The organism is Methanoculleus formosensis, from assembly GCF_025384765.1.
Lineage (GTDB): Archaea > Halobacteriota > Methanomicrobia > Methanomicrobiales > Methanoculleaceae > Methanoculleus > Methanoculleus formosensis.
In genome coordinates this window covers 111,330-223,562 of the sequence record NZ_VHLL01000003.1, presented here as the reverse complement: position 1 = coordinate 223,562, position 112,233 = coordinate 111,330, and the positions used below count along the sequence as shown (strand labels likewise).

The 112,233-nt window shown below is 61.9% G+C and carries 116 protein-coding genes and 4 tRNA genes (2 of these 120 running past the window's edge); 49 read left to right on the top strand and 71 right to left on the bottom strand.

Annotated elements, in window-relative coordinates; all coding sequences use genetic code 11:
- Positions 1–971: the 3' portion of a heterodisulfide reductase-related iron-sulfur binding cluster gene (locus FKB36_RS07635; RefSeq protein WP_261597473.1), read on the top strand. Its footprint begins 442 nt before the window's first position; the window shows 971 of its 1,413 coding nt (coding positions 443–1,413); the start codon falls outside the window, past its left edge; its stop codon occupies positions 969–971.
- A 233-nt stretch (positions 972–1,204) separates the two neighbouring features.
- Entirely contained in the window at positions 1,205–2,806 is a 1,602-nt protein-coding gene (locus FKB36_RS07630; protein WP_261597472.1) for a sensor histidine kinase, read from the top strand.
- A gap of 362 nt (positions 2,807–3,168) precedes the next feature.
- Here FKB36_RS07630 and FKB36_RS07625 read toward each other — a convergent pair whose 3' ends face one another.
- The 6 genes from FKB36_RS07625 to FKB36_RS07600 form a co-directional block, all read right to left on the bottom strand.
- The gene (locus FKB36_RS07625; RefSeq protein ID WP_261597471.1) at positions 3,169–4,587 is read right to left on the bottom strand and encodes an MATE family efflux transporter; all 1,419 of its coding nucleotides are present in this window, start codon (positions 4,585–4,587) and stop codon (positions 3,169–3,171) included.
- A gap of 369 nt (positions 4,588–4,956) precedes the next feature.
- Positions 4,957–5,244 (bottom strand): ATP cone domain-containing protein, encoded by a 288-nt coding sequence (locus tag FKB36_RS07620; protein ID WP_261597470.1) that lies wholly within the window; start codon positions 5,242–5,244, stop codon positions 4,957–4,959.
- Positions 5,245–5,286: 42 nt separating this feature from the next.
- A complete protein-coding gene (locus tag FKB36_RS07615) occupies positions 5,287–5,988 on the bottom strand; it encodes a ribonuclease III domain-containing protein (RefSeq protein ID WP_261597469.1) in 702 nt (233 codons plus the stop codon).
- Entirely contained in the window at positions 5,988–7,085 is a 1,098-nt protein-coding gene (locus FKB36_RS07610) for a geranylgeranyl reductase family protein (protein WP_261597468.1), read from the bottom strand. The genes FKB36_RS07615 and FKB36_RS07610 overlap by 1 nt, the downstream gene beginning before the upstream one ends.
- Before the next feature lie 41 nt (positions 7,086–7,126).
- Positions 7,127–7,369 carry a DUF3006 domain-containing protein gene (locus tag FKB36_RS07605; RefSeq protein ID WP_261597467.1) on the bottom strand — a complete coding sequence of 81 codons (243 nt, stop codon included), beginning with the start codon at positions 7,367–7,369 and terminating at the stop codon, positions 7,127–7,129.
- 2 nt (positions 7,370–7,371) lie between these two features.
- Entirely contained in the window at positions 7,372–8,631 is a 1,260-nt protein-coding gene (locus FKB36_RS07600) for a lamin tail domain-containing protein (RefSeq protein WP_261597466.1), read from the bottom strand.
- A 183-nt stretch (positions 8,632–8,814) separates the two neighbouring features.
- Between FKB36_RS07600 and FKB36_RS07595 the strand changes: the two genes are divergently transcribed.
- From FKB36_RS07595 to uvsE, 11 genes are all read left to right on the top strand, one after another.
- Entirely contained in the window at positions 8,815–9,636 is an 822-nt protein-coding gene (locus FKB36_RS07595) for a helix-turn-helix transcriptional regulator (RefSeq protein ID WP_261597465.1), read from the top strand.
- A 360-nt stretch (positions 9,637–9,996) separates the two neighbouring features.
- Positions 9,997–10,803, top strand: coding sequence for a UbiA family prenyltransferase (locus FKB36_RS07590; protein WP_261597464.1), 807 nt, complete (start codon positions 9,997–9,999; stop codon positions 10,801–10,803).
- A gap of 158 nt (positions 10,804–10,961) precedes the next feature.
- A complete protein-coding gene (locus FKB36_RS07585; RefSeq protein WP_261597463.1) occupies positions 10,962–11,159 on the top strand; it encodes a hypothetical protein in 198 nt (65 codons plus the stop codon).
- Positions 11,160–11,287: 128 nt separating this feature from the next.
- Positions 11,288–12,181, top strand: a complete 894-nt coding sequence (locus FKB36_RS07580) for a hypothetical protein (protein WP_261597462.1) — start codon at positions 11,288–11,290, stop codon at positions 12,179–12,181.
- Between the two features lie 54 nt (positions 12,182–12,235).
- Positions 12,236–13,684: a redoxin domain-containing protein gene (locus FKB36_RS07575; RefSeq protein WP_261597461.1), complete on the top strand. Its 1,449-nt coding sequence runs from the start codon at positions 12,236–12,238 to the stop codon at positions 13,682–13,684.
- A 63-nt stretch (positions 13,685–13,747) separates the two neighbouring features.
- A complete protein-coding gene (locus tag FKB36_RS07570) occupies positions 13,748–14,368 on the top strand; it encodes a fasciclin domain-containing protein (protein WP_261597460.1) in 621 nt (206 codons plus the stop codon).
- Positions 14,369–14,436: 68 nt separating this feature from the next.
- The gene (locus tag FKB36_RS07565; protein ID WP_261597459.1) at positions 14,437–14,997 is read left to right on the top strand and encodes a nucleotidyltransferase domain-containing protein; all 561 of its coding nucleotides are present in this window, start codon (positions 14,437–14,439) and stop codon (positions 14,995–14,997) included.
- A complete protein-coding gene (locus FKB36_RS07560; protein ID WP_261597458.1) occupies positions 14,984–15,400 on the top strand; it encodes a HEPN domain-containing protein in 417 nt (138 codons plus the stop codon). The genes FKB36_RS07565 and FKB36_RS07560 overlap by 14 nt, the downstream gene beginning before the upstream one ends.
- A gap of 118 nt (positions 15,401–15,518) precedes the next feature.
- The gene (locus FKB36_RS07555) at positions 15,519–19,298 is read left to right on the top strand and encodes a bifunctional RecB family nuclease/DEAD/DEAH box helicase (RefSeq protein ID WP_261597457.1); all 3,780 of its coding nucleotides are present in this window, start codon (positions 15,519–15,521) and stop codon (positions 19,296–19,298) included.
- Positions 19,299–19,808: 510 nt separating this feature from the next.
- Complete coding sequence (locus FKB36_RS07550) at positions 19,809–20,693, top strand: A/G-specific adenine glycosylase (RefSeq protein WP_261597456.1); 885 nt, start codon at positions 19,809–19,811, stop codon at positions 20,691–20,693.
- Positions 20,694–20,726: 33 nt separating this feature from the next.
- A complete protein-coding gene (gene uvsE, locus FKB36_RS07545; RefSeq protein ID WP_261597455.1) occupies positions 20,727–21,632 on the top strand; it encodes a UV DNA damage repair endonuclease UvsE in 906 nt (301 codons plus the stop codon).
- A gap of 4 nt (positions 21,633–21,636) precedes the next feature.
- On the opposite strand, the gene FKB36_RS07540 is transcribed toward uvsE, so the two are convergent.
- The 7 genes from FKB36_RS07540 to FKB36_RS07510 all read right to left on the bottom strand — a co-directional run bounded on the left by FKB36_RS07540 (position 21,637) and on the right by FKB36_RS07510 (position 26,277).
- Positions 21,637–22,062, bottom strand: coding sequence for a fasciclin domain-containing protein (locus FKB36_RS07540; protein ID WP_261597454.1), 426 nt, complete (start codon positions 22,060–22,062; stop codon positions 21,637–21,639).
- Positions 22,063–22,113: 51 nt separating this feature from the next.
- Entirely contained in the window at positions 22,114–22,548 is a 435-nt protein-coding gene (locus FKB36_RS07535) for a fasciclin domain-containing protein (protein WP_261597453.1), read from the bottom strand.
- 98 nt (positions 22,549–22,646) lie between these two features.
- Positions 22,647–23,072, bottom strand: a complete 426-nt coding sequence (locus tag FKB36_RS07530; protein WP_261597452.1) for a fasciclin domain-containing protein — start codon at positions 23,070–23,072, stop codon at positions 22,647–22,649.
- A 152-nt stretch (positions 23,073–23,224) separates the two neighbouring features.
- The gene (locus FKB36_RS07525; RefSeq protein ID WP_261597451.1) at positions 23,225–23,671 is read right to left on the bottom strand and encodes a fasciclin domain-containing protein; all 447 of its coding nucleotides are present in this window, start codon (positions 23,669–23,671) and stop codon (positions 23,225–23,227) included.
- Between the two features lie 116 nt (positions 23,672–23,787).
- A complete protein-coding gene (locus FKB36_RS07520; RefSeq protein ID WP_261597450.1) occupies positions 23,788–24,357 on the bottom strand; it encodes a DUF447 domain-containing protein in 570 nt (189 codons plus the stop codon).
- Positions 24,345–25,151 carry a triphosphoribosyl-dephospho-CoA synthase gene (locus FKB36_RS07515; RefSeq protein ID WP_261597449.1) on the bottom strand — a complete coding sequence of 269 codons (807 nt, stop codon included), beginning with the start codon at positions 25,149–25,151 and terminating at the stop codon, positions 24,345–24,347. Before FKB36_RS07515 ends, FKB36_RS07520 begins: the two co-directional genes overlap by 13 nt.
- Positions 25,138–26,277, bottom strand: a complete 1,140-nt coding sequence (locus FKB36_RS07510; protein WP_261597448.1) for a methanogenesis marker 9 domain-containing protein — start codon at positions 26,275–26,277, stop codon at positions 25,138–25,140. Before FKB36_RS07510 ends, FKB36_RS07515 begins: the two co-directional genes overlap by 14 nt.
- Before the next feature lie 287 nt (positions 26,278–26,564).
- On the opposite strand from FKB36_RS07510, the gene cfbA reads away from it, so the two are divergent.
- The 7 genes from cfbA (at position 26,565) to FKB36_RS07475 (ending at position 33,226) form a co-directional block, all read left to right on the top strand.
- On the top strand, positions 26,565–26,972 hold the full coding sequence (cfbA, locus tag FKB36_RS07505; protein ID WP_261597447.1) for a sirohydrochlorin nickelochelatase: 408 nt from the start codon (positions 26,565–26,567) through the stop codon (positions 26,970–26,972).
- Positions 26,973–26,977: 5 nt separating this feature from the next.
- Complete coding sequence (gene cfbE / locus FKB36_RS07500; RefSeq protein WP_261597446.1) at positions 26,978–28,135, top strand: coenzyme F430 synthase; 1,158 nt, start codon at positions 26,978–26,980, stop codon at positions 28,133–28,135.
- A 3-nt stretch (positions 28,136–28,138) separates the two neighbouring features.
- Positions 28,139–29,203, top strand: a complete 1,065-nt coding sequence (cfbD, locus tag FKB36_RS07495) for a Ni-sirohydrochlorin a,c-diamide reductive cyclase catalytic subunit (protein ID WP_261597445.1) — start codon at positions 28,139–28,141, stop codon at positions 29,201–29,203.
- Positions 29,200–30,561, top strand: a complete 1,362-nt coding sequence (gene cfbB, locus FKB36_RS07490) for a Ni-sirohydrochlorin a,c-diamide synthase (RefSeq protein ID WP_261597444.1) — start codon at positions 29,200–29,202, stop codon at positions 30,559–30,561. Before cfbD ends, cfbB begins: the two co-directional genes overlap by 4 nt.
- A gap of 92 nt (positions 30,562–30,653) precedes the next feature.
- Positions 30,654–31,523 (top strand): branched-chain-amino-acid transaminase, encoded by an 870-nt coding sequence (gene ilvE / locus FKB36_RS07485; protein WP_261597443.1) that lies wholly within the window; start codon positions 30,654–30,656, stop codon positions 31,521–31,523.
- Positions 31,524–31,598: 75 nt separating this feature from the next.
- Positions 31,599–31,671, top strand: a tRNA-Glu gene (locus tag FKB36_RS07480).
- Between the two features lie 355 nt (positions 31,672–32,026).
- The gene (locus FKB36_RS07475) at positions 32,027–33,226 is read left to right on the top strand and encodes an NYN domain-containing protein (protein WP_261597442.1); all 1,200 of its coding nucleotides are present in this window, start codon (positions 32,027–32,029) and stop codon (positions 33,224–33,226) included.
- A gap of 225 nt (positions 33,227–33,451) precedes the next feature.
- Here the strand turns inward: FKB36_RS07475 and FKB36_RS07470 are convergent, their stop codons facing one another.
- Positions 33,452–34,354 carry a DUF308 domain-containing protein gene (locus tag FKB36_RS07470; RefSeq protein ID WP_261597441.1) on the bottom strand — a complete coding sequence of 301 codons (903 nt, stop codon included), beginning with the start codon at positions 34,352–34,354 and terminating at the stop codon, positions 33,452–33,454.
- Positions 34,355–34,791: 437 nt separating this feature from the next.
- Between FKB36_RS07470 and FKB36_RS07465 the strand changes: the two genes are divergently transcribed.
- The gene (locus tag FKB36_RS07465; RefSeq protein ID WP_261597440.1) at positions 34,792–35,307 is read left to right on the top strand and encodes a hypothetical protein; all 516 of its coding nucleotides are present in this window, start codon (positions 34,792–34,794) and stop codon (positions 35,305–35,307) included.
- A gap of 27 nt (positions 35,308–35,334) precedes the next feature.
- Here FKB36_RS07465 and FKB36_RS07460 read toward each other — a convergent pair whose 3' ends face one another.
- The 9 genes from FKB36_RS07460 to FKB36_RS07420 all read right to left on the bottom strand — a co-directional run bounded on the left by FKB36_RS07460 (position 35,335) and on the right by FKB36_RS07420 (position 44,578).
- On the bottom strand, positions 35,335–35,898 hold the full coding sequence (locus FKB36_RS07460) for a DUF1269 domain-containing protein (RefSeq protein WP_261597439.1): 564 nt from the start codon (positions 35,896–35,898) through the stop codon (positions 35,335–35,337).
- 323 nt (positions 35,899–36,221) lie between these two features.
- The gene (locus FKB36_RS07455) at positions 36,222–36,758 is read right to left on the bottom strand and encodes an LURP-one-related/scramblase family protein (protein ID WP_261597438.1); all 537 of its coding nucleotides are present in this window, start codon (positions 36,756–36,758) and stop codon (positions 36,222–36,224) included.
- An 800-nt stretch (positions 36,759–37,558) separates the two neighbouring features.
- The gene (locus tag FKB36_RS07450) at positions 37,559–38,392 is read right to left on the bottom strand and encodes a potassium channel family protein (protein WP_261597437.1); all 834 of its coding nucleotides are present in this window, start codon (positions 38,390–38,392) and stop codon (positions 37,559–37,561) included.
- A 415-nt stretch (positions 38,393–38,807) separates the two neighbouring features.
- Positions 38,808–39,200, bottom strand: coding sequence for a hypothetical protein (locus tag FKB36_RS07445; protein ID WP_261597436.1), 393 nt, complete (start codon positions 39,198–39,200; stop codon positions 38,808–38,810).
- Between the two features lie 342 nt (positions 39,201–39,542).
- Complete coding sequence (locus FKB36_RS07440) at positions 39,543–39,740, bottom strand: SPASM domain-containing protein (RefSeq protein WP_261597435.1); 198 nt, start codon at positions 39,738–39,740, stop codon at positions 39,543–39,545.
- Between the two features lie 174 nt (positions 39,741–39,914).
- Entirely contained in the window at positions 39,915–40,283 is a 369-nt protein-coding gene (locus FKB36_RS07435) for a DUF5518 domain-containing protein (protein ID WP_261597434.1), read from the bottom strand.
- A gap of 213 nt (positions 40,284–40,496) precedes the next feature.
- Positions 40,497–40,916, bottom strand: a complete 420-nt coding sequence (locus tag FKB36_RS07430; RefSeq protein ID WP_261597433.1) for a hypothetical protein — start codon at positions 40,914–40,916, stop codon at positions 40,497–40,499.
- Between the two features lie 215 nt (positions 40,917–41,131).
- Positions 41,132–41,683: an HdeD family acid-resistance protein gene (locus tag FKB36_RS07425; RefSeq protein ID WP_261597432.1), complete on the bottom strand. Its 552-nt coding sequence runs from the start codon at positions 41,681–41,683 to the stop codon at positions 41,132–41,134.
- 174 nt (positions 41,684–41,857) lie between these two features.
- On the bottom strand, positions 41,858–44,578 hold the full coding sequence (locus FKB36_RS07420; RefSeq protein ID WP_261597431.1) for an MGH1-like glycoside hydrolase domain-containing protein: 2,721 nt from the start codon (positions 44,576–44,578) through the stop codon (positions 41,858–41,860).
- A gap of 368 nt (positions 44,579–44,946) precedes the next feature.
- On the opposite strand from FKB36_RS07420, the gene FKB36_RS07415 reads away from it, so the two are divergent.
- Positions 44,947–46,431, top strand: a complete 1,485-nt coding sequence (locus FKB36_RS07415) for an MFS transporter (protein WP_261597430.1) — start codon at positions 44,947–44,949, stop codon at positions 46,429–46,431.
- A gap of 15 nt (positions 46,432–46,446) precedes the next feature.
- On the opposite strand, the gene FKB36_RS07410 is transcribed toward FKB36_RS07415, so the two are convergent.
- Both FKB36_RS07410 and FKB36_RS07405 read right to left on the bottom strand, forming a co-directional pair.
- The gene (locus FKB36_RS07410) at positions 46,447–47,829 is read right to left on the bottom strand and encodes a sugar porter family MFS transporter (RefSeq protein ID WP_261597429.1); all 1,383 of its coding nucleotides are present in this window, start codon (positions 47,827–47,829) and stop codon (positions 46,447–46,449) included.
- 267 nt (positions 47,830–48,096) lie between these two features.
- Positions 48,097–48,549 carry a phosphate-starvation-inducible PsiE family protein gene (locus tag FKB36_RS07405; RefSeq protein WP_261597428.1) on the bottom strand — a complete coding sequence of 151 codons (453 nt, stop codon included), beginning with the start codon at positions 48,547–48,549 and terminating at the stop codon, positions 48,097–48,099.
- Between the two features lie 251 nt (positions 48,550–48,800).
- On the opposite strand from FKB36_RS07405, the gene FKB36_RS07400 reads away from it, so the two are divergent.
- Positions 48,801–49,340, top strand: coding sequence for a small multi-drug export protein (locus FKB36_RS07400; RefSeq protein WP_261597427.1), 540 nt, complete (start codon positions 48,801–48,803; stop codon positions 49,338–49,340).
- 36 nt (positions 49,341–49,376) lie between these two features.
- A complete protein-coding gene (cls, locus tag FKB36_RS07395; protein ID WP_261597426.1) occupies positions 49,377–50,807 on the top strand; it encodes a cardiolipin synthase in 1,431 nt (476 codons plus the stop codon).
- Positions 50,808–51,925: 1,118 nt separating this feature from the next.
- Here the strand turns inward: cls and FKB36_RS07390 are convergent.
- The 7 genes from FKB36_RS07390 to FKB36_RS07360 form a co-directional block, all read right to left on the bottom strand.
- Positions 51,926–53,017, bottom strand: a complete 1,092-nt coding sequence (locus FKB36_RS07390) for a LolA family protein (protein ID WP_261597425.1) — start codon at positions 53,015–53,017, stop codon at positions 51,926–51,928.
- On the bottom strand, positions 53,014–53,556 hold the full coding sequence (locus FKB36_RS07385) for a hypothetical protein (protein ID WP_261597424.1): 543 nt from the start codon (positions 53,554–53,556) through the stop codon (positions 53,014–53,016). The genes FKB36_RS07390 and FKB36_RS07385 overlap by 4 nt, the downstream gene beginning before the upstream one ends.
- Positions 53,553–55,169, bottom strand: a complete 1,617-nt coding sequence (locus FKB36_RS07380; protein WP_261597423.1) for a hypothetical protein — start codon at positions 55,167–55,169, stop codon at positions 53,553–53,555. Before FKB36_RS07380 ends, FKB36_RS07385 begins: the two co-directional genes overlap by 4 nt.
- Before the next feature lie 105 nt (positions 55,170–55,274).
- Positions 55,275–55,832: a hypothetical protein gene (locus FKB36_RS07375; protein ID WP_261597422.1), complete on the bottom strand. Its 558-nt coding sequence runs from the start codon at positions 55,830–55,832 to the stop codon at positions 55,275–55,277.
- Positions 55,829–56,575 (bottom strand): carboxypeptidase-like regulatory domain-containing protein, encoded by a 747-nt coding sequence (locus FKB36_RS07370; protein ID WP_261597421.1) that lies wholly within the window; start codon positions 56,573–56,575, stop codon positions 55,829–55,831. Before FKB36_RS07370 ends, FKB36_RS07375 begins: the two co-directional genes overlap by 4 nt.
- Positions 56,576–56,612: 37 nt before the next feature.
- On the bottom strand, positions 56,613–57,338 hold the full coding sequence (locus tag FKB36_RS07365) for a hypothetical protein (protein WP_261597420.1): 726 nt from the start codon (positions 57,336–57,338) through the stop codon (positions 56,613–56,615).
- Positions 57,335–58,357, bottom strand: coding sequence for a PQQ-binding-like beta-propeller repeat protein (locus tag FKB36_RS07360; protein ID WP_261597419.1), 1,023 nt, complete (start codon positions 58,355–58,357; stop codon positions 57,335–57,337). Before FKB36_RS07360 ends, FKB36_RS07365 begins: the two co-directional genes overlap by 4 nt.
- On the opposite strand from FKB36_RS07360, the gene FKB36_RS07355 reads away from it, so the two are divergent.
- The 6 genes from FKB36_RS07355 (at position 58,329) to FKB36_RS07330 (ending at position 65,434) form a co-directional block, all read left to right on the top strand.
- Positions 58,329–59,000, top strand: a complete 672-nt coding sequence (locus FKB36_RS07355; RefSeq protein ID WP_261597418.1) for a hypothetical protein — start codon at positions 58,329–58,331, stop codon at positions 58,998–59,000. The two genes, FKB36_RS07360 and FKB36_RS07355, sit on opposite strands and share 29 nt — an antisense overlap.
- A gap of 55 nt (positions 59,001–59,055) precedes the next feature.
- On the top strand, positions 59,056–59,859 hold the full coding sequence (locus FKB36_RS07350) for a winged helix-turn-helix transcriptional regulator (RefSeq protein WP_261597417.1): 804 nt from the start codon (positions 59,056–59,058) through the stop codon (positions 59,857–59,859).
- A gap of 376 nt (positions 59,860–60,235) precedes the next feature.
- On the top strand, positions 60,236–61,414 hold the full coding sequence (locus tag FKB36_RS07345) for an ATP-binding protein (RefSeq protein WP_261597416.1): 1,179 nt from the start codon (positions 60,236–60,238) through the stop codon (positions 61,412–61,414).
- A 670-nt stretch (positions 61,415–62,084) separates the two neighbouring features.
- On the top strand, positions 62,085–64,031 hold the full coding sequence (gene yaaA / locus FKB36_RS07340; protein ID WP_261597415.1) for a HEAT repeat domain-containing protein: 1,947 nt from the start codon (positions 62,085–62,087) through the stop codon (positions 64,029–64,031).
- Positions 64,031–64,849: a hypothetical protein gene (locus FKB36_RS07335; RefSeq protein ID WP_261597414.1), complete on the top strand. Its 819-nt coding sequence runs from the start codon at positions 64,031–64,033 to the stop codon at positions 64,847–64,849. The genes yaaA and FKB36_RS07335 overlap by 1 nt, the downstream gene beginning before the upstream one ends.
- Before the next feature lie 147 nt (positions 64,850–64,996).
- Positions 64,997–65,434: a hypothetical protein gene (locus FKB36_RS07330; RefSeq protein ID WP_261597413.1), complete on the top strand. Its 438-nt coding sequence runs from the start codon at positions 64,997–64,999 to the stop codon at positions 65,432–65,434.
- A gap of 560 nt (positions 65,435–65,994) precedes the next feature.
- On the opposite strand, the gene FKB36_RS07325 is transcribed toward FKB36_RS07330, so the two are convergent.
- Both FKB36_RS07325 and FKB36_RS07320 read right to left on the bottom strand, forming a co-directional pair.
- Positions 65,995–66,067: transfer RNA gene (locus FKB36_RS07325), tRNA-Thr, on the bottom strand.
- Positions 66,068–66,118: 51 nt separating this feature from the next.
- Positions 66,119–66,391: a DUF504 domain-containing protein gene (locus FKB36_RS07320; RefSeq protein ID WP_261597412.1), complete on the bottom strand. Its 273-nt coding sequence runs from the start codon at positions 66,389–66,391 to the stop codon at positions 66,119–66,121.
- Between the two features lie 137 nt (positions 66,392–66,528).
- Between FKB36_RS07320 and mmp10 the strand changes: the two genes are divergently transcribed.
- Positions 66,529–67,755: a methyl coenzyme M reductase-arginine methyltransferase Mmp10 gene (mmp10, locus tag FKB36_RS07315; RefSeq protein WP_261597411.1), complete on the top strand. Its 1,227-nt coding sequence runs from the start codon at positions 66,529–66,531 to the stop codon at positions 67,753–67,755.
- Here mmp10 and FKB36_RS07310 read toward each other — a convergent pair.
- A complete protein-coding gene (locus FKB36_RS07310) occupies positions 67,743–68,306 on the bottom strand; it encodes a type 1 glutamine amidotransferase (RefSeq protein ID WP_261597410.1) in 564 nt (187 codons plus the stop codon). The genes mmp10 and FKB36_RS07310 overlap by 13 nt on opposite strands.
- Entirely contained in the window at positions 68,303–68,983 is a 681-nt protein-coding gene (locus FKB36_RS07305; protein ID WP_261597547.1) for a diphthine--ammonia ligase, read from the bottom strand. Before FKB36_RS07305 ends, FKB36_RS07310 begins: the two co-directional genes overlap by 4 nt.
- Positions 68,984–69,189: 206 nt before the next feature.
- Between FKB36_RS07305 and FKB36_RS07300 the strand changes: the two genes are divergently transcribed.
- Positions 69,190–69,381, top strand: coding sequence for a hypothetical protein (locus tag FKB36_RS07300; RefSeq protein ID WP_261597407.1), 192 nt, complete (start codon positions 69,190–69,192; stop codon positions 69,379–69,381).
- 145 nt (positions 69,382–69,526) lie between these two features.
- Here FKB36_RS07300 and FKB36_RS07295 read toward each other — a convergent pair.
- The 3 genes from FKB36_RS07295 to FKB36_RS07285 form a co-directional block, all read right to left on the bottom strand.
- A tRNA-Leu gene (locus FKB36_RS07295) sits at positions 69,527–69,611 on the bottom strand.
- Positions 69,612–69,789: 178 nt separating this feature from the next.
- The gene (locus FKB36_RS07290) at positions 69,790–71,217 is read right to left on the bottom strand and encodes an MATE family efflux transporter (protein WP_261597406.1); all 1,428 of its coding nucleotides are present in this window, start codon (positions 71,215–71,217) and stop codon (positions 69,790–69,792) included.
- Between the two features lie 434 nt (positions 71,218–71,651).
- On the bottom strand, positions 71,652–72,098 hold the full coding sequence (locus FKB36_RS07285) for a hypothetical protein (RefSeq protein WP_261597405.1): 447 nt from the start codon (positions 72,096–72,098) through the stop codon (positions 71,652–71,654).
- Between the two features lie 286 nt (positions 72,099–72,384).
- Here FKB36_RS07285 and FKB36_RS07280 point away from each other — a divergent pair, with 286 nt between their 5' ends.
- Positions 72,385–72,942, top strand: coding sequence for a nucleotidyltransferase domain-containing protein (locus FKB36_RS07280; protein ID WP_261597403.1), 558 nt, complete (start codon positions 72,385–72,387; stop codon positions 72,940–72,942).
- A complete protein-coding gene (locus tag FKB36_RS07275) occupies positions 72,929–73,378 on the top strand; it encodes a HEPN domain-containing protein (protein ID WP_261597402.1) in 450 nt (149 codons plus the stop codon). Before FKB36_RS07280 ends, FKB36_RS07275 begins: the two co-directional genes overlap by 14 nt.
- 101 nt (positions 73,379–73,479) lie before the next feature.
- Here the strand turns inward: FKB36_RS07275 and FKB36_RS07270 are convergent, their stop codons facing one another.
- The 20 genes from FKB36_RS07270 to FKB36_RS07175 form a co-directional block, all read right to left on the bottom strand.
- Positions 73,480–73,701: a hypothetical protein gene (locus tag FKB36_RS07270; RefSeq protein WP_261597400.1), complete on the bottom strand. Its 222-nt coding sequence runs from the start codon at positions 73,699–73,701 to the stop codon at positions 73,480–73,482.
- A gap of 318 nt (positions 73,702–74,019) precedes the next feature.
- Positions 74,020–74,490 carry a DUF1016 domain-containing protein gene (locus tag FKB36_RS07265; protein WP_261597546.1) on the bottom strand — a complete coding sequence of 157 codons (471 nt, stop codon included), beginning with the start codon at positions 74,488–74,490 and terminating at the stop codon, positions 74,020–74,022.
- Between the two features lie 144 nt (positions 74,491–74,634).
- Positions 74,635–75,042 (bottom strand): DUF1016 N-terminal domain-containing protein, encoded by a 408-nt coding sequence (locus FKB36_RS07260; RefSeq protein WP_261597398.1) that lies wholly within the window; start codon positions 75,040–75,042, stop codon positions 74,635–74,637.
- Positions 75,039–75,455 carry an AAA family ATPase gene (locus FKB36_RS07255; RefSeq protein WP_261597396.1) on the bottom strand — a complete coding sequence of 139 codons (417 nt, stop codon included), beginning with the start codon at positions 75,453–75,455 and terminating at the stop codon, positions 75,039–75,041. Before FKB36_RS07255 ends, FKB36_RS07260 begins: the two co-directional genes overlap by 4 nt.
- A 114-nt stretch (positions 75,456–75,569) precedes the next feature.
- Complete coding sequence (locus FKB36_RS07250; protein WP_261597395.1) at positions 75,570–76,229, bottom strand: hypothetical protein; 660 nt, start codon at positions 76,227–76,229, stop codon at positions 75,570–75,572.
- A gap of 237 nt (positions 76,230–76,466) precedes the next feature.
- Complete coding sequence (locus tag FKB36_RS07245) at positions 76,467–76,652, bottom strand: hypothetical protein (RefSeq protein WP_261597394.1); 186 nt, start codon at positions 76,650–76,652, stop codon at positions 76,467–76,469.
- Between the two features lie 211 nt (positions 76,653–76,863).
- Positions 76,864–76,973: transfer RNA gene (locus FKB36_RS07240), tRNA-Met, on the bottom strand.
- Between the two features lie 73 nt (positions 76,974–77,046).
- Positions 77,047–78,522 (bottom strand): acetyl-CoA carboxylase biotin carboxylase subunit, encoded by a 1,476-nt coding sequence (locus tag FKB36_RS07235; RefSeq protein ID WP_261597392.1) that lies wholly within the window; start codon positions 78,520–78,522, stop codon positions 77,047–77,049.
- A gap of 14 nt (positions 78,523–78,536) precedes the next feature.
- Positions 78,537–80,288 carry a sodium-extruding oxaloacetate decarboxylase subunit alpha gene (gene oadA, locus FKB36_RS07230; RefSeq protein WP_261597391.1) on the bottom strand — a complete coding sequence of 584 codons (1,752 nt, stop codon included), beginning with the start codon at positions 80,286–80,288 and terminating at the stop codon, positions 78,537–78,539.
- 53 nt (positions 80,289–80,341) lie between these two features.
- On the bottom strand, positions 80,342–80,995 hold the full coding sequence (locus FKB36_RS07225; protein WP_261597390.1) for an energy-coupling factor transporter transmembrane component T: 654 nt from the start codon (positions 80,993–80,995) through the stop codon (positions 80,342–80,344).
- Complete coding sequence (locus FKB36_RS07220; RefSeq protein ID WP_261597389.1) at positions 80,977–81,675, bottom strand: ATP-binding cassette domain-containing protein; 699 nt, start codon at positions 81,673–81,675, stop codon at positions 80,977–80,979. Before FKB36_RS07220 ends, FKB36_RS07225 begins: the two co-directional genes overlap by 19 nt.
- Positions 81,672–82,343, bottom strand: a complete 672-nt coding sequence (locus tag FKB36_RS07215; RefSeq protein WP_261597388.1) for an ATP-binding cassette domain-containing protein — start codon at positions 82,341–82,343, stop codon at positions 81,672–81,674. Before FKB36_RS07215 ends, FKB36_RS07220 begins: the two co-directional genes overlap by 4 nt.
- Positions 82,340–82,840: a biotin transporter BioY gene (locus tag FKB36_RS07210; RefSeq protein WP_261597387.1), complete on the bottom strand. Its 501-nt coding sequence runs from the start codon at positions 82,838–82,840 to the stop codon at positions 82,340–82,342. The genes FKB36_RS07215 and FKB36_RS07210 overlap by 4 nt, the downstream gene beginning before the upstream one ends.
- 221 nt (positions 82,841–83,061) lie before the next feature.
- Complete coding sequence (locus tag FKB36_RS07205; RefSeq protein ID WP_261597386.1) at positions 83,062–84,042, bottom strand: biotin--[acetyl-CoA-carboxylase] ligase; 981 nt, start codon at positions 84,040–84,042, stop codon at positions 83,062–83,064.
- Positions 84,043–84,047: 5 nt separating this feature from the next.
- Positions 84,048–84,491, bottom strand: a complete 444-nt coding sequence (locus FKB36_RS07200; RefSeq protein ID WP_315901827.1) for a DUF2111 domain-containing protein — start codon at positions 84,489–84,491, stop codon at positions 84,048–84,050.
- A 10-nt stretch (positions 84,492–84,501) separates the two neighbouring features.
- The gene (locus FKB36_RS07195) at positions 84,502–85,080 is read right to left on the bottom strand and encodes a hypothetical protein (RefSeq protein WP_261597385.1); all 579 of its coding nucleotides are present in this window, start codon (positions 85,078–85,080) and stop codon (positions 84,502–84,504) included.
- On the bottom strand, positions 85,077–86,513 hold the full coding sequence (locus FKB36_RS07190; protein ID WP_315901826.1) for an RtcB family protein: 1,437 nt from the start codon (positions 86,511–86,513) through the stop codon (positions 85,077–85,079). The genes FKB36_RS07195 and FKB36_RS07190 overlap by 4 nt, the downstream gene beginning before the upstream one ends.
- Positions 86,514–86,522: 9 nt before the next feature.
- On the bottom strand, positions 86,523–86,930 hold the full coding sequence (locus tag FKB36_RS07185) for an archease (RefSeq protein ID WP_261597384.1): 408 nt from the start codon (positions 86,928–86,930) through the stop codon (positions 86,523–86,525).
- A 2-nt stretch (positions 86,931–86,932) separates the two neighbouring features.
- Entirely contained in the window at positions 86,933–87,202 is a 270-nt protein-coding gene (locus tag FKB36_RS07180; protein WP_261597383.1) for a hypothetical protein, read from the bottom strand.
- Between the two features lie 53 nt (positions 87,203–87,255).
- A complete protein-coding gene (locus FKB36_RS07175; RefSeq protein WP_261597382.1) occupies positions 87,256–87,570 on the bottom strand; it encodes a DUF2551 domain-containing protein in 315 nt (104 codons plus the stop codon).
- 438 nt (positions 87,571–88,008) lie between these two features.
- Between FKB36_RS07175 and FKB36_RS07170 the strand changes: the two genes are divergently transcribed.
- From FKB36_RS07170 to FKB36_RS07150, 5 genes are all read left to right on the top strand, one after another.
- On the top strand, positions 88,009–88,863 hold the full coding sequence (locus tag FKB36_RS07170; protein WP_261597380.1) for a protein translocase subunit SecF: 855 nt from the start codon (positions 88,009–88,011) through the stop codon (positions 88,861–88,863).
- Positions 88,860–90,317, top strand: coding sequence for a preprotein translocase subunit SecD (locus FKB36_RS07165; RefSeq protein ID WP_261597378.1), 1,458 nt, complete (start codon positions 88,860–88,862; stop codon positions 90,315–90,317). The genes FKB36_RS07170 and FKB36_RS07165 overlap by 4 nt, the downstream gene beginning before the upstream one ends.
- A gap of 62 nt (positions 90,318–90,379) precedes the next feature.
- Complete coding sequence (locus tag FKB36_RS07160; RefSeq protein ID WP_261597376.1) at positions 90,380–90,667, top strand: thioredoxin family protein; 288 nt, start codon at positions 90,380–90,382, stop codon at positions 90,665–90,667.
- The gene (npdG, locus tag FKB36_RS07155) at positions 90,664–91,314 is read left to right on the top strand and encodes an NADPH-dependent F420 reductase (RefSeq protein WP_261597375.1); all 651 of its coding nucleotides are present in this window, start codon (positions 90,664–90,666) and stop codon (positions 91,312–91,314) included. The genes FKB36_RS07160 and npdG overlap by 4 nt, the downstream gene beginning before the upstream one ends.
- A gap of 540 nt (positions 91,315–91,854) precedes the next feature.
- Positions 91,855–92,385, top strand: a complete 531-nt coding sequence (locus FKB36_RS07150) for an aldolase (RefSeq protein WP_261597374.1) — start codon at positions 91,855–91,857, stop codon at positions 92,383–92,385.
- Here FKB36_RS07150 and aglJ read toward each other — a convergent pair.
- Positions 92,368–93,294 (bottom strand): S-layer glycoprotein N-glycosyltransferase AglJ, encoded by a 927-nt coding sequence (gene aglJ, locus FKB36_RS07145; protein WP_261597372.1) that lies wholly within the window; start codon positions 93,292–93,294, stop codon positions 92,368–92,370. The two genes, FKB36_RS07150 and aglJ, sit on opposite strands and share 18 nt — an antisense overlap.
- Positions 93,295–93,333: 39 nt before the next feature.
- Between aglJ and FKB36_RS07140 the strand changes: the two genes are divergently transcribed.
- On the top strand, positions 93,334–93,894 hold the full coding sequence (locus FKB36_RS07140; RefSeq protein WP_261597371.1) for an endonuclease dU: 561 nt from the start codon (positions 93,334–93,336) through the stop codon (positions 93,892–93,894).
- Here the strand turns inward: FKB36_RS07140 and FKB36_RS07135 are convergent.
- From FKB36_RS07135 to FKB36_RS07125, 3 genes are read right to left on the bottom strand one after another with little or no spacing between them, the layout of a single operon-like run.
- Positions 93,886–94,347, bottom strand: coding sequence for a universal stress protein (locus FKB36_RS07135; protein WP_261597370.1), 462 nt, complete (start codon positions 94,345–94,347; stop codon positions 93,886–93,888). The genes FKB36_RS07140 and FKB36_RS07135 overlap by 9 nt on opposite strands.
- A 55-nt stretch (positions 94,348–94,402) precedes the next feature.
- Positions 94,403–94,921, bottom strand: coding sequence for a type IV pilin N-terminal domain-containing protein (locus tag FKB36_RS07130; protein ID WP_261597369.1), 519 nt, complete (start codon positions 94,919–94,921; stop codon positions 94,403–94,405).
- A gap of 58 nt (positions 94,922–94,979) precedes the next feature.
- Positions 94,980–95,891 carry a hypothetical protein gene (locus FKB36_RS07125; protein WP_261597367.1) on the bottom strand — a complete coding sequence of 304 codons (912 nt, stop codon included), beginning with the start codon at positions 95,889–95,891 and terminating at the stop codon, positions 94,980–94,982.
- Positions 95,892–96,165: 274 nt separating this feature from the next.
- Between FKB36_RS07125 and FKB36_RS07120 the strand changes: the two genes are divergently transcribed.
- Both FKB36_RS07120 and FKB36_RS07115 read left to right on the top strand, forming a co-directional pair.
- The gene (locus FKB36_RS07120) at positions 96,166–97,104 is read left to right on the top strand and encodes a radical SAM protein (RefSeq protein ID WP_261597366.1); all 939 of its coding nucleotides are present in this window, start codon (positions 96,166–96,168) and stop codon (positions 97,102–97,104) included.
- Positions 97,105–97,163: 59 nt separating this feature from the next.
- Positions 97,164–97,889, top strand: a complete 726-nt coding sequence (locus tag FKB36_RS07115) for a PP2C family protein-serine/threonine phosphatase (RefSeq protein ID WP_261597365.1) — start codon at positions 97,164–97,166, stop codon at positions 97,887–97,889.
- 81 nt (positions 97,890–97,970) lie between these two features.
- On the opposite strand, the gene FKB36_RS07110 is transcribed toward FKB36_RS07115, so the two are convergent.
- The 8 genes from FKB36_RS07110 to thiC form a co-directional block, all read right to left on the bottom strand.
- Complete coding sequence (locus FKB36_RS07110; protein ID WP_261597364.1) at positions 97,971–98,312, bottom strand: helix-turn-helix transcriptional regulator; 342 nt, start codon at positions 98,310–98,312, stop codon at positions 97,971–97,973.
- A gap of 5 nt (positions 98,313–98,317) precedes the next feature.
- Entirely contained in the window at positions 98,318–98,554 is a 237-nt protein-coding gene (locus FKB36_RS07105; protein ID WP_221056637.1) for an LSM domain-containing protein, read from the bottom strand.
- A gap of 152 nt (positions 98,555–98,706) precedes the next feature.
- Complete coding sequence (gene fbp, locus FKB36_RS07100; RefSeq protein ID WP_261597363.1) at positions 98,707–99,804, bottom strand: fructose-1,6-bisphosphate aldolase/phosphatase; 1,098 nt, start codon at positions 99,802–99,804, stop codon at positions 98,707–98,709.
- A 425-nt stretch (positions 99,805–100,229) separates the two neighbouring features.
- A complete protein-coding gene (locus FKB36_RS07095) occupies positions 100,230–100,682 on the bottom strand; it encodes an Hsp20/alpha crystallin family protein (RefSeq protein ID WP_261597362.1) in 453 nt (150 codons plus the stop codon).
- Positions 100,683–100,758: 76 nt separating this feature from the next.
- Positions 100,759–103,182 (bottom strand): CDC48 family AAA ATPase, encoded by a 2,424-nt coding sequence (locus FKB36_RS07090; RefSeq protein WP_261597360.1) that lies wholly within the window; start codon positions 103,180–103,182, stop codon positions 100,759–100,761.
- Between the two features lie 64 nt (positions 103,183–103,246).
- Entirely contained in the window at positions 103,247–103,822 is a 576-nt protein-coding gene (locus FKB36_RS07085) for a 5-formyltetrahydrofolate cyclo-ligase (protein ID WP_261597359.1), read from the bottom strand.
- A gap of 62 nt (positions 103,823–103,884) precedes the next feature.
- A complete protein-coding gene (locus FKB36_RS07080) occupies positions 103,885–104,301 on the bottom strand; it encodes a carboxymuconolactone decarboxylase family protein (RefSeq protein WP_261597358.1) in 417 nt (138 codons plus the stop codon).
- A gap of 481 nt (positions 104,302–104,782) precedes the next feature.
- Complete coding sequence (thiC, locus tag FKB36_RS07075; RefSeq protein ID WP_261597357.1) at positions 104,783–106,057, bottom strand: phosphomethylpyrimidine synthase ThiC; 1,275 nt, start codon at positions 106,055–106,057, stop codon at positions 104,783–104,785.
- Positions 106,058–106,232: 175 nt separating this feature from the next.
- Between thiC and FKB36_RS07070 the strand changes: the two genes are divergently transcribed.
- The 7 genes from FKB36_RS07070 to FKB36_RS07040 all read left to right on the top strand — a co-directional run.
- A complete protein-coding gene (locus FKB36_RS07070) occupies positions 106,233–106,931 on the top strand; it encodes an anaerobic ribonucleoside-triphosphate reductase activating protein (protein WP_261597356.1) in 699 nt (232 codons plus the stop codon).
- 147 nt (positions 106,932–107,078) lie between these two features.
- On the top strand, positions 107,079–107,630 hold the full coding sequence (locus FKB36_RS07065; RefSeq protein ID WP_261597355.1) for a dephospho-CoA kinase: 552 nt from the start codon (positions 107,079–107,081) through the stop codon (positions 107,628–107,630).
- A complete protein-coding gene (locus FKB36_RS07060; protein WP_261597354.1) occupies positions 107,627–108,400 on the top strand; it encodes a sugar phosphate isomerase/epimerase family protein in 774 nt (257 codons plus the stop codon). The genes FKB36_RS07065 and FKB36_RS07060 overlap by 4 nt, the downstream gene beginning before the upstream one ends.
- Positions 108,388–109,341: a ribonuclease Z gene (gene rnz, locus FKB36_RS07055; RefSeq protein WP_261597353.1), complete on the top strand. Its 954-nt coding sequence runs from the start codon at positions 108,388–108,390 to the stop codon at positions 109,339–109,341. Before FKB36_RS07060 ends, rnz begins: the two co-directional genes overlap by 13 nt.
- A 15-nt stretch (positions 109,342–109,356) precedes the next feature.
- Entirely contained in the window at positions 109,357–110,559 is a 1,203-nt protein-coding gene (locus tag FKB36_RS07050; protein WP_261597352.1) for a magnesium transporter, read from the top strand.
- A 30-nt stretch (positions 110,560–110,589) separates the two neighbouring features.
- Entirely contained in the window at positions 110,590–111,792 is a 1,203-nt protein-coding gene (locus FKB36_RS07045) for a potassium channel family protein (protein ID WP_261597351.1), read from the top strand.
- Positions 111,793–111,806: 14 nt separating this feature from the next.
- Positions 111,807–112,233 carry the 5' portion of a DHH family phosphoesterase gene (locus FKB36_RS07040; RefSeq protein WP_261597350.1) on the top strand. The gene runs 1,409 nt beyond the window's last position, so the window shows 427 of its 1,836 coding nt (coding positions 1–427); it begins with the start codon at positions 111,807–111,809; the stop codon falls past the right edge of the window.

The window sequence follows — 112,233 nt, the reverse complement described above, 5'->3', positions numbered from 1 at the left end:
ACGGGAGGGCGGTCGACGAGGTCCGGCGGCTGCTCCTCCATCCGATCGACGCATCGGCCTTCTCGGCGCCCGGACATTCCCCGCTGAGGGAACCGCTCGCCCGTCCCGATCGGGTCTTTCACCTCAACTCCTGTTGCGCCTTCAACTATCCCGGCGCAGACCTCTCGCAGAAGATGATCCTTGCCGCTCTCGGTATCCGCTACGAGACCTCAGCCATGCAGACCTGCTGCGGGGGTGCTCCTCACTACATGGGCGGGGCGGGTTTTGCCGACCGGCTGCTCCTCACCGCACGGAACCTCAGCGTCATCCATGACGCGTTCGAACCCGGCGCCAGGATCGCCGTGACCGGCATATGCCCGACCTGCAGCGACTCGTACGCTACCGCGCTCGATATGCTCTCGCGGAACGCCAACAGGGAGGTGGTGAACGAGGAGCTTGCGAGGATCGGGCGAGAGGTGACCGAGCCGGGGGCGTTTACGGTTGCAAACGTCCTCGACCTTTATCCCCTCTACCTCGACGAGATCCGGCGGCTTGTCAGGAGACGGCTTTCTGGCCTGCGCGTCGGGGTGCATGTCAGCTGCCACTACCGGAAGATGAGCGGCACCTTTGCCGTCCCGCCGGGGTTGCAGGCTCTCACAGTGGCGACGGGAGCGAGGATCACCAAAAGCGTGATGGAGCACTACTGCTGCGGCGGGGTCAAGAACCTCTTCGACCGGCTCCAAAAAGGCCGCCCCCGGGAACTCTCCCGGCTGAACCGACTCGTCTACCAGGACTTCATGAACAACCGCCTGGACGTGATGGTCGTCGACTGTCCGGGGTGCGAGCTGGTCTACGACCACATGGGCGTGCCGGTGCTCCATATCACTGAGCTCCTGGCGCTTGCTATGGGCGCCGACCCGCGGGAGACGGTCTGCGTTCAGGGTCACCTGACGGCGCTCTCGCCGGCACTCGAGAGGACAGGGATCCTTTAGGCGAGATGGATCCCGGTGGAGGATGCGCGATCCCCGTCACGAGAGGCGGCAGGGATCACGGCACGGAACGGCAGGGTGCGGCCGGCGGCATGGCAACGGCCAGATACGCGCGGCCGATCAAGAGTGCAGACGGTCCGGCACCGGCCGGCCCACCACCGCAAATCACTTATTACGGGAATATTATTTATTTATATAATATTTACAAAATAAAGACGTCGGGGAGTGATACCTGTATGAATAGAGCGGATTCGATATCTACCATATCTCAAGAGACGTTTCAGATTCTCGATGAGCCCGGCGCGGGTATCCTTGTGCTCGATCGAAAGATGCAGGTGCTCTGGGCAAATGCATTTGCCATGGTTCTCCTCTCTACAAGCGAAGAGGAGATCCTGGGGTTCGACGCTCACAGCGTCCTCGATGCACATCTGGCGCCGCTCCTGCAGGAGAGGGATGCAGTCGATCGACTCCTCGCCACGATGAATACCGGGATACCCGGTCTCGACCTCTCGGTGCAGGGCTCAGGGGGGGAAGAGCGGCAGATCCTCTTCTCCAGCCGGAGGATCGAGCGGGGAGCGTTCGCAGGGATGTGGGTGCTCTGCATGCGGGACGTCACCGAGCAAAGACCGGCAAACGAAGGGTTGCTCTCCGCGAACCGGCAACTCCAGGTTCTGAATCAGATCATGGGAGTATCCGCGTCGTCCCTCTCGCTCGACGAACTGCTCGAAGCGTCGCTCTCAAAGACCCTCGATCTGCTCGGGTTCGACCTGGGGCTGACGTACCTCCTGAACCCGGACCGGACGGTGGCGCTCACGCGCTACCACCGCGGCGTCCCGGAGACCTACCTCGCCCGGAACAGGACGATCAAAGTTCACCACTGGCCCTGGAACTTCGTCTTCGTCGCCGGGCAGCCGCGCTACCTTGAGGTGTCGGGCGAGGGAGGCGCGATCGAGGAGGAGATCCTCGCCTCGCTCGGGATCGCAACCCTCGCCTGCATCCCGATCCTTGCGGAGTCGGTCGTGGTCGGGGCGCTCTTCCTCGGGAGCAGGAGGGTCAAGGGGTTCAGGGACGAGGAACGCCGCCTCCTCGAAGCGATCGGGAAGGAGATCGGTTCAGGTGTTCTGCGGAGCATGCTCTACAAGCGGCTTGAGGCGGCCCACCGCGAGACGAACCTCTATCTGGACGTCATGACCCACGACATCAAGAACGCGGAGAACGTCGCGAACCTCTACTGTGACCTTCTGCTCGATGCGCTGGAGGGCGATGCCGCCCGGTACGCGCGGGGACTCAAGGAGAGCATCCGCAAAAGCAGCGGCATCCTCCAGAACGTCTCGACCATCCGCCGTATCCACCAGGAACCGTCCGACCTGAAGGCGGTCCATCTCGGCGGCGTGATCAACGCGGGGATCGAGCGCACACCGGAGACCCCCATCTCTTTTGACGGCACCACGGCTGAGGTCTGGGCCGACGACCTGCTCCCCGAGGTCTTTACGAACCTCATCGGCAACGCCGTGTTCCACGGCGGGCCGGACGCCAGGATCGCGATCCGCGTGGAGGACTGCCTCGATGAGGATCAGACGGTGGTGGTGATCGTGGAGGACACCGGCCCCGGCATCCCCGACGAGGTTAAGGAGAGGCTCTTCGACCGGTTCAGGCAGGGCAGGGGCCGGGGATGCGGGGAAGGGCTCGGCCTCTACATCGTCGGGATGCTCGTCGAGCGCTACGGCGGCAGGATCTGGGTCGAGGACAGGGTGGAAGGCAGGCCCGACCTCGGTGCGTCGTTCCAATTCACGCTGCGTGAAGTGGTGCACGACGGGGCCGACGGATATGAGGAGTGAGACCCTTCACACCACCGTATTTCACCAACATAGTTGAGGAAGTCCCCTTGAGGGCAAACCGCCAACCCCCCTTCGCACCTGGCGGTGCTCATGCTCCCTCCCCACAGGGGAGGTCGCACTTCGCGGCTTCGCGTTCTTCGCGTGAGGCCATATCATCGCTTATATACTGCTAACTCACGCGAAGCCGCGAAGAACGCGAAGGAAAATGGACGGACCATCCGGAGTTTGAGTAACCATTCGGTTGCGAAGTGCGAGTGTAGCGAGCATGAGAAGCCATCAGGCTTCGAACTCCGGTGTCCGGGTACTGTCAACTTTCCTTTGCATCTTCGCTGCAATTTGCGAGATACTGCACCCCGGCTCCCTCACGCCGCCGTCGCTCCGGCCTGCCCGATCAGGAGCCCTGCCGAATACCGGCGCGCCCAGGCATATCCGAGCGCTGCACCGATCGCGTTTCCTGCGGCAACTCCCCACCAGATGCCGGAGAGGCCGAGCCCGAGAACGGTTGCAAATATCCAGGCAAAGAGGATGGAGAGGACGATGTTCTGCAGAAGCGTGATCGTAAGAGAGCGTGCTCCGAGGCCCGTCCCCTGGAAGAACGACGCCGCAAAGAGACCGAACCCGACCATGGGGTAGACGAGGCTCGTGACCCGGAGGTATGTCGTCAGTTCCGGGGCGAGCCCGGCGGCGTCGCCCGCCGTGAAGAGTTCGGCGATCAGGGGGGCGAAGACGAACGTGGCCGCGGCAAGCCCGAGACCGATCCCGAGACCGAGTTTTGCGGCGAACCGGAGCGCGGTCTCCATCCGTGCGTACGCATGTGCCCCGTAGGTGGCGGCGGTGACCGCAACCACCGCCGATGCTATTGCGAGGATCGGCGTCAGACCGATGCTCACGACCCGCCACCCGACCGAGTAGACGGCGACGCCGTCGGTGCTTGCTATGAGGACGATGACGCCGTTCAGGATCAGGGCCATCAGGGCGAGCGCCAGCTGCTCGGCTGCTGCGGGGAAACCGACCTGCAGGACGTCCCGCGTGACCGCCCGGTTCGGGCAGAACTCCCGGAAGCGGAGAGATATGTAGGTGTCTCTCTTCACGAAGAGCCAGTAGACCATCGGGATGGCAGCGATGATCTCTGCGATGATGGTCGCCGAGGCCGCACCGGCGATCCCCATATGGAACCCGTAGATCAGGATCGGGTCGAGGATGACGTTCGCCACCGCGCCGAGCGCCATGGCGTACATCGTCCGTTTTGCATCTCCTTCGCCGTGCATGAGCGCGTAGGCGACCTCGCCGAAGAGGAGGGCGAACGTCCCGAGGAAGAGGATCTGTGCGTATTTTGTGGCGAGACCGACGGCGTCGCCCGCTCCCATGAGGACGAAGATGTCATGGGCAAAGAGGTAGAGCGGGATGGTGACGACGACGGCGAGCACGGTCATCAGGAGGATTGTGTGCATCGCAACGCTGCTCGCGCCGGCCCTGTCGCGTGCGCCGATCATCCGGGCGAGCGCCGCTTCCCCGCCGGTCCCGAGGCCGCTTGCTAACCCGATGGTTATTATGAAGAGCGGGAATGAGAACCCGACGGCGGCAAGAGCGTCTGCACCGAGACCCGCGACCCAGAACGCGTCGACGACGTTGTAGAGGGTCATGAGGGTCATCGCGATCATCATCGGCACTGAGAGCCTGAGGATCGCGGTCTTCGGATCGGCGAGGAGTATCTTTGTTCCTTCTGTTTCTTTCTGGTTACTACTTGAGGGTATATCGTCTTCTGAGTCACTTGTCGGCATACATATCGCCTGCTGGCGTGCCCGCGCCGCCGGTCCCGGAGAGATGGGGAACCGTTTCTAAGACGGTTTGGGCATCGTGCCTGTCTGCGGATTTTGATTGCCGGATGCACCCGGGAGATGCGACGGAAGAGAAAGCGGCCGGTTGATGGTCGTCCCAACTATCCGATTTCCTGGCACTATAGGGCAATACAAGAAAAATGTGGGCGCGGATCAGTAAATATATCTTCGCATCCGGCGGATCGAAACGGGCGGTAAAACGTTCCTCTCAGGCGGTTTAAAAGCCCGTTCGGCGGGTATCCGGGCTCCCGGAGAGCCGGTGGGGTGCGGGAGCGCGCCGGGGAGGTGAACTCCGCGGGAAAAAGGACGGGATCAGCGGGCAGGCACCCCTACGGCCGCCGCCCCGCGTCTCTTCACGGCGCGGTCGTAGACGAGCCAGTTCTCCTCCCACTCCGGGTTCCGGTCATGGAGTTGCTCGAGCACCCGGCTCCGGATCTCGCTTGAGGGCATCCCGTCGTAGGCAGTCCGTTCGACGGCCTCGCCGATCGCCCTTGCCTCCTGTGGTGGCGCTCCGGATTTCAGCGCGCTCACGACCACCTTCTCCCGCACGAACGGTTCCCTCCTGCCGTCGGCCTTGACAACATCGACCAGTTCGATCACCTCGAAGCGTGACGGGGAGTCCGGGAGCCATAACCTTTCCGGTTACCGCCGCCGCGGGGGAGGTGGCCTGAGAAGTTCCGTCGCGGATGCAACTCCTTTCAGCCCCTCCCTGAGGAAGAGGATCCCGAAGACCGATTCGACCAGCGTCCCCTTGGCGTGGTTGATCGTTCGTGTGCTCCTCGGGATCTCCGTATCGAAGTGAATCCGGTGCTCGTAGAGGTTCCAGCGGTCGCAGAGCAGGGCGAGGTTCGAGTTTCGGTCGTATGCCTTCCGGTTCTGGGTCAGGACTCCCGCTTTCGCGAGATCGGGATCCCAGATTGCCGGAAGGAGACCGATCTTCAGGGCAGCATCGCCGATCCACGCGAGCGCCCCGGCTGCCTCGTGGAGGTGCGCAAGGTCCCGCAGGTCGGCATCGATGAGGGTGCACCAGTCACCGCTCCGGGCATCCTCCGCGATCTCGTCAAAGAGGTTGCGGGTGCTCGGGCGGAACATGGCAATGACGAACTGCTCGCGATCCCCGAGCGAGTAGCCGAGGTCAGCCTCGACCTCCGGTTGCACCGTCCCCGTGATCATGGCCGCCTTCGCGAGGACGGTCTCGATCTCCCGGACCCAGCGCCCGAACTTTCCGCTCTCTCCCGGAGGGAGCGCCGGAGTCTCCCGTACGAGATCCTCCCTGAGCGTCGCGAGCCGCCCCTCGATCCCCGGCAGGTTCCACGTAAGCCAGCGGTGCATCTCTGTGTCCATCACTCCCGCGGGGCATGAGCCTTTCGGAGACCACCGCGGATGACGACGTCTGCAATGCCGCGGCCGCCGAGGAGGCTCATCGTCCGCTCGAGGAGAAAGTCCGAGCCGAGAACCGGGTCGGCCATCCTCTTTGTCCTTGCGGCGGCGAGAAGCTCCTGGCCTATCGCCGAACGCCACTCCCGCTCGTAGGCCACGAGCGGTTCGCCGCGGAGCAGGTGGCGTGCCGCCGCAAGCCCGGCAAGCCGCCCGCAGATCATCGCGGTCGCGATACCCCCGCCGTTGGAGGCGACGACGTGGCCGGCGGCATCGCCGACGGCGAGGACGTTCTCGCGGACGGTCACCTGGATGGGGCCGGAGACAGGCACGAATCCGGCCATGACGTCCCGACCGGCAAACCCCATCCGCGCGAGGAACGTCCTCAGGAGAACCGGAACCGGGGTGCCTCTCTTCTGCACGCCGAGTCCGACGTTCGCGCACCCCAGTTTCGGGAAGATCCACGCGTACCCGCCTGGTGCAATCTTGTTCCCGAAGTAGAGCCGGATCCGGTCGCCGAACTCCCCGTCGACCCGGCAGGTGATGGCGGGGGCGAGGGCGGCGTTTTGCTCCATCCCGGCCGAGCGGCATACGTGGGAGAGCGGGCCGTCCGCGGCGATGACGACCCGGGCCTCGACCTCGCCCCGGCTGGTTGTCACCTGCCGGCCTTCCCGGCCGAAGAACGCCGTATCCGAACGAAGCACGGCGCCTGCACGGACGGCCGCATCCGCGAGGTGCCGGTCGAAGGCATCCCGGTCGACGGTGTAGCCGAAGAGATCAAACTCGTACTCCCGGCCGCGGGGGGAGACGGCGACGGCCCCCCGGATCTCCTGCCGGATCAGCCCGGGATCGACCGGGAAGAGTTCGTCGAGGCCCGGGGCGTTCGGGAGCGCTTTCGCGAGCACTGCAGGTGACGCGTTGAACTCCCCGCAGCAGACGGGGATACCGATCTCTTCCTTCCTGTCGATCAGAAGGACGTCGAGTCCCGCCTCCGCCGCGTAGCGTGCCGCGGTGCTGCCGGCGGGGCCTGCACCGACGACGAGGAGATCGCACCGGTCCTGCATCGGTGCTCTCGTAGGTGCGGCGGGATAAAAAAAGGGAGGGGTTACTGGCCGCTACGACTCTTCAGCCGCGCGATCCTCTCCGAAACTCGTTGCCGGGCCGCTTCGGTCGCCGCGACGTCCCGGCGGACTGCGACCTCCAGGATGTCGCCCTCCCGGGCGCCGGCGGGGAGGAGGGAGCGGGGAAGCGTAAAGCGGACCCGCTCCTCCTCGCGGACGAGGAGGACGGCAAGGCCCTCCTCGAAGCGGTCGAGGCTCACCCGGAAGGCCGACTCATCCTCCGCCATGGTCACCGCTCCAGGGTGCTGACGACGGTGCCGTTCGCGTCGGCGAGCGTGGCGGTGTCGCCGTCGTTGTTCCAGACCGCACTCGACCGGCCCCAGTAGAGATCAGTTGCGGTGTCGTTACCGGCGCCGGAGTGGACGGTGACGTCTGCGCCCGGATTGAGCGTGAAGAGCGGGAAGGTGTAGGTGTTGCGCGTCCCCTCGTCGGCGATCGTCCAGCCGGTGAGGTTGACTGCTGTCTCATCCGCGTTCGCGACGGAGACCCACTCCTCCTGGAGGTCCAGATCGGCGATGTAGATGCCGGAGGAGGGGGCCGGCGTCGTCGTCGGGGTTGCTGTCGCGGTGGCGATCGTCGCCGGCAGGGCCGTCACGGTGGCGGCAGGTGCCCCGCCGGCTGCAACGGTGAGCTTCGTGCCGTCGGTGGCGACGACGACTGTCCCGTCGAGGTCGGTCCGGTAGATGCGCGAGCCGGTCGCCTCGATGCGTTCGACCGCTTCCTCGTGGGGGTGACCGTAGTCGTTCCCCGCACCGACCTGGATGATGCTGATCGCGGGGCTGACTGCGGAGAGGAACTCCGCCGAAGTGCCATACCGGCTCGCGTGGTGGCCGACCTTCAGGACGTCGGCATCGAGGTCGAGCCCGGCCTCCATCATGCTCTCTTCCGCAGGCTTCTCGGCGTCGCCCACAAAGAGGTAGGAGATCTCGTTGTAGGTAACCTTCAGGACGACCGAATCCTGGTTGATCTCGCCGATTGGCTCAGCGGCCGGGTTCAGAATCAGGATCTCGAGGTCGGGGTCGAGGGCGATCGTCTGCCCGCGCTCCGCCGCCGTGTATGGTATCCCCTCCTCCTCGATCAGGGCGAGCAGGTTCTCGTAGGTCGCGGTCGAGTGCGGCTGCGCAGCGTCGACGAACTCGCCGACCGGGTAGGCGGAGATAACATCGCGGAGGCCTCCGATATGGTCGGAGTGCGCGTGGGTTGCCACCACCACGTCGAGCCGTTCAACGTTCTGGTCGCCTAAGTAGGCGATGATGCGGTCCGCCATCCCGCGCTCGCCGGCGTCGATGAGCATGGTCTTATCGCGGAACTGAAGAAGGATCGAGTCCCCCTGGCCGACGTCGAGGAAGTGAACGACAAGATCGCCGGAGAGATCGGAGCCGATCTCCGGTTGCCCCGAGGGGGCAGAGCAGCCTGCGGCGATGATGCAGGCGACGGTGCATGCACAGAGTGCGATACTGATCAGGTATCGTGTAGGTATGGACGACATTGCTCTCTACACAAGTAGAGGGTGCCAGGCTATAAGTTTGCTGAGGTCGGGCATTGGCACAGTATCCACCTTTGCGGGCATGCAGCCGTCCGGCGGGCTGAACAGGAGAAATGCTTACTGCAGGAGCACGCGGGAACAGAAAGGGTGATATGTGCCGACCGGCACCTCTTACCTGTAAGCACGATGAAGGAAACATCTCCCCTCGAGATCTACAACGAGTACCACGACGACGTTCAGGCAATATTTCGGTCGAGATTGCTGACGCAGGTGCTGCTCGCGCTCGGCAGCGGGAGCAAACCGCTCTCGACCCTTCGCGAGGTCACGGGGAGTTCGTCGCAGGCGCTCATCCCGAAGATCCGGCAGCTCGAGGCCCTGCATTACGTCGAATCGGCAAGGGGCGAGTATGCACTCACTCCCATAGGCAGGATCGTCGAGCCGAAGATCGAACGGGCGGTTACGCTCATGGGTACAGTGCAACACCACCGCGAGTTCTGGATCGAACACGAGATCGAGGGCATACCCCCCAAACTTCTGAATGAGATTGAGCACCTGTATAACACGGAGATGGTAAAGGATGTTGAGGAGAACATCTTTGCCGTGTACACGGTCTTTCAAACCATACTCCGGAAGGCATCCTGGATCCACGGTGTATCATCGATTATGAGCCCGGTTCATGTAGACGCGATTAAGGAGGCGGCTATAAGTAGCACGCCAATCGAGATTGTCGTCTCCGAAGAACTCGCTAAAAGATTGACCTCCCAGTACGAGGCGGTGCTGGAAACCCTGAGCAGGCCTGAGAACTTCAAGCTGTACGTCTATCCTTCACCTATCCGCCTCGGGATGACCGTGACGGACGAATATATCTCGCTGGGCCTGTACAGGCGCGATACGGGAAAATATGATGCCAGCACAGACCTCGTCGGCACCGACGCGGCGGCAGTCTCCTGGGGCGAGCGACTCTTCCAGCACTACAAAGCAGATTCCAGACCGCTGAAAATCTCCTGATTATCTTTTTCCTGGGAACCTCTCCCCCGGCGCTTGATATGACCCGGTATAACGGTCGTTCCATGCCCCGGGATATACGCTCGTTCAAAGTCCGACCGTTTTCAGGTTCGTTGAGCGGGAAGGGGGAAGAGCGAATGCATCGCTCCTGCCTGTCCAACCCTCTGCTTGAGCAGTATGTTCAAATACTGTGATTCATCGAAGTGGTGAATCTTCGTCGAAGTAATAAATATTCACTGGTTCCCTGAAAACCATTCCATGTTCGGATTCTCAAATCGTGCCACCCTGATCCAACCAACCCTGGAGATCGTTTTCCAGATTTTCGTGTACAGTTCCCTGTATCTGTCTGTAGCAGGAATGGCGATGGTGTATATCTCGTGCCTCCTGCATGACCTCCCCTTCGACCCGGTTGCGGCGACAATACTGATGCTTGTCGTGTTCGCCGTCTACAATCTCAACCGCAAGACCGACGAGGACGAAGACGCAATAAATCACGCGGAACGGTATGCTTTCACGAAGGAGTATGAGACCGTCCTCTTCCATTCTGCAATCGGCGCTTATGTCATCGCCCTCTGCCTCGCCGCTTTCCAGGGCTTTGACAGCCTGCTCGTCACGACCATACCCCTGGTCGCCGGAATCGTCTACAGCGTACCCCTCTTTCCCCCCGGGTTCGGGTTCCGGCGGTTAAAAGAGGTGCCCTTGATGAAGAGCCTTGTCGTCGCGTTCTCCTGGGCAGCCCCCCCGGCCCTCCTGCCGGCCTGCCATGCTGGCCTCCCCGCGGGTGCCGCCACCTGCATCGCCGGCATCTTCTTCTTTTTCCCGGTCTTCATCAATACCGTAGTCTTTGACATACGGGACGTGGAGGGGGATCTGGCATCGGGTATCAAAACCCTCCCGACGATCCTCGGCCCCCAAAGGACGCTTCTTCTCCTCACGGCGATGAACGTAATCATCGGAACCACGCTGGTGCTTGCTGGCGGGCTCTTACCGGGCATCTATCCGGTACTGCTGCTGGCTACGGGCATAGGCTACGTTCAGGGGTATCTTCTTTGTTTCCATCGACTTGTGGAGGAAAAACTCCTCTTTGAACTGCTTGCCGACGGACAGTTCATCTTGCTGGCTGCTTTCCTCTACCTCCTCACCCTTGTGGTCCCGCATCTCCCGGCATGAACCGCTCTGAAGATTCATCGGAGTGGTGAAGATTCATCGACGCAACAAATGTCTGGCAGCCGGGGAACATCCTAGAGTACGACATGAGATCACCCGGCGACAGCGATCCGCTGAAGAGTAACCCCGATGCACGATATCCCGGGGCACGGGAGAGGAGGATGGATACGCTGCACGATGGCGCAACAGGAGGCTTGCTGCTGCAGGACGAGATGAAGCCGCAACGATGGGGTTGCCCTTCATGCATGTACTACGACCCCGGGTGCGCCTACTGCACCTACATCCACGCTCCCGTGGACGTACTGTTCGTCTGCCCGCAGGTTCTCGACAGGCGCAGAAGGCCGGGGCCTGCACAGTAAGGTTACGCCGTTCGTCCGGCAATAACTCCGGCGGCCTCGCCCGCCCCGCCGGCGCCCGGCAAAAGGAGACGACGCAGGATCGGGATCCCCAACGTTTTTGTAGGCCGCCCGCCATGACGGAAACCATCATGCCGGGTGCAGAATACATCTACCCGAACGTCACGGAAGCAACTCAGCGGGGCGGGCTCCTTGAGCGCTGGCGCCTTGCCGAACCGCTGGGGTGTAGATACATCGAGATCCCCGCCGACTTCATCAAGAACCAGACGGAGGTGGAGCGGACGGGGCAGGATGTCGGGTCGATGCTCAATCGGTCGTCCGTCGAACTCCTCTACGACCGGGATACGACCCTTCCGGGCGCCCTCAGGTATCTCCTGCACACCGAACCGGCCATCCCCCGGAGAACCCCGCACGGCCGGCAGGCGACGGCAAGCCTCCGGTGGCGCGACCCGGACTGGGTGGCCGCTTTCGGTGATATGCTCCTTGAGATCGAGGACGTCCTGGGTATCCCTCCGGAGATCATCGAGATACACCCCGGCGATCGGAAGAACACCCACGCCGATATCATCGCGGGGATGCACGCCCTGATCGTCACCCATTGGAACGCTTTCGGGGCGGAACCGCTGGTGCTGCTCGAACATCATAAAGACCAGGGCATCTCCACGGCGAGTCAGATGCGGATGTTCTGGGCGACTCTCAACGACCTCCATCCTGAGATCGCCGGACTGGCCGGGATAGTGCTCGACCCCTGGCACCTCCACGCCGCCGCGAAAGAGGAGTTCCCCGGATCGCTCGGCGAGGTTCCGCCCGATGCCCTGCAGGCGTTCCACATCCATAACGATCTCCGCCCTCCATCGGTTGCCGACAGTCTGCCCTGGCCACAGGTCTTCGAGACGATCGGCGGCGTGAAGACACCCCGCATCAAACCCGTGGTCTACCAGAAGAGCAGGGTCCCGGGGGCGATTGCCTTCTGCGAGGAGATGCTCGCCGCGCCGCGGGCGGTGTACGCGGAGCCGCCGGCGTGAGGTCCCCGCCAACATTCATTACTCTGAAGCGCTACAGGGTGTCGCATGAGACCGATGGCTGCCCCTGATCTCCCCCCCGATATCGAGTGGCACAACGTCGACCGCCCCCTCTCTCTCCGCGATCTCGCCGGCAGGGTGGTGCTGCTCTCCTTCTTGACGTTCACCTGTTCGAACTGCATGCGGCTGGCGCCGGATCTCCGGCGGCTCGAGGAGCGGCATCCCGGGCTGGTGACCGTCGAAGTCCATCACTCCGGGTTTGAGTCCGCTGCAGTCGCCGGGAACTTCCGGGAGGCCGTGCGCCGTGCCGGGTTGGAGCGCCCCGTCGCCATCGACCGCGACCGACGGCTCTGGGAAGCCTTCGGCGTCCGGGACTGGCCGACCTTCGTCCTCATCGACCCGGTGGGGAACGTGGTCGGGAAGACCGCCGCCGAAGGGCTTTACGGGAGGCTCAACCCGAAGATCGAGCAGATGGCGGCGGAGTTCGGAGAGCAGGGCCTGCTTGAGAGAGAGCGGTTGCCATCAGGAACCGCTCCGGAGACGGCACGGGAGACGAGCCTGTATCGCCCCGGTAAGGTAGCGGCGGACAACCCCGGGATGCGCCTCTTCATCAGCGACACCGGTCACAACCGGATCGTCGTCGCCGATCCCAAAGGAAAAATCCTGGAGACGATCGGGACCGGGGCTGCCGGAAACGCCGACGGATCGTTCCACGAGGCTGCCTTCTACCTCCCGGAAGGCCTCGAATTCGACGAAGAGGCGGGCATCCTCTATGTTGCGGATGCCGGGAACCACACGATCCGCCGGGTCTCCTGGACGGAGCGGGAGGTCGCGACGATCGCCGGGACGGGGCTTGCCGCCCTGTCGTCCGGCGGGCCGGGCACCGGGACCGCGCTGAACGCGCCGCGGGATCTCGCACTGCTCGGCGGCCATCTCTACGTCGCGATGGCGGGGGCGAACCAGATCTGGCGGATGGATCTCGCCACCTATGAGGTGGAGCCGTATGCCGGGTCGGGCCGGAAGGGGCTGGTCGACGGGCCGCTTGGAAAGGCCGCCTTCATCGGGCCTGCCGGGATCGCCACCGACGGCGAGGCGCTCTACATCGCCGACAGCGGGGCTTCGGCGATCCGCCGCATCAAGCGGGGAATGGTCGAGACCCGCATCGGCCACTCCCCCGACGACTTCGGCGACCTCGACACGATCGCCGGGATGGCACACATCAATCGTCCGATGGGTGTCGCCTACAGCGACGGGTCGCTCTATATCGCCGACTCCGGCAACAACAAGATCAAGCACCTCGACCTTGCGACCGGGTGGGTTCTCACCCGGGCGGGAGACGGCGAGCGCGGCTACCGGGACGGCCTCTCCGGGGACGCGAGGCTGAGCGGACCGGGCGGTCTCGCCGATCTCAGGGGACTCTGGTACATCGCCGATACCGGCAACGATACCGTCAGGGTCTATGATCCCGTCCGGCACGTCGTCTCGACCCTGACGCTCTGGAAGTAGGCGACCGATACTTTATGTAGGGAGAGAGAGGAGGGACGGAGCATAGAGTCTCCAGGGTGAGCCATGCGAACGAACTACACGCTGTTCATATCCGTTCTGGCTATCGGGGCGGCGGTTCTCATCTGCGGCTGCACGGGCCCGCAGGGAGACGGCGGCCTGAACCGGACGAACGAGACGCCGGTCGGCGAGAACCTGACGGTCGGCGAGGTGCTGGCCCGGGACGGCAACTTCTCGGCGTTCGCCCAGGCGCTCGATACCGCCGGACTCGGGGGGACGCTCGCAGGACCGGGGCCCTACACCGTCTTCGCGCCGACGGACGAGGCGTTCAGCCGGATCCCGGAGACCGCGATGGCAGAACTCTTCGACGACCCGAAGGGCATCCTCGCCGAGACCCTGCTCTACCACATGGCCCCGGGGAGGTATACGGCAGCCGGGATTGCTGCAAACGATACCGTTCCAACCGTCCAGGGCAGTCCGATCGCCGTCGACGCCGCCGGCGAGAGCGTGACGGTGAACGGTGCACGGGTGATCCGGGCGGATATCCCTGCCGCGAACGGCGTCATCCATGCCATCGATGCGGTCATGATCCCGCCTGACGTGATCCTATTGCCGGCAGACGAGACCGTCGCGAACGTGACGGAGAATGAGACCGCTGTGAATGTGACGGAGAACGTGACCGGGTGAGGGGCGGTCCGGCCCCTGCACCGGAGCATCGTATACATTATATATACGATTGTATACAATATGTATTCGTGCTCGAACGGCTCATTCCCTCGAAGACCCGGGTGAAACTCCTAACCCTCTTCCTCCTGAACCCGGAGCGCGAGATCTATCTCCGAGAGGTTCAGCGGATGACCGGAGAGAACCTCAACGCTGTCCGGCGGGAACTCGCAAACCTCGAGGAGATTGGCCTTCTGACGAGTACCCGCCGCGGCAATGCACGGTACTACGTGGTAAATAAGAATTTTCCGATCTACCACGAGTTGACCGCTATCATCCTCAAGACCGAAGGAGTGGCAAAGGTCGTACGAGAACGCCTCGCCGGCGTCGGCGGCGTTGATACCGTCTTCATCTTCGGCTCCTTCGCCAGTGGAAAGGCTGGTGCGACAAGCGACATCGACCTCTTCATCGTCGGAGATGTCGATGAAGACCTCCTGATGCCCGTCGTCCGGGAGACAGAAGCAGCACTTGGAAGAGAGATAAACTATGTTCTCTTCCCGAGAGAGGAGATGGATCAGAGGATCGCCGAGGGCGATCCGTTCGTCATGAACGTGCTCAACGAACCAAGGGTGATGCTGATTGGCGAAGGTTGAAGACCTGGAGCGACAGGGGCTGATCAGGAAACTCCCTCCGGATCCAAAGGCGGTGGAGAACGCTATCGGCCTGGCGCACAGGGATGTCTCGGTTGCGAAAAACGCCCTTACCAGTAACGCCGATTGGGCTTATACGATCGCGTATAACGCCATGTTACAGGCCGCAAGGGCGCTTATGTTCTCAAAGGGCTACCGCCCGGCGGGAAACAACCAGCATGCCACGGTGGTTCAATTTGCCGGGCAGTTCCTCAACAATGAGAGCGTGGACGCCCTTGATCGGATGCGGAGGAGGCGACACGCCGTGGTCTATGATATGGCAGGCACGGTCTCGCAACTGGAGGCAGAAAATGCCGTCTCTCGTGCAGAATCATTCCTCAGTGCCGTTGAGGATCTTCTCCGTTGACGGAGATCTCGACCTGCCCCATATGCCATCCCGGTAGCAAAAAAACCCGGATACCAACCATTTTCCCGCGACGGCACAAACAGATGAGTCATAACGGGGGCTTCCCCCGGGTTCGTCCATGCCACGCTTCAACCTCAGCCCGTCGCTCATCGGCCGGTTCTTCTACCACGACTGCGAACGCTACCTCCGCTACCATGCGACCCCGGAGCCGGAGCGCCCCGGAGCCGGCATCCCGGCGACCGCGATCGATACGAGCCCGGTGACGCGAGCCCTCCTTGAGGCCGGCATCCGGTGGGAGGAGGAAGTGGTCCGGACGAAACTCACGGGCAGGGTACGGCTCCCGGACGGGACGGGGCCGATCTCCGGGCGGTCATTCTCCATCGAGGAGAGTTTCAACCTCCTCCCCCTCCTCTCCCCGGGCGAGGCGATCTACCAGACGACCATCCCGGTCTCGGTCCACTTCCTGAAGGGCTACGGCCTCGATCCCGGGGTGCACCGGTTCTCACCCTGTCGCCCCGACCTCATCCGGGCCGACGAAGAAGGGCGCCTCGCCATCATCGACATCAAAGCAAGCGAAGAACTCAGCGTCAGTCACCGGATCCAGGCAGCGCTGTACGTCCTGATCCTCGATCACGCCCTGGACCTGCTCGGGCTCGATCTCCCGGTCGACCGGAACCAGGCGGGGATCTGGCTCTACGGGGAGGATGAACCGGAACCTTTCGATCTACACCTCAACAGGCGAGTGATCGAGGAGTTCCTCCGCCACCGCCTCCCGGGCATCCTGGCCGGACCGGCGAGAGACGTGCCCTGGCACCTCACTTCGCGGTGCGAGTCCTGCGCGTTCTACGCCCACTGTCGCGCCGAGGCAAAAGCCTCCTCCTCGGTATCGCAGATCCCGGGCCTCTCGTCTGCCGGGCGGCGCTACCTGCGGGAAGCCCCGTGGAACGGCGGGCTCCCGGTCAACACGCTCTCCGACCTCACCGGGCTCCTCCGCGACCCGGAGGGCGACCGCCACCTCGACAACTGCGGGTCGCTCGCCGGGCAGGGCGACCGCCTGCGGGCGACCGTCCGGGCGCTCTCCACGGGAGAGATCGTCCCGCTCGCCGCGACAACGTTTGCGCTCCCCGTCTACGAGGATATCGCCGTCACCCTGACGCTCCAGAAGGATCCTGTCTCCGGCCGGGTATACGCCCTCGGGTTCCGGCGGAGCAGGGGCAGGGCGGTCTACGGGACGCCGTCGCACGAAGCGATCTATGTCGCAAAAGACCCCGGCGACTGCACCCGGGTGCGCCGGGAGTTCGTCCGGGCTCTCGCCGCGGAACTCGCAGCCGTCGACGGGTACAACCGGGGCCGCGACTGGGCGGGGCAGGAGTCGGTGCAGACCTACGTCTACGATACCTACGAAGAGGAACTCTTCACCCGGCTGCTTGACGAGGCGCTCGACGACCCCGTGAGTGCAGAGGACGCTCTCAGACTGCGGTTCTACTACCAGGACCCCGGCATCGCCCTCGGGACCAGTCACCCGAGTACGTCCGTCCCCTTCCCGATAGTCGTTTTGACACGGGAGATCCGGCGGCTGCTCGCGCTTCCCGTCCCGTTCGCCCTCCGCCTGCCCGAGGTTCTTGCGGCGATCCCCTCTTCCCGGTTCGCGTACCGGCTCGATCCGGGCTCCCTCTTCTGGAGCGAGCATGGCAACGCCATGAAGAGCGACGCCATCATCATGGCCTGGCACGGGAACCGGCCGGAGGCTATCGACTGGGTCCGGCAGGAGGTCTCGCGCCGCCTGCTCGCCGCGGGGAGCGTCCTCGACGGGCTCCGCGAACGGACGAAAGAGAATCTCTCTCGGTGGGCGGAGAAGTTCCTGTTCCCGGGTTCGTGGGACGCCGCGACGTCCGAGATCTCCCGTCTCCTCTTCATCGCGGAGTATGAGTCGACGATGGGTGCCCGGCAGGTACAGGAACTGCGGAGCGGGCCGCGGGCAGCGAGGGTCCGGGACGGCGTCAGCATTCCTCTCAGGAAGAGCGAAGGAAACTTCTGGAAGATGCTCGCCCCCCTGGATCTCGCGTTCTTCGAGCAGTCGCGGGCGTTCAGCTACCTCCTGGTGCGGGAGAGCGAGGCGGGCGAGGAGGCAGAGCGGGCGTTCGACGACCTCCGCTACCGGGCGAGCCCGAACCCCGGGAACAGCGGGGTCTGCTTCGCAAGGGTCCGCGACACCATCGCCGACCGGACGGCCGGGGAGGTCAGGGGGCTTGTGCTGGAGGTGACCTACCCCCGCGATCACGTCCCCTTTGCCGAAGGGGACCTCGCGGTGCTCCACCCCCGGTTCACGGACTTCACCGCCCCGCGCTCCATCGACCGCCTCCTTGCTCTCGACGAGCAGCCGGAGAACGATTTCGTCCGACTCCTCCGCGACCCGCGAGGATTCGCCATGCCGACCGGTGAGTCCGGGGCGGTCGCCAGCGATGCTGAGAACCTCGTCCGCGATGCCGGGTTCACGAGGAGCCAGATCAGGGCGTTCTCCCACGTGACGGAGAACCGTCTGACCCTGGTCTGGGGGCCGCCCGGAACCGGGAAGACGCATTTCCTCGCGACGGCAATCCTCTCGCTCGTCAAAGCCCGGCGGGCGCACGGAGAGCGGATCCGGGTCGGGGTTGCGGCGTTCACCCACGCGGCCGTCGAGAACCTGCTCGTCAAGGTGCAGGCCTCGGTCGACGAGTTCGGCCTCACCGCCGGCCTTCCGATCTACAAACTGAGAGAGATCCGGACACCCGGCGGAGAGCGGTGCCTTGAGGTGTTGGCCCACGACCGGGCGGAGACCGTCGTCGGCTACCCCGCCCTCCTCCTCGGCGGGACGGTGCACGGTTTCGCCCGACTGGAGAAGTCCCTCCCGTCTCTGGACCTCCTGATCGTCGACGAAGCGTCGCAGATGCGGGCGACGGAGCTCGCGATGGTGCTCCCGATGCTCGGGTCGGGCGGACGGCTCGTCCTCGCGGGGGACGACCTCCAGCTCCCGCCGGTCATCCAGGGGGTGTATCCGGCACCGGTTGACGGCCTCCCCGGGCTCGAGGACTCCGTCTTCGCCTACCTCCGGCACCGCGACGACCCCTCCCGCCCCGTCTACACCTGCCAGCTCCAGGAGAACTGGCGGATGAACCGCACCCTCTCGGGGTTCCCGGCGGAGACGCTCTACGGCACCGGGTACGTCCCCGCAACCGACGCGATAGCGCGGCAGCAGATCGCCCTCGCACCGGCTCCGCCGCTGGAGGAGTGGGTGGAGTGGGCCATCAACCCGGCATACCCGCTCGTGCTCTGCGTCCTCGAGGGCGTCCGGACGACGGTGGAGAACCCGGTCGAGGCGGCGCTGGTCGCCCGGCTCGCCGGAGCGCTCCGGGAACGGCTCCTCGATCCCGGTTCAGGAGAACCATATCCGGCGACGGAGGACGGGGATTACCGGTTCTGGCGGCACGGCCTCTTCATCGTCAGCCCGCACCACGCGCAGATCGGTGCCATCAAGACCGGTCTTGATGGGGTGCGGGCCTGGATGTATCCGCCGTTCGTGGACACCGTCGACAAGATGCAGGGCCAGGAGGCAAAGAGCGCGATCATCAGTTACGGCGTGAGCGACGTCGAGACCGCCCTCCGCGAGGCCGAGTTCATCTACAGCAGAAACCGCCTGAACGTATCCCTGACCCGGAGCCGGGCGAAGTGCGTGGTCTTCCTGCCCCGGCCGCTCCTCGAGCCGCCGCTGGAACTGGTGCAGAACGAGAAGGCGGCGGCGGGGTTTCGGCAGATGCTCGACCTCCAGGAGTTCTGCCGGGCTCACGGGGAGGAGCGGACGTTTCCCCTCGAAGGGGGGGACGGCGTCCGGCTCACGGTGATGCGGGCGCGGGTGGAGTGAGAGGGCGAGGGGGTTCGCGTTGTGAGAATGAGAGCGTTCTAACGGATTTCTGCCCAGAAGCATAACTCCTCGTATTATAGGGGTTTAAATTCTGATCTAGATCAATGAAATTTGTGTTGAGCCTGTAAAAAATCCATACACGGATTTCCACTGGACATCGCCACGCACTGCCCCCGCCCCGAGGGGCGGGGGAGGAGCGCGAAGCGCGGGCGGGGTGGGGGTGAAGGGAAGATCTCCTTAACCAGATCCAAAGCACCTGAGATGGGCGTTGGAGACGGGGGAGGGGGGATCCTCCCCCCTCCCCGCGAGCCGCCTCCCCCAATGGCGATACCAAGTGGAAAGCCGAGTATGGATCTGCTATAGACCCAATACCGATTTCATCGGTCAGACTTAGAATTTAAACCTCTATAGATACGAAGAAATGTCCTTTTGAGCCGGGGAAAATGCAACTTCATCACCTTACAGACCATAGGCCCAACCTATTTGCCCCTGTCAGACAAACGATATACCGTGATCGGTAGCCTCGACCCCGACCAGAACGACCTCGAACAGCGGATCCTCGAAGAGACCCGGGCGCACGGGCCCACTCCGGACGCCATTGCCCTCTTCCGCGACCTCATCCTCTCCTACTACCGCGCCCACGGTCGCGACCTCCCCTGGCGGCACACCACCGATCCCTACCGGATCCTGGTCTCTGAGATCATGCTCCAGCAGACGCAGGTCGAGCGGGTCGCCGTGAAGTACCGGGAGTTCATCGAGCAGTTCCCGGACTTCGAGAGCCTTGCCCGTGCCCGGAGAAGCGAGGTGCTCCGCGCCTGGCAGGGGATGGGCTACAACCGCCGGGCAATCGCGCTCCAGGAGACCGCACGGCGCGTGACGGAGGAGTACGGCGGCAGGCTCCCCGCCGACGTCGAGACGCTCGCGACCTTCCCCGGGATCGGGAAGGCGACCGCGGCGGCGATCTCTGCGTATGCGTTCAACATGCCGGTGGTCTATGTCGAGACGAACATCCGGCGGATCTTCATCCACTTCTTCTTCCAGGACCGGGAAGGCGTCCGGGACGACGAGATCCTCCCGCTCGTGGAGAGGACGCTTTACCGCGAAAACCCGCGGGAGTGGTATAGTGCGTTGATGGATTATGGTACGGTCTTGAAGAAGCGGACGGCGAACCCGAACCGGAGAAGCGCGTCCTACTCCCGCCAGAGCCGGTTCGAGGGGTCCGACCGCCAGATCAGAGGAAGGATCCTCGCGCTCGTCCTCGATGAAGGGACGGTCACGGAGAAGGAGGTGATCCTCCGGCTCTGCGAAGAGCCCGGGCGGGTGAAGCGGATCCTCGGCGACCTCGCCCGCGAGGGGTTCGTCGCCGAGAGCGAGGGCGCGTATACCTGCCGGTAAGGTTGAAGTCTGGCGGGCGCCACCCTTGATGAAATGAAGATCGGCTACCCGTGCATCAACCGGAGCATCGGCTGCTCCTCGGGCCGCACGTTCCGGCTCTCCTCCTACTCCGGCGAACGGCTGGAGGAGACCGTCCGGGAGAACCTCAGGTGTCTTGGAGAGATCCTCCGCTTCAACCAGAGAGAGTGCCTCCTCTTCTTCCGGATCGGCTCCGGCCTCGTGCCGTTCGCATCGCACCCGGTCTGCACCGCCGACTGGCAGGAGACCTTCGCGGAGAGGTTTCGCGATATCGGCCGGTTCGTTCGCGAGAACGATATGCGGATCTCAATGCATCCCGATCAGTTCGTCGTCATCAACGCGAAAGACCCCGATATCGTCGGTAAGAGCATCGCTGAGCTCAGTTACCACGCCGCTCTTCTCGACGCCATGCACCTCGATGAGACCGCGAAGATCCAGATCCATGTCGGCGGGGTCTACGGCGACCCCGGGTCCGCCATGAAACGATTTACAAGCGTGTCTTCCGGGCTCGACGAGAGCATCATTCGCCGGTTGGTCGTCGAGAACGACGACTCGCGCTACACCCTGGCCGACTGCCTCCGCATCCACGAGGAGACCGGCATCCCGGTGCTCTTCGACGTCTTCCACCACCAGGTCAATCCCTCCGGCGCCGGGGTGGCCGAAGCGGTCGAACTCTCCGGCGCGACCTGGCGGCCCCGCGACGGCATCCCGATGGTCGATTACAGCACCCCGATGCCCGGCGGACGAAAGGGCCGGCACGCGGAGAGCCTTGATGCTGCCGACTTCGAGCGGTTCCTCGCCGCGACCGCACCGGCGGATATGGACATCATGCTTGAGATCAAGGATAAGGAGAAGAGCGCTCTTGCCGCCGTCGGGATCGCCCGCCGGGACGGGCGGTTCCGCCTGCCGCGAGAGCGGTAGCCGGTCAAGGGGTAACGATCTCCAGTGTCGGCGGGACGAGCGCCGAGGCGATGGCGTGGCAGATCCCGTTCGTGCAGAACGCGTCGGTCTCGACGAGCGGGACACTGTTGACGGTGATCCCCCGGTCGGACGACCGTATGACGAGATCCGTCCCGAGGCTCGACCGTACGGCGGCGATGGACCGGAGATCCTCCGATGTCAACTGTCCCGGCACGACATGGTAACTCACGATGAGGAAGAGTTTGTCCGTATCCTGCCGTATCTCATCCATCCGGTCCTTCGGAACCCGTGAGAACGCCTCGTCCGTCGGGACGAAGACCGTGAATGGCCCCCGCTCGCGGAGCATCGGTTCCATTCCTGCTATCCTGACCAGATCGAGAAAAACGGCGAGGTTCTCGGAGTCCTCCAGGGTTTCGATGATACTCTTCATGTTGCTCTCTCCACGCGCACCTAACCGTGCCGGGTTATTTATATGTTCCGGCTACCCGTGTACGGCGACCGTTCTTGCAACGGGCGGCGGCAGGAGCAGCGCGGAGACCGCGTGGCAGATCCCGTTCGTGCACCACGCATCGGACTCCACGACCGCCGCGCCGTTGATCAGCACCCCCTCCGGCACAATCTCCACGGTCAGGTCATCGCCCTGGAGCGATCGGAGCGTCCCTATGCCGAGGAGATCGATCATGGAGTGCACACCGGGGACGGTATGGTAGTTCAGGGTATCGCCGAGTCGGTCGGCGTTCCGGAGGATGGCCTCGAGTTCGGGCCGGTGGATCTCGCGGAAGACATCGTCGTCCGGGACGAAGAGCGTATAAGGCCCGTCGCTCTCGAACCGCTCCTCCATGCCGGCCGCCCGTACAAGGTCAAGAAAGACGTCAAACGATCCCGAGTCACGCAGGGTCGCGAGGATACTCTTCATGCGAACCAACTCCCGCGGGAGATGGAGGGGCACGATATATATAACTACGGGCAGCCCCGCACGGCCCGGTGAGCCGGCCGATCTACACCGCCGGGAACCTATCGCTTCACCCGCGCCTCGACCACCTGCGGCAGGAGCACCCTGTCGATGACATGATAGATGCCGTTCGTGCACTCGACATCGGGCTGGATGACGGTGGCATCGTTCACCCGTATCGCTCCGGGAGGCCCCGTGAGATCCAGGTGGTCGCCCTGCAGCGTTCGGATCGCCTCCATCTGCGCGAGTTCGTGCGTGGTGAGCTTGCCCTGGATCACATGGTACAGGATCATACCGGAAAGCCGCTCCCGATCGGCCGTGATGCTCTCCATCGCCTCCCGGGAGAAATCGGAATATGCCTCGTTCGTTGGGAACAACGCGGTATACTCCCCTCCCTGGAGCATCTCCGCCTTCCCTCCGGCCTGCAGCATCGCTACGGAGGTGCTCAACCGGTCGTCTTCCCGGGCTGTCTCGATGATACTCTTCATGGGTAACCCCCGGGTTATTTTGCCAGATATATAAAATTACGGATATAGAAGTTTAGAGGGCATCCAGTGAGAGGAGCGCTGTATCCTGCCGCCGTCTTTTGCCGGGAAGAAAAAGAAGGGTTTTTGGCCGGACGATGCTCTCCGGCCCGGGTTCAAACGTTCGTCGACAGGTAGGCCTGTTCGGCCTCTGCAAGCGTCGCAAAAGGAACGCTGTCCAGGACATGGATGATCCCGTTCTCCGCCTCGATGTCTCCCTCGAGTACGACAGCCGTGTCCACCTGCGTACCCCGGTCGGTCTTCCTGACCATGATGTTGTTTCCTTCGACGGTCTGCACGACGTTCTTTTTGAGGAGCGCCTCAAGCGTGCACTTGTGATTGCTGATCGTGAAGAAGTCGATCAGGTGCGAGAGCATCTGTCTGTCGTTCATGATCATCGACTGGTTCGGTTCGGGGATCGCATCCCACGCCGAGTCGACCGGAGCAAAAAACGTCATCGGCCCTTCGCCCTGCAGCGTCTTCTCCTCGCCGAGGGTCTGGATGATCTCGACCAGCCGGCCGAACCTGCCATCGTTCTGCAACGTATCAAAGATCTTCGCCATTACCAGGTACCTCCCTGCGGGCGGTTCGTGGTCGGCTCTCATATATAGATATTATTATATGTTGCAAAATATGAAACCCGGTGAGGATACACACTCCCGGGGAAGAGGCCCGCCTCTCACTCGCGGGTCGGATCGGCGATATACCCTTCGAGGAGTTCGAGCGCCTCCCATTCCCGGGCGCCGCCGCACTTCCTGACAAGGGCGCTGTGGTGCTCGATAAGCTGCCCGAGCCAGGGATCGCGGTTCTTGACGTAACGGGTGGCATGGACCGTCGCGTCTACGATGCTTGCAAACCCCCGGTTCACCGGATGCAGCCGGAGACCGAGCACCTCCTCTTTCAAGGGGCTGAGCCGCGCGACAAACGCCTCGCCGCCCGACCGCTCCACGTCGGCGGCAAACGCGGCCCAGGCCTCCACGTCACGGAGACGGGAGACGGTCGTCCCGTCGATCTCCTCGGAGACGAACGCATCCAGTGGGAGGTCGTCGAATGCGGTTCTGACGTAGATCACCGGATCGAAGACGAAGTTCGCCACCACCCACCGGTCGCGGGCGATGTTCCGGGCGGTGTGACTCCCCCGGAAGAGGACCATGTGGAGCGAGCCGTTCCGGTTGATGATCCCCATCGGAGCGGCGTTGTGGTCGGTGGTCGCGATCACCTCGTTGATCCCCTCGGTCAGCAGTCCCATTGCCACCCCTCCCCGAGCGCCACGTATATCCCGGCGATGGTGATGTCGGCGATCGATCCCGGGTTGATCCCGGCTGCGACACACTCCGCATCGAATGCGGCGAGATCCCGCTTCCCGTCGAGCACCTCCGCCGCGGCCCGCATCGTCTTCTCCGCCATGGCCTCCCCGTGCTTCTTCGCGATGAAGGTGTCCGGCTCAGTCGCGAGGAGATCGAGGAACGCCGCAACGATCGACTCCCTGCCGCACCCGTGCGCGTGGAGCAGGTCGGCGCACCGCCGGGTCAGGGCGAACCCGTTCGTCCACTCCCGGGCGACCATATCCCGGGGCGCTGAGTAGGCCATGAGATCGGCAAGGGTCATCCCCCGCTCCCGGATGGCGGCGACCGAGGCCGGATCGTTCACGTCCAGGTCGTCGCTCTCCGCCATCCGGACGCTCGTGAGGCCGAACGCCGCGTAGAACTCGACCGCGTCCTCGACGTCGGTTGCGGCGATGACTGCTCGCGCCCCCTCGATATCGCCCCCGAGGACGAAAGGGATGAGGAGGATGAACGCCCCGAAATGGGTATTCCCCCCGGAATGCCCGTTCGTCGCGCTGACTGCCTCCCGGATGAGGCTTCCGACCCTGCCGCCGGTCTTCTCGGCCTTATCAAAGACCGGGCGGGCGAGGATCGTCGAAGCGAGGAAGTGCTCGAGATGGGTGTCCGAATAGTCGTGGCACCTGTCCACGTTCCCGGGTTTCGGGTAGGCGGAGACCTCGAGCATCATCGCCATCTGCGCACGTTCAGCTCGATTCATCGACGGGCTCTTCTTCATCGAATATCCTGTGTATGATCTTTTCCGCGAGGTGGTGCTTGCACCGCATGTACTCGCGCGCAGAGAGGCCCTTCTTCTCAAGCGTCATGTTGCGGAACATGCAGGGTGAACTGATCTTGCAGCACCAGGCGAGGCTCCCGAAGCAGGTGCTCTTCCCGTCTTCGAGCGGGGTCTCCTTCGCCGCCTCCTGCTTGAACTTCAGGTAGTCGTCGCGAGAGAGCCCGACCCTCTCGAGGGCCGGGAGGAGCGGACAGGCCTTCACCGGCATGCAGCAGAAAGCGAGCGCCCTGATATCGCCGCCGCGGCAGAGCTGTTTCGGGGCATTGTACCAGCCCCCCTCCTCGGCCGACCGGGTGATAGCGGCATCGAGTCCGGCAAGCGTCCAGGGGTCGGACTTCCGGGCGAGCGAGACGAGGTCGGCCCCGTGGGAGAAGGCGTCCATTGCTTTATCGAAGGTGGTGATGGAGTTGTTCGCGATCAGCGTCAGGGGGGAGGCGTTCCTGATCTGGCGGACTTTGTTGTGCCCGAAGTCCATCAGGTCGACGTGGAGGATATCCGCTCCCGCCTTCCAGACGGTGCGGGCGAGAGCGGCGTCGTCGGCGGCGACACCCGCCCGGATCTTCACCGAGACGGTCACGTCCTCGGCCTTCAGCGCCCCGACGATCTCAACGAGTCTCCCCGGGTGCTGGAGAAGATATTCGCCGCACCCGGCCTCGATCATCGCCGGCTGCCGGCAGTGGGCGTCGATCTCGTAGACCACCGCGTCCTCGAACGCCCGGGCGACCCCGGCGTAGGAGGCGGGCGTGCTCCCGCGGAGGTTGAGACCCGTAACGACGTCGCTCTGTTTCAGGGCGTCGATCTCGCGGCCGAGCGCTTCGAGCGGGTCGTCGTATAAGAACTCTTTTCGGCCCTCCCCGGCCATCCGCCGGCTTGCCTCGATGGTGGCAGCGTCGATGGAGTAGCCTCCGATGAAAGCCGCCCCGACGTGATCCGCCCGCTCGAGGACGTACGCCGCATCCACGATCCCGGCCATGGATGCGATCGCCACCGGTGTTTTCACGATCCGATCGTTTATGAGGAGCTCAAAACGATCATATGCTTCCATCATACTTCTCCATCAGTTGGCGGTGTGAGAGGATATTTGTGTCGGGTCGGGGCCGGTCTTCCGAGACGGCATCGATCGGGTGGACAGTATCCGTATCGGCGTTTACTCAGTGGAAGGCATCGGCGGATGGAGTATTAAACCTGCTCTGCACGAGCCGCCGGTGCGTGAAGAGCCGGTCGATGCAGTGGGCGATCCCCTGCCTGAAGTCAGCCGCCGGATGGATCTTGAACCGGGGCCCTTAGAACCAATCGGTAATTATTTTAATATCGTATCGTATTACCTTGTAACATATGACTATGAAAGGCATGTTACTGGTCGGACACGGGAGCAAGCTCCCCTACAATAAGGAACTGATCGAGACCACCGCGAAGTTCATCGCCGAGAAGTCAGACGGCTACATCGTCAAACCCGGGTTCATGAGCCTCAACACCCCGACGGTTGGGGAGCAGCTCGAGGCGTTCCGGAGCGAGGATATCGATATGCTGGTCGTCGTCCCGCTCTTCCTCGCAAGAGGCGTCCACATCGAACAGGACATCCCCGAGATCATCGGCCTCCCGAAAGGGGAGCGGAAGGGCGAGTTCCAGCTGAACGGGAAGACGGTGCCGCTCGTCTACGCAAACCCCATCGGCAGCGACCCGCTTCTCGCCGAACTGATGCTGAAGAATGCGTCCGATGCGATCGCCGAACTGAAACCCTGAAGAGCATGCGAATCCTGGTGCTGGATACCATCCACGGCGGGGCGGACCTCGCCGGAGCACTCCGGGATGCCGGCCACCAGGTGGACGAGGTGGACGTCTACCGGGGGCAGACCGGCATCACGGTCGAGGAGGCGCTCGCCCGGACCTACGACCTGGTCACCGCACCGGTCCACCTCGATCCCGATCACCCGCTCCTGCGATGCCACGGCCCCGCAGTCTCGCATCACGAGATGGTGAAATGGGTTCTCGGCGACGGCCGGCTCCCGCACCCCTTCATCGAGATCACCGGGGCGCGGGGGAAGACCACAACCGCCCACGCCCTCGCGGCGCTGCTGCCGGGCCCGGGCATCCTGCACACCTCGACCGGGACCTACCGTTACCCGGAACGGGAGCGGCTCTGGAGGAAGAGCATCACGCCCGCCTCCCTTATCCCGGCAGTCCGCGAGGCGGAACGGATCGGGGGCTGGCTGGTCGCCGAGGAGTCGCTTGGGGTCACCGCCGCCGGGGACGTGGCGGTGCTGGCATCATCGGAGGACTATCCGGTCGCGGCGGGGAAGAAGAACGCGATCACGGAGAAATGCCGGCTGCTTTCCCGGGCACGGACGGTCGTGCTCCCGCCGGGGCTCGATCTCCCGGGAGCGGTCGCGGCCGGGAGTATGGTATCCTCCGAGGGGGCGGTCTGCCGCTACTCCGGGAACGGGATCCGCGGGTCGTTTGAAAACCCGCTCTACGCCCTTCCGGGCTACCGGACACCGCTCGCGCTCGCGGCCGCGACCGCCTGCATCCTCGGGGTCGACCCATCCCCTCTTGGGGGGTTTGCCGCCCTCCCCGGCCGGATGGCGGCACGGCGGGAGGGGGATATCCTGATCGTCGACAACGCAAACAGCGGAACGAACATGATGACCACCGTTGAAGCCGCCCGCTACGCGAGGGAACTCTCAGGCGACGGCGCCCTGACCCTCGTCATCGGCGAAGAGGCGCGGGCGGTCTGCGAGGGGTTCTCCAGGAACGAGATCCTGCGGACGGTATCGACCGTCAGGCCGACCGCGACGGTCTACGTCGGGGAGGGGTATCCCGCGGCGACGCTTGAGGAGGGGCTCGATGCCGCGAGGAAGATCACCCCGGCGGGCGCGATCGTCCTCGCGGTAAAGATGTGGAGATAAAGCATGGACTACATTCAACCAAGACCGAGTTCTATCGTCGCGGCGCTGTATACCGCCCGCGACCTGGGGGTGGACGTGGCGATCCTCCACGGCCCGTCGGGCTGTTCGTTCAAACACGCCCGTCTCCTCGAAGAGGACGGCATGCGGGTGCTGACGACGTCGCTTGCCGACAACGAGTTCATATTCGGCGGGCACGACCCCCTGATGCGGGTGCTCCGCCACGCGGAGAAGGAGTTTGCACCCCGGCGGATAGCGGTCGTCGGGACCTGTGTCTCGATGATCATCGGGGAAGACCTCCAGTCTGCGATCCACGATGCGGAGGTCGAGACCCCGGCGATCGCCGTGGATATCCATGCCGGGTTCCGGGAGAACATCGACGGGGTGCTCGCGACGCTCGAGCCCGCCGCTGCCGCGGGCTGGATCAGCGCCGAAGAACTTGAACGGCAGCGCTACCTATTAGCGAAGGCAAACGAGGTGGAGAGGCTCCGGGGAGCGGCTTCACGAGCCTACATCGAGCCCGAGCGCGGCGATCTCAAGCACGTTGCGGCAGAGCGGCTCGTCGACCTCGCCGACTCGGGTGCGAGGGGCGTCGCGGTCATGAACGCGAAGAAGGAGACCGCCTACATGTTCGCCGACGAACTCATCGCGCTCCACGACGCCTGCCCGGACGCCGCCATCACGTATCTCGCAAACCTCGAAGACCGCGGCCTCCCGAAGGTCAGGGAGGACGCCGAACGGATCCTCGGCGGCATGCGGGAGCGCGGGGTCGACCCCGGACTCCTCGGGGCGCTCGACGAGTACGGGGCGAACGGCCCCGCTATCGGGGAGCGGATCCGGGAACTCGACCCCGACTTCGCCCTCATCGTCGGAGTGCCGCACGCCGTCCCGCCGGAGTACACGGAAGGCATCGAGGTCTTCTCGATCACGAACGGCCCCCGACAGGTGGCGCCGCTCCGGGAGATGGGGCACCGGCACGTCATGGTCGAGATCGACCTGCACCCGAAGACCCTCGGCGTCCGGGATATCGTCGAGAGCGAGTTTGGGGCGGTTCTCCGGAGCATGCGATGAAGTCCTTCCTCGTCGCCGGCGACCGCTCCGGGAGCGGGAAGACGAGCGTCACCCTGGCGCTCTCGGCCCTCCTCTCGACCGACCGGGCCGTCCAGACCTTCAAGGTGGGGATGGACTACATCGACCCCTCCTACCTCACCGGGGTGACGGGCCGGCCCTGCCGGAACCTGGACGGCTACGTGATGAGCCCGGACGAGGTCCGGGCGGTCTATGCCCACGGGTGCCGGGGAGCGGATGTCGCCGTCGTCGAGGGGGTGCGGGGGCTCTTCGAGGGCGCAGAAGCGCTCACCGACCTCGGGAGCACGGCCGCGATCGCGAAACAACTCGACCTGCCGGTCATTCTCGTCGTCAACGCCCGGAGCATCACCCGGAGCGCGGCGGCGATCGTGAAGGGCTTTCTGGCGTTCGACCCGGACGTCGATATCCGTGGAGTCATCCTGAACAACATCACCGGGACCCGCCACCGGGAGAAGGCCGTCCGTGCGATCGAGCACTACTGCGGCATCCCCGTCGTCGGGGTCATCCCCCGCACGGAGGAGATGGAACTTGCGATGCGCCACCTCGGCCTCGTCCCCTACCGGGAAGGGCAGGAGCACGGCGAGTTCCTCTCGCGCATCGAGACGGTGAAGCGGATGATCGCCGATCACGTCGACCTGGACGCCCTCCTCGCGCTCGCACGCGAGGGCGAACCGCCGGCGGAGGAGAGTTCCGTCTACGCGGCTGTCGAGCCGGACGTCCGGATCGGGGTCGCGCTCGACGAGGCCTTCAACTTCTACTACGCCGACCTCTTCGACGTCCTCGCGTCGTGCGGGGCCGAGACGGTTCCGTTCTCCCCTGTCCACGACCCATTGCCGGAGGCCGACGGCTACATCCTCGGCGGCGGCTACCCGGAACTCTTCGGCGCGGAACTCGAGGCGAACACCGCGATGCGGGAGGGGCTCCGGGAGGTCTCGCGGAACGGGGTGCCGATCTACGCGGAGTGCGGGGGGCTCATCTACCTCACCGACCGGATGGTGCTCGCTCCGGGGTTCGCGGGGTCGGGAGAGACCTACGAACTCGCCGGGGTCTTTAAGGGCACAACGAGGATGCCGGCCCGCCGGATGCTCGGCTACGTCGTCGGGACGAGCGCGGCGAAAAGCCCCGTGGGCGAGGCGGCGTTCCGCGGCCACGAGTTCCACTACAGCAGCGTCGACCTCGCGCCGGAGACGCGCTTCGCCTACCGGCTGAGCCGGGGGAGCGGGATCCGGGACGGGTTCGACGGCGCGGTCCGGGACCGGACGATCGGGAGTTACACGCACCTCCACCCGGTGACGAGCAGGGGTATGCTCGCGCACTTTGTGGACTGCTGCCGGGGTTAAGCGAGCCCCGCAGTATCTCCCGGGCCGCCGCTGACCCCTGCCGGGAGCACGAAGCACAAAACATACTAACTTACCGATACTACACTGATTCCATGATCATTTACCTTGACGGCAAATACGTCCCCGAAGAGGAGGCGAAGGTCTCGGTCTTCGACCACGGGCTCCTTTACGGCGACGGTGTTTTCGAGGGGATACGGGCCTACAACGGCAGGGTCTTCCGTCTCGATGAGCACATCGCACGGCTCTACGACTCGGCGAAGGCGATCGACCTCGCCGTCCCGATCACGAAGGAGGAGATGGCCGAGGCGATCAAGGAGACGCTCCGGAAGAACAACCTGCGGGACGCCTACATCCGCCCGATCGTGACGAGGGGCAAGGGCGACCTCGGTCTCGACCCCCGGAAGTGCAAGGTGCCGACCGTCATCGTCATCGCCGTCACCTGGGGCGCGATGTATGGCGACCTCTACGAGAAGGGGCTCCGGGCAGTCTGCGTCTCGGTCCGCCGCACCCCGCCGGAGTCGATGCCGCCGAACGTCAAGAGCCTGAACTACCTGAATAACATCCTCGCGAAGATCGAGGCGAACTACCGCGGCGTCGACGAGGCGATCTTCTTCGACACCAAGGGCTACATCGCCGAGGGCTCGGGGGACAACATCTTCGTCGTCAAGGACGGCGCCATCATCACCCCGCCGACCCTGAACAACCTGCGCGGCATCACCCGGGCGGTCGTCCTCGAGATCGCGGAATCGATGGGCATCACCCTCCTCGAGCGGAACCTCGGCTACTTCGACCTCTACACCGCCGACGAGGTCTTCGTCACCGGAACCGCGGCGGAGGTCGGCCCGATCCGCGAGATCGACGGCCGCGTCATCGGGAACGGCAAGCCCGGCCCCATCACCCGGCAGCTGATGGCGGCCTTCAAGGCCGTCACCCAGAAGGAAGGATCCCCGATCGACGGGTAAGGGGACTCAGGTTCCCTGCCATAACTTTTTTATCTCCTCACGCCCAAGTTGTATAGCACTTCGGTGCAACGATTCGCTGCTATAGTGTAGGGGCCAATCATGTCGGCCTTTCACGCCGACGACAGGGGTTCGAATCCCCTTAGCAGCATACTTCTTTTGATGAAACGATCGCTTGAAACAAATGCTCAATACAATCTCGTGTATTGGGATGAACACTTTGGATACTCATTCACCGGCGTGATCATTCGATATGTGCCACCGTGACTCAGAGACCCATTAGGACATTTTATCCGTTGCTTATCCAAATCGGTAGATATAAGTGATCTAAAGTGGAGAAACCCAGATTAAAGCGCCGGGATCGGGCTCCGGATTAATATTCAGATAACCAACCGCATTAACCATATTCTAGATGGAATCAACAGATTCCCGACACCGAAAGGTATGATCGCAGAAAATGATGCATTGCAACGAGAAAATATCACATCTCTCTGAAGGTCGATCCCATGAACAATAATAACGTTGCCATCTATCTTGATTTCGAAAATCTTGCAATTTCGGCAGAACAGACGTACCCCTCTCGTGAAAAACCACTTCTCTTACGCCCGATTCTCGATTTCGCAACAAGTCTTGGTAACATTTGTATCAAAAAGTCATATGCGGACTGGTCACAGGAAATAGTTCATCAATACGAGAGAAAACTAGTGAAACATGGTTTTGAGATGAGACATCTCCCGCAGACCAGTTCCCAGGGAAAAAACGGAGCTGACCTGCAGCTTGCCATCGATCTACTGGAGGATATGCAACTATTCCCAATAATCGACGTGTTCATACTCGGTTCCGGTGATACTGATTTCATCCCTCTTATCCGTCGGGTGCTTTCACGCGGTAAGCGAGTGTACGTCATTGGGTTTGACAATTCTGTAGGGACTGTAATAAAAGAAAACTGCACGGAGTATAAATCACTCGAAGAATTGTTGGGTATCGACGAAGATGTTGCCGAAGATGCCGAATTGGGGGCAAACCAACGGTTAGATGAAAATATCAACAAACTTTCGGGACGGGAATTGCTCATCCGGTTTATCAAGAACCGGCCATTCGAGGACCCCATACTGCTATCCCAACTCAAACCACAACTTGTTCGGTTACAACCTTCTTTTTCTGAGAAGCAGCTTGGATTTTCTTCGTTCAAGCAGTTCATTGAATCTTTGGAAGGGGATGTCGTTGAGAAAATTGAAGCAGACCCCGAAACCGGGCATCCTCAGGCATATTTGAAGGATCTTACAGAGATCGAAAATGTCGGTATCGATAAATCACTTCAGATTGGTGATTTCCTGTACAAAGCCCTCCGATACCCAAAAGACCCTACGGTGAGGGATGAACTTTCTGAGAAACTTTATACATTACTCTCTTCGAAACAGCCCGTTTCCATGCACGATATGGTAGATCACATCTTTGAAAAAACGAACGGTACTATCCCAAAAATAGCGATACGCAAATTTGTCTTTGCTCTCGGACAGGGTCGGGCATTCCACTATGCAGATCGAGATTACTCGGGATCTCTGCTTAGCAGGCCGCAGGTATTGAACGACTCGATCCAAGCACCAGATGACATTAAGAAAATATATCTGGAGAGGGTTATCGAGGTTATAGAGAGGAAGTACTCGGATATTGAGAATGAACTATTGAAGTCCCTCCTAAATTGATTATCTAGCACATGCGATCACCCCAAAATCTCTCAGATGTTGGACATCGGAACAGATGGGGGTAGCAGCGCCGTGGATATCCTCAAGACGGGGGAGGAGATCCCCCGTGATGAACCTGACCTGAACGCCCCCGCCAACCCGGCACCGCTCCCCTCCGCCATAGATACATCACCCTCCCCACCTCCGAAAGAGAAGGAGTTCCTGAAGAAGCACCTGAGCGGTCGTTCACCGGCAGGCCCCGCCCGCTTCCATCAGGCGGGCGACATTCCGCAACCCCCATGCATCGAGAAGCGTGAACGCGGCCGCCATGAGGACGAGCCCGGCGAGCAGGGCGAGCAGGATCTCAACCAGTTCGTCGGGCAGGGTGATTGCGAGGAGCCCGAGTGCGAGCGAACTCACCCCCAGGCCAAGAGTATACCAGAACCCCTTCGTCAGCCTTCGGCGCTCCCGGACCACCCGCAGCAGCGTGACGGCAGCGCTCGACAGGAACCAGACCATGAGGGTCAGCAGGATGAGGACGAGGTAGAGTTTCCAGAAGACGAAGAGAACGAGACCGGCGCCCGCAAGCATACCGCCCCGGACGATCTCCCTGCCTGCACGCTCTTTATGGTCCCTCCCCCGGACGCCCTCAACGATCGTGAGGAGACCGAGGATGAGGACGAGGGAGGGCAGGATCACGGTGAAGAAGAGTATGGTCTCATCAACTGCCAGGAGGAGGAGGACGGCGCCTATCGCGAGCAGGACCGCACCGAGGCCCATCTGGAGTTTCCAGCTCACGCGCTGGTCGAGAAGGCGCTGCCGGGGATCTTTCCGGGTCGCATCTCCGCCCGTCACGAAGATCGTCTCCATCGTCTCGTGGATCATGAGGACCAGAGGGGCGTCGTCGATCAGATGCATAATAAGGCTCTTCTCCGGGTCGTACCTGTCCATGTGGACACGATACTCCGAGGCGGTCTCGTGAGCATGGTACTGACCCCTCCGGTAACTCGCGATCGTCCCCGGACTCGGTACGTTGATGGCGGACCGTTTCCAGCCCGGCTCGAGCGGCTCGGTCACCAGGGCCTTCGGTACGACGACCTGAAAGACCCCCTGGTGCAACGCATCGAGATACGACTCAAGCGTGCTCAACCGTGCCCCTCCTCATCACCCGGTCCCGTCTCAGGATCTCCCGGTACCGATTGGAGTTGTTCCCCTCCGGATTAACCGTGCTGCTATACAGAGATCCGTAGATGCATCGATTTGCTGGCGGCCGGGTTCATAACACTATCTCCGGGCGTTGAGGATTATAGTTCTCGTCATAGAATCCCTGTGTCCGGGGGGCGGCGCAAAGCCGGGGGCATTGAGGACTTAAGGGCTTAATGAAAGCGTGCCGGACCCATACCCGCCTTCAGGAACCCGGAGGCAGATGCAGGGACTCGTTGCATGCAGGCGACCCCATGCGGTTACTCCCGGATCACGAATCCCTGCAGCCCGGAAGATAGCGTGGCCCCGGCGGAGACGATGATCACAAGGATGCCCGATAGCAGACCTGCGGTTCCGGCGTCCCGCATGGGCAACAGAACCCGTTGGGAGATCTCTTTATATTCCGTTACAGCGTCGAAGGGTCCATGCCCATAAGGGAGTATTTCGGAGACGATGACTGGAAGAACCTTGAGAGCCTGCCGTACGCGGTTTCCATAACAGTAATGGCCGCAGCACCATCTCTCCTGGGTGCATGGGGCGAGACCAGAGCCATGTTAGAAGAACCGCCCCGGCTGGCAGCGGCGAGCGGAAGCGAACTGGTCGGCCTTGTCTCTGCCGGCATGCAACCCCGGGCCGGGGAGCTGATCAAAGAGCAGCAGAATCTGATGAAACAGGATCAGATGGGGTATAGGAGCAGGACCATTGCAGCCTGCAGATCCGCCGCCACCGCTCTCGCTACGGTACCGCCGGACGAGGCCGAGTCCTATAAGAGGTGGTTATTGCAGATAGGCGAAAAGGTGGCCCTGGCAGCCAAAGAGCACGGCGTTGCGTTCAGCGATCCGGAAAAGGCCGCCCTCGGTGAGATCGCTGTTGCCCTTGGCCTCCAGGCAGAGAGATAAAAAAAAGCGAGCCGATACCGGCCCCCCTCAGCGAGCAGGTGCCGCGATCGGCTTCTTCTGCTCCTCCGCTTCGGCCGCTTCGACCGCTCCCCGAAGCGCCGCGCCGGCGAGCACGAGGGCTTCCGGTGTGACTATACCATCGGCGATGAGGTATCCATGGGCATCCCGGAGCGCCTGCTTGAGGTCCTTCGCCCAGATGTGCTCGATAAGGAAGATCGCGGCGGCATTGTTGTTCGGGATGATATTCGCTATCTTCCGGACGTTCTCCTCGGTCATCCCGAAGGTATGCCGGGCGGCCGCCGTGGTGCCGGCTTCCCAGCCGGCCTGTACGCCTTCCTCCCCGCCGGCCCCAAGGCCGATGAGTGCGCCGACGGCGGCGCCGAAGCGCTCCCGCTCCACATCGTCGAGTTGTGTCGCCTCCATCCCCTTGACGTTACCGTCTGCGTCCTTCCATACGAACCGGAGATCGATCAGCCTGATGACGCCCTTCTCCATCGCCGAGCCGAGCACCTGCCGGATCTGGCCGTGGAAGTCCGGGTTTTTGAACCCGATGACCAGGAGCTGCATCGGTCCATACATAACTTCAGCCATATTCTATGCCTCCTATAACAAACTGCATGGGTTGCCTGCCTGCACCCCGTGATCCAGTGCCCCCCCTGCCGCAATACAACTGCATCGATAGAACGCTTCTACCTGCACGCTTTGCGTCTCTCTCCGGAAGTGCGCAGACCGGCGGCGGGTCAGGATTCCGATAGGCCACCAGGCATAAAAATATAAGCATATAATTCCGGTGAGCCCGAATATCCGGATACTCGCCATGATAAGAACCGTCCCCCAATCGGGCTCCGTGTTCAGCCCTGCTGCCGCGACGGCCCTGCTGACTGCCCTTCGCTCTTTCCTCCTCCAATAGCCGCCTAATGCGCCATCTGGTCGAGCGCCGCCGTCACGGCGAGGACGAGCGCGTCGTCGTGCCCCGGCTCCACCTCCACGCCGTAGGTATCCCGGACCCGGAACCACTTCTTCGAGATCTCGGCAACCCGCTCCCGCCGCCCGGCCTCGATATGGTACTCGTGGTCGAGGATGTTCCCCTGGACATCCCAATCCTCCCCTCCGGGGATACTGACCGTCCACCGGTCCCGGAGCGGCGCGATCAGCGCCTTCTTGATCGTCGCCGCCGTGCCGCCCCCGCCCTTCTCGATCTCCATCGTATCCTTGATCCGGAGCATCCGCTCCTGGATCGTGTAGAGGTCCTGCCCCTCCCTGCTCTGGATGACCAGCGTGTTCCGCACGCGGAGCGCTTTCCCGTCCACCTTGAACGCCCGCTCTCCGGCCGCGTCCTCGATCCAGTAGTCGTCCCCGATGGAGACGAGTTTCTCGTGCATCTTATAGCGGTGTGCCCCGCCGGCCTCTTCGCGCCCTCGCGGGCCGCCTTCTGCTCTCCTTCGCATCATGGATATCACCTCATATACCGTCGAGCCGTCGTCCCCACGACCCCGTTCCGGCTCACCGGGCCCGGGTCGCCGCAAGCCCGGTGATCGAGCGGGTGAGATACGCCGGGGCGGACAGCTGCCAGCGTCGATTATATTATGGTGCAATTATATTTGTCGGTGAGAATAAATCCCCCTGGAACTATAGTGGTGAGATCGGCAAACCGCACCGAAACGATGCAAAACTGTCCGGAGAAAGAAGCCCTGTGGGATGCCGGCGTCCATGAGCAGGAGACGACGGAGATTTCGTTTTTGGGCACCGTTCCAGATCGCGCAGTGCCCGGCTAAACATACGCAGTGTATGAAGTTGTCCCAAAACGCTATTGCTGGGAGGGGGACACCCCCTCCCGGACCCTCCCCCGTGTGGCGATACCCAATGGGAAGCCGTTTCATCCCCCTGGCTCAGAATGTGGCTCAGATGGCGGATACCTGGGAATTAAGGGCTCCGGTTAGGGTATACCGAAGGTTCGGAGATCTTTTTGGGACGACCTCTATTCTATCCACGGGCATGAGCCCCTCACCGGGAGAACCTGGGGAAGGCTGCTGGGACTGGCGGGAAGAGTTTCCCGATCCCGGCGAGCTCGAATTTTCCGGGCGGTGTCTGATGCTGCACAGGGCATTGCCGCCGAAATGCGTCCCGAAAGCGAAGAGGACGCCCTCTGCCCCTCCCGTCGGCATCTCGACATGGGCGGAGATGGTTTTGGGCTGGTTGCGGGCGGGCGGGGCGGGAAAATGCTTTCAAGGTTCTCGTGCAGGCCGACCGCTCACGGCAGCCGCTCATTCTCTTCGCCCTTCCCGATCTCCAACGCCTGCTCGATCTTCTCGAGCCGCGTGACGATCTCCCGATACATCTCCTCCTGGCGGGCGAGCATCTCCCGAAGCTCGTTCGCTGTCCCTTGCTCTTTGCCCTGCACCGATGTAATCTTCTCCGCCGGCATCCTCCGGGGTGCCGTCAGCTTATTCGAGAGGAACCCGGCGAGCGTTCCGAAAACGCTTATCCCCGCGGTCATGAGGATGACACCCACGATCCGTCCCTGTGCGGTGACGGGGTACTCATCCCCGTAACCCACCGTCGCGATCGTAACGTACGCCCACCAGAGTGCGTCTCCCGCCGTCCGAATGTTCGCGTCCGGGGCAGTCCCCTCCGCATCGAGCACGAGCACGGCACTCACCTCGATGAGGAGAATGATGAGGAAAAAGACGGAGAAGAGCGCTCCTTCCGCCCTCCGTTCGGAGAACTCATACCGTAATCGTTCGGTCCCGAACGTGCGTATCAGCCGGACGTCGTGTACAATCCGAAAGAGGCGGAAGAACTTCATGCCGGGAACCGGCGCCACGGAGAGGAGATCCGCCCAGCCCACATTCCGGAGGAAATACTGCACCTTCGATTCGGCCGTGAGCAACCGGAAGAGGAAGTCCAGCAGGAAGATAAACGATAGGACGGGGTCCACGATGAGAACAACCCGGGCCGCATTGAGGCTGAGGCCGGGGAAGATGATAAAGATGATATTGAGGATTGACAGGACGGAGAGGAGCAGGATGAACCCCTCATAACCCGACCCCTTGAACTCAACAGGATATTCGGACTCATCCTTCATAGAAGACTCCGTACGTACGGTGCATGAGATACCCTCACCATTCTTGAAAGTCATCATTTTTCGGCGCACTATTCGTCTCCTGCAGGGACAGGGCTCGTCCCGGGTCGCCTTTACTGACCAATCAAACGCCTTCGGACGCCGGTCTGTTTATCTCCGGCGTTTCGAGATCGCGCATCTTCCGGCGGACATGGTAGGTTCCAACCTCGCCGAAGGCCCTATCGTCCCGCATGATGGGGATGATGCCAGGGGGGCCTGCCGTATTTTTCGCGCACTTCGGTGAGCCTCCCCGTCGAGTTCGTCATCCTCGGCAGCCCGTGCATCGCTTAAGCGTGCCTCAAGGATGTACTATGCGGCGTCGCGGGCGGCTTCGTTCTTCTTTTCATTTCACAACTCATCGCTTTCCCATCTATAGGCCTCAATCCGTCCCGAAAGCCCTCCTCACCCCCGGCAGCATGATATAGATCAGGATCAGGGCGTTCAGGAGCACGGCAATGTTATTGTCATACCATGCACCGCCGGTCAGCATTGTGGTGAAACTCAGAAGCAGGTTGAAGACCGTGATGATCAGCAGGAATATCCAGCCCTGGCGATCAACCCGCCAGAGCATCTGGGCAACCCAGAACCAGATGTAGGCGAGCAGGCCGTAGACCAGCGCATACCAGAGGTTGAAGATGCGTGTGTCCAGCAGTCCCAGCCAGGGGAAGAATCCCAGGAACCGCAGCGTGATGATAAGATTGATTACCGCTAAAATTCCGGCCAGTACAGCCAGGATGGTGACCCCGAGGGGTCGTTCTGCATATTCCGTCATTACATTCTCTCCTTTTCGAGATACTACCCGGCGCCGGGGACAATCGCCCGGTTTGCCATGGTATACCTCAGATTGAAGCGTAATTCCCGATAGCCACCCCTGCATCTGCCGGAGGTTCGATGCAATAGGAGAGATGCTCACTCGAGGTGACCAGTCAAGCGGTCACTGATGCCCTGGCAATGTCTGTTGACGGCGTACGAGATGCGGAAGGGGATAGGCCAGTAATATTTAATCCCGTATATATACGTTATCTGATGAGGAAACCGCCGGATAGAAAGGTCGTAATTCGCGGATCTAGCCATATATCCCTTCGCATCCTCCAGATCATATCGTCATGATCGTTCATTCGCCAGCGAGGGGCCTCATGCTCACGGTTCGGAGCTTCTCCGAACTCACAAAATCGACCAGCGGTGTCGTGAGGATGTTACCGAGGAAGTGGTCCGGTTCGACGAAGTGGTCGCAGGAGCCGAGGTCGCCGGTATGCTCGAGCGCCACGCCAGGGCCGCAGGCAGGGGCGAAGACGCAGACCGTCCCTGCCATCCCGCGAGCGCCCAGTCGAAGTTCAGGACAATCTTGATCCGCTCATCGGCCGACCTCGTTCCCGCTGCACCGCCTGGAGGCGTTGAAAAACCGGAAATGGGCCTGTTTCCGGCGTAATCGACCATGCCTCGCCGAAAGAATGGATCCTCCTCATATCCCGAACCGCTCAGGCATTCACCGCTCCTTCAAGGCACCCCCCAGCACTCCTCCCAGGTAGCCGACGAAACCGAGGACCGGGAAGAACATCAGGGTGATGATGAGCGTCGAACCGAGGAAGCGAAGAAGGGCGAGATCGCCCGGAGCGGCTTCGATGCCCAGCACCGCAACGACCGCTGCCAGGACAAGCGCATCCAGGAGGGCCGTATACACACCTGCTCTTCCTCCGATCTCCCTGGATTTTCTTCTTCCTCCGCCGGCAACCCAGCCCGCAACAAGACCCCCGACAAACGCACCGCCGACCGCTATCAGGTACGTGATGACGAGTGCGACAATGAGCCCGATAACCACCCCGGCCCTGAAGGCCCGCGGATCTCCCTCCGGCATGTATCATCCTCTCCCGGTTCCCCGCGCGAGCTCGATTAGATGCTGCTGCGGGGCAAGAACATGAGTATTCACACTGAGATCTCCATCTACAGCCGCAATATGTGCATCCGGCGGGTATGGGAGTCGATGACCCCCATCCCCGGCCACCGTTCCTTCCGGGTACCTGCCGGGTCGCTCTTCACGTCTCCTGCTGCAACCCAACCCTCGCGGCGCTCACTGCGCCGTGCAGTTCAGGTCTGCGTAAATATTCTGCTGTTCAGTCCGGACGGCCTGTATCTGCGGACGGATGGTCTGAATGGCCTCAATGGCGGTCACATCGTTGGGGAGGTTTTCCACGGCCTGGTTGAGGTTTTCGTATGCCGCGTTGAGATCGTCGACCCGGATGTTAGCGACCTGGCCCGCAGACTCCCTGACACCCTCCATGGCGGACTGGACCTGGTCCCGTCCATCCCGGATATCTCCGACAGTGGATCTCAGGCTGGTGTTCTCCATGCTCTCAAGCGCTGCTCCGAGGTCTGTGAGACTCTGGCAGAGCTGCGCCTCCGCCTCCTGCTCCGAAGGCTGGACGCATCCGGCACCGGCGCAGGCCAGGACAAGGACCAGCGCGATGAATAGCACCCCCATTTTCTTCATATCCATCTCCCGGGCAGGATGACTGCCCTGGGCCAAATGATGACGATACTTATATAAAATTATCCCAATATATTGCGGCGAACCGGGTACCACACACGGCGCTCCCGCACGCCCCCATACCGGTGAGTACAGTAGCAGGATACACTTCTTTACGGGCAAAGAGAGGGGGAGGTCGTGCCTCCACGCCAGGGATGCCATCCGGCCCCTCTCTCCAGTCACCCCGGCAGTCGGAACGAAACGACGATCGCCGCGATGCCGCCGACGATGGCGAGTCCCGCAAGGAGCAGCACCAGGCCGACAGCCGCGACGAGCGGGTTTGCGATCAGGACCAGGCCGAAGATGATGCTCAGGATGCCGAGGATCCCGGTTCCCCACCCGGCACCGGAGAACCCCTGCACCGTGTAGACAGCTCCAATGATCAGCCCTTCCACGCCGATGATGATGGCAAGGACGGACGGGATGAGAACAGCGCTGTAGAGAGGATAGGCGAGCACAAGGACGCCTGCAAGGATGCCGAGGATCGCGACCAGCAGTTTCCAGCCCCGGCCTGTTTTGTCTCGAAACAGGTCGATGAACGCGACGATACCGTTGAACAGCCAGTAAAAACCGAGAAACGTGACGAGGAGCGTCAGCGTCGGGATCGGGTAAATGAAGAAGAGAACGCCAAAGAGGACCGCGAGTATGCCGAGCAGCAGCACAGGCCAGCGTGACGGAGCCATAGCAGTGCCGGACTCAACGGAACCGGCGCCAGACAGTGTGTTAACCATGACAACACCACGCGGAGGGCTCACTGTCACCATATATATGTATCCCAGCCACCCCGGGACCCCGGTTCTGCCGGGAGCCGACCGTCACGAAGGCAGGTTTTGCGGGAGAAGGTGAATCGCGAACCGTGCATCCACGGTCCGCGGCACCTCCCGGGCAGGCCGTAATCATCCCCACTACCTGGCAGCAGGTCCCTCTACCGGTTGGGGGAGAGATCCCTCCTTCCTGTAGACGAGCCTGCGCGCTTCCTCCCCGAGCACCTGTTCGGGGCTCATATACCCGAACAACTGGATGATCCGGGCAACGAGCCCCGTCCACCCGGTCTGGTGGCTGGCACCGATCCCGGCTCCGTTATCCCCGTGGAAGTACTCGTAGAAGAGGAGGTAGTCGCGCCAGTGAGGATCGTCCTGGAACTTTTGGGCGTAGCCGAAGACCGGGCGCCGATCGCTCTCGTCGCGGAGGAAGACCCGGGTCAGGCGCCGTCCAATCTCTTCGCTCACCTGGTAGAGGTTCATCCGGTTCCCCGACCCCGTCGGGCATTCTACCGTAAAGTCGTTCCCGTAGTACGCATAGAGGTTCAACAGCGCCCGGAGCAGCATCATGTTCACCGGGAACCAGATCGGCCCCCGCCAGTTGGAGTTCCCGCCGAACATACCCGTATCGGAATCCCCGGGCAGGTACTGCACCCGGTGCTCCTGCCCGTCCTGGTAAAAGATGTAGGGGTCGTGCAGGTGTGCGCGGGAGAGGGACCGGATCCCGTAGTCGCCCAGGAACTCGTTCTCGTCCAGCATTCGCGCAAGAACTCTTCGCAGCCTCTCCTCGGTGAGCAGCGAGAGGTGGAGCCTGCCTCCGACGCCGGGCCGGGTGATGCTGGAGACGGTGGACGCCATACGCGTATGATACCGGTTGAACCACTGAGCCCGCTCCACGAAGCCTGGCATCTGCTCGATCATCTCCCGGGTGAAGACCGTGCTTGCGGCGAGCGGCAGCAGTCCCACCAGGGACCGCACCTTGAGGCGGGTTGCGCTCCCGTCGGGCAGGCGGAGGAGGTCGTAGTAGAAACCGTCCTCCTCGTCCCACATGCCTTCCTGGTTCTCGCCGATGCTGTTCATCGCCGACGCGATCCAGACGAAATGCTCGTAGAATTTGGTCGCCATCTCTTCGTAGACCCGATCGTGAACGGCGAGTTCGGCGGCAATGTCGAGCATCGTCTGGGCGAACAGGGCCATCCATGCCGTCCCGTCGGCCTGCTCCAGGTATCCTCCCGTGGGCAGAGGAGCGCTGCGGTCGAAGACCCCGATGTTGTCGAGGCCGAGGAACCCGCCCTCGAAGACGTTCTGGCCGGTGCGGTCCTTGCGGTTCACCCACCAGGTGAAGTTCATCAGCAGTTTCTGGAACATTCTCTCCAGGAACCCCACGTCCCCCGTGCCCAGGAGTTCCTTCTCCGTGCGGTATATGAACAGGGCGGCCCAGGCGTGCACGGGAGGGTTGACATCGCTGAAGTTCCATTCGTAAGCCGGGATCTGGCCGTTCGGGTGCAGGTAGCGCTCCCGCAGCATCAGGTCGAGCTGGTTTTTGGCAAAGTCCGGGTCCACCATGGCAAGGGCAACGGTATGGAACGCCAGGTCCCATGCCGCATACCAGGGATACTCCCACTTGTCGGGCATGGATATGATGTCGGCGTTCACCATGTGGAACCACGAGGTGTTCCGGACTGAGATCTGCCGGCCTGCGGCGGCATCCGAGCCGTGCTGGCGGAGCCAGCGGTCGACCTCGTAGAGATAGTACTGTTTCGTCCAGAGCATCCCGGCGAGCGCCTGGCGCATCACGTTCGCCGCATCGGGGCCGACCGACGGAGGGGTGATGTTCTCGTAGAACGCGTCCGCCTCCCTCTGCCGCTCTGCGAGTACGTTCTCAAAGGGGCTCCCGAACGGCGCCTCCTCCCCGGAGCGCGGGGTCTGGTTCAGCCGCAGCCGTATCCTCTGCACTTCCCCCGGAGCGAGGGTCAACCGGTAGTGCGCACAGGATTTTGTCCCGGATCCTTCCGGGTTCACGGCATCGGCGCGTCCTTCGACGATGTAGTTGTTGATGCCGTCTTTTACGAACGGCGTGGCGTTCGGCGTCCCGAAGAGGCGCTCCGTATTGGTCTCGTTCTCGGTGAAGAGCAGAACGGGGGCGCCTTCACAGGAGAGGTAACGCGGCCCGAGATCCGGGTGGCCGGCCGCGATCACGCTGGTCCCCGGCGGACCCTCCGCCCTTCTGAGGGACGGTTTCTCTGCACTGCCGCCCTGCCACCAGGTGTTGCGGAACCAGAGGGTGGGCAGCACGTGGAGGGATGCCTCCTCCGGACCGCGGTTATGCACGGTGACCTGCACCAGGATATCCTCAGGCGTTGCCTTCGCGTACTCCACGAAGACGTCGAAGTAGCGGTCGCCGTCGAATATCCCCGTATCGATGAGCTCGTACTCCAGGTCATACCGGGTGCGCTGCCGGTTCGTCTCGACAAGGTCGTTGTACGGGAACGCCGCCTGCGGGTACCGGTAGAGGTACTTCATGTAGGAGTGCGACGGGGCGTTGTCGAGGTAGTAGTAGTACTCCTTCACGTCCTCCCCGTGGTTCCCCTCGCCGTTGTTCAGACCGAAGAGCCGTTCTTTGATGATGGGATCGACGCCGTTCCAGAGAGCGAGCGCAAAACAGAGGCGCTGGGCGTCGTCGGAGATGCCGGCAATCCCGTCTTCCCCCCACCGGTAGGCGCGGGACCGGGCCTGGTCGTGCGTGAAGTAGGCCCAGGAGTTGCCGTCCTCCCCGTAATCCTCTCTCACCGTCCCCCATTGCCGTTCGCTCAGGTAGGGCCCCCACCGACGCCAGGGGATACCGCTGGCGCGGATCTCGAGCATCCGTTGCCCCTCGGATGTGCCGGGTACAAACGTTGCAGGTGTCATGCGCAAGCCAGACCATCCATCACATATTATATTTATCGGGGAATTGAATTCCGGGTTACCCCAATTGCATCATGCGGCGTTTCACCCCCTGTGTATGCGGGATCCGGGGGTTTCGCCTCATAGGCCGTCCGGGAAGACCGGATGAGGAAGCAGAACTGGAGGATGTCGGCCGGTGCGGCAGGCAGACCGGGAGGCCCCGTTGCCGCTACCGCCGGGCCGCTCGCCCGGTCTTCTCGAACGGGCGATGCACTGCCATCCGGGAACGGCGGTCTGCTGTATTTATATACACCCTCTCCGTTTGATGCATCGAATCGAGGGCTGACATGATGACCAACTCCGCAGACCCGGCTCCTCCGGCACCAGCGGCAGCCCCGCAGGGTGTGCTCCTGCCGCTTGCGCTGGCCCAGTTCATCTGCAGTTACGCTGCCTCGAACATGAACGTGGCCATCAGCAACATCGCCACCGACCTGGGGACGACGGTCAGCGGTGTCCAGACGACCATCGCCGTCTTTACGCTCACCATGGCGGCCCTGATGATCCCCGGCAGCAAGTTGACGGATATCCTGGGCCGCACGTACCTCTTCAGGCGGGGCCTGCTCGTCTACGGGGTGGGAGCACTGGTAGCGGCAGCGGCGCCGGGGATCGGGATCCTGATCCTCGGCTACTCGCTCCTCGAAGGCATCGGGACCGCGCTGCTGATCCCGCCTGTCTACATCCTCGCAACCGTCTTCTTTCCCGACCTCACCTCACGCGCCCGTGCCTTCGGCGCGATCAGTGCGGCGGGCGGCATCGGAGCGGCCGCAGGCCCGCTGGTCGGCGGGATCATCACCACCGCGATCAGCTGGCGGGCAGCCTTTGTCGTGCAGGCTCTCGTGGTCGCCATCGTCATCCTTCAGAGCCGGAAGATCGTCGACCCGGGCGTGCAGGGCCCAAAACCCCGTCTGGACATCGTCGGAACCATCCTCTCGGCGGCAGGACTCTTCTTCGTGGTGGTCGGCATCCTGCAGGCCTCGACCTACGGCTGGTTTGCGGCCAGCCAGGACTTTGTCGTCGGGAATACGGTCGTGATCCCGCAGGGCGGCATATCGCCGGTATGGGTCTTTGTGCTGATCGGACTGCTGTTGCTAGCCGGGTTCTTCTGGCACATCCGGTCTATGGAGCGGGCGGGCAAGGAGCCGCTGCTCTCCACCAGGCTGTTTAAGAACCGCACATCGAACCTCGGCCTCATCACGCAGAACACCCAGTGGCTGGTCCTGATGGGGCTCTCGTTCGTGGTGTCGGTCTACCTGCAGACGGTGCGGGGCTACAGCGCGATCGAGACCGGCCTGGTCCTGACACCGGCCACGATCGGCATCCTGCTCTCCTCGATGGCTGCGGCCAGGCTGGCGCGGAGGCGGGCCCAGGCAACGTTGATCCGGGCGGGGTTCATCGTGACGGTCGTCGGCGTGCTCCTCCTGCTGCTGTGGGTACGGGAGACGTCCAACGTCCTTACCTTCGTGCCGGGCCTTTTTCTGGTCGGCCTGGGCGTCGGGGTGATGCTGACATCCTCGGTCAACGTCGTCCAGTCCAGTTTCCCCGAGAAAGACCAGGGGGAGATATCGGGCCTCTCGCGCAGCGTCTCGAACCTGGGTTCCTCGCTCGGCGTGGCCATCGCGGGCACCGTCATCGTCTCCAGCCTTGTTGAGGGGAACATGGGCTACGCCCTCGCCCTGGTTGTTCTGGTGGTGTTTGCTCTGGTCGGCCTTGCAGCCGCGTTCATGCTGCCCGCGAGTCCGGTGCCCCGGAGCCCGGAGCCCGAACCTGCCTGATCGGCGGCCCTCCCGTTACCCGCCCGGACGCCCGCGGGACCGGAAGTAGGCCTCGATCTGCTCCAGGGACAGCCCTTTCGTCTCCGGCACGAGTTTGAAGACGAAGAACCACGCGAGCAGGGCAACTACCGCGTAGAGGAGGAAGACCCCCGACTCCCCGATCAGGTCCACCAGCGAGAGGAACGTCGCCGCGATGAGGAAGTTCGCGGCCCAGTTCGTGACCGTCGCAAGGCTCATGGCCAGTCCCCGCACGCTGAGCGGGTAGATCTCGGCGATGAGCAGCCAGAAGATTGGGCCGAGGCCCAGCGCAAAGGCGGCGACGTAGATGATGAGGCTCACCGCGGTGACCTGCCCGAGCGAGACGGCCGCCCCTCCGGCGCCGCTGTTCTCGAGGGCGAACCCGGCCCCGAGGAGCAGCATGGCGATGCCCATCCCGGCAAGGCTCCAGAGGAGCAGCGGCCGGCGCCCCGCCCGGTCGACGAGCCGGATGGCGATGAGGGTCACCAGGACGTTTACGACGCCGATCCCGACCGTCGCGGCGATCGAGGCGGTCGCTTCCGCGAGTCCGGCAAACTGGAAGATGGTCGGGGCGTAGTAGATGACGGTGTTGATCCCGGTCGCCTGCTGGAGGACCGCGAGCCCGAGACCCAGGAGCAGCGGGAGCCGAACACCGGGCGCGACCAGGTCCGACAACGTCCCCGCCCCCTCCGTCCTCACGCTCTTCTCGATCTCCCCGAGTTCGTCCGATACGTCGGCGGTGCCGCGGATCTTTTTGAGGACGGTTGCGGCCTCGGCGGGACGGTTCATGAACATCAGCCACCGGGGGCTCCGGGGCATCAGGAACATGCCGACCAGGAGGACCGTGCCCGGGATCACGCCCGCGAGGAACATCGCCCGCCAGTTGCCGGCCGCCGCAAAGGAGTAGTTCACGCCGTAGGCGATCAGGATACCGACCGTTATCAGGAGCTGGTTGAGCGAGACAAGGGCGCCTCGGATGCTCTCCGGCGCAATCTCCGAGATATAGAGGGGCGCGACGAACGATGCGACGCCGATGGCGATCCCGATCAGGATCCTGCCGATGATGAATATGGAGAAGATGGGGGAGAGAACGACCACGAGCGTGCCCGCGATGAAGATCACCGATGCGGCCAGGATGGAGGTGCGGCGCCCCACCCGATCGGAGAGAGGCCCCCCGAAGAGCGCCCCGAGGATCGCGCCCATCAGCACGGAACTCACCGCCACCTCGGTCATGACACTTGTCAGGCTGAACTCCTCGTTGATGAAGAGGATCGCCCCGGAGATGACGCCGGTATCGAACCCGAAGAGAATCCCGGCAACGGCGGCGATTGCGGCGACGACGAGGACGAACCCCGTGACACGGCCGGGTTCAGAGGTCATGGGGCCCCTCCACCCCGCCGGGGGGTCTCTCCCGAACCCGGGATGGAGGGGCGGGATGAGAGGGGTTCACCATCGGGTCGTGGAGAGAGGGCGCGGGAGAGAGGGCAATTTCGTGAAATAACAGGAATACTCCGTCACCGGAGATTGCCGGGGATGTCATCGCGTTCAGTTGCAATTCCGGTATTTATACCTGCGCCACCTCACGGGGACCGCGTCCTCTCAGGGCCGGAGACGATGCGGGGTGCAGGGTCTCCGCCCCGCCGGAGATCACGGCTCTTCCCGCCTTCCAGATGAGGGAACGAGATCGTCCGGCGAGGAAGAACGCGGCAGTCCCGCCCGGCGTATGAGGTAGTAGCCGCCGCAAAGGGCGATGACGATCAGCGCGATCCCGATGAGCTCGCCCGCGGTCGCCGAACCGAGGAGGATGACCTTTCTCGCAATGGCGATGATTGCGACGAGGATGATGATCTCGACGTGGAACTCTTTCCTGTCGAGGTAGGCCTTTATCGTCTCCAGGAGTTCCAGGCCGATGAGGATCAGCAGGAAGTACCCGAAGAGGTCGAAGAGCTTCTGGCTGGTAAGCCGGTAGATAGGACCCTCGAACAGCCCTGTGAACAACAGCCACCCCAGTTCGAAGAGTGCGAAGAGCAGTACCACCACCAGGAAGGCCATGAGCACGATATAGGTAAAACGCTCAAACAACTCCAGCCAGGGACGCATGCACAGGCCATCCTGCAAGCCCGTATAAATATATATCGTGAACGCCGCTGCTTTCCTTCCCCGGGATTGTCACAGTCTTCCGGTTTCATGCGGTGCAGAGTGGCCTTCATCACCACGATTGCCGCAGATGCATGGGGGGCATGGCACGAAATGCCCGGGGCAAGGTTCATATACCACAGTGCGCACCCTATGGCACGCCGGAATTGCAAGAACTCCGGGGCTCGTCCCTCTCCCGGCGTTCGGGTGAAACAATGGACCGATCGAAGGCGATTGATGGGATCCGAAAGGGGTTTCGGGCAATCGCCATCGCGTTCGTCGTCGCCACCCTGATACCCGTGCTCCTCGGCCTTCTCCTCTCCGTCCCGACCGCGAGGGTCTTTTCCCTGATCGTCTCCACCCTCCTTCTCCAGGCAAACGCCGCTTTCGTCGGCGTGGGGCTCGGCCTGCACCCTGCATTCATCCTCGCCGTCATGACGTTCGTTGAACTCGGGATCGTCCTTGCCATCTACGAGATCCTGGACGTATTTGCCGAGCAGTCGGAGAGAGTCAGGCGTTTCACGAAGAGCACGGAGGCGAAGATGGAGCGGTACCCGATCCTGCAGAGGTACGGCGCAGTCACGCTCATCATCCTTCCTGCGCTCCCGGTGATCGGGCTCTACACCAGCGTCGTCATTGGGTGGCTTCTGCGGTGGAGCAAACTCCAGTCGATCTTCTTCGTCACGCTGGGATGGATCCTCGTCACCGGCTTCCTCCTGCTCGTGGCGCTCGGGTTGGTCCGGGTGGTCTTCTGATGCGGGCGGCGGGATAATATGCTCGGGATTGTTGGTATGGACTGGCCGCTTGTCACGGGCGTCATCTACCTCCTCAACACCCTCTTTGCGATCGTCGTCATCTTCTTTGAGCGGAGAAACCCTACGGCGACCCTGGCCTGGCTGATGGTGCTCTTCTTCCTGCCGCTGGTCGGGTTCGTGCTGTACCTCTTCCTCGGCCAGAACTACACCCGGCAGCGGCTGTTCACCCTCAAGGAGAAGGACGACGCCACCCTCAGGTCGATCTTCGAGGAGCAGCACCGGAGATTTCTCGAAAGTCAGCACCGGTTCTCCAACCCGGAAGCGGAACGGTATCGCGACGTCATTCTCGCACTCCTCCGGCGCAACCGTGCGTTCCTGACGGAAGGCAACCGGGTCGAGATCTACACGGACGGAAGCGAGTTGTTCGATGCCCTGTTCGCCGCAATCCGGGACGCATGCCACCATATCCACCTGGAGTACTTCATCGTCAATAACGACGAACTCGGGCGGGAAGTCGTGCACGTGCTCGCCGCGAAGGCAGCGGAGGGGTTAGAGGTCCGGCTGCTCTTCGACGCCCTGGGGACACGGGCCGGGGGAGGGTCGCGGGCTGCGTTCCGGGAACTGACGGATGCAGGCGGCCGGATCGGCGTCTTCTTCCCCTCGGTCTACCGGATCAACTACCGCAACCATAGAAAGATCGCGGTCATCGACGGCAGGATCGGCTTCATCGGCGGGTTCAATATCGGGGACGAGTACCTGGGCAGGGGCCCTCTCGGCTACTGGCGGGATACTGCCGTGAAGATCACGGGACAGGCCGTGAAGATGCTGCAACTCCGGTTCTTCCTCGACTGGAACTTCACGACCGGCGAGTACCTGAGAGCCGACCCGGTCTACTTTCCCGACCCGGAGGGCGGCGGCACCACTGCCGTCCAGATCGTCTCCGGCGGCCCGGACACCCGCTGGAACCCGGTCAAAGAGGGCTACCTCAAGCTGATCAACGCCGCCCGCGAGTCCGTCTACCTCCAGACCCCCTACTTCATCCCCGACGACAGCATCTCGGACGCCTTGCTTCTCGCGGCCCTCTCCGGCGTCGATGTCCGCCTGATGATCCCCTGCAAGCCGGACCACCCCTTCGTCTACTGGGCGACGCTCTCCTTCGCCGCCGACCTGCTCGACGCCGGCGTGCGGGTCTACACCTACGACAACGGCTTCATCCATGCAAAGACCGTCGTCGTGGACGGGAAAGCGGGATCGGTCGGGAGCGCAAACTGGGACGTGCGAAGCTTCCGGCTGAACTTTGAGGCGAACGCCTTCTTCTACGATGCGGCCGTCGGAGAGGAGTTGAAACGACGTTTTATCGAGGACCTCGCCCTGAGCACCGAGCTGACGCCGGAACGGTACGGCAGGCGCTCCCGCCGGATCAGGTTCAAGGAGTCGATATCGCGGCTGTTTTCGCCCCTCGGGTGAGGAGGGGAGGACACCGGCACTGCCCGGTCCGCCGGAGAGGCCGGGTAACAGAACGAGATATATAGTTGAACCGGCATCCTGCTCCGGAGGCGCACGATGTCTCTTGGTCCTGTCGAGTATATGGTCATGAGGAGGAGTTCCAGCAGGAGAAGCAGAAGATCCTTGCCCGGTAGGAGCGCCGGACTCCACCATCTTTGAGGCTCCCGAACCGGCCGGCGCAACGCGAGGAGCCGTCTATCAGCGGAATTCAGGCCACACCGCGATTACAGGACCATGGCATCTAAACGGTGACTCCGGCGGGACTACGGGCATACCGGAATCCGCCGCTGAAGCAGTCCCCCGGGCGGGAGAGAAGAAGAGCGGTGCAGGGAACCGTCGCCGCACCATCCCGGATCAGGCCCGCAAGGAGGGAGCGGGCTGCCCGCGCAGACCCGCTGTTCCTGAACACTTGAGGTTCCTGGCTGTCATTCCTTTACCCGGGGATACAAGACCGGGTGCCTGAACCGGTACGGACGGCGGCGAACGCAGGGAGCACGGGCCCGTTCTGCCCCCGGGGAGTCGTGGTATTTAGAGGTGCCGTCACGGGATTCGGCGAAAGGCCATTCACCCTCAATAATCGCGTTATATTACTATTTATTCAAAATAAAGGCGATATCGTTAAAATGATGAATGGAAAGAGTTATCATAAGGCAGGTCTTAGAGTTGTTGCCTGTTGGCACGGTGTTCTCTGTTAGACAGGGCGATGCCCGTTAACAATCTCATCGCAATCCTTCAGGCGATCGTTACAAACTTACCGGATAACAATATCAGATCACGTCTCATTCCAACATCAGGTGTCTCATCAGCAGTTCAATCCACAACGTCGCCTCCTGGTCAACTGGCAGGTATGAGGAGGGGAAACAGGAGGCCACCGGTCTCCAGAGAGGGGAACGGCACGGGAGATGTAAAGCATCTCCCGTGCCGCGGAGACCGGTCCCCATACACGCCCCATGGTGCAGGCCTGTCCGGACAGGAAGCCACGCGCTCTCAGGGCGCGGTGGTTCTTATTTTAGCTCTGTAGCGTCAGCGCTCTGGTGTTCGCCCTCAATAGAGAACGTCTGCCGGAACCGGCGCAGCCTCTACATCACCATCGATTCCGCCACCCGCACGAGTTCAGTTTTGCCGAGCATGGCGCCCGTAACCTGGTAGGAGTATTCGCCGGCACGCCAGCGGAGCTGGTCCTTCCCGCCGGCGGAGACGTACTCGGCCTCCCGGCCGTCGGAGAGGAGCACCGCCTCAGGCGTCCCGGGGAGCACCCTTTCCTCCCGGTAGGGGTCGTAGAGCCGTTGCACGACCTCCAGGTCGTTGCTGCCGTCCGTGAACCGGAGTGTGGTGTAGCCGCCGGGGAGATGCGCCCCTTCCCTGAAGACGTACCCCTCCGGGAGGGAGGACGGCATCTCCACACAATAGTGCCGGGCGTCGTCGATGCTCGATAAGAAGAGCGGCGTGATCGCGGCCGTCGGCATTGGCCGGATCGTGGTTCCGGCCGGCGGGTCGACGACGAAGAGGTCGTCCGGGAGCCCGGTGTTTGCCGAGAGGTCGGTATACCGGGCGGAGAGGATCAGGTTTCCTTCCCTCCCGTACATCTCGACGCCGAGGAGGAGCCAGGTTTCGGCGTCGATCCGTACTTTGAAGCGGTGCACCGCCTTGCGATACCGGGTGGGAGCCTCGAAGAGTTTTGCATCCCCCGCGACTTCAAGGAGGTAGGCGGTGCGGCCGTCGATGGTCTCGCTATCCCGGTATGAGGCGTTCTGCTCCGAGAGCGGTTTCGCAACCGTCTTCGTGTACCCCCGGACCTCCTCCGCCCAGCCTGGGTAGGGCGGTTCGGAGAAGGCGGCGGCCATGTACGGCCCGGCGACCGTCAGCGCCGTCCGGGTCGCCGGGTCGTAACGCCACTTCCGCGTGCCGTTCGAGACGACGACAGTCCCGGCGATCTCCGCGGGCTCCAGGTATTCGAGCCGGTAACACCCGGGGCCTTTCTGAAACAGCCTGACGGTGACGTTCTCGGAACCGGCAGATATCGTTACGGTGGCGGAGAAGTCTTCCGCCTGTCCCTCTGCCGCGACGAACCGGGCGGCGATCTCGTCCGCCGGCGGCGGATCCGCGGCGGTGCCGAGGCACCCGGCGGTGCAGGCGAGGACGAGGAGGAGCGCGAGGGGGCCGGGCTTCATCGGCAGGCTACCCCCGCCACGATGAGGATCAGCCCGACGACCGGCATGAGGAGGAGGGCATACAGGGGTCCGACAAACTCCATGACGCCCGGTGCGGGCACGGGAGTGGGGATGAAGAACGCACCAGAGGCAAGGAAGAGCGAGACGATACCGAGGATCGCGACGACGCCGGTCGGTATCCGCAGCCTCGCCCGGCAGTCGTCCGGGAAGGAGCAGAGGAGCAGTGCCGCGGCCGGGGGGAGAAAGAACGTCATCTGGAAGGCAGGGTTCCCGGGATGATCCAACACAACCCACTCGGTGATACCCGTCCAGAGCAGAAGTGCGGTGCAGACGGCCGCGAACGGAATGCCCCAGAACCACCGGGACGACTCCCGCCGCATCCCGCGCAGGAACTCAACCGACCCGACGAGCGAGATGAGCGAGAGCAGGAATATCACACTCCCCGGGCCGATGGAGCCATGGGATGCGAGCGTCACCGGCATGATCACCCAGAGGAAGAAGAAGACCGCGCTCGCGGCGATAAGCGGGCCGGCCTTCATCCCCGCCTCACCCCACGGCACAGGAGCGCGATCCCGCAGGCGACCGTCGCCGCGAGCGTCCCGAACCCGGGGGCGCGGGCGGGCGCCGTCCACCCGTTCTCCCCGAACGACCGGGTCGTGCCGGCGAGGACATAGCCGCCGTCGTCCGTCGCCGCAAGGGCCGAGATATCGTTGGTCGCATCACCGCCGAACGAGTGCGCAACGGTGACGTTCCCCGTATGGTCCAGGAGCACCAGCCACCCGTCGTGCGGCCCTCCGGCGTAGACCGTGCCGGTGAAGGCATACTGCCCCGGAGACGGCGCGACCGCCGACGTGACCAAGATGCCGGGGATCTCCGGCGTCACGGTCCAGGCGACATTCCCGGTGCCGCCGATCTTGATGAGACAGGGGCCGGGGAGGTCGCTTCCGGGCCGGAATGCCCCGCCGGCGACGAGGTAACCGACGGCGCCTCCGCCGGGCACCTCGAGAAGAGTCGCGCCGGTGCCGCCGTCCATCCCGTCAAGCGTCTTCGTCCAGAGAACCTCCCCCGCCGGGTCGGTCTTGAACACCCGGATGGGCACGGCGGTCCTGGAACGATCCGCTTCCCAGGGGTTCCTCACCGCGACGAGGAAGCCTTTGTCGATCGGGGTCGATATGACGCTGTCCACAAGCCCGGAACCGTTGCCGCCGATGGACCGGCTCCACTCCTCTCTCCCGTCGCGGTCGACCTTGACCAGCCATGCGTTGTCGGTCCCGGACGTCCTCTTCCCGCCGAGGATGAACCCGTCGTCACCGGTCATGGCGACCGTCGAGAAGAGCCCGTCCCCCGGGAACGTCCGGCTCCAGACCTCCCGGCCGTCCGGCGCGACCTTGAAGAGCCAGGCGCTGCGCGTATCCTTCTCCGGCGTCCATCCGGTGCTCCCGGCGACGACGTAGTTTCCATCGTCGGTCGCGGCCACGGCACGCACGCTGTCCCAGTCCGGCCCGCCATAGGTCTTCCTCCAGACTTCGTTGCCGTCGGCGTCCGTCCTGAGCAGCAGGGCGTCCCGGAACCCGGTGTTTCCGGCGATCAGGTATCCCCCGTCGTCCGCCTGGAGCACCGCCGCGACGTCCGCACTATCCCCGGCGGGGTAAGTCCGGTTCCAGGCCTCGCTCCCCTGTCCGTCCGTCTTGATCAGCCAGATGGAGAGGTCGTACCAGGTGGCCTGCGTGCCCGTGGGCTCGGTGGCAAACGCCTCCGCCATGGCCCGGGCAATCTCGGCGAGCCGGGTGTTTTCCTCGTCGGTCAGGACCGGGTTCTCTCCCGCCGCCGGGTCGAACGCGATCCGGGTCACCGAATCTCCGGTCTCGCGCACCACCGGGTATTTCTCCCAGATCTCGCGGAGGGACTCCTTCATCGCTTCTTTCTCTTCGACGGAGCGGGGGGAGCGATCAATGTAGCCGAGCAGGTTCTCCCGCTCGTCTTCCGTCCCGGCGAGCATGACGTAGTAGGGTGACGCCTGTTTCACCGCGTCGTCGATCTCAAGCCGGTCGACGGGCGCCTCCACCGGGCTTTCGGCTGGGCGGGGGGTTTCGGCCGCCGCCGCAGGGAGGAGAAGCAGGCAGAGAAGAAGAATAACGTAAAGATATTTCATCGGATCGACTCCGGCCTCCCGGGACGCCTGTTCCTCTCGGGGTTTGGGTTGAGGCGCTCATGAGCGCAACGGGAGGTCTATACGAGAGCAGTTTGGGAGAAGGCTTTATATCCTTTCTGTGCCGTCCGTCTCCCCACGGACATCGAACTGGTGCCGGGCCACGAACCGGCGCCACGGGAAGGTCGTCTCCGAGAGCTGTGCATTGACATCGACTGTCAGATTCTCCGTCCCGCGTGAGGCGAGGAGGAACGGGATCATCATCGCCCCGTTGCCCTGAACCCCCGTATCCGGGATCTCAAGAATGCTCCCGTATCCGCCGTCGGTTGCGTGCTGAAAACGGATAACCGGGGAATCGCCGCCGAGAGCCTCCAGGTATGCCTCCGTGGAACCCCGGATGCCGATCGTCACGCTCTCGATACGCATCCCTGCACGATCCCCGAGTTCGACAACCAGTCGTGCCCGGCCGGAAGCGGGGAGCGGTTCGTTAAGCACCGATACGGGGAAGACCTCCCTCCCGTCATGCAGAAATATTGCCGTTTTCCTGAATTCGTCACCGGTGGCATCGTATTCGGTCAGCTGAACCGGAGGGACGAGGAACGCGAAGACCAGTCCCGCCGCAACGATTGTCAGAGCAGCCGCGCCGAACCGGTATGCGCGGTTCACCTCTCCCGCCTCGCCCCATGGGCGGCGAGCAGCCCTCCCGCGAGCGCAAGGATGCCCATCCCGGCGGAGAACCCGGGCGCGATCCGGGCCTGCGGCGGCTCCGGCTCCAGTTCCAGGTCGAGCCGGTTGGTAGTGTTCTCGAAGACGACTTCCCGGTGCAGGGGGAGGTAGCCTTCCTTCTCGACCGATATGTTCTGTCCGTAACCGAACGCGTTCGCTATAAGGTAACCGCCGTCGTCGGCGGTCCCGGTCGTCACGGGGTGCGGTCCCCAGGCGAGCGGGAGGGCGGACTCGAACCTCACCGTTGCGCCCGGAACCGGCCGACCGTCGGCGTCCCGCACCGTCCCGATCACAGAGATCCACGGCGGCGGCGGGATATCGACGTTGACGTAGACGTGCAGCGCCGCCTCAGAGGTCTTTCCCAGGCTGTCGATCAGAGTCACGGTGATCGTCTCGTTCCCCTCCGCGACCGGGACGGTGCAGGAGAAGTTGGTCGCGTTCCCGCACGAGACCTTCCCGACGCTGCTCTCGACCACCACGTCCCGTATCCCGTTCGAGGCCTCGGCCCGGCCGACGACCGTGACCTCGGGCGGGACAAGATCGCTCCATACCATCTCGTACTGCTTCGGTGAGGTGACCGAGAGGAACGTCGAGGTCTCGACCGGCTCCTCCCCGGCCGCCGCCGGGGCTATGGCCGATATCAGCACGAGAATACAGAGGATCATCCAGAGGTTTCGTTTCATTGTCCGGCTCCTTGAATGAACGATTGGAACGGGTCATTTATACCTTTTCTGTGCCGTCCGTCTCCGCGTACACAACCCTCTCCGCCAGGGCGATCTCCCGTGGAGGAAAGACGACCAGCGCCCGCGGGTCCTCGTCGATGGCGGTCGGCGTCCGGTTTCCGTCCGGCGGGTCCCTTGGGTAGATCTCGATGGTGTTCCAGACCTCCGTGGTGGCAAAGGAGACGAACTCCAGCGGGCGGAGGGTGCCGTTCTCGACAGCGTAGATGTTTTTGTAGGTGTCGTTGTAGGTCCGGTTCTGCTCGTGGTAGAAGACCTTCAAATTCATTCCCTTCGTGCCATAGGAGATTTGGTCGAACGGGATCTCATCGAGGGCAGCGAGAGCTCCGAGCGGATGGGCGTGGGGAGGGCGGTAGTCGAGTCGCTGGGACGAGAGGTAGGCGCTCCCGTTCTGGAGGACGAAGGCGGAGTGGACCCAGGCCTCCCCCTCCATATCGGCGAAGAACGCGAACTGGATGTAGGTGAACGAGCCGTTCCTATCGAACTCCATGACGAGCAGCGGCGACTTCGCCGTCTCGTTCTCGAACGGGATCTCGCGCTCCATCGCTTCCCAGATCTCGATGAACGGGGGGTTGTACCGCTCTGCCGGGAGGACGGGGACGGTCTCGTAGTGAATCATCTCGTAGCCGGGCGGGACGTAGGAGGCACGCCAGAAGACGAATATCACCACGATGGCGATGCCGATAGCGAGCCATCGGTCTCTCATGCGGCGACGCTCCCGGCAATGAGGTAGCCGCCGTCTGCCGTGCCGATGCCCCGGAACGAGTAGGGGTCGATCGGCTGCTCCTGCCGCCAGACCTCGTGGCCCGTGATGTCCCTGCCGACGAGCGTGGAGCCCGCACCGGCGGCGGTGACAGAGAGGTAGCCGTTCTCTGCCGGGATCATGGCACCGCCGCTGCCCTCGATGGCATGGTGGCCCGTCACCTCGCCGTCGTCGTTGAGCGTAGCGAGGTGGCCGTGGCTGACCCGTTCAGTGCCGCCCCAGAAGTTCCCGGAGTGGGTCACCGACCGGTAGAGAACCGCGAACTCTCCCGGCGCCGTCTCCCGGGCACCCAGGAGTTCGTTGAGTTCCTCGCCCCCGAAGTCCTGTGTCCAGAGGACGGTGCCGTTCTCGTCCAGGCGGACGGCCTGCAGGTACACCTCGAAACGATCCCCGGAGAAGACGTCCGGCCCTTCTGCAAATACGAGAACACCACCTTCCGGCGCCGGGTAGACCGGGTGATAACCGATACCGCCCGCGGCGTCGAGCGCGGTCTGCCAGATCCGGGTGCCGTTCTCGTCAAAGCAGGCGACCTTATCCTCCCACGCCGCGACGTACTGGCCGTTTTGAGCGAGGAGGGAGACGGGCACCATCCCCTGGTCTTCGCCGGCGAACGACCGTTCCCAGAGCACCTCGCCCCTGGCACCGACCCGGACGAGCCCGGGCATCTCCGTGGCTACCAGGAACCCGCCGCCGTCTGCCGGGACGAGCGCGGTCACACGGCCGAACCCGACTTCGGCGTTCATCCGACCGCGGGCGTCCCCGTGCTCGTTGTAGGTGAGGATATGCGCCGTGCTCCCCTCCCGGCCGTACTCCGTGACCGCGAGGGCGTAGCCGCCCGGAAATTCGGCGAGGACGTCGGGCCGGTCGTAAGCGTCGATATCCACCCGCGCCTCCCACTTGATATCCCCGGCGGCGGAGACCTTGAGGATCAGGATGTCGGTCTCCGGTGCCGGGTGCGCCACCGGAGTAGGGCGCGGAGGGGATGACGCCTGCGGCGATCCCGGCCATCGCGGTGAGCGGCGGGGCGACGATGAACGCGACGGCGACCGCCGCCACCGGGAGAAGGTCGCGGTACGGCCGCTCAGAGTCGAGGAACGACGCGACCAGCCCCCCGAGCCCGGCGACGAGCATCGCGCCGCCGACGAGGAGGAGAACCTGCCCCGGGGCCGCGGCGAGCGACTGGAGGAGGTAGGCGGGGTCGCCCGCGAAGAGGAGTGTCCGGGCGACGACTCCGGCGGTCGCGCCGGCAAGGAGGGCGGAGATGAGCCGTGCGCTCCGGGAGGCGGTGCTCGCGCATGCCGCAAGGAACCCGGCGAAGAAGAGGATCAGCAGGATCGAGACGAACGTCTGCGTGATCCCCACCCCCAGAAGGCCCTGGTTGTAGGCGGACAGGGCGCTCCAGCACCGCGAGAGCGCTCCCACCACCCCGGGGACGGCCGCCCCGGCAAGGAGTCCGGTGCCGACCGGGATGGCGGCGATCCGCCGCCGCGGCACCGGCGCAGGCGCCTCTCCCTCCATCATAGTGGGAGATGGGGCGCGGGATTATATACGGTTTCTGTGCCGGCCGTCTACTCGCGAGCCCCGGTTTTCCCTGAAGCCGGGTAAGAAAGGGCGCCGGCAAAACGTAAAAGTAATGCTTCCTCACTCCGATTCCTGGAGTATGCGATGCTGGCCGGCTGCCGTAATCCTGATCATCCTTCTCTCTGCCCTCCCCTCCTGCGCGACCGCGGGCTATACCGTCAGTCCGGCCAAGGACTATGTGCCCGACCGTCCGCCGCAGGATATGACCCCCATCGAGTGGTGGCAGGTCCCGCCCCAGATCCTGATCTCCGGCCTCCTCATCGGTGCCCCTCCCGAACTCCTGGTCGTCGTTAATGTCCTGTTCCTCCTGAACGTCTGGTTCTTCTTCGGCTACCGCCGGATTGCGAAAAACGCCGCGCTCGAGCATGAGACCCGGACGGCGATCTACGACCACATCCGCGCCCACCCGGGCATCCGCCTCGGCACCCTCGCCGAGGATCTCGGGGTGAACCGCGGAACCTTACGCTACCACCTCGGGAGACTGCAGGAGTTCGGGATGGTCGCCGCCGCCGCCGTCGGCGGGCAGACGGGATACTTCGAGAACCGGCAGAGATACTCCCCCCTCGAAGCAAAGGTGTTCATCCACCTCAAAAACCCGAACACCCGGGAGATCCTTTTCACGCTGCTGGAGGAACCGGGGGCGTCGCGGCATGAACTTGCCGAACGGCTCGGGATCACCGCCTCGTCGGTCTCGTGGCACCTGCGGCGCCTCTCAGGCGACGGGGTCGTGAGCCGGGAGGGGGCGGGAGGGGAGGTCCGGTATTTCCTCTCCGATGAGGCGGTGGCGGTCGTCGGGGAGCAGGTGGACGGCGGGACGGCGAAGTCCGGGGATTGCCAGGACGCTGAGAGGCGTGAAGGAGCGGGTGCCGGGATCGGTGGATGAAAGGGTCGTATTCAGGGTTAAGAGGAATACTCAGACCTGCGGGGAGCGTCGAAAAGGGATTAGCGAATATGATCGTTACTTCCCGAAAAAAGCCCTCAGTTTCCGCGAAATCTTGCCCGGCAGACTGGCAGGTTTCATTGAGCGCTCCGGATGCCGGCCCTGACCCCGTGCTGGTCAAAAAAACAGCGCTCCTTCCCTGGCCAGAGGATGGGGCAGTTGCGGGAACTCAGAGCACCGGCATTGAACGCCAAGGCCAGACACGGTAATTAGGGCGTATTCTCATCCACCCGGGTGGCGCTCCTCGTCGGCTCCGCAGGAATATTTATATGGACAAATTGTAAATGCTATTTACAATATGTCCATGAGGATGCAGGGGATGATCCGGCGGGATGCAGAGGCACAGATCCGGTCGCTCGCTCTCGGCTTCCCGGCAGTCGCCGTCGTCGGCCCCCGCCAGTCAGGAAAGACGACGCTCGTCCGGTCGATATTCCCGCAGTTGCCCTACGTCTTGCTCGAAGACCCCGATACCCGCGCCTTCGCAGAGGAGGACCCCCGCAGTTTTCTCGCACAGTACGAGAAGACCGGGGCGATCCTCGACGAGGTACAGAGGGTCCCGGAACTCTTCTCGTACCTCCAGGGGGTCCTCGATGCGAATCAGAGGCCGGGACGGTTCATTCTCACCGGGTCGCAGAACTTCCTGATGATGGAGCGGATATCTCAGTCGCTCGCCGGCCGGGTCGGTATCGTCAAACTCCTCCCCCTCTCGATGGAGGAATTTGCCCGTGCTGGGATCACGATCGAACGCTACGAGGACCTCCTCTACGCCGGCCTCTTCCCCCGCCCATACAGTAGCGCCATTCACCCGGCGGACTTCTATTCGTCGTATATCCAGACCTACATCGAGCGCGATCTCCGCCTCCTCAAGCAGGTGCAGAACCTTTCGACGTTCCAGACGTTCATGAAGATGTGCGCTTACCGTTCAGGCCAGGTGGTGAACTACTCGTCCCTCGCCCATGACTGCGGCATCACCCATAACACGGCGAAAGAATGGCTATCCCTCCTGGAGACAGCGATGCTGATCGTCCAGGTCAGGCCCCACCACAAGAACTTCAACAAACGGCTTATCAAGATGCCCAAACTCTACTTCACAGACCCCGGCCTTGCTGCACACCTGGCCGGGGTCCAGAGCGCCGATGACCTTGTTTACCACCCCTTAAAAGGGGGGCTCTTTGAATCGCTCATCATAACGGAGTTCCTGAAGTTCCGCTTCAACCGGGGTAAAGAGTCAAACCTCTACTTCTGGCGGGACAAACTCGGCCACGAAATCGACTGCATCATCGAGTACCAGGGGTGGGACCCCATTCCGGTCGAGATCAAATCAGCCCGAACGGCAAGTTCCGACTTCTTCAATGAGATCACCTACTGGAATGGGCTCTCCGGCAACTCCCCGGATCGCTCGTTCGTGGTCTACGGGGGCGACCAGCCGCAGCATCGGGCGGCAGGGCACCTGGTCGGGTACCGGGATCTTGAGTCGATCGTCCGGTACCTGGAGTGAGAGGAGCCCGTTTACACGCCTTGCACCGCTCGGCATGGGCCATCAGACTGCTCCCGTAACAGAGTCTTCCTGCTGCTTCTTCATCCGGGTTTCGCTTTTGCACGGCCACCGGCGAGGAGCACCGCTTCAGGCGTGCCGGGGAGCGCCTCCCTCTCGCCGAACCGGAACCCGAAGTAGTCCTCGATGGTCTGCCTTGCCGTCGTCCCGGCGTTGTCGGTGACCCCGGGCAGGAACCCGACCTCGATCGCGTGGTCAAGGTCGGCCGGTCTACGGAGTACCGCTGGACGACGGGGTTGCTGAGCTGCGCGCCGATCTGCAAGAGTTCCTCGGGGGAGAAGTCCCTCCGGGCGGTCGCTATGGTATAGACATCGACGAGGTGCAGTTCGCGCAGGGGGAAGCCCCGCGAGCGGAACCTCTCGGTACGCGACTGCAAGTGTGGATCGCGGGAAAAGTGTACCTCTATCCGGTGGACGTACGAGGCCATGTATAAGGTTGGATCTGGTGAAAAGGGCTACGATGGGTGGGGGTGGTGGGGTCGGAGAGGGTCCGGGTGTGTTGAGGCCAGGTCAAAAAATTCGACGCTACAATCCTAATCGCCCGGTGCTTGTCGGAAAATGTTGTATCGCAACTCTTTTCAATAGCAATTACGTTAACGGTTAATTGTTGCCGGATGGTTGAATTTGTTGATAGAATCCTAATACGCGATGACAAAGTTATCTTTCGAGTTCAGCAGGATGATTTTATCGTGAGTCTTCACGATATCGAAGAGATCTTCAGCATATCGCGTCTTGATGCCAAGGTATTCGATACACTCAATCGTGCAGTTGGTTTCATCCACCCACACAACCGATCACTCCGGCTAAAAGTAGAAGCATGCGAGTACGCAACCGCCATTGAGGATGTCAAAAAATTACTGAATTCGCGGTACCGGCCGTGCTCCCCGATCCTGATCCTGCTTGGTGACTCCTTCCATAAAAAAGAAGGTCCGAGTCCTGCAGAGTATCGGATGGAAGATTCAATCCTCGGCCATGATCTGGAAGCTGATACCAGATACTCTCTGGTACATTCTCGTCAGTACGTAATCCACTGTTTGAAAAACGGCGGCCTGATATGGCAGAACGCCGACCTGAAAGACTCCCACTTCAATCAGGCTCTCGCTCCGGGCGAAGATTTTGGCAATGCTGTCGTGCAATCCGGAGCGTTTTACATGCCTGCAATCGAACGCTATGACGGTGACTTCTATACCGGCCTTGGTGAAGATGGTAAGAAACGACTTCTCGTATCGGGACATCATGTTCTCATCGTCTCCGGCCTGTACGGTCTTGTCTGCCCTCTCGAACCGGTGCAGATGTACGATTGTATCCTCGACGAGCACAACCCGAACTTCGAAATCTGGAAACTGAGCGGTTGCCTGACCCGCGTACTTGCTGATTACATCCGGAAAAATAACATCTGCCGCGTATTCGAGTTCACGTCCATCGACGATTATCGCAACGTCATAGATTGGGAATCTCTGAAAAGTACGATCAGCAGCGTAGAGGTATTCCATTGCTTGTACAAACACGCAGATGGACAGAAAGGGCTCCGATCGTTGGGGAAATTCGTCGGGAATACCTTTTTAGATCTGTCAGAGGATCAGGTCTTCCGGATTCAACCCGGCACCGAATGCGGGGATGTGATCTTCAGCGACCGGTGCTTCAGGGCCGATAAAGCGGAGAAGCGCCCCTTGCCCGAAGATTGGGGCGTGTTGCACCATGACACGATACCGGATGGGGATGTCAGAGTACAATTGGCCTACGCTGAAGATCTGCTGGTTGCCCTTTACCGTTCGCCAAAAGCCTACGCCGATGCAGGCTCATCAATCTGGCTCGGGTATGCCAAAGGGCTTGAGAAGATGTTGCATTACGAAGTCGCCCGGAGGCTGCGTGCATATATATTTTCAAAATATGCCAACGAAGCGTGGCGATTCGAGGGTTGCACATTCGGAGATCTCCCCAAACAGCTGAAAAAGATTCTGTGGGCTGAAGAGGAGAAGATCAAACAGATCAACCTGGGCGAGTGGGAATACCTTCGGGAAAACCTACAAAAGGGCGCCAGTGAGCCTTTTGTTCCGGATTTCTTCGCCGATATCCTCACTGACGCCCTTGCCTTTATTGATCGGGAGTTTGATGCGGACTACGTTCAGATTGAGACGGTATGCGAATACTTCTCCGGTCATCGGGGAAAGGCCACGCACACCGGGACGTACACGCTTGAGGATCTTCTCAAAGAGCGGAAGACGATCCTTATGCATCTCAATACGGTCATCGGGCTCCTCTACACCGAGCATCGGAAGGATCACAGCTCGCTTCTCACGGACGCACGGTGTGGTGACAGGTATGAGCGTCTCGACGCCATCCTTGCCTTGGGCAGAACCGGTGGTCACGATGTAGTAGAGCAACTCGCGGATGCACTTTCAGATCCAGACTTTCTGGTTCGTGGCTTTGCTGCCGTTTCGCTCGGCAAATTGGGGAGTAGGTGCGCATGCAAGTATCTCATGGAGAGGCACGACATAGAAACAAACTGGGAGGTCAAAAACAGAATCAGGTGTGCGTGTGAGCAGCTGGGGTGTATCTGATGCCTGCTCCCCCTGCCACCCCACCTGCGAAGATCGTCACGTCAGATTTCAGGTCGCTGGCAATGAAAGCGTTCGTGCAGTACATCGTCCGCACCATTGAGCACGAGCGTATCCGGAGTAGATGGGGCTGGCAAGAACACTTTGAGGCATACGAATGGCCGCGAGGGAGAGCGGGTTGCAGAGAAGGGATAGCAGCCCGGACGCGCTTTCATGACGCTGTCACTCGCGCCCGGGAATCAAGCGACCGGGATGCCGCCCGGCTGAAGAGCGAGGTCTGTAACGCCATCGCAGGTTGGGGAGGGATCAACGCTCCGGTATCCGAGAGCGATGTGGGCCGGATCTTCTCCACGATCGAGATCCTCTCATCTTGCAGGGATGCTGACAGCATTGATTGTCAGAACATCTTCGGACGGCGGATCGCCACGGCATCGAAGGTGTACTACCTCTCAGATCCATGGGCGTGGACGATATACGACTCACGGGTTGCGTATGCGCTGAATCAGTTTAGTTTTGCCTTCCGAAATGAGAATGCAGCAGTCTTTGACCGAATACGGGATCATATCACCTTCGCAGTGCCGGTGAGCAAAGCCATTGGCAGGAAGAGTTTGTTCGGCAATATGTGGAATGACCGGTACGCGCCGCAATGGTTTGTTCGGGCGAGTTTATTGCTGCGCGAGGTAGCATCGGCGTTGAACGCTCAGTCTTTTCCGGCGCCGCGATACGCTATCGATGATGGGGAAGGATGGGCACTCTACCACGTCGAGATGGTTCTGTTCATGCTTGGGGAGCGCCGGTGGGTTGAACAACATCATGCCTGACTTTCGGGAGAGCATCATCGAGATTCTAGGTAATTTATGGAGCCTTAAGGCGCATTAGGGCAACTATGAGCGCCATATAGTGATTGACTTAGGATATGTGGGATTGGATCTCGGAAGGTTTATTTATGGGATACATGAGTATCTAGTATGATAGGCATCGATCCGCTCTATGATAATGTTGTTGAAGCAATAAATAGGTGGAAACCTTCAGCAGAATACACCAGTGAACCGAAGTATCGGGACGATTTACAAGGGTATCTTCTTAAAGTATTAAATCGACCCGATCCGATGAGCCTCATCAACCAATCTGTGATCGTTAGAAAGGAGGCCGGAAGGGGACTTTGTGATTTAGAAGTTAATCGCAGAATCGGCATTGAGCTTAAAAGAAACCTTAAGTCAAAAGAGATGGTTGACAGGCTAACCGGCCAAATCAATAACTACGAAAGAGAGTATTCGGACATTATAATTGTTCTTGTTGGAAATACGGATACAAATCATTTTCAGCACTTACGTATGGATATTTCACGGCGTAGAGATCGAATCAACCTTATGGACCCAAAAAGATATGCAATAATTAAAAAATAAGACATTTTTTGAGATCATCCCAAAACCGTCAACAGACGGTTCCGAATAACTCTCCACCCAAAGTAATGAGTAGTATCCCAAGACACAAAGGATAGTAGAACAACTTTCACTGTTTGAAGTAAGAGCAGGTATAAATGCTACTTTACCCCCATAACGCGATCCGCTCACCTTTCCAGAGTAGGTCACAGAGGACCGCCACGCGCACTTTTCCGCCGCGAGATCCTCCAGCGCCATAGACTGACTGATCACCATGAGCTGAGCGGTCATCAAGTTTTTTATTAAGTGGCTGACCCCAAAACGGTTATCTTCCAAGCCCTTTTGCAACTTCAAGTATTCTTCATGCCTGAAGTTCTACAACAGAATCGCATATGAGATTGCTATCATCCGGATCGATCCGGTTCTCTGCAACTGTTTTTTTGAATCGAGCGGTCTACATAGGTGATCTTGACGTGGTGGAAACCGCGCGCGGGCGCGATGGGGTCGCTGGTAGTCCTCATGATTGAGGGGTCACACAATGGGGATATAAGCATTTTCTAAGGGATTTGAACCAAAATTGCGAAAGCCCCAGCCGAGATTTGAACTCGGGACCTGCTGATTACAAGTCAGCCGCTCTGCCAGCTAAGCCACTGGGGCATACCTTATAATGTGGATCGTCCGCGCTAAAAAAGATGGCGCCGGTTCTTCTCACTCCTCCCCGGCATCCCCCGGCTGATCACCATACAGCCATAGAGTCTCCCCGTCATACAGTATCCGCCGGACCCTATGATACGGAATACACGCCACGTGCGTCCCGGCGTCCACCTCCAGGTACTGCGCGTCGAGCGCAGCGACCAGGTCGCCCCGGACCGTCGAGCGGTCGCCGGGCGCCCCCCGGTCGACGTACTCGACCTCGACCCGGGAGAAGTCGTAACCGGGGTCGTGATAGAGCCGGAGCAGCAGCCGGCGGCTCGTCCGCATAGTGCGACTCTTTCGCCCCGGCGGATCATAAACATGCCGCCGTCCGCCCGGAGCACCGCTCGTTCTCCCCGCGAACCCGCGCCGTGAGGGAGAGGTCTGCAACGTTCATAACAGAGGAGCACAGAAGTACCAGCAGGATGTCGCATCTCACCGTCGATCTCGGGGGCCGGCCCGGCCTCGACTGCCGGGGATTCTGTTCGTACTGCTACTTCAAACACGTCAAGGACACGACGTCGTTCGGCTGCAAATACTGCCTCCCCTTCCAGAAGGGCTGCGACTACTGCACCCGGGGGGTGCGGGAAGGCTATGATGCGTTCAAGAGCCTCCGGACAGTCGCCGACGAGACGCTCGCAAACCTCCAGATGATGAGCGACGACGTCGACCGGATCACCATCAGCGGCGGCGGCGACCCGAGCTGCTACCCGGAGTTCCGCGACCTCGTCGAGCTCCTCGGCAGCATGGAGGTGCCGCTCCACATCGGCTACACGAGCGGCAAGGGGTTCGACGACCCGGCCATCGCCGACCACCTCATCGCAAACGGCCTTGCCGAGGTCTCCTACACCGTCTTCGCCGCCGACCCGGAACTCCGGCGGCAGTGGATGCACGACCCGACGCCGGAGGCCTCGCTCGCGGTTCTCGACCGGCTCTGCGGCGCAATCGACGTCTACGCCGCGGCGGTCGTCATACCGGGCGTCAACGACGGCGAGGTGCTCGAAGAGACCTGCGCGTGGCTTGAGGAGCGCGGCGCAAAAGGGCTGATCCTGATGCGGTTCGCGAACCGGACCGACCAGGGGCTGATCCTCGGGAACGCGCCCATCATCGAGGGGCAGCAGGTCCACACCGTCGACGAGTTCCACGAGCTCGTCACCAACCTCAACGATCGATTCTCGATGAAGATCAGCGGGACACCGCTCGGCGACCCCTCGATCGGTTCGCCGTTCGCGATCCTCCACGAGCCCGACCTCTTGAAGAAACTCCCCCGCGTCCGGAAGCGTGCGACGGTGATCACCGGGAGCGTCGCCGCCCCATTCATCCAGAGGGTCCTCTCGATCCGCGGCTCGATCGCAAGGGTCGTTGCGGTCAAAAAGGAGATCGCCTGCCTCATCACCGCCGACGACCTCGCCGGGGTGAACCTCCGAAGGCTCGAAGACGTCGTGATCCTCCCCGGCCGGGCGTTCGTCCACGACGCTGAGGCGCGAAAGATCCTCTCCGCCGACGGCGTCGACCGCGAGGTGGTGCGCGGTCCCGATATGCTGACCGCCGACGCGGAGACGAGCATGGGCATGACCCGGACGGAAGTGCTCGATAAGGAGATGGAAGGGTTCGCTGCCCTGATCAACACCATCAACCGCTACGGGCTCTGACGATCTACCAGCTCGCAGAACCGCTCAACGATCCACTCGTTCCTGACCTCGGGGTGGAAAAGGAGCCCGTAGAGAGGGAGCGAGCGGTGCCGGATCGCCTGGACGCAGCGGTCGGAAGCGGCGAGCGGTACGAACTCTCCGGGCACCTGCACGGCGTCCTCGTGCACCGTATATGCGGAAAACACCTCCCGCCCGGCAAAGAGGGGGTCGGGCGCGAGCACCCGGACGTCAACCATACCGATCTCGCAGCACGGCCCGGTGCCGCCGCCGAATGCCGCCGCGAGCGCCCGCATGCCGGAGGATATGCCGAGCACCGGCCGCTCGAACGCCGTGAGCCACCGGAACGGATGCTCGATGAATCCGGTATCCATCAGCGCCGTGCCGCAGAGGATCGCCGCATCCGCGGCCTCGAGATCCGGTGCACCGACGGCGGTGTAGTGGCGGGTCGCAAACGGCACGCCGATCCGGCAGAGCAGTCGTTCGACAGGCGCGACGAACTCGTCCCGGGAGAGCGAACCGTCCCGGCAGCAGAGATCGATCAGCAGGATCACTTCGCCACCAGCCTCGCACGCTCGATCCGCAGAACGCCGTTGTGGTTCCGGTAGACCTTCGATGTCTCTTCTATCGCGATCCTTTGAGCAAAGAAGGGGGCGTCGGTGACGAACGTCTCGAACTCCCCCCCTTCGCCGGTGAGGGTGACCTGGTACTTCCGGGCGATCGCCCGGAGTTCGTCGAGGGTGGAGTGGTCGATCTCCCTCCCGAGCCAGGAGTCGTCGAAGGGGGAGGAGAAGACGCCCTGGATGACGACTGTAAAGCCAGCGTCGATGAGTTCCTCCATGTATGCCTCCTGGTCGGCGAGCCAGAGCGGGTTGAAGCACCAGAGCCCCAGTTTCCGGCAGATCCTCTGGACCCTTGTCGCCTGGTAGACCGAGAGGATCGCCCCGGTGACGACCCCTTCGATCCCGTAGCGCTCCCTGGCGGCGAGGAGAGCCCGCTCGAGGTCAAGGAGTTCCGTCTCCTCCTCCCCCGCCGTCTCCACCTCCACGAGAGGGAATCCCGCCGCTTCAGCCTGCAGTGCGGCGAGGCAGATGTTCGGGGTGTGGAACATGTAACTCTCGGGGTTTCTGGAGACGATCGTGATCAGGCAGACCACCTCCTCCTTCTGCATCGCCTTCCAGCAGGCGAAGAGGGAGTCCTTCCCGCCGGAGAAGAGCACGCCGAGTTTCATGAGTCTTCCCGTACTGTTCTCCTCCATGGCACGATAACCCCTGCGGCGGCGGTGCCGGAAGCGGCCGGCGACAAAAGGCGGGGCCCGGCACCCCATAGGGGCGAATCGCACGATCCGCGGCCGCCGCCGTCGGGGGAGGATCGGGATTATATGGTGTCGAATCTTCATTGGGTGTGAGCACCGGGGGTGTATCGGGAGGTTTCACTATGACGGAAGTCAGGCAACATCAGGAAGGAGAGGTCGAAGTGGTGGTCAATTGTGTCCTGGTAGACTACCGGGGGGATTCCGAGTCGCGGGGCCGGATTGTCCACGCGATCCTCGAGTGGGCAGAGGAGCACCCGGAAGAGTGGAACGAACTGCAGGAACGCTGCCAGCAGCGGCACGCAGTGCCGGCGTAAGTCCCCGGAACACTCTTCTCTTCTCCGTTCTTGAGGCGGAAACTACGGCGTGCAGGTTTGTTTGTGTTCTATGGACGGTTACGCTCCGGAAATGCGACGGCTCCGGGGGAAAGCAGTGCCGGGATAAGGTGTTTGAAAAATCGAATGCGAGGGGTGAGATTCGAACTCACGAACTCCTACGAGACCAGGCCCTCAACCTGGCGCCTTTGACCTGGCTTGGCAACCCTCGCACGGGTGTGCATGGACGGAAGGTGCAGCGGTTGCGTTCTCACGCCCCGTTTACCTCATTTAATCTGTTGTCATACATAAAATACCTTTGTGCGACGGGTGCGGACACCTCCTGCCGGGAGGCGGCAGCGAGGGGTTCGCTGCCCATATCGGGCATGAAGGTCGTGGTCGGTCCGCCGTTCAGGCGGCCACCGCGCCCCGTTTCCGGCTCACGGCAATGAGACGGGCGATGTAGACCCGGGCCCAGCCGTATCCGAAGAACGCGCCGAGGATGTTGCCGACGACGATCCCCCACCAGACACCAGTCTCGCCGAAGTCCATGACGATCGCAAAGACGTAGGCGAAGACCACGATGGCACCGAGGTTCCTGAAAAACTCGACGGCAAGGGCGAAGAGACCCTTTCCCGTCCCCTCGAAGACTCCGGCGGACATCATGCCCGGCGAGACGAAGGGGTAGAAGAGGCACATCGTCATCAGGAAGGCGGTGATCCCGCCGGCAAGGTGCATGCTGCCCGTCGAGTAAGCGAAGATCCCGGAGATGGCGGGCGCGAGGAGCCAGGTGGTGATGGAGAGTCCGATACCTATGAGGATGCCCGAGCGGACTGAAATGGAGTGGGCGACCCTGAGTTTGTCATGCTTTCTGCTGCCGTAGGCCGCCCCCGAAACCGAAACGACGGCGATGGACATGGCGATGAAAGGTATCAGGGCGAAGAAGACGATCCGCCACCCGCCGGTGTAGACAGCGACGGCATCGGGCCCAGAGACGTGGACGAGGAGTACGTTGATGACCATTGCGGTGACCGACATCAGCACGAACTCGAGACTTGCGGGGATTCCGACGCCGAAGATGTCCATTGTCGTGCGCCCGTCGGGCGAGAAGCGCTTCCAGTCGAGGGTGATGTAGGTGTCCTTCCTGACCAGGAACCAGTACAGGAGGAGGGCGCAGCCAGCTACCATAGAGATGAGCGTCGCCCATGCGGCACCGGCGACACCCATGCCCGCACCGTAGATGAGGATGGGGTCGAGGGCGATGTTGAGGACGGCGGAGGCGGCGACGGCGTACATCGTCCTCCGGGTACTCCCCTCGCTCGTGAAGACGGCGTAGAGGATGTCGGAGAGGAGGATGAAGATGGTTCCGGCAAAGACGATGCTGCCGTACTCGACGGCGTATGCCGCGGTCTCCCCGGCCCCCAGGGCGAAGACGAGCGGCTCGATGAAGAGGAGGAGCGCGGGGGTTACGACGGCTGCGAGGGCGAGCACGACGGCGATGCCGTGCATGGCGACGTTGTCCGCTCCGGCTCGGTCCCCGGCCCCGATGCGGCGGGAGGCGGCCGAGATGACGCCGGCCCCAAGGCCGTTCCCGAGGCCGACGAGGATCAGGAAGATCGGGGTGACGAACCCGACGGCGGCAAGGGCGTCCGAGCCGAGGCCCGCGACCCAGACGGCGTCGGCGAGGTTGTAGGTGGCCTGGAAGAGCATGGCGACCATGATCGGGCCGGCAATCTTGAAGATGGCGCGCTTCGGGTCGCCGGTGAGAACGGCGACGCCTTCGGTGATTGTGTCCCGGCGTTCTGCCGGTTCGGAGGTGATGGCGGTGATTTCACTCATAGGTATCCTTCGGGTACGGGTTCTTTCTCCGGATGTATCGGGAGAAGAGAGTTCATGCTCTTTTGAGCACGTTCGTTCGTCGCCGGGAAGAAGCAAAGGTCTTCGCTCTCCGGGGGCATAACGATTGTGTTTTAATGCGCTGTTGCCGTCCGGGGCGATCAACAGGCTGCCGGATCCAGGTCGCCGTGCGGAGAGATAATACGGCGGAGTCTGACCCGGGGGAGGGTTGTAGACCAAGCAGGAGGAGTTCGTGGAGCAAGGGTTCGGACGGGTGGTCTTTGTCCGTGGTGCCTCCGGATCGGAAAGACTCTCGGAGAGAGACCCGGCTCCGACGCGGTTGCCGTGCCGGCGGCGGCACCCCGGCCTTGAGAGCCGGGGGTAGGCTACCCGGGTTCTCCTCTTTAAATTGAGATTTAAATAAATGGATTTTAAGCCTACTCTTTTTCGTCCTGTAACATCAGGAACGTGTTTATGGCCGTGTGACCGGGCACCGTCCCCAGAAGGCCGGCCTCCGAGAGTTCCTTGAGCAGGTTCTCATACCTCTGCGCCGACTCCTCACTCTTTCGTTCCTCGTCCCCGGGGATATTCGGATTGTACGCGTACATGGTTTCGAGGGTGTCGAGATCTTCGACGGTGCCGTCTTCCCATATCCGGGCATGCTCGTCTCCAAAACGATGAAAGCGGTAGAACTCCATGTACTCGTAACCGTCGGCCTCTCCGAAGACCCAGTTGAACTGAAAGGTCGCAATCCGCATCGACCCGTTCTTCCTCTCCTGCAGGGCATCCTCAGGTATCGCGAACGTCTCCCGGTACCTCTCCTCGAAGTAGCGGTTCATCCCGGTGAACGTCGCCCCTATTTTATCTATCGAGCCTCTCTCCATACTGGATATGGGCGAGGCCCCTCGTATAAACGTAACCCTCCGGCAACCGCGGCGTTTACCGCATGGAGCGGTGCGCCGGGTATATATTTCAACCGCTCGGAAGCTCCGGTGCGGATCTCTGTGTCAGGGTATACCCGAGGTGAGGGGTAATTTTTGGGCAGTGGGCCCAGGCACCTGTCCTAGATCTTCCCCACGCAGATGTTTCCAGGTCAGAAATATTCTGTTTCCAGATCGGAAACACTTTGTTTCTGGAACGGAAACAATCTCTTCACGGAGCAGAAACAGTATGGAAAAATCGGTACTGTCCGAACTTTTCAAAACAGAGGAGCGGATACGCATCCTCTGGTACGTCGCCGAACGAAGCCCGGTAACAGCAACGGCGGTTGCCGCGGCGACCGGAACTTCGAAAGCTCTTGTCTCGCGCTACCTGCGTCTGCTTGCCCGGAGCGGTTTCTGTACGCAGCGCGGTCGGGAGTATATCTGGAGTGGGAACGCCCAAAGTCTGGCGGTGAAACGCCTGCTTAACATCGACCTCCTTGTGGCGGCGGTTCCGCTCCCGGAATGGGCCCGGGGAGTAGGAGTGTACGGAAGTTATGCAGAGGGAACGAACACGGCCGATAGCGACCTCGACCTCTGGGTGCTGGTCGATGAGTATACACCGGATCTCGAGGTTCCTGCGGCGAGAGTCGGGAGAAGTGCGGGTGCGGCGGTCGGGACCGAGGCAAACCTGCTTATCCTCACTCCCGACAGGCTCTCCGACCTGAGGGAGACCGATCGGCCGTTCTACACCAGTCTCGTCCGGTCGAGCGTAACCCTCGGAGGTGCATCCATTGACATCTATTGAAGACTGCTTTAAAGAGAAGATGCTTCGCAGAGTCGCACCTTCCGTGGAGAAGGCGAACGAATCGCTGAACCTTGCCGCCTCCTACCTTGACGAAGCACAGCAGGTAGCCGGTCTCGGCGCAAGGAGGATAAGCCTGACGGGTGCGTACATGGCATGGTTCCACGCAGCCCGTGCGGTACTCTTCCGCGATGGTATCCGCGAAAAGAGCCACTATTGCATTGAACTGTACCTTAACCACTATGCGCAGTCAGGAGACCTCGAAGAGGAGTGGGTGTTAATGTTTTCCAGGATGCGAACACAACGCCACGAGAGCCAGTATTCGTTCGGCCCGGCGCCGACCACCACCGAGGTTCTGGCGGCTGTCGAGCATGCCGGGCAGTTTATCGAGAGGATACGGCGCCTGCTCTCCGAAACGAGCAGGAGGGAATGGAGATGATTACTCCAATGGGGCTGCACGACATCCAGCCATGAAGCCTACCGCTGGCAGTGTGTGAATCGGAAAAAACAGGATCGTGTCGGCAAAAAAGATTGCCGCCTTCATCGGATCCGCAGGTCTTCACGGGCCAGGTACCACCGGGTAAACTCCGGATCGTAGATCCAGCAGACCTTGCCCTGTGCATCGATGGCGATCTTACCCGACTCCAGGCGGTACTCGATAATCGTCTTGAACGTCTGGTACATGACCTTCCGTGGCAGGCGTTCCCACAGCGCCCGGCGGCGGTATTCGCCGTTGTACTCCCGGATGAAGTCTTCGACCATTCTGATCGTATCAAGTGTGGGGGAGTGGGCGGATCCGGCGCTTGCAGACATGGTCTCAGGGTTGTTGTATGAATCTATATAGCAAGGTGATCCGGATATACCGGAAGTGTCTACAGTGTGTCAAAACAGCCTGGAATCGGAGCGGATGAGACCCGATCAACGCACTCCCGCCGCCTTATAACGTAGCCCCCGCAACAAGGATGTGATTTTGGAGGACACTGGCGACAAATGGGTCGCCCTCTTCTTTGTTCCCACTAGTAACACTATTCTCCTTGGTGGTCACCGCCGCTCGCCCCGCCCCGTTAACCCATTCAACCCTCATTCTCCCCCCTCCAGCAATTTCGCAATCTCCTCTGGGCCCGGGAGCTGATCCCGGAGTTCCCGTGGCAGTTCTCTGACCATCCGGTAGGCGGCGACGCCGATGGGTGAGGTGGAGGACTGCAGGGCGTACTCGACGATGGTGCGGTTCTTCTCCTTACACAGTATGATGCCGATTGAGGGATTTTCACCCTCTTGGCGCTCCTGCCCGTCCAGAGCGGCCAGATAGAATTGCATCTTGCCGACGAACTCGGGCTGGAACTCACCGATCTTCAGTTCGACGGCCACCAAGCAGCGAAGCCGCCGGTGAAACAGCAGCAGATCGATAAAGTACTCTCTGTCCTCGACCTCCAGCCGGAACTGGCTCCCGATGAAGGCAAAGACTCCCCCCATGGCCCGCAGGAAGTCTTCGACTCTGCCAATCAGGGCGCGCTCCAGCTCGCGCTCGGAGTGCTCCTCTGCGAGTTCCAGGAAATCGAAGGTGTACTCGTCCTTGACGGCGAGTCTGGCCTGCGCCTGCAGTTCCGGCGTGAGTGCCCGATCGAAGTTGGTCTGGCCGAGGAGCGTCTTTTCGTAGCTCTGGTTTTCGATCTGGTGGATCAGTACGTTCTTTGACTAGCCGAATTTACGGGTCATGCGAAGGTAAAACTCACGTTCCAGCGGGTCCTTGCAACGCGACATGATAACGAGATTGTGACTCCAGCTGATTTCTCCAACCAGTGGTTGGAGTTTTTCGCTGCCATGGTACTCCAGGTAAAACTGCCGCATATACCAGAGATTCTGGATTGAGAAGCCTTTAATGCCGGGAAACTCCTGTTGAAGGTCGCCCGCCAATCGCTCGACTACCGACTTCCCCCACCCTTCATTCTTCTGTCTCTGGGCAATCATCCTGCCAATATCCCAGTACAGGCCGATCAGTTCTTTGTTGACCGCCCTGAGCGCCTGGTACTGGCCGGCACGAATGCGCTCTTTGACCTCGACAAGCAACGAGCCGTAATCCTCCGGCAGTTTAGAGACCGTCATACCCCAAGCTCCTCGAAGTTCTTCTTGATCGTCGCCGCCAGCCGCACGACCTCATCGAGATGCTTGCCGGTCGCCGGGGGCGTGTAGCCGACGACCGCCTCAAAGATGCACGCGAAGACGGCGAACGGCGTCCGGTGCTGCCGGCAGTTGATGTAGACCGGGGCAATCTGCTGCTTCGTCTCCTCGATCTCGACAAAGAGCCGGCGGGCGGTGGTGGTCTTCCCCGTCCCGTGCGGGCTGCGGAGGACCGCGCTCTTCGGGCTGCCGCCCCGGAGGGCCGGTCGGGCGAGGAGGGCGAGTTCGCGGATCTGGGCGTCGCGGTGATGGATCTCGTCGGGCATGTAGGTGAACTCGAAGACCTCGCGGTCGCGAAAGAGCGTCTGGTCGTAGCGAAGGGTTTCTCTCTGCCTCATAGGTAAGCGATCAGGGAACGGGAGTATATGAACCAGCGCCGTGGGTGGGGTGAAAGTGAAAATGGGGAACTTCAGGGTGCGTTGTCGAAGGTGTAATGTGAGAATATCCAACGGTTATGATAAACAGCCCGGTTTATTTGTCAGATTTTCTACATCTCCTACATGCTCAAGGCCGTTGTTTTCACTGGGGGCATTTTTCGGCCAAGGATCATTTGTGTGTCTGACAACTGCAGTGAATCGAATCTGATCCCCCTCTTTCACAGGAAAAATATCTTTAATCGTACCACGAATCGACCCGTGAGATGCGATTCGGCGACCATGGGTATCTATTATGTCCTTCAATAGGATCCTTGGCCCAAGTACCGTGTTAAGCTCACATCCGATGAAGATCCCACTAAAGGATTCTCTTTGTCTTTCATTTAGGAGTCTAGAGGATCCTCTTTGTCCTTTAGTTAGGATGACCAGATTCTGGATATCCTTAAGTCCGTAGTCTGAACTCGCTTCGCCTTCTTTATTTTGCTGATAATCCCTACTATATTTATACACCAATGCAGTAAACCGGATTATATCTCCTTCATCCAAATCAGCCATTTTCTTGATAGATGGATTATCATGGATCCAAACATGATCCGCAATTAGTTGATCAGTTCCATATTTTATATCCTGCAATAGAATCCTCCCATTGGGTCCAGTTTCCATGCTAATCTCATAGAAGGCAAAAGTAGCTTTAAAGGGCATTCTATTACCCTCATTGCGTGCTAAAGCGATCCTCATATCAAACCTCTTCGGAGTGCAGGGAAGTCTGCCATTTAACAATTGAGACCTATATCGTTAATGAGAAGTTCCATTTATATAATACTTCAACATTTCAGTTCCATTCGTGAATCGCCTTCACATATTCCTTCCGCAGAGTTCTTGCCACTCCTTTTGCTGTCAGGCAAGATCCCCTCTTGGTTATACCTGAAAGATAAGGAGATGATGAGGGTTGTCCCTAGGGATAAGAAGCGGGCATCAGAGTTCTCCCTTCCGCTTCTTCTCCTCGATCAGTTCGTTGAGCAGTTTCCGCACGAGCTCCGGGTTATCGAGCACGTCCTTGCCCATTGCCTCCTGCACATCCTCCCCGCCGCCGGTGAACGACCGGCCGCAGGTGGAGCAGTAGTTCGTAATCGGGGCGTAGCTGGTCTTGCAGCCGGGCACTGCACCGGTTCGCGGTGCCGCTTCTGCGAGATTCGTCGCGGGTGAGTAGGCCCGTGGCCACTGCTTTCCGGACGGCTGTAGTGGCGTAGGTTTTATCGACAGGATGGAACTCTCTGTCGGTTTGGGTTGGTGCTGTGAACGCTCCCATGCAAGGGAGGTCGGAATGGAGGTATAAAAGCGTTTGCTGACAGATCCGAGCCTGAATAATAGATGCTGCGGGTGGGATCCGAACCCACGATTTCCAGATGTCCCAGGCTTGGACGCACCGTTTTCTCGTAAACCCTATGAGTCTGGCGCCCTAACCGACTAGGCCACCGCAGCGCACAAAGTGCAGTATAACAATGTTGTATTGCCAAATAAACCTTATGGCTCACTGGAAAAATTGGATAGAGGATTACTTTGAGTTTTTCCGGATATACACATCGACCGCTGCCGTGATCGCCGCCACTTCTTTCCCCTGGCGGAGCGAATCTCCCAGCGTCTGCATACGCGCCTCCTCCTCGTGGAGGTAACGGCGCAGGCTCGACGCGATGTGCTCCTCCTGCAGGAAGTGCGTATGGGTGTCGCCGGCTATGAAGTGGGCGTTGTGCATGATCGCGTAATGGAGTGGGAGCGTCGTCTTCACCCCCAGGACGACGTACTCGTAGATCGCCCGGCGCATCCGCTGGATCGCCTCCTCGCGGTTGGAGCCCCAGCCGCAGAGTTTCGAGATCATCGAGTCGTAGTGCGCCGGGATGGTGTAGCCCATGTGGATTCCGGAATCGACCCGTATCCCCGGGCCGCCCGGAGAGCGATAGCGGACGATCTTCCCCGGATCCGCGGTGAAGTTGTTCAGCGGGTCCTCCGCGTTGATCCGGCACTCGATCGCGTGTCCCCGGATGCTGACATCCTCCTGGTCCATCGCGAGGTCTTCCCCGGCCGCGATCGCGATCTGCTGCTTCACCATATCGATCCCGGTGATGAACTCCGTGACCGTATGCTCCACCTGCAGCCGGGTGTTCACCTCCATGAAGTAATGCTTCCCGTTCGAGTAGAGGAACTCTACCGTGCCGGCGTTCTTGTAGTTCGCAGCCTTTGCGGCCGCGATGGCCGACGCAGTCATCTCCTCCCGGAGAGCGGGCGTCATGATCGGACAGGGCGCCTCTTCGAGCAGTTTCTGGTGCCGCCGCTGGATCGAGCATTCACGGTCGTAGAGGTGAACGGTGTGCCCCTTCGCGTCTGCAAGGACCTGGATCTCGATATGGCGCGGTTTCGCGAGGTACTTCTCCACGAAGACCGTCGGGTCCCCGAAGGCGGAACCTGCTATCCGCTTCCCCCCTTCGATTGCCTCCTCGAGTTCCTCCTCGCTCTCGACGATGTGCATCCCGATACCGCCGCCGCCCGCGCTCGCCTTCACCACCACCGGATAGCCGATATCGGCGGCGACCTTCTTCGCCTCGTCGATGCTCGTCACGCCGTCCGGCGTGCCCGGAAGGACCGGGACGCCGGCCTCGCGCATCATCCGCTTCGACCCTATCTTCGAGCCCAGCGCCTCGATCGTCTTCCACGACGGGCCAATGAACGTCAGGCCCTCGTCCTCGACAAGTTTTGCGAACCCGGCGTTCTCCGCGAGGAACCCATAGCCCGGGTGGATCGCCTCGGCCCCGGTCTTCTTTGCCACGGCGCAGATCCGCTCCTTGTTGAGGTAACTCTTCGACGGATGCGCCTCGCCCACGTTGAACGCCTCGTCGGCATACTTGACGTGAAGCGCGTTGCTGTCCGGATCGGAGTAGATCGCGACCGTGTCGATGCCCAGTTCCCGGCAGGCGCGCATGACCCGGATGGCGATCTCGCCGCGGTTGGCGATCAGGATCTTGTCAAAGTATTTCATCGCCCTCGCGCCTCTCACTCAATGACCATCAGCACATCGCCGTTCTGTACGACATCCCCGGCGGTCACGAAGATCTCCGAGACCGTGCCGTCGCGGGGGCTGGGGATGGGGTTCTCCATCTTCATCGCCTCGAGGACGATGAGCGGATCGCCCTTCTTGACGGCGCCTCCGCGCGCGACCATCACCTGCAGGACCATGCCCTGCATGTTGCTCTTGACGCCGCCGGCGACGTCCCCGCGGGGACGCGCATCCTTCGCAGACGAGGCTGCCGAAGATGTCGTGACCGCGCCTCCTTCGACGGTGATGATCCGGACCGAGAAGATCTCTCCGTCCACCTCAACCTCCATGGAGCGGGGGATCTCCGCGACACTCGCCGGCGCGCCGGCCGCCTTCTCGGGGATCGTCTCGGCCTTGCATTCGCCCCGGAGGAACGTCGGCGCGATGTTCGGGTAGAGGATGTAGGTGAGGACATCCTCCTCCTGGTTGACGAGGCACTGCTCCATCGCCTCCTTCTTCATCTGCTCGTAGATGGGCGCGAGTTGATCCGCCGGGCGAACGGTGATCGGCAACTCGTTGCCGATGATCATCTTCCGGATCTCCGGGCTGACCGGGGCGGGAGAACGACCGTAGAGGCCGAGGACGTAGTCCTTCACCTCTTTCGTCACGTTCCGGTAGCGCTCCCCGTCCATGAGGACGTTGAAGACCGCCTGGGTGCCCACGATCTGGCTTGTCGGCGTCACGAGCGGCGGATAGCCGAGATCCTCCCTCACGCGGGGAACCTCGTGGAACACCTCATCAAGACGATCGAGCGCGTCCTGCTCCTTGAGCTGCGAGACGAGGTTTGAGATCATCCCGCCCGGGAGCTGATAGATCAGCACGTCCGAGTCGACCCGGTCGGCGATCGAGTTGAAGAGCGGCTCGTACTTCTGCCGCATATCGCGGCAGATGTCCCTGACTTTGCGGAGCGCAAGGAGATCGATACCCGTGTCTCGCGCCGTCCCGGCAACGCTTGCTACGACGCTCTCCGTCGGCGGCTGGGAGGTGCCGAAGGCGAATGGCGACATCGCCGTATCCAGGATATCCACGCCTGCGTCGATGGCCGCCTGGTAACTCAGGGGCGCGACGCCGCTCGTGCAGTGGGAGTGGAGACAGACCCTGACGTCCGCCCTCTTCTTGATCCCCGTGATGAGGTCGCGGGCATCGTGCGGCATGATCAGGCCGGCCATGTCCTTGATGCAGATCGAGTCGCAGCCGAGCGAATAGAGCTCTTCTGCCATATCGACGAACGTCGCGACCGAATGGACGGGGCTCGTCGTATAGGATATCGCACCCTGCAGGTGCGCCCCGACGTTCTTGACCTCCGCCATCGCTTTCTTCATGTTCCGGATATCGTTTAATGCGTCGAAGACCCGGAAGATGTCGACCCCGTTTCGCGCCGACGCCTCTACAAATTTCTCCACCACGTCATCAGGGTAATGCCGGTAGCCCACGAGGTTCTGACCGCGCAGGAGCATCTGGATAGGGGTGCGCCGTAGCTCCGCCTTCAGCACCCGGAGACGTTCCCAGGGATCGTCGTTGAGGAACCTTATGCAGGTGTCGAAGGTCGCCCCGCCCCAGGCCTCGACGGAGAAGAAGCCTGCTTCGTCGATGGCCTGGGCAAGCGGGAGCATATCCTCAGTCCGGAGGCGAGTGGCGATGAGCGACTGATGCGCGTCCCTAAGCGTGGTGTCGGTGATATTGAGTGAACCTAATTTGGCAGCACACATCGATTTGTACACCTCGAAGGGCTGAGAAGATATCAATAAAGCCTCTCAAAAATTCATCCTACTAATATAAAAACGTCACTAAGAGGTAGAGCTGATAAAATGGCGGGTATTATGGCCGCCATTCCAGCGGGAACGTCCAGAGGATCCGTCCTGAACCGGGGACATATCTTTCCCCCGCTTGTGTATCCCCGTACCACAAGCAACCGCGCGGTCTCGTCGGCCCGCCGGATCTCCATGACGATGAGAGTGACGGCGAGCGGCACGATCGTGCGGAGACCCGGCCGGATACCTTTCAGCGCCATCGCCACCCGCACCTGCTCGACCTCCCGGCGGATCACGGAGAGGCCGCCAATCCCCATCTCAGCGATGAGCCCGACCTCGAACCCCACCCGGTTCCCGAGCGCCCAGACCGCTACGGTAAGCACCTCGCCATCCTCCGTCCCGGCATACGCCCACGCGGCGAGGAGGAGGATCACGGTCATCCGAAAGAAGTAGGAGAGCCCTGCGCCGCCGCCCCACGCCGAGACGAGCGCCGTTGCGGCAACTATCGCAACGAGCGGGAGCAGCACCCCCGGGCGGGGGAGTGATTTTGTGCGTGGTGTAAAAAGCAGCCACCAGACGAGTGCGGCGGCGGCTCCCACGGTGCTCGCGAAGGCTGCGAGCGAGAGGACGGCGACAGAAAGAAGTCTCAGCCGCGGATCCTGCATAGCGCCTCCCGGGCGTCGGAGAGCCTGATGTTCTCCGGGCGGGCGCCCTGATCCAGTGCATACCGAAGATACGATGGAGCGTGCCGCCAGGAGGGGATCGCGTCGGGGACGCTGCCGCGGGCTGCAAGAGCGCCTTCTTCCATCTCCCAGATCGTGTCCACCCGGGGAAGGATCGCGCGCTCGTGCGAGAAGACAATCGTAATACCGGAATCCCGCTCTTCGAGGACCGCGCAGGCCTTCTTCTTCGTGACGCAGTCGAGCGAGGCGAACGGTTCGTCGAGCAGTAACAGATCCGGGTCTCGCAGGAGCGCGCAGGCAAGGGTCAGCCGTTTGAGTTCGCCGCGGGAGAGGTGGAATGGGTCGTCGTCCGCGCGCGCCGACAACTCCGCGAGCCTGAGCGCGTCATCCGGGATAAGCCCCCAGGACGCGGCCTCCCCGGCAACCGTCGGGGAGGTGACGTGGTGCTCGGGGAACTGCAGCAGGAGTTGCGTCGTCAGGACGCCGTGCCGCCGGACGTCTCCGCTCCCGGGCCGGAGCAGGCCGGCAAGCAGGAGGGCAAGCGTCGACTTCCCGCTCCCCACCGGTCCGCTGACCAGGTGCACGCCCTCGCCGAACGTGCCGCTGCCCCGGAGGGAGAACGAGCCCCGCGAGAAGGTGAGATCGAGAAGTTCGACTCTCACCGGGAGACCCTCCAGACCGTGGGATAAAAGCACGTTTCATCGAGCGCGGAGAAGACCTCCTCCGGGGTGCCGTGGTGCCGGACGCGGCCGTTCTCCATGAAGAGGACGTAGTCCGCGGTGGCCGCGGTGTCCATCGACTGCGTGCACCAGATCACGTGAGCTGCGGCGTTCTCCTGCACCACGCGCCGGACGCGCTCCGCCGTCACGCCGTCCAGGTGCGAGTCGGCCTCGTCCAGTATGAAGACCTCGGGGTCGCCGGCACAGGCGGCGGCCAGCGCGACGAGCGCCTTCTCCCCTCCGGAGAGATCTGCGACCTTTTTGCCGAGGAGGTGCGGGATGCCGACCACCTCAGCGGCCGCCCGGACCATCCCGTCCGTCTCGGGGCAGGGGCGGTGGCGGAACCGGGGCGTCGACGCGATCTCGTCGTAGACCCGGGAGAAGAGGAGCGTCCGGTCGGGGAACTCCCCCACCCAGCCGACCTTCACGGCGGACGGAGGGCGGTCGAGGAGCCGGACTGACCCTGCTTCGGGCTCCTCGATGCCGGAACAGACCGAAAGAAGCGTCGTCTTGCCGCTCCCGTTCGGCCCGATGACGGCGATATGGCGCGCATCCACCGCGAGGTCGGGGATGTCGAGCAGCCGGTGCCGGAGATCGATGATACGGATCATGTCACACGTTTTCCTATGGTATAGGCGGCCGCGACCTTCACGACCTCGCCGACGGCGAACGGGGCGACGCCGACCAGGATGGCCTGGTAGAGCGAGAGCGATGCCGAGCAGGCGAGCCATGCGACGCCGAAGGCATAGGTGAGAACGGTTGCCGCGATCAGTCCCCCGACCCGCGCGGTCGGCGATTCGTGTTCGTAGGCGAGCCCGGCGACGAGTGCGGCGGGGATGAAACCGATCAGGAACCCGCCCGTGGGACCGAGAAGCACCCCGAGGCCCGCCGTGCCGTTGTGGTAGACCGGGAGGCCCGCCGCCCCGAGGAGGACGTAAAGGGCGACGGGGATCACCGCGTATCGCTTCATGACGATCCCGGATAACAGGACGAAAAGGGTCTGGAGCGTGAGCGGAACCGGGGGGAGCGGTATGGATATCCAGCTCCCGGCGGCGATCAGCGCGATGAAGGTACCGCTGTAGGCGAGAATCCGGGCCCTGTGGATCATGTCAACCTGTTTATTTTGAGTGGTTGACATAAATGTCTGTTGATGCACGAACGCCGGGTAACCCCGGCGGTTCCCATCACATAATCTCCGGAGAATGCCGGGAGAGGGCAGTAAGGTGGACGGATGATCCTGGAGACATGCTCGAAAGAAATTCTCAGGGTGTTCCGTTACCGGGGGAAGGTCTTCCCCGGAGCCCGGTACCCTAAAAAGTGTATGAGTGGTTAGAACTGGAAACAGTCCCCGGCGATGACCCGCTCAACCTTTCCGTTGTCCTTCCGGATGATCAGGGCGCCGCGGGCGTCGATATCGATCGCCTCTCCCGCGAAGGTCTTGTTGATCGTCTTGATGACCACCCGTTGGTCGATCGTCATGGAGAGGCTCTTCCACTCGCGGATGATGGAGTCGTATTCGCCGTCCTCGAGCTGCTGGTAGCGCAGTTCGAACTCCCGGAGAACCCGGGCAAGCAGCGCCACGCGGTCGACCTCGTGGCCGACCTCCGCCTTGAGCGAGGTCAGGATATCCTTCAGGGGAGACGAGAGTTCGGTGAGCGATATGTTCGCGTCGATCCCGATCCCGAGCAGGGCGTAGTGCACGGTATCCGCCTCGGCAGCAAGTTCCAGGAGCAGGCCGCCGACCTTCTTATCCCCGATGAAGATGTCGTTGGGCCACTTGATGAGCGCGGCGATGCCGTACTCCTTGCGGATGGCACGGGCAATCGCGACCGATCCGGCCATGGTGATCATGAAGAGGTGATCGAGCGGGATCTTTGGTTTCAGGAGAATGGTGAGCCAGATGCCGCCGGCAGGCGAGACCCAGGCGCGTCCGAGCCTTCCTACCCCGCCGGTCTGCTCCTCGGCGATGATCACCATGCCGTGGAGTTTTTCGGGGTCAGTCTCGGCGGCAAGTTTCTTCGCGATCCAGCCCGTGGAGGCGGTGTTGTCGAAGTGACGGATCTGCCGTCCGATGACCCGGGTACGCAGTTTCTTGTTGATCTCGTAGGGAAGGAGCCGGTTGGTCTTCTCCTCGAGGCGGTAGCCTTCCGCCCGGGACGACGATATCCCATACCCAAGCCTGCGGAGTTCGCGTATCTGCTTCCAGACAGCCGATCGGGTGATCCCCAGCTGCTCTGCAATCCGTTCCCCCGATACCGGGCCGGGCGATTCTTCGAGAATCTTCAATACGTTGATTGCCGTATCCTTCATGTCCATTACCTTTTCGCTGCAGGCGACTCGGTCGGGAGCGGACACGGGTCCTCGCCGCAGACCTGCCTCCGGATCACCGTGCTCTGCTCCATAAAACCCGCCAGATCAAAGATGCCGGTCTGATCGACGATGCCGATTGCGCAGATTGCGTTGCCCTCTTCGTCCCTCACCGGCGCCACCACCACCGGGATGCCTTTGTATGGGCCGCTCGGGGGCCTGACCCTCAATGTGGCGTTCTCCGCCAGGACCTCCTCGAGGATCGGACCGGTATAGGCCTCGTCGATCACCTCCCCGTCCTCGACCCTGACCCCGGGGTGTTCGCGGGACCGTGCCGTAACGGGCAGCCGACCAAGCAGATCGTGAATACATACCACGATCGGGATGAGATCGCGCGCGCTCGAAGACGCAGAGACGACGTATTGATTCATGGCCGTATCCATACTGTTCATCAGGTTTTATCTAAAATAATGTTTCCCTATCTCCGCAGGAGAACTCCTTCAAGAATTCGCGTGACGGGTACTCATGGATGCTGGTGACCAGGACCATTCCGTCGCCGAGCGACTTCTGGATAAGAAGCGCCTCGCCATCGGGGGTGGCGGCAAGCGTCTCGCCGCCGTGCGACGGGAACGAGCCGTCGCACTCGACGGCGTCGAGGTCATACCCCGAAAAGAGGGAGTTGAAGGGGCCCTCCCGGGTGAACCGGACAGCACGCGGCCCGTAGCCGAACGCATAGGTCACCGGGAACGGGAGCCAGTCGTAGGCGTCCTCACGGCAGCACCCCGCGCCGAAGACCAGCAGCCGCCCGCCATTCTCGATAAACCGCCGGATACGCCCTTCTGCAGCCCGGAGAGCAGGGAGAAGGTTCGAATAGGCCGGGTTCGCAAACCCCGTCGGTATGATGAGCGCACCAAACCTCCCGCGCCAGAAGGGAGATGCGAGCATGTTCGGGTTGACCGACTCGCAAGCGCCGCCGCAGTCCTCGATGAGGCGTGAGAAGATCAGGGGGTTGTCCCAGAGCAGCCCTGTCCTGCCGGTCACCCCTTGATCACCCCGAGCGGGTCGAGCCTTGCAACGATCTTCGAGAGGCCTGCCTCGTGCACGACGCGGACAACCTCCCCGCTTGGCTTGTAGACATCAGGGGCCTCCTCGGCGAGGACGGAGTCACTGTGGGCGCGCACCAGGATGCCTGCTCCTGCGAGCTGCTCCCGGAGTTCCCGGCCCTTGACCTCCTTCTTCGCTTTCGACCGGCTGAGCACCCTCCCCGCGCCGTGGCAGGTGCTCCCCCACGTCTTCTCCATCGCGGCCTTCGTGCCGTGGAGGAGGTAGGATGACGTCCCCATGCTCCCCGGGATGATCACCGGTTGCCCGACCGCGGCATACTCGCGGGGGATGCCGGGGACGCCCGGGCCGAACGCCCGCGTCGCGCCTTTACGGTGGACGCAGACCTCCGTCAAGACACCGTCGACGTCGTGGCGCTCGAACTTCGCGACGTTGTGCGCGACGTCGTAGATGAGCCGCATCTCGTCGTACTCGATCCCGAAGACCTCTGCGAAGACCTTCCTCGCTTCGTGCATGATGACCTGCCGGTTTGCCCAGGCGTAGTTTGCAGCCGAGACCATGCCCCCGTAGTAGGCGCGGCCTTCCGGGGAGTCGACGGGGGCGCAGGCGAGCTGCCGGTCGGGGAGGCGCACCCCGTACTTCGCGGCCGCGCTTTCAAGCGTCCGCAGGTGGTCGGTCGCGACCTGGTGGCCGAGGCCGCGCGAGCCGCAGTGCACCATGAAGCAGACCTGTCCTTCGGCGATCCCGAAGGTCTTTGCCGCTTCGGGGTCGACGATCTCCCTCGCCACCTGGATCTCCAGAAAGTGGTTGCCGGCGCCGAGCGTCCCGAGCTGCGGCAAACCCCGCTGGCGCGCTTTGGCGCTGACCGCGCCGGGGTCGGCACCCGGCATCGCTCCCTCGCCCTCGCACCGGACGAGGTCGGCCTCGATGCCGAGCCCGCGCTCGACCGCCCACCGGGCGCCGTCGACCATGACCGCGGTGAGATCCTTGTTCGAGACCCGCAGGTTGCTCTTTCCTCCGACGCCGGTCGGCACGGCGGCAAAGAGCCGCTCGATCACCTCACGTTTCTTGCCGGCGAGATCGGCCTCGGTGAGCGGCGTCGTGATCAGCCGGACGCCGCAGTTGATGTCGAACCCGACCCCGCCGGGGGAGATGACCCCTTCGGTCATATCGAACGCGGCGACGCCGCCGATGGGAAACCCGTATCCCCAGTGGATGTCGGGCATGGCAAGCGAGTGCTTCACGATCCCGGGAAGCGTTGCGACATTCGCGAGCTGGCGGACGGCTCCCTCTTCGAGCGTCTCCGCCAACTCCCGGGATAGGAAGAATCGCCCGGGTACCCGCATCTCGGGGACGTATCCGATAGGAACCTCCCATTCGAGATCCCCGATCTTATTGATTCCGGTAAGCATGGCAATCACTCAGATATCGAAGATGATCTCCACCACGTAACCCTCTTCTTCTTTAACGATTTCGAGCCCGAAGTAGGATATGCCCTTGATGAGCGCTCCCGCCGAGTGCCGCGCGGGGTCGAACAGCTCGCCCCTGAGGTGGGCGGAGAGCCGGGTGCCCCGGAGATCGACGTCGAAGGTGCAGAAGACGGTGTTCTCGACCTCGGTGACGAAGAGCAGTTCCGAGAGGTAGTCGATGAGAAGCGATTCAAGGTTCTCCGCCTCGATCTCGATCCTCCGCTCGATACCCCGATCCTCGCAGGGGCCGTACATCACATGGAACATCGCGCGCCCCGCCTCGGCAAAGAGTTCGGTCAGGTCCGCGCCCCGCACCCGCATAAGGACGTCGGCGGTGTGCTCCAGTTCTTCAAAACTCATGATCAGAAGTCTTCGTAGAATATGGGGATCATTCCCCTGTGGATGGAATCGATGTAGCGGGCCTGATACTTCGAGATATAGACGGTATAATCGCCGATCTGAATCTGCAGGTCGGTCGCCTTCGGTGGTTTGACCGCTACCGGCAGGAGGATGGGTCCGCTACAGGATGTGCTCACCCGGAAGTCGCGTTTTCTCTGGAGGATATACGATCGGACATCCTCCGTGACATATATGCCCTGTGACTGCCCTGGCTCCCCAACATCGCTCTGCATGGTAGTCTCACATATTGGCGGCGTGGCTAAAAAAGTGGTATGGTTTTCGGGAACTACGTCGCCACGAGGACGTTCGCCACCACGTCCACGTACTGATCTTTCAACTCGTAGATGGAGTTTGTTCCCTCTGCGTTGCGTCTCACGTGCAGGATGCCGATACGGGATGCAATGATGCCTACCATCGACGCAATGGAGTGATAACTGATCGAGAACCGCTCCTGCAGTTTCTCGTGGATCTGGGGTATGGTGAGAGATTTCACTTTGACGAATAGGTTGAGCAACTCATGCCGGATACCGTCCCGGTCACGTGAGAGATAACCTTTGAGTCGAGATTCTATCTCTTTTTTGAGCTCACCGGGCGATCTCATATGTGGTAGTAATTCGGGATTTTATATATATCTTTTCTTTTCACCCGTTTAATTACGTGTTCTGCCAGGAGGACGACAATTGTCTGACGAAATTGCTCCATGTCGCTTATCACGACGTTTTTTCCTGTAATTCATGATAATGTTGGTTAGATCCGTTTTTAACGAAAAATACTCGCAATTTTGTGGCGGCCCTTTTCCACATCCCTCTTCGCGGCGCGCATAAACTGCACCCTCCTTGCCCCGGAGTGTGAACGCCGCCGGGCGCGCATACGCTGGAGCGATACCGCATGAGGGAACGCCCCGAGATGGCCCCCTCTCCGGTTTCCTGCCGGGACTCCGTTCTTACCGGCTATTTCAGGAATATCCGGGCGAATAACAGGTTCCACCGCATATCCATGAGCAACCCTTTAACCTATCACACCCGAACATTATTGCAGCATGGAATTTTCCGGATATGACATCAACAAATACTCTCCGCGGCAGATGGTAGCGCTGCCTCTCGCCCTTCTCCTCCTTGCCCTGGCCGTGCTGGGCTACACCACGCTCGCCACCGGCCTGCCCCTGACACCGGGCATCGACTTTGCGGGAGGAACGGCGGTCACGGTCTTCACATCCGACAGCAGAGAGACGATCGAGGCGACGTTCGCCGGGTATCCGCTCCTATCGGTGGGTGAGGGTGTCGGCGACGGGAAATACGTCCAGTTCGGTCCCATGGACGACGACCAGTACCGGAGTTTCTCCGCGCTCGTCAATGAGAAGTACCCCGGTGCAAAGGTGGACCAGATCGGCGAGACATTCGGGAAGACGCTCCAGAGCCAGGCCTTCCTCGCCCTGATCTTCTCGTTCATCGGGGTGGCCATCGTGATCTTTATCGCGTACCGAAACCCCGTTGCGTCGGGCGCCATCGTCCTCGCGGCCGCTTCCGATATCACCATCACCGCCGGGGCCATGCAGGTCCTCGGCATTCCGCTCTCCCTCGGGACGACGGCGGCCCTGCTGATGCTGATCGGCTACGCTGCGGATAGCAACGTCCTTCTGACTACGCGACTCCTGAAGCGCAAGGGCAAGTTCGAAGAGAAACTCTCCGGCGCATTCAGGACCGGGATCATCATGACGACGACGACGCTCGGAGCCATCGTCGCCATGTGGGTTGTCGCTACGGCGGGGCAGATCCAGATCATCAGCGCGATCGCAAGCGTCCTCATCATCGGACTCCTCGCCGACATGATGAACACCTGGATGCTGAACGCCGGGATTCTCAAAGCACACATCTTCAGGAGCGGTAAGAAATGAATAAAGAAACCTTAACCAATCTCGTCAAAGACTGGCGGGTCGCCCTGCTGCTCCTGCTCGTGATCGGCTCCCTCGTCAGCATCTACCTCGCCCCCCCGAACCCGGAGAAAGGGCTCGAGGGGAACCTCCAGTTTGGTCTCGATCTCCAGGGGGGCTCATGGCTGCAGATGGAGTTCCAGTCCGTGGTCGTGGCCTACTCGACTGACGGGTCAGTCGGCGACCTCATTGAGAACCTGCGCACAGGCCTCGAGACAGAGGTCATCCAGATCGACGAGAATCACCTCGAGATCCGAAAGAATGTCTCGCGTGCCGATCTCGAACCGATCTTCGCGGCATCGGGCGCCTCGATCGTCACCTACCAGGAGGGCGTATCGCCGTTCACCGCAGACGAGGTGAAACGGATCCTGAACGAGAAGGTGAACGCCCTCGGGATGCAGGATGCGAGGATCAACCTGCTCACCCCGACAGGAAGCGAGTATCCCCAGTACGTCCGGATAGAACTCGCCGGCGTGGATATGGCGACGGCACAGGAGATCGTCGGCACCCAGGGCCTCTTCGAGATACGGGTCCAGACGACGGGCAACGAGACCGAGCACGTCCTCTACGGCGACCAGATCACCAGCGTCGGCGTGCCGCAGAGGGACACCTACGGCCAGTGGGGCGTCGGGTTCTCGCTCACTGATGCGGGTGCGGAGGCCTTCCGCGCCGCCGCCATCGAATCCGGAGCGGTCGACAACCCGAACGCTCATCATCTCGTGATGATCCTCGACAACGAGACCGTCTACAGCGCCCCCCTCTCCGGAGAACTTGCGGGACAGATCCGGTCGGGCCCGGTCAGTTCGCTCTCCGCGAGCACCGGGACCGGCGACTCCGGGCGTGAAGATGCGATGACGCTCCAGATTCACCTGCGGGCCGGCGCCCTGCCGGTGAAGGTGGATATCGTCGGCTCCGGCTCCGTCCCGGCGGCGCTCGGCGAGCAGTTCAAGATGACGGTCGCCCTTGCCGGGATCATCGCGCTGCTTGCCGTGGGGGTCATGGTCTACTACCGCTACCGCGAGCCCTCGATCGTTCTCCCCATGCTCGCCGTCAACTTCGCCGAGATCGTCATCCTTCTCGGGATCTCCCGGTTCATCATACAACTCGATCTCGCCACGATCGCCGGCCTGATAGCGGTGGTGGGTACCGGTATCGACCAGCTCATCATCATAACGGACGAAGTTCTCCATGAGGGGCGTGTCCCGTCGCAGAACCTCTACCTCAAGCGGTACGGGCGGGCGCTCAGGATCATCGCCATCTCTGCGGCGACGGTCGTCATCGCCATGCTCCCGCTGGCGCTGATGGATCTCTCCACGCTCCGGGGCTTTGCCATCATCACCATACTCGGCGTCCTGATCGGTATCCTGGTGACGCGGCCCGCGTACGGGAAGATTATCATGGCGATTCTCTCGAAATAACACCCCTACCAATAACCTTTATTGCCCCGTTCAAACACAATGTTTGAACGGGGTACAGCCTTATGGGAAAACCGGTTTTAATGGACTTTTTCGCCGAGTGGTGCGGTCCGTGCCACCAGCAGACACCGATCATCGACGAGCTCAAAGCAAAGATGGGCGACCGGGTCGAGATCCTGAAGATCGACGTCGGCGTTGATTCGGAACAGACGCGGAAGTATGCTGCCAAGTACGACATCCAGTTCGTACCGACGCTTATCATCGAGAAGGACGGGCAACTCGTCCGGAAGCTGGTGGGCGTCCAGGACCTCGGCACGCTCGAAGGCATCTTAACACCACTGGTGGAGCAGTGAAGATCGGGATTGTCGGGGGAACCGGCGATATCGGGGAAGGCATGGCGCTCCGACTCTCGCCGAAGTACGACGTGATCGTGGGGTCGCGTGATGAGATAAAGGCGGTTGCGACCTGCGATATCTGCCGGGAGACCCTGCAGGTTCAGGGGATGGAATGCAGCCTTTCCGGCGTGACCAACCAGCGTGTGGTCGACGAGGCGGATGTCATCGTCCTCGCAATACCCTTCAAGCACGCGGCGCCCACCCTGAACACCCTGACCGGGTTCGAGGGGAAGATCGTCGTCAGTCCTATCAACCCGATCGAGCGCACGAACTACTTCTACTACGCCCCTCCGCCGGAGGGTTCGGCGGCGATGATGGTCAAGGGAATGCTTCCTGAAAGCGCGACCGTCTGCGCTGCGTTCAACAACATCGCCGCGAACAAATGGAAGGTGCTTGACGAGGAACTCGATTACTCGGTCGCCGTCTGCTGCGATGACGACGCTGCGAAGCAGCAGGTGATGGAGATCGTCAACAACGTCTCGAGCCTCCGTGCCTATGACGCGGGGCCGCTCGCGGCCGCATCCGTCGTCGAGAGCGTGACGCCTCTCCTCCTCAACATCGCCCGTTTTGGTAAGATGCGGGACGCCGGCGTGAAGTTTGTATAATCTTCTTTTTTTGGCCGGGAAGAGGGTTTATGGCTCGAGACCCGTGCCTGCCCCCAAAAGCCGAAGATCTTTGGTGCTCGTATTCATTCTATGAACATCCTCTTAGAACTCGGTAGTTCTGTTTACCACGTTCCCGGGCACGGCTTTCCATGGGACATCGTCACGCACTGCCCCCGCCCCTTGGGCGGGCCGAAGGCCGGGCGGGGTGGGGTTTTCCGACATCGCTACATTAGGTGGAGACAGGGGAGGGGAGACCCCTCCCCGCGAGCCGCCGCCCCCAATGGCGATAGTCGCTGGGAAGCCGTGCACGGGGTGTAGACTGGCGATCGGCCGAAGGTGCGCAGTCCCCACGGTCCAGTGGGCCGGGCTTGCCAGGATAATGCCCATCGGGCATTTGATATCTCTTGCCTCAAACCCGGCTCCCCTGCCCATACTACCAGCCCCCGCAACACACCCGCCCCTTCCTCACCGTGCCCCGAGCGGCATGCACATATCCCGTTGCACGCCAAACCATCTTGCAAGAAAACCGGGGTGCCAGAGATGCTCGATCAGGAGTTCGAACGGGTCGGAAGGAGGCTCTTTATGGAAGGGCTCGTCGGAGCGAATTTTGGGAATATGAGCGTTCGGGGCGAGGGCGGGTTCTCGATCACCAGGACCGGCGCGTATCTTGATTCGGGGGATGCGCCGGTCTTTGTGCCGGATGCGGGCGCCGCCCCGCGCGAGGCCTCGAGCGAGTACCGGGTCCACCGGGCGGTCTACCGGGCGACCCCGCACTCCGCCATCGTCCACGCCCACCCGGTTCACGCCGTCGCCGCCTCGCTCGATGCCGACCTCGTCCGGCCGGCCGACAGCGAGGGGGGGATGCTCTGCCCCGAGATCCCGGTTGTCACCGGGAGTCCCGGGACCGAGGAGATCGCAGAGAATGTCGCGGGGGCGCTCCGGGACGGCCATATCGTCATCGTCCGGGGGCACGGGACGTTTGCAGCCGGAAAAACGCTCGACGAGGCGTATATCTACACCTCGATCGCCGAGTACGCCTGCCGGATCCTCTTCTTATCGGGGAGGCTTTGAGTGGTTCTGTAGTTGCTCGATCTGGCGAGTCGTCTCGCGGTGGAACCCGAGCAGCATGTCGCTGATCACGCCGAACATGAAGATCTGAAAGCCCATCGTGATCAGAAGGACCGTGAGGATGGTGAGCGGGAGGTGCTCGATGTTTTTGAGCCACTCGAGAACGACATAGACGCCGATGACACCCCCGATGAGCGATATGAAGAGGCCAATGATCCCGAAGTAGAAGATCGGGTTGTTCATCTTCGCGAGCCGGTAGATCGTCGAGAAGATCCGCAGGCCGTCCTGGAACGGGTTCAGTTTTGTGACGGTGCCGGGCCTCGCCAGATACCGGACAGGGACGACCGTGACCCGCTGCCCGTTCCTCACAGACTCGACCGCCATCTCCGTCTCGATCTCAAACCCCGCCTCTTTGAGCGTCATCTGCCGGATCGACTGGATGGTAAAGGCGCGGTAGCCGGAGAGGATGTCGCTGAGGTCTTTCCCGTGCGCTATCCGAAACATCGTGTTGAGGAGCTGGTTGCCGAGGAGGTTTAACCGCGTGAACGCTCCAGCCTCGGGACTTGCGAGCCGGTCGCCAATGACGTGATCGAATCCACGGCCGAGGGGTTCGAGCATCTTCTCCGCATCGTCCGGCGAGTAGGTGCCGTCGCCGTCGAGCATGAGGACGTAGGGCGTATCGATGATATCCACGGCCTCGATGATGGCGTTGCCCTTTCCCTTCCCCGTCTGTGTCCGGACAACCGCTCCCGCGGCCCGTGCGATATCCGGTGTGTTATCGGTGCTGTTCCCGTCCATGACGAGGATACGGGAGAAACCGCGTTGTTTGAATCCCTCGACCAATTCGCCGATCGTCGGGGCCTCGTTTAACGTAGGGATGAAGATGCAGACCTCATCGTGCTCGACGCTCATTGATGTACTATATCCGATTGAGCAACATAAGGACTTCGCATGCACGTAGCCAAATCGGGGCTCCGGGCTCTCGGTGTCGCCGAGAGTTATGCAGGAAGGGAGCAGTCCACCCTTGCCGGCGTCGTCATGCGAAAGGACCTCCGGATCGATGGAGCGGCCTTCGCCCGGGTGACCGTCGGCGGATCGGATGCCACCGATGCGGTCGTCCGGCTCTTCACCCATCTCGCCCGCCGGGACATCAACCTCCTGATGATCGGCGGGAACGTCATCGCCTGGTACAACATCATCGATCCGGCGGCGGTGCATGCCGCGACCGGTCTTCCCGTCGTTGTCGTCACCTACGAGGAGTCGGAAGGGCTCGAAGAGGATATCCGGCGCCACTTCCCGGACGACGTTGAGAGGCTTGCGGCATACCGGAAGCTCGGCGACCGGCTTCCCGTCCGGCTCCGTTCGGGACATACACTCTTTCTGCGCTCATGCGGTATCTCTTCGGAGGACGCCGCAAGGCTCTGCAATGACTTCACGTATGATGGGAGGGTGCCCGAGCCCATCCGTGTGGCGCGGCTCATCGCCCGCGGCGTCGTCCGGTCGTCAGGATGAGTCGGGTTCGCCCCTGACGACCATGACCGTTGACGCCGCGTGGTCGACGACGTAGGAACTGGTGCTCCCGAGAAAGAAACGGCCGAGCCGGCCCTTGCCGTGCGACCCGACCACGATCAGGTCGGCGCCGAGTTCCCGTGCCAGCGCGGTGATCTCCGCTCCCGGGTGTCCCTGGCGTTTGTGGGCGGTGAGCGGGACACCGGCGGCGGCTCCCTTCTCTTCGGCGTCGGCAAGGATCTCGTCGGCCTCCCGGTCGAGCGCGTCGAAAAGCGCCTGCTGGGCGATAGTGGGGGGTTCGAGTTCGTTGAGGGTCAGCGAGGGATACGTGGCGATCTGGACGACGTGCACGGCATGCACGGGAACCCCCATGGCGCGGGCGACGGCAAGGGCCTCTTCGAGCGCCCGACAGCCGATCTCCGATCCGTCGACCGCCACGAGAATTGATCTGAACATACCAGTCTCTAGAAGTGTTCGGGTACAAAAACGTGTTCTCTGACGGGAGTCTCTCTCATGCCCTCACCGTATGCTGCGAGATCACCCTCTCGCTATCTTTATCCAGTATCTTCAGAGTGACCTCTGCGCCCGGGTAGAACGTCCCGTCGGTGAGATCCGCCGTCATCTCCTCGCCCGGGTTCCAGAAGCGGTCGCGGCACCCCTCGCCGCCGAGGGTCTTCACCCCGTAGTGGTGCGACGGGATGAGGAGATGGCCATTTAAGGTCTGGATGATGCAGGACTTGTAGCCGTTCACGTAGATGACCGCCTTCAGGTGATCGTTCTCGAATGTCGTGCTGCTGTTGTTCTTGAGGGTGATCCTGCTCGCATACGTCATCGCCCCGGCGCCTGCGTTGACGTGGGAGATCTCGGTGATGATGATCGCCGGCTCCGGTTCGACCCAGGAGCCGGTGGGGAGCATCGAGAGCAGCATCAGCAGAACAATTACGGCGAGGATGACGGTGATTGCGACCATCAGGAATACGCCATGCGTATCCGAAAGAGCGGTCTCGCCCCTGACCGTCCGTCTCACCATGGTTACCGGTTGGCCGGAAGGATGCCCCCCCCTCCGTGCCGCACCGGACGATCGGGTTTTAGCCACCGTAGTCTATCCCGTACGACTGCGCCAGGTTCCGATAGCGCCCGTAGTTGTATGAGTCCAGTTTTGGGCCCATGTCGCGTATCTTGTTCCACTCGACGGCATCGGCATGCTCGCGCCAGATGCCCTCAAAGGAGTCTCCTTCCGCTATGACGAAGACCTTCGGGTTCGACGTCATCTTTATTCCGTCATCCCCGTACTCCTCTCCGCTGTCGGTCGGAATGGACGGCACCGTGGTCTCGATGAACGCGTACCCGGTGTCCCGGTAGCAGTACCGGTCGGGAGCCTTGATGCCCACGGCCATGTGGGTCTCCTTCTCGAAGAGGAAGACCGCGGTGCCGTATCCCAGTTCACGGAAGAGATAGGCGAGCAGGAGCGACTTCTCGTCGCAGTCTCCGTCCTGGTGGTAGAGGACGTGGTAGGGATATTTGGCCGCTGTATTGAACGAGTAATCCTTGTAAGGGATGGTCTGGACCAGGCTGATCGCGGCGCGCACCTGGTTGTCGGGCTCAGGTTCGGCAGCGCGGATGTTCGCGGCCAGTTGCTGTAAGTAGCGGTCCTGGATGCTCTCATCGGTGAACTGGAGCCAGTAGTCACGATCGTCACGGTGCGCGGCTGGATACTTCGTGGAGAGATAGTCGTTGACGCCACGATAGGCATCAAACCGGATTGAACCTGGTTTGCCGCGGAGAACATACGGATAATTGATGGTCTTTGGCCCTTTCTCCAGGGTCTCTTTGGAGATCTCAGGTGAGTTGAGGCCTGACGCTTCAAGTGTCCCGGTGACCGCGGTTCCTACCGACGAGGCGATCTGCCCGCCCCAGATGGCGGCTATGCCGATGACGACAAGAACGACGATCACGGTCTTGATAGGAAATTTGCGTGGACGGTATGGGTCGCCGGTCATACGATGATAGATCCGTTACCTGAGGGATAAACATTTTCAAAATTATTCGACGCCGTGGGGTGGGGTCGAGGGATAACGAACGGTGAAATTGGCAGTAAGAGATTTTGGCCATGCGAGGGGAAGAACGCAGAACCCCGTGAGAGGACCGGATCTCGAAGAGAGTGACCCTGGTTGTCTCCTCCAGACCGATTGGTGCCGCTACGGGCTGCCTGTAGCCTCGTGGGGTGGGCACCGGGAGGGCAAACTTTCTTCCTCTCTGCACCCAGGGATGATCATGGCCGAAGCAGAACGAAGACAACTACCCGGATACGTGCGCCTCTCCCGGAGCGGCGAGTTGGAGGAGCGGGCACGGCGAGCGCACGAGGTGCTCCGCGACTGCGTCGTCTGCCCCCAGGAGTGCCGCGTGAACCGTATCGAGGACGAGGAAGGGTTCTGCCGGACCGGCCTGCTGCCCCGGGTGTCCAGTTACAGCCCGCATTTTGGCGAAGAGGCCCCGCTCGTCGGAAAGAACGGTTCGGGAACGGTCTTCTTTGCGGGCTGCAACATGCGGTGTATCTTCTGCCAGAACTACGAGATCAGCCAGTGCGCGGCCGGTTACGCGGTCTCGTGCGAAGACCTTGCCGGGGTCATGCTCCGCCTGCAGGAACGCGGGTGCCACAACATCAACTTCGTCTCCCCCTCGCACGTCGTCCCCCAGATCCTCCGCGCGGTGGCCATCGCCGTTCCCCGGGGCCTCAACGTCCCGCTGGTCTACAACAGCGGCGGCTACGACTCCGTGGAGACCCTGCGTCTCCTCGACGGCGTCATCGACATCTACATGCCGGACGCGAAGTACGGGCGGGATGACGTGGCGCTGGAACTCTCCCACGCCCCCGGCTACACCGGCCGCATGCAGGCCGCACTACAGGAGATGCACCGGCAGGTCGGCGACCTCGAGATCAGGGACGGCATCGCGGTGCGGGGCATGATCATCAGGCACCTGGTGCTCCCCGGGAACCTTGCAAACAGCGAGGTGGTGATGAAGTTCATCGCAGAGGAGATATCGCGCGACTCCTACGTGAACGTCATGGCCCAGTACCACCCGGCCTGGAAGGCGTCCGAAGGAGGGAGAAACCCGGTTCTTGCGGCACTGCAACGTCCGGTAACGGCGCGGGAGTACCGTTACGCCGTCCGTTGCGCAAAGGAGAACGGCCTTCGGCGGGGCTTCCCATGAGAGGCGAAGGGAAGATGCCGCCGAAAGGTTATCCACTCAAAGAGAGAGTTGTCTCTGGAGTGCAGGTGAGAAGAGAGGCGGGGCTCCGGTACGCCGTGATGAGCGATGTAGGGAAGCGCAAGCAGAATGAGGATGCGTATTTTGCCGGCCGGATGAGCGGGCATCACCTCTTCGCCGTCGCGGATGGTCTCGGGGGGCATGCCTCCGGAGAGGTTGCGAGCAGGATGGCGGTCGAGATCCTCGCCGAGACTGCAGGGAGAGACCTTCCCGGGAACGACCCTGGCGAGATGCTCATACGCGCGTTCGAGCAGATCAACGCAGTTATTTTTGAGTACAATAAAGATAACGCCCTGAACGCAGGAACAACGCTCTCGGCGGCAGTCGTCGACGAGTCGGGCAGGTGCTGGGTCGGCACGGTGGGCGACAGCAGGACGTACATCTTCACGCCGACCTCCTCCTGGCATACGCGCGACCAGACCTATGTCCAGGGCCTGGTCGAATCGGGAGTCATCTCCCCGGCAGAGGCGATGCTCCACCCGCGAAAGAACGTCCTGACCCAGGCGCTCGGCCTCTCGGCCCGGGTGCAGGTCGACCTCGATATCGTGGAACTCGCCGGTGGGGTTCTCCTGCTCAGTTCGGACGGGCTGCACGACCACGTCCCGGAGAGCGTCATCAGGGGGATCGTGCTCGATCGCGACCCTGATGCTGCATGCCGGAGATTGATCGATTCCGCCAGGGACGCGGCAAGCACCGATAATGCCACGGTGATCGTCGCCAGAGCATGACGGCGTGCAGAGGACGATGGGCCCGGGTTTGAGCAGCCAATCGGGTGCGGCAGCTCGCGAAAAACGGTAAAAAAAGATGCCTTACTCCTGATACTCTTCAAGAGCAAGCTGGTACATCCAGTCGAGGAGGAGCGCGCACTCTTCCGGGGTGCACTCCTGATCGCAGCCGATGCAGGGGAGAACCTCTCCTCCCGCAAGGATGACGCAGGGGTCGATCGCGCGCTTCTTCGCGCGCAGCAGGTAAGTCTTGATGCCGTCGCTGCGAAACTCGATGCGCTCGATCAGCCCGGCATCAAGCAGCCTCTTCACGATCCTCGAGCACTTCCTGCTGTCGATATCAAGAAGTTTCCAGAGCTCGCTCTGGAGGACTCCCTGACGATGGGACTGGATTACCTTGAGTGCTTCTTCCTCCTGGTCGGACATGGCTATCAGAGCAGGGGTGCAATGGTCAGGATATTATTGCCGCGGATGACGACGGTCCCGAGGGCGCGGCCCCGCTGTTCTCCGGTATACTCCGTGGTCTCGTCCATATGCAGGTTCAGGTGTTCATCCACTGCAACGAGCCGTCCCTGGAGTTTCCTGCCGTCGTCCTTGATCTCGACGGTGATTTTAGAGTCTACGAGCGAAAAAACCTTCTTAACAGGGAGTACGATACCGTTAACCATCTGTTCTTATATGGTTATGTTCATGCATTAAGGTTTTCGTTGACCGACCACCGACGGCCGTTTGACTCCGGGGAAGCCTGTCGGGTGCGGGGGGGTATGTCACGAAGGCGGAAGCGTTACGGGAGCCGATAAAACAGCGTCGGAAAAAAAGGTTACTCGGGGATGTCTTCCCAGCGGTCTTTGAACTGCTTCTCGACGCCGGGGAGGGTGGTGTACTCCATCTCCTCAAGCGAGAGGCGGTGCGGTTCAAACGGCCCGTGGGCCCTGAGCACGTCGGTGAGCTCGCAGCACCGGTCGCGGACGCGGTCGAACGCCGGGTCGTCGAACATATCCGCGGGCCCGATCAACTTCCCGTTGCAGATCTGGAACCCGAGGCAGATGACTCGCGGCGGTCCGTCAAACGCGGTGCAGTTTGCATCGCAGACGCCCACCGGCATGAACGGCCCGTGGTGCGAGCCGCGCATCCAGCCGGCCACGAGGATCGGTGTCCTGAAGGGGTCGATGACCTCACCGACCGAGGGGAACCCGCTCTGTGCCCTGATGACCATGACCGGGTCGTCCTTCCCGACATAGCGGCCGGCCATCAGGTTCAGGCGCTGGGTGCTGGTGGATGCAGCAATTTCGCCGTTCCTCTTCCAGACATACTTGATCACGTAGCGGCTCGGCGCTCCGATGTAAGCGAGAAGGCTGTACGACTCTTCGGGTGTGTTGAAGAGGATCTTGCGCTTCTCGATGACGTCATGGACCTCGAAGGTGAACCCGTCATGCATCGAGGGGTCGATGACGAGGCCGGACGTGCTGAAGGGATCGGCAAAGATCCGGTAGAGGAAGTAGTTCCACGCTCCAGGTTCGGTCTTGTCGGCCATGAAGACAAGAACCGGGTCTGAGCCGCGCTCTTCAAACTCCATCTCGGCAACCCCGGGCCCCATGCCCTTGACGTTGCCGCTGAACGCATCTGCGAGCAGGTCCTGACCGGCGCCGTAGAGTTTCATCTCCTTGGCGATCCGGGCACATTCCGTGAAGACGTTCCACGCAAGTTTGTGGATCTCTTCGTTATCCTCGCCCCTGGTGTGCGTCATGATCAACTCGAGGTCGTCGCCGCAATGGGTGACGTGTGAGTCGATGATGATGCTGCCTTCTGCCTCCTTGAGCATCCGGGCGGCTGTTTCAAGGAGCTTCGGGTGGGTACGGGAGTGCCCCGGAAGACTGCCTACATCTGCTTTGATCACGGACACGGTGGTTTTGACCATTTAATCACCACTACCTGGCGGGCAAATGCCCCTACGACTAGTAGATAGGTATTACTGTATATGTAGGTGTTGATGCCTTGAAAAAGGGTTGGCTGCGGCAGTCCGTCTGCAGGTTCATCCTTCCCGGCAACCCTCCACGATGGATGCACCCAATGGGGGCAGCAACGCTCCTATGCTGCCGTTTACGTGTCGTGCAGATTTTGATGAAAGGTTCCGGTATAGAAGCCCTGTCTGGAGCGGCATTTCAGGGAACCGCCCTCGGCGGCCCTGGTGATGCTCGCGCGTCCTCCCGGGGAGGTATTTCTGAGATGACGCTCTGAGGTGGGCCACGCATGATAATGGCGGTTCCAACACGTGTGAATGCCGCTCCCGGCGAAAATATTGCGGTGCTGCCGGGATGCCGGACCGGCAGGCACCCCGGTGCCTCAGTCGATCCTGATCGACTTGCCCCGGGAGAATTTGACTTCCAGGACGCCGTGCTTGTAACTCGACTGCATTGAGTCGGCATCTACGGCCGGCATCTCCACCGAAGTCAGCTGGTTGCCGCCTGCAATGATCGTCAGCGTCCCGTTGTTGAGTGACAGGTGAATGTTCTCCTTCTCGGCGCCCGGGAGATCGATCGCCACCATCACGTCTTCATCGGTCGTGTACATCTCTGCAATCGGCTCGATGGCCCCCTCGGACGAGGGTTCTTCCTGCTCTGCCACGGGGGTTGCTTCCGTTGCCGGGATCTCAGGCTTTCCGGCCTCGTGTAGGACGATCTTGAATCCGTAGGCAAACGGTCTGTTCTGTTCTCCCTGCTCTTTGAGCCCCTGCTCCATGAGACGTTTCATCAGTTCATTGAGTTGCTCGAAGATGTCTGCTGGACTGTCACTCATGTGCATCACATTCCATTCCAGTTGGTGGGGGTCGGATCCCCCGGAGGGAGCGCCTCACGGGCAGGGGGCGCTCCCGTCAGAACGCCGTAGCCGCCTGCGGCAACGGGCGTTCCAGTTTGGTCTTCAGCTCCTTGGTAAGGCGCTTGATCTCGCCGAAGTCCTTCTTTCTCTGGTAGACCGCGTCTTTGAGGGTCTGCGTGAGATCCTTGGCTTCCTGCTCGATCTTCCCGGTCTCCCGCATCCTGGCACGGTTGATCGTCGAGATGGCGTCTTCGAGTGCCGACCGCTGCTCCTGGTTGTAGAGGATCTGCCAGGAGTGGCGTTCGTTCTCCTCCATCCGGTCGAGATCCAGCGTGCCTCTCACGCGGGTGAGGGCGTCCTCGAAGTGCTTCTTCGTGACCCTCACGTTGCCGATCGCCTGACGCCGTTCCTCCTCGCTCTTCCCTCCCATTGCGGCGATGAACTCGCGCATGGCGGAAGTCTTTGCCTCGCGGACCAGCGCCTCGATGTCGGCACCGACGTAGCCCTCGGTCCTGTTGACCAGGTCCTCGATATCCACGTCGTTTGCAAGGATCTCCTGGTTCTTGAGATACACCTCGAAGATCTTCTTCCTGCCTTCCCGGTCGGGCGGCGGAACGTAGATGATCCGGTCGAACCTGCCGGGGCGAAGCAGCGCATCGTCCAACATGTCCGGGCGGTTGGTAGCGCCGAGAACCACGACATTGTTGAGTTCTTCGAGGCCGTCGAGCTCTGTCAGGATCTGGCTAACCACACTTTCAGTTACGTGCGATGATCCTATATATGATCCACGTTTGGGCATAAGTGCATCAATCTCGTCGAAAAAGATAATCGACGGTGCTGCTTGCCTCGCTTTCCTGAATACCTGTCGAACGCCGCGTTCCGATTCTCCAACCCACTTTGAGAGGAGTTCGGGGCCTTTTACGGAGATGAAATTGCTTTCACTCTCGTTTGCGACCGCCTTTGCAAGGAGCGTCTTACCTGTTCCCGGGGGGCCGAAGAGCAAGATGCCGCGGGGGGGTTCGGTGTCGAGCGACTCGAATATCTCCGGATATTTGAGCGGCCACTCAACGGCCTCCGCAAGTTCTCCCTTTACGTCTTCGAGACCGCCGACGTCCTCCCATTTGACATCCGGGATCTCTACGAGCACCTCTCGCATCGCGCTCGGCTCAACGTGCTTATGCGCTTCGATGAAGTCTTCGTTCGTGACGCGGAGCTGATCGATGATCTCGGCGGGGATCTCCTCTTCGATATTGATCTGCGGGATGATCCGGCGGATTGCGTGCATCGCCGCCTCTTTTGCGAGCAGCGCGATATCGGCGCCGACGAAGCCGTGGGTGGAGCGGGCATACTCGTCGAGTCTCACGTCCTCGGCAAGCGGCATGCCGCGCGTGTGGATCTGGAAGACCTGCTGCCTTCCCTTGGTGTCGGGGATGCCGATCTCGATCTCACGGTCAAACCGGCCGCCGCGCCGGAGGGCGGGGTCGATCATGTCCGGAAGGTTCGTCGCGGCGATCACCACGACCTGGCCCCGGGTCTTCAACCCGTCCATCAGGGCGAGCAACTGGGCGACGATCCGGCGCTCGACCTCACCCTTCACCTCTTCGCGCTTGGGCGCGATCGAGTCGATCTCGTCGATGAAGATGATCGAGGGCGCGTTTTCCTGCGCCTCCTCAAAGACCTCCCGCAGGCGCTCCTCGGACTCGCCGTAGTACTTGCTCATGATCTCGGGGCCCGAGAGCGTGATGAAGTGGGCGTCCACCTCGTTTGCAACCGCTTTTGCGATCAGCGTCTTCCCCGTTCCGGGCGGGCCGTAGAGCAGGACGCCCTTCGGGGGCTCGACACCGAGGCGCTCGAAGAGTTCGGGGTGCCGGAGCGGGAGTTCGATCATCTCCCGGACGAGCTGCAGCTCGCGGTCGAGGCCGCCGATATCCTCGTAGTGGACATCGCCTGCCGTCTCGCGCTTCCCTTCTTTGGGCTCGTAAGGAGTCTCCTTCAGCTCGATCTCGGTGCTGTCGGTGACGATGGCGATGCCCTTCGGTGCCACTTTCGCGATCGCGAACGTGAGCGGGTTGCCGAGGATGTTGACCCGGATGAACTGCCCCTCGGTGACGGGCCTGCCACGGAGGATCCTCCCCAGGTACTGCTCGCCGCCTACCAGGCGGATGGGCTGGGTCGGCTGGATGGTCACCTTCTTCGCGTAGCCCGCCTCGGTCTTTCTGATCCGGACTTTGTCGTCGATACCGGACCCGACGTTGCTCCGGGTATTGCCGTCGATGCGCAGGATCGCCCTGCCGGTGTCCTGAGGAAATCCCGGCCATATGAGTGTCGCCGCCTTGTGGCGCCCCTCGACCTCGATGACGTCGCCGCTGACGAGACCGAGCGCCTTCATGGTGTCGATGCTCAGCCTGGCAATTCCCCGGCCGGCGTCTTCGTGCGCCGCCTCTTTGATGATCACCTCAATGGATTCGGTATTAGCCATGTGAACAATCTCCTCCCGTTTGGGTTTACCATAAGTAAGTGTGATTTAATATATATAATTTTCCCTAGGGCCCACTTCCGTTGTGGCGGTTGATCCCTTTTTCCGTAACGATGCAATCCATCTTCACATCGTTTTCCTCGGCGGGAATGCACTCTGCCTGCTGGCAAGAGTATGCGATGCCGATCTTCTTCGGGTGGGGATACCGGCAGAGGAAGCGGTCGTAGTATCCCGCACCGTAGCCGAGCCGGTTCCCTTCGGCGTCGAAGGCGAGCATCGGCAGGACGACGACTTCCACATCCTCCGGCCGGGCCGGAAGTTCGCGGCCGATCGGCTCAGGAACGCCAAACGTGCTCGGGACGAGGACTCCGGGGTCGGGGAGGTAGGAGAGGCGAAGGCCGCAGGTCTCCCGCTCGATGATGGGAACGACGACCCGCACGCCCCGGCGGTTCAGGGCCGCGATAAGGTTGGAGGTCTCGACCTCCGGGGCTTTTGCGGCATAGACCATGACGGTCTCAAAGCCGTCGAGGAGATCGAGGAGCCGCTCAGTTATGCTGCTGCTGTATTCGGCGAGCTGTGAGGGCGAGAGGAGGAAACGGGCCTCTTTTGCCCGCAGGCGGAGGGCTGCCTTTGTCTGGCTCATTACAGGGAGTTTTTGGTGAATCACACCATAAAGCATGCGCGTCCGACATGAGGGCGGGCCGCTTACCTCCCGGTCCCCTGCTCCTTGCCGCAGACCTCCCGGAACTGGCGGAGAGAGGATGCAAGGACGCGGGTCTTTCCAATCATCGCGGCGATGAGGAGGACGTCGAGGACCTCGTCGCGGGATGCGCCCTCTTTCAGCGCGGCCCCGATATGCACCTTCAGGCAACTGTCCGCCCCGGCACTTGCAGCGGCTGCAACGGCGATGAGTTCCGCGGTCTTTGCATCAAGCGAGGCGGGCCGGGAGAACCGGTAGTCGGCGAGAGTGGAGAGCGCGAAGGATTCGGGCCGGTCGCGGAGGATAGAGAAGATGAACGGCACGACGCCGAGCATCTCTTCTACGTCGTCCGTGATATCATCGCTGAGGTCGTCGGCGTGGGCGAGAAAACTTTTGACTATCTGTTCGTTTTCAGGCTTCATGGGCTGTCCTTGTATGGGGATGTGGGTGAGGGAGGCGATAATGGTGCGGTTTTTGGTTCGGGCGGCGTCGGTGGGGGCAAAAAAACCCACGATCCTCGTAATCTCCCTCCTGGCTCGTCGCACAGCCCCATCCGCGGTTTTCGTGGGGATATCGCCACGCACTGCCCCCGCCCCCCAGAGGCGGGGGAGGAGGCCGGAGGCCGGGTGGGGTGGGGGTTACAAGGCAAATCTGTAGAGTGGAGACAGGGGAGGGGGGCTGCACCCCCCTCCCCGTCAGCCCCTCCCCCAGTGGCGATATCCCCACGGTCCACTGTACTGGGACTTGCCCATGGTGGCCGTTCAGATATGTGCAAAGAGCAAGGAAGCACGATAAGACTGGCTCTGCAGCTCATGCAGTCTACCACCCGGAAGAACGAACACCCTCCGCTACCCGAAAAAACCTAAAAACGAGATCCCGGAGGGAGCCCCCTCCCCATCCCACTCAGAAATTAAAATGCCGGCCGACGATCTTCAACGCGCAGTAGTCCCCGCACATCGTGCAGCCGTCGGTATCGGCCGGCATCCGCTCGGCCCGGATCGCCCGGGCGCGCTCGGGGTTCATCGCGACCGCAAACTGCCGCTCCCAGTCGAGGTCGCGGCGGGCGTGGCCCATCTCGAGGTCGGCGTCGCGCTTCTTGAGCTTGATCATATCCCCGACGTGGGCGGCGATCCTCGAGCTCATGACGCCCTCGTAGACCTCCTCGGGGGTGGGGAGTGCCAGGTGCTCCGCCGGCGTCACGTAGCAGATGAAGTCGGCGCCGTAAGAGGAGGAGAGCGCGGCGCCGATAGCGGCAACCCGGTCGTCGTAGCCGGGCGCGATGTCGGTGACCAGGGGCCCGAGCATGTAGAACGGCTTCCGGTTCGTGACGCGCTTCTGCAGGACGACGTTGGTCTGGATCTCGTCGATCGGGATATGCCCCGGCCCCTCGATGATCGCCTGCACGCCCTGCTCGTGTGCCTTGTCGGCGAGCTCCGCGTTGATGAGCAGTTCCTGGATCTGGGCACGGTCGGTCGCGTCGTGGACGGCGCCCGCCCGCATACCGTTGCCGAAGGAGAGGGTGACCTCGTGCTCCTTCAAGATCTCGACGAGGTAGTCGAACTCAGAATACAGCGGATTCTCCTTCTCGTTGTGGAGCATCCACGCGGTCATGAACGCCCCGCCCCGGGAGACGAGCCCGCCGTGCCGCCCCTGGTTCTGCAGGCGCTTCATCGTCTCGTAGTTGATCCCGGTATGGATCGCCATGAAGTTGGTTCCGGCCTTTGCCTGCTCCGCCGTGATGCGGAAGAGGTCGTCCTCTTCCATGTGGACGACTGCCCCGTGCTTCCGGGCGGCCTCGATGAATGCCTGGTAGAGCGGGACCGACCCGACCGAGAGGGTGGTCGCCTCGACGACCCGGCGCCGGATCTCCATGAAATCGCCGCCGGTAGAGAGTTCCATCAGCGTATCGGCACCGGCACGCTCTGCCTGCCGCACCTTCTCGATCTCCATATCGACGTCGACCATATCTGTCGACGTCCCGATGCTCGCGTTGACCTTCGTGCGGAGCCCTTCGCCGATACCGCAGATCTTCACCTTCCGGTAAGGGGAGACCGGGATGACGATATGGCCGTCGGCCACGCCGCGCCGGACGAAATCTTCGGTAACCCCTTCCGCTGCTGCGACGATCCGCATCTCTTCGGTGACGACGCCGCGCCGGGCGTCTTCTATGAGACCCATGGCCCTATATTTGCAGAAAAGAGTTGATAAAGGCTCGTTTTTGAGATTTGGGCTAAATTCTGCTTGTTATCTCAACAAGTAAACTTGACTTTACCTTATTCAGATCTTGTTTCATAGCCGGAAAGCCAAGGCTTACAAGAAATAACGGAGCATCTCTTTATCGCCTGGTGATCATTTGTACGTCAATTTCGGAGGTTTTGTCCCGATCAGCACCGTCGACTGGCGAGGGCGGGCGGCCTGCACCGTCTTTCTCCGGGGGTGCCCCGCGCGCTGCTTCTACTGCCACAACGTCGCCATCCAGGGTGGCGAGGATCTCCGCGACGCCGATGATATCCTCGCGATGATCCGGGAGTCCCGCACGGTTGCGGGCGCCGTGGTCTTCTCCGGGGGGGAGCCGACCCTGCAGGGGGCGGCACTCGTCCACCTCGCCGCCGCCGCCCGCAGGATGGGGTTCTCTGTCGGGCTGCACACAAACGGCATATTTCCCCGGGTGATCGAGGACCTCCTCGACGGGGGCCTTGTGGAGATGATCTCGCTCGATATCAAGACAACGTGGGAGCGTTACGACGACCTTCTGGGACTCACCGCCGCCGATGCTGTGAAGCAGTCGCTCGCCGCCTGCAGACGCGCGAAGGCCGACGGCCGCCTTGAGACCTGCCTGGCCGTGGTCACCCTCTTTCGGGGCCGCGAAGAAGACCTCCCGGCCATCGCAGAGGATACCCGCGGACTCGACCTCGTGCTCCAGCAGGGGGTGGCCCCGGGCTTCGTGCCCCTGACCCGGCAGGAACTCAAGGCGGCAGCGGCACCGCTCGGCCGCAGGGTCTATATCCGGACCCGGGAAGACGGTGAGGTCGCCTACGGTCCGGAGCCCTGACCCGTTCTGGTGACGTTAAGCATAATATCGACGGGAACGCACGTCTATGAAGACATTTGTGGCGGCCGCTGCACCCTGCACCGCCGGGATCCTGCAGCCGGTCTCTCGCCGGCACGGCTCGCTGTTCTGGAATATAGGAGAAACCTGATGAAGGTCATTGGAATTGTTGGTATGCCGGCAAGCGGGAAGGGAGAGGCATCGAGGATCGCCCGGGACCTCGGGATACCGGTCGTGGTCATGGGCGATGCGATACGGGAACGGGTGAAGGAAGCCGGGCTTCCCCTGACCGATGCGAACTGCGGCACAATCGCCGGGAAATTGCGCGCAGACCTCGGCATGGATGCCATCGCCCGGATCACCATCCCGAGGATCGAGGCGACGGGCGCCCTGGTGGTGCTCGTGGACGGCATCCGGGGAGATTATGAGGTGACGGCGTTCAAGGGGCACTTCCCGGACTTCACGCTCATCGGGATCGATTCGTCGTTTGAGACGCGTTACCGGCGGCTCGCGAACCGCGGCCGGTCAGACGACTCCCTCACCCCCGACGAACTCCGGGCCCGCGATGAGCGGGAACTCGGGTGGGGGCTCGGGCGTGCCCTTGAGGGGGCGGACTGCCGGGTCACGAACGAAGGATCGCTCGAAGAGTTCGCCGCAGAGGTTCGCGCCCTCCTCTGCCGCCTCGGGGGTGGAGAAGAATGAGTCTTGTCCCGTATTTTTCAGCCTCATCGAAGATCTGGGCATCGCGCGAGTGGGTCTACGGGCTTGAAGAGATCGGGTATGCCGGATGGGAGATCGTCGCCGACGGGAAGTATCGCCTGGACAACCCGGAGAACTCTGCCGCTGTCCGGGAGATCCTCGATACCACCGGCCTTCTCGCGACCGTGCACGCGCCCTACAGCGACTTAAACCTCGCGTCCTTGAACTACCCGATCTGGCGCGAATCGATCCGCCAGACCTGCTGCTGCATCCAGCACGCGGCCGAACTGACCGACCGGGTGACCATTCACCCGGGTTTCGTCTCCCCGGTAGGCAAGCTCGTCCCTGAGAAGGTCTGGGAGATGCAGAAGACCGCGCTCGTTGAGATCGGGGGGTACGCAGAGGAGCATGGCGTCCTTGCGTGCGTCGAGAACATGATCAGCATCAAAGACTTCCTCTGCCGCTACCCCGAGGAGGTTCTCGGACTCACCGAAGGGATCGCGGGGATCGGGGTCACGCTCGATCTCGGGCACGCAAACACCAACGGACTCGTGGACGCATTCCTCGGGCACGTCCGGGAGGTCGATCACCTGCACATCCACGATAACCACGGGCGCTCGGACGAGCACCTTGCGCTCGGCGAGGGAACCATCCCCTGGGAGAAGGCCGGAAGGGTCATTGCCCGGGACTACTCCGGCCCGGTCGTTATCGAGGGGAGATCGCTTGAGGAGGCAAAGCGGAGCCTCGCAGCATTCAGGGAGTGGTTCGTATAGCCGGCGAGACCCTCCACGTTCACTTCCTCGGGACGGCAGGGGCGCTCCCCTCGCCGCAGAGGAATCCCTCCTCAGTCCTGATCCGGCGGGGTTCCGACACCCTGCTCTTCGACTGCGGAGAGGGCACCCAGCAGCAGATGATGCGCGCCCGGACCGGGTTTACGGTGAACGCCGTCTTCATCACCCACTGGCACGCCGACCACTTCCTCGGCGTCTTCGGGCTCGTCGAGACGCTTGCGTTCATGGGGCGGACCGAGTCACTCCCGATCTATGGCCCTCCCTGGGTCGGCGAGTTCGTCGATCTCGTGCAGAGGATCAGCCGCCACACCCGGGGTTTCTCCGTCACCGCCCACCCCCTCGAGCACGGTTCCGTCGTGCCCTTCAACGGCTACACCGTCCGGGCGTTCGCGGTGTCCCACGGCATCCCCGGGCTCGGCTACGTGCTGGAGGAGGACGAGCGACCAGGGCGGTTCGACCGTGAACGGGCGATCGAGCTCGGCGTCCCGCCGGGCCCGCTCTTCGGGCGGCTGCAGCGCGGGGAAGAGGTCCGTATCGTCCGCGACGGCGTCGAGACCCTGGTCAGGCCCGCCGACGTGATGGGAGAGTCGCGCCCGGGCAGGAAGATCGCCTATACCGGCGACACCCGCCCGCTCCAGGACCAGCCCGGGACCGCAGCGATGATCCGGGGCGCCGATCTCCTGATCCACGACGCCACCTTCGACGACCAGGAGAGCGATCGCGCCCGCGAAGTTCTGCACTCGACCGCCGGGGAGGCAGGAGAAGCCGCGACGGCGCTGGGCGCCCGTATGCTCGCCCTGATGCACATAAGCTCCCGTTATACAAGCACAGCAAATCATATACAGGATGCAAAGCGATATTATGAGGGAGACGTGATTCTACCGGCCGATCTGACCGTGCTGGAGATCCCGTACAGGAGTTGATCGAGATGGACGGTGATGGTGATGGAGCGGGGCCTATCCAGCCAGAGCCGCCTGATACTTACGGGTCTCGGCGCCCTGCTCGTCAGTGCCGCTGCTTCCAGCGTTGCAGGCATCTATCTTGGCTCCGTTAGCGAACTCCTTGCCCTGATACCCGGCCTGATGGTGCTCCTGCCGTCGATCATCGATATGCGGGGGAACATCGCCGGCGTCTTTGCCTCCCGCCTCTCCTCGGCGATGCACCTTGGAGAATTCTCCATCGAGTTTCAAGAGGGCTGCGTTCTCGGCGACAACATCCGCGCCTCGTTTGCGATAACGATTCTCATAGCGTTCGTTCTCGGCATCTCCGCCTACGCAGGAAGTACTCTTTTCGGGCTTCCCGTGGTGGGCATAACCGATCTCGTGCTGATCTCGGTCATCAGCGGCGTGGTCTCGGGACTCGTGGTGATGGGGATCACTCTGGTCATCGTGCTCGTGAGTTATCGCTACGATCTCGATCTCGACATGATCGGCGCTCCGACCGTTACCACCTCGGGGGATCTCGTCACGCTCCCGATCCTCGTGCTCTCCGCGACGTTCGTTATGCTCCTCCCGCCCTCGATACGCCTGGCGCTCGGGGGTATCGCGGTCGCCGTTGCCGTCGCCGCCATCCTCTACACCCGGCGTCGGCCGGAGGGTGTCGGGCCGATTGTCCGGGAGAACATCTCTCTCCTCATCCCGCTCAGCGTCTTCGGCACGCTTGCCGGACTGACCTACTCGCTCAACCTTGAGGACCTGGTGACGTTTGCAGCCTTTCTCATCCTGATACCGCCGTTCATGGGCATTCTCGGGTCGATTGGCGGCATACTCGGCTGCCGCCTCTCGACGGGAATGCACACCGGCGAGCTCAACCCCTCGTTCCTCCCCGAGCGCAGCGTGGTGCATCATTTTATTATTTCCTACCTCTATACGTTGATACTGCTTCCACTGCTGGCGCTCATCGCGCATGGTGCGGCGGTGCTCATGGGGCTGAACAGCCCGGGTCTCGGGATGCTGGTCATCGTCAGCCTTGCGGCGGGTCTGGTCGTCATGACACTGGTGAACGGGGTGGCATACGTCACCGCGAGCCTTTCATTCCGGTACGGCCTCGATCCCGACAACTTCGGAGTCCCTGTCATCACAAGCCTGATCGACCTGATCGGTGCAGCCGCGCTCGTGACTGCGATAGGCCTGCTACTGTAGTGAAAGAACGGAGAACGACGGTTAAAAGCCATGATGGAACATGAATATCAGCCGATCAGCTTCAAAGACGTCCTGATCGAGATGAAAGACGTCTCCGAGCTGATGGTCGATCTTTCTTATTCAGCGATCCTCTTCGACAGCAAAGAGATAGCGCTCGAGGTGATCAACCTCGAGGAGAGGATGAACAATCTGGTTTACCAGGCCAGAATTCAGAGTGTCCTCGGCGCGAGAAGGATCGAAGAGGCCGAGGCGATGAGCGGTATGCTCCAGGTGGCCGAAGCGGCGGAGAGGATCGCGAACTCGGCCTCGGATATAGCAAAACTCATCTTAAAAGACATCCGGTTCCCCGCGAAACTCAAGCGGGTCTTCCCGGAGGCCGAAGAGATCGTCACCCGGGTTATCGTCAGCCAGGGAAGCGAGCTTGTCGGCCACACGCTCGGCGACCTCAAAGTCCAGAGCACGACGGGTATGCAGGTGATCGCCATCCGACGCGGGAGAGGCTGGATCTACGACCCCGACAGGACCACCCGGGTGGAGAGCGAAGATATCCTGATAGCGCGAGGCCCGGAGGCCGGAGAGGAGATCCTCTCTGAGATGGCGGGGTCGATGGAGCGTCCCCGGGGCGAACCCTCGTCCGCGGGCGATGTCGACGATCTCGATCGGGCAGTCCAGTTGATCATCGAGATGAAGAACCTCTCGGAACTCTCCGTCGGGCTGGCATACACGTCTCTCCTCTTCAACAACATGGAGGTGGCGCACGAGGTGGTCGCCCTCGACTCGACGCTCGACGATATGCGCTACGACCTGGATCTCTGGGTCCTTGAAGCGGCTCGAAAGATCGAGGATGTGCGCTATCTTCGCGGCCTGCTGTATATGACATCGTTCGCGCAGGCGATCAGCGACTCAGCCCACTCAATTGTCGACGTCCTGCTGCGCGATATCGAGATCCCGCCGATATTCAAGAAGATCGTCCGGGAATCAGATGAGATCATCACCCGGATGACCGTGACACCGTCGTCGCCGCTTGCAGGGAGGACGCTCAGGGAGATGTCACTTGCGACGGTTACCGGGATGGTCGTGCTCGCCATCAAGCACGGCGACCGGTGGGTCTACCGCCCGGGAAAGAGCGTCCGACTGCAGAGCGGCGATACCATCATCGCGAAGGGCAGGCGGGACGGTGAGTGCCGGCTCTACGAACTTGCCGGGCACACCGCCGAGGTGTCCGAAGAATAATTGGGAGAATTACTATGGGAGATACTGAAGATACAATTGTTTATCGTCTCGGTGCGAACTGCAGTCTCGACGAGGTGGAGGAAGGGAAATCCTACCTCGGGCGGGTGCAGGGGTTTGCCCCGTTCGGCGTTTTCGTCCAGTTAAATGACCGGGTCAAAGGGCTCGTTCATAAGAGCAACGTGAAGGTGCAGCATGCCGAACGCGACCCGATCATCGTTCACGTCCTCCAGATCCGGAGCAACGGCAACATCGACCTCGAGGAGGTCACGCCGACTGTCTACCAGACACAGAACGTGACTAAAACGACGACCGCCGTGCTTATTGCCGATATCGGGAAGAAGATCGGCAGGACGGTACTGATCGAGGGTGAGATCGCCCAGATCAAGCAGACGTCCGGTCCGACGATCTTCACGGTCGTGGACGCATCAGGCACCGCGAACG

What these genes read in the sequence shown, in the direction of transcription:
- FKB36_RS07300 (WP_261597407.1), top strand. Translation starts at nt 69,190, where the DNA reads ATGACGGAAGTCAGGCAACATCAGGAAGGAGAGGTCGAAGTGGTGGTC.
- oadA (WP_261597391.1), bottom strand. Translation starts at nt 80,288, where the DNA reads ATGTGTGCTGCCAAATTAGGTTCACTCAATATCACCGACACCACGCTT.
- FKB36_RS07355 (WP_261597418.1), top strand. Translation starts at nt 58,329, where the DNA reads ATGTCGGTCTCCGGTGCCGGGTGCGCCACCGGAGTAGGGCGCGGAGGG.
- FKB36_RS07405 (WP_261597428.1), bottom strand. Translation starts at nt 48,549, where the DNA reads ATGCGTCCCTGGCTGGAGTTGTTTGAGCGTTTTACCTATATCGTGCTC.
- FKB36_RS07595 (WP_261597465.1), top strand. Translation starts at nt 8,815, where the DNA reads ATGAAGGAAACATCTCCCCTCGAGATCTACAACGAGTACCACGACGAC.
- FKB36_RS07570 (WP_261597460.1), top strand. Translation starts at nt 13,748, where the DNA reads ATGCGAACGAACTACACGCTGTTCATATCCGTTCTGGCTATCGGGGCG.
- FKB36_RS07345 (WP_261597416.1), top strand. Translation starts at nt 60,236, where the DNA reads ATGATCCGGCGGGATGCAGAGGCACAGATCCGGTCGCTCGCTCTCGGC.
- FKB36_RS07160 (WP_261597376.1), top strand. Translation starts at nt 90,380, where the DNA reads ATGGGAAAACCGGTTTTAATGGACTTTTTCGCCGAGTGGTGCGGTCCG.
- FKB36_RS07250 (WP_261597395.1), bottom strand. Translation starts at nt 76,229, where the DNA reads ATGAGGATCGCTTTAGCACGCAATGAGGGTAATAGAATGCCCTTTAAA.
- FKB36_RS07095 (WP_261597362.1), bottom strand. Translation starts at nt 100,682, where the DNA reads ATGAGTGACAGTCCAGCAGACATCTTCGAGCAACTCAATGAACTGATG.
- FKB36_RS07125 (WP_261597367.1), bottom strand. Translation starts at nt 95,891, where the DNA reads ATGACCGGCGACCCATACCGTCCACGCAAATTTCCTATCAAGACCGTG.
- cls (WP_261597426.1), top strand. Translation starts at nt 49,377, where the DNA reads ATGGACTGGCCGCTTGTCACGGGCGTCATCTACCTCCTCAACACCCTC.
- FKB36_RS07430 (WP_261597433.1), bottom strand. Translation starts at nt 40,916, where the DNA reads ATGAAGAAAATGGGGGTGCTATTCATCGCGCTGGTCCTTGTCCTGGCC.
- FKB36_RS07590 (WP_261597464.1), top strand. Translation starts at nt 9,997, where the DNA reads ATGGTGTATATCTCGTGCCTCCTGCATGACCTCCCCTTCGACCCGGTT.
- fbp (WP_261597363.1), bottom strand. Translation starts at nt 99,804, where the DNA reads ATGGTCAAAACCACCGTGTCCGTGATCAAAGCAGATGTAGGCAGTCTT.
- FKB36_RS07415 (WP_261597430.1), top strand. Translation starts at nt 44,947, where the DNA reads ATGATGACCAACTCCGCAGACCCGGCTCCTCCGGCACCAGCGGCAGCC.
- cfbD (WP_261597445.1), top strand. Translation starts at nt 28,139, where the DNA reads ATGGACTACATTCAACCAAGACCGAGTTCTATCGTCGCGGCGCTGTAT.
- FKB36_RS07320 (WP_261597412.1), bottom strand. Translation starts at nt 66,391, where the DNA reads ATGCGGACGAGCCGCCGGCTGCTGCTCCGGCTCTATCACGACCCCGGT.
- FKB36_RS07305 (WP_261597547.1), bottom strand. Translation starts at nt 68,983, where the DNA reads ATGAAACTCGGCGTGCTCTTCTCCGGCGGGAAGGACTCCCTCTTCGCC.
- FKB36_RS07335 (WP_261597414.1), top strand. Translation starts at nt 64,031, where the DNA reads ATGCCTGCTCCCCCTGCCACCCCACCTGCGAAGATCGTCACGTCAGAT.
- cfbA (WP_261597447.1), top strand. Translation starts at nt 26,565, where the DNA reads ATGACTATGAAAGGCATGTTACTGGTCGGACACGGGAGCAAGCTCCCC.
- FKB36_RS07385 (WP_261597424.1), bottom strand. Translation starts at nt 53,556, where the DNA reads ATGAAGGCCGGCCCGCTTATCGCCGCGAGCGCGGTCTTCTTCTTCCTC.
- FKB36_RS07525 (WP_261597451.1), bottom strand. Translation starts at nt 23,671, where the DNA reads ATGGCGAAGATCTTTGATACGTTGCAGAACGATGGCAGGTTCGGCCGG.
- FKB36_RS07045 (WP_261597351.1), top strand. Translation starts at nt 110,590, where the DNA reads ATGATGGAACATGAATATCAGCCGATCAGCTTCAAAGACGTCCTGATC.
- FKB36_RS07630 (WP_261597472.1), top strand. Translation starts at nt 1,205, where the DNA reads ATGAATAGAGCGGATTCGATATCTACCATATCTCAAGAGACGTTTCAG.
- FKB36_RS07410 (WP_261597429.1), bottom strand. Translation starts at nt 47,829, where the DNA reads ATGACCTCTGAACCCGGCCGTGTCACGGGGTTCGTCCTCGTCGTCGCC.
- FKB36_RS07420 (WP_261597431.1), bottom strand. Translation starts at nt 44,578, where the DNA reads ATGCTCGAGATCCGCGCCAGCGGTATCCCCTGGCGTCGGTGGGGGCCC.
- FKB36_RS07520 (WP_261597450.1), bottom strand. Translation starts at nt 24,357, where the DNA reads ATGGGACTGCTGACCGAGGGGATCAACGAGGTGATCGCGACCACCGAC.
- FKB36_RS07435 (WP_261597434.1), bottom strand. Translation starts at nt 40,283, where the DNA reads ATGCCGGAGGGAGATCCGCGGGCCTTCAGGGCCGGGGTGGTTATCGGG.
- FKB36_RS07180 (WP_261597383.1), bottom strand. Translation starts at nt 87,202, where the DNA reads ATGCAGAGCGATGTTGGGGAGCCAGGGCAGTCACAGGGCATATATGTC.
- FKB36_RS07365 (WP_261597420.1), bottom strand. Translation starts at nt 57,338, where the DNA reads ATGAGAGACCGATGGCTCGCTATCGGCATCGCCATCGTGGTGATATTC.
- FKB36_RS07615 (WP_261597469.1), bottom strand. Translation starts at nt 5,988, where the DNA reads ATGGACACAGAGATGCACCGCTGGCTTACGTGGAACCTGCCGGGGATC.
- FKB36_RS07085 (WP_261597359.1), bottom strand. Translation starts at nt 103,822, where the DNA reads ATGAGCCAGACAAAGGCAGCCCTCCGCCTGCGGGCAAAAGAGGCCCGT.
- FKB36_RS07510 (WP_261597448.1), bottom strand. Translation starts at nt 26,277, where the DNA reads ATGATGGAAGCATATGATCGTTTTGAGCTCCTCATAAACGATCGGATC.
- FKB36_RS07285 (WP_261597405.1), bottom strand. Translation starts at nt 72,098, where the DNA reads ATGGAGAGAGGCTCGATAGATAAAATAGGGGCGACGTTCACCGGGATG.
- FKB36_RS07600 (WP_261597466.1), bottom strand. Translation starts at nt 8,631, where the DNA reads ATGTCGTCCATACCTACACGATACCTGATCAGTATCGCACTCTGTGCA.
- FKB36_RS07625 (WP_261597471.1), bottom strand. Translation starts at nt 4,587, where the DNA reads ATGCCGACAAGTGACTCAGAAGACGATATACCCTCAAGTAGTAACCAG.
- FKB36_RS07185 (WP_261597384.1), bottom strand. Translation starts at nt 86,930, where the DNA reads ATGAGTTTTGAAGAACTGGAGCACACCGCCGACGTCCTTATGCGGGTG.
- FKB36_RS07605 (WP_261597467.1), bottom strand. Translation starts at nt 7,369, where the DNA reads ATGGCGGAGGATGAGTCGGCCTTCCGGGTGAGCCTCGACCGCTTCGAG.
- cfbE (WP_261597446.1), top strand. Translation starts at nt 26,978, where the DNA reads ATGCGAATCCTGGTGCTGGATACCATCCACGGCGGGGCGGACCTCGCC.
- FKB36_RS07390 (WP_261597425.1), bottom strand. Translation starts at nt 53,017, where the DNA reads ATGAAGCCCGGCCCCCTCGCGCTCCTCCTCGTCCTCGCCTGCACCGCC.
- FKB36_RS07425 (WP_261597432.1), bottom strand. Translation starts at nt 41,683, where the DNA reads ATGGTTAACACACTGTCTGGCGCCGGTTCCGTTGAGTCCGGCACTGCT.
- FKB36_RS07080 (WP_261597358.1), bottom strand. Translation starts at nt 104,301, where the DNA reads ATGAAGCCTGAAAACGAACAGATAGTCAAAAGTTTTCTCGCCCACGCC.
- uvsE (WP_261597455.1), top strand. Translation starts at nt 20,727, where the DNA reads ATGAAGATCGGCTACCCGTGCATCAACCGGAGCATCGGCTGCTCCTCG.
- FKB36_RS07290 (WP_261597406.1), bottom strand. Translation starts at nt 71,217, where the DNA reads ATGAGTGAAATCACCGCCATCACCTCCGAACCGGCAGAACGCCGGGAC.
- FKB36_RS07060 (WP_261597354.1), top strand. Translation starts at nt 107,627, where the DNA reads ATGAGTCTTGTCCCGTATTTTTCAGCCTCATCGAAGATCTGGGCATCG.
- FKB36_RS07380 (WP_261597423.1), bottom strand. Translation starts at nt 55,169, where the DNA reads ATGAAATATCTTTACGTTATTCTTCTTCTCTGCCTGCTTCTCCTCCCT.
- FKB36_RS07090 (WP_261597360.1), bottom strand. Translation starts at nt 103,182, where the DNA reads ATGGCTAATACCGAATCCATTGAGGTGATCATCAAAGAGGCGGCGCAC.
- FKB36_RS07105 (WP_221056637.1), bottom strand. Translation starts at nt 98,554, where the DNA reads ATGGTTAACGGTATCGTACTCCCTGTTAAGAAGGTTTTTTCGCTCGTA.
- FKB36_RS07270 (WP_261597400.1), bottom strand. Translation starts at nt 73,701, where the DNA reads ATGGTCGAAGACTTCATCCGGGAGTACAACGGCGAATACCGCCGCCGG.
- FKB36_RS07120 (WP_261597366.1), top strand. Translation starts at nt 96,166, where the DNA reads ATGGCCGAAGCAGAACGAAGACAACTACCCGGATACGTGCGCCTCTCC.
- FKB36_RS07555 (WP_261597457.1), top strand. Translation starts at nt 15,519, where the DNA reads ATGCCACGCTTCAACCTCAGCCCGTCGCTCATCGGCCGGTTCTTCTAC.
- FKB36_RS07535 (WP_261597453.1), bottom strand. Translation starts at nt 22,548, where the DNA reads ATGAAGAGTATCCTCGCGACCCTGCGTGACTCGGGATCGTTTGACGTC.
- FKB36_RS07130 (WP_261597369.1), bottom strand. Translation starts at nt 94,921, where the DNA reads ATGGTGAGACGGACGGTCAGGGGCGAGACCGCTCTTTCGGATACGCAT.
- FKB36_RS07540 (WP_261597454.1), bottom strand. Translation starts at nt 22,062, where the DNA reads ATGAAGAGTATCATCGAAACCCTGGAGGACTCCGAGAACCTCGCCGTT.
- FKB36_RS07210 (WP_261597387.1), bottom strand. Translation starts at nt 82,840, where the DNA reads ATGATCCACAGGGCCCGGATTCTCGCCTACAGCGGTACCTTCATCGCG.
- FKB36_RS07585 (WP_261597463.1), top strand. Translation starts at nt 10,962, where the DNA reads ATGGATACGCTGCACGATGGCGCAACAGGAGGCTTGCTGCTGCAGGAC.
- FKB36_RS07175 (WP_261597382.1), bottom strand. Translation starts at nt 87,570, where the DNA reads ATGAGATCGCCCGGTGAGCTCAAAAAAGAGATAGAATCTCGACTCAAA.
- FKB36_RS07150 (WP_261597374.1), top strand. Translation starts at nt 91,855, where the DNA reads ATGCTCGATCAGGAGTTCGAACGGGTCGGAAGGAGGCTCTTTATGGAA.
- FKB36_RS07225 (WP_261597390.1), bottom strand. Translation starts at nt 80,995, where the DNA reads ATGCAGGATCCGCGGCTGAGACTTCTTTCTGTCGCCGTCCTCTCGCTC.
- FKB36_RS07475 (WP_261597442.1), top strand. Translation starts at nt 32,027, where the DNA reads ATGAACAATAATAACGTTGCCATCTATCTTGATTTCGAAAATCTTGCA.
- yaaA (WP_261597415.1), top strand. Translation starts at nt 62,085, where the DNA reads ATGGTTGAATTTGTTGATAGAATCCTAATACGCGATGACAAAGTTATC.
- FKB36_RS07610 (WP_261597468.1), bottom strand. Translation starts at nt 7,085, where the DNA reads ATGCAGGACCGGTGCGATCTCCTCGTCGTCGGTGCAGGCCCCGCCGGC.
- mmp10 (WP_261597411.1), top strand. Translation starts at nt 66,529, where the DNA reads ATGTCGCATCTCACCGTCGATCTCGGGGGCCGGCCCGGCCTCGACTGC.
- FKB36_RS07450 (WP_261597437.1), bottom strand. Translation starts at nt 38,392, where the DNA reads ATGAAGGATGAGTCCGAATATCCTGTTGAGTTCAAGGGGTCGGGTTAT.
- FKB36_RS07190 (WP_315901826.1), bottom strand. Translation starts at nt 86,513, where the DNA reads ATGCTTACCGGAATCAATAAGATCGGGGATCTCGAATGGGAGGTTCCT.
- FKB36_RS07580 (WP_261597462.1), top strand. Translation starts at nt 11,288, where the DNA reads ATGCCGGGTGCAGAATACATCTACCCGAACGTCACGGAAGCAACTCAG.
- FKB36_RS07215 (WP_261597388.1), bottom strand. Translation starts at nt 82,343, where the DNA reads ATGATCCGTATCATCGATCTCCGGCACCGGCTGCTCGACATCCCCGAC.
- FKB36_RS07235 (WP_261597392.1), bottom strand. Translation starts at nt 78,522, where the DNA reads ATGAAATACTTTGACAAGATCCTGATCGCCAACCGCGGCGAGATCGCC.
- FKB36_RS07440 (WP_261597435.1), bottom strand. Translation starts at nt 39,740, where the DNA reads ATGGCAGGGACGGTCTGCGTCTTCGCCCCTGCCTGCGGCCCTGGCGTG.
- FKB36_RS07515 (WP_261597449.1), bottom strand. Translation starts at nt 25,151, where the DNA reads ATGAATCGAGCTGAACGTGCGCAGATGGCGATGATGCTCGAGGTCTCC.
- FKB36_RS07400 (WP_261597427.1), top strand. Translation starts at nt 48,801, where the DNA reads ATGGACCGATCGAAGGCGATTGATGGGATCCGAAAGGGGTTTCGGGCA.
- FKB36_RS07260 (WP_261597398.1), bottom strand. Translation starts at nt 75,042, where the DNA reads ATGACGGTCTCTAAACTGCCGGAGGATTACGGCTCGTTGCTTGTCGAG.
- FKB36_RS07330 (WP_261597413.1), top strand. Translation starts at nt 64,997, where the DNA reads ATGATAGGCATCGATCCGCTCTATGATAATGTTGTTGAAGCAATAAAT.
- FKB36_RS07530 (WP_261597452.1), bottom strand. Translation starts at nt 23,072, where the DNA reads ATGAAGAGTATCATCGAGACAGCCCGGGAAGACGACCGGTTGAGCACC.
- FKB36_RS07050 (WP_261597352.1), top strand. Translation starts at nt 109,357, where the DNA reads ATGGTGATGGAGCGGGGCCTATCCAGCCAGAGCCGCCTGATACTTACG.
- aglJ (WP_261597372.1), bottom strand. Translation starts at nt 93,294, where the DNA reads ATGAGCGTCGAGCACGATGAGGTCTGCATCTTCATCCCTACGTTAAAC.
- FKB36_RS07575 (WP_261597461.1), top strand. Translation starts at nt 12,236, where the DNA reads ATGGCTGCCCCTGATCTCCCCCCCGATATCGAGTGGCACAACGTCGAC.
- FKB36_RS07140 (WP_261597371.1), top strand. Translation starts at nt 93,334, where the DNA reads ATGCACGTAGCCAAATCGGGGCTCCGGGCTCTCGGTGTCGCCGAGAGT.
- FKB36_RS07165 (WP_261597378.1), top strand. Translation starts at nt 88,860, where the DNA reads ATGAATAAAGAAACCTTAACCAATCTCGTCAAAGACTGGCGGGTCGCC.
- FKB36_RS07350 (WP_261597417.1), top strand. Translation starts at nt 59,056, where the DNA reads ATGCGATGCTGGCCGGCTGCCGTAATCCTGATCATCCTTCTCTCTGCC.
- thiC (WP_261597357.1), bottom strand. Translation starts at nt 106,057, where the DNA reads ATGGGTCTCATAGAAGACGCCCGGCGCGGCGTCGTCACCGAAGAGATG.
- FKB36_RS07205 (WP_261597386.1), bottom strand. Translation starts at nt 84,042, where the DNA reads ATGAAGGATACGGCAATCAACGTATTGAAGATTCTCGAAGAATCGCCC.
- FKB36_RS07370 (WP_261597421.1), bottom strand. Translation starts at nt 56,575, where the DNA reads ATGAAACGAAACCTCTGGATGATCCTCTGTATTCTCGTGCTGATATCG.
- FKB36_RS07455 (WP_261597438.1), bottom strand. Translation starts at nt 36,758, where the DNA reads ATGATGCGAAGGAGAGCAGAAGGCGGCCCGCGAGGGCGCGAAGAGGCC.
- cfbB (WP_261597444.1), top strand. Translation starts at nt 29,200, where the DNA reads ATGAAGTCCTTCCTCGTCGCCGGCGACCGCTCCGGGAGCGGGAAGACG.
- ilvE (WP_261597443.1), top strand. Translation starts at nt 30,654, where the DNA reads ATGATCATTTACCTTGACGGCAAATACGTCCCCGAAGAGGAGGCGAAG.
- FKB36_RS07445 (WP_261597436.1), bottom strand. Translation starts at nt 39,200, where the DNA reads ATGACGGAATATGCAGAACGACCCCTCGGGGTCACCATCCTGGCTGTA.
- FKB36_RS07255 (WP_261597396.1), bottom strand. Translation starts at nt 75,455, where the DNA reads ATGAGGCAGAGAGAAACCCTTCGCTACGACCAGACGCTCTTTCGCGAC.
- FKB36_RS07110 (WP_261597364.1), bottom strand. Translation starts at nt 98,312, where the DNA reads ATGTCCGACCAGGAGGAAGAAGCACTCAAGGTAATCCAGTCCCATCGT.
- FKB36_RS07280 (WP_261597403.1), top strand. Translation starts at nt 72,385, where the DNA reads ATGGAAAAATCGGTACTGTCCGAACTTTTCAAAACAGAGGAGCGGATA.
- FKB36_RS07065 (WP_261597355.1), top strand. Translation starts at nt 107,079, where the DNA reads ATGAAGGTCATTGGAATTGTTGGTATGCCGGCAAGCGGGAAGGGAGAG.
- FKB36_RS07135 (WP_261597370.1), bottom strand. Translation starts at nt 94,347, where the DNA reads ATGTTCAGATCAATTCTCGTGGCGGTCGACGGATCGGAGATCGGCTGT.
- FKB36_RS07200 (WP_315901827.1), bottom strand. Translation starts at nt 84,491, where the DNA reads ATGAACAGTATGGATACGGCCATGAATCAATACGTCGTCTCTGCGTCT.
- FKB36_RS07460 (WP_261597439.1), bottom strand. Translation starts at nt 35,898, where the DNA reads ATGGCTGAAGTTATGTATGGACCGATGCAGCTCCTGGTCATCGGGTTC.
- FKB36_RS07170 (WP_261597380.1), top strand. Translation starts at nt 88,009, where the DNA reads ATGGAATTTTCCGGATATGACATCAACAAATACTCTCCGCGGCAGATG.